Source organism: Pristimantibacillus sp. Z349TD_6 (assembly GCF_056173205.1).
Genome location: NZ_CM149662.1, coordinates 771,717 through 887,059 on the forward strand (window position 1 = coordinate 771,717; position 115,343 = coordinate 887,059).

General features: G+C 43.9%; 106 protein-coding genes and 1 pseudogene (2 of these 107 cut by a window edge). 74 read left to right on the plus strand and 33 right to left on the minus strand.

Annotated elements, in window-relative coordinates; all coding sequences use genetic code 11:
• Nucleotides 1-670 carry the 3' portion of an ABC transporter substrate-binding protein gene (locus tag AC0VYE_RS03355; RefSeq protein WP_475446051.1) on the plus strand. Its footprint begins 311 nt before the window's first position, so the window shows 670 of its 981 coding nt (coding positions 312-981); its start codon lies off the left edge, out of view; its stop codon occupies nt 668-670.
• Between the two features lie 147 nt (nt 671-817).
• On the opposite strand, the gene AC0VYE_RS03360 is transcribed toward AC0VYE_RS03355, so the two are convergent.
• The gene (locus tag AC0VYE_RS03360; protein ID WP_475446053.1) at nt 818-2,401 is read right to left on the minus strand and encodes a sensor histidine kinase; all 1,584 of its coding nucleotides are present in this window, start codon (nt 2,399-2,401) and stop codon (nt 818-820) included.
• Between the two features lie 196 nt (nt 2,402-2,597).
• Here AC0VYE_RS03360 and AC0VYE_RS03365 point away from each other — a divergent pair, with 196 nt between their 5' ends.
• Genes AC0VYE_RS03365 through AC0VYE_RS03380 form a run of 4 tightly spaced genes read left to right on the plus strand, consistent with a single transcriptional unit; the run spans nt 2,598 to nt 6,274 of the window.
• On the plus strand, nt 2,598-3,665 hold the full coding sequence (locus AC0VYE_RS03365) for an HD-GYP domain-containing protein (protein ID WP_475446055.1): 1,068 nt from the start codon (nt 2,598-2,600) through the stop codon (nt 3,663-3,665).
• Nucleotides 3,666-3,670: 5 nt separating this feature from the next.
• The gene (locus AC0VYE_RS03370) at nt 3,671-4,201 is read left to right on the plus strand and encodes a heme NO-binding domain-containing protein (protein WP_475449415.1); all 531 of its coding nucleotides are present in this window, start codon (nt 3,671-3,673) and stop codon (nt 4,199-4,201) included.
• A gap of 8 nt (nt 4,202-4,209) precedes the next feature.
• A complete protein-coding gene (locus AC0VYE_RS03375) occupies nt 4,210-5,919 on the plus strand; it encodes a response regulator (protein WP_475446057.1) in 1,710 nt (569 codons plus the stop codon).
• Nucleotides 5,912-6,274 (plus strand): response regulator, encoded by a 363-nt coding sequence (locus AC0VYE_RS03380; RefSeq protein ID WP_475446059.1) that lies wholly within the window; start codon nt 5,912-5,914, stop codon nt 6,272-6,274. The genes AC0VYE_RS03375 and AC0VYE_RS03380 overlap by 8 nt, the downstream gene beginning before the upstream one ends.
• 130 nt (nt 6,275-6,404) lie before the next feature.
• On the opposite strand, the gene AC0VYE_RS03385 is transcribed toward AC0VYE_RS03380, so the two are convergent.
• Together AC0VYE_RS03385 and AC0VYE_RS03390 are read right to left on the minus strand one after the other, a co-directional pair.
• The gene (locus tag AC0VYE_RS03385) at nt 6,405-8,012 is read right to left on the minus strand and encodes a response regulator transcription factor (RefSeq protein WP_475446061.1); all 1,608 of its coding nucleotides are present in this window, start codon (nt 8,010-8,012) and stop codon (nt 6,405-6,407) included.
• A gap of 15 nt (nt 8,013-8,027) precedes the next feature.
• Entirely contained in the window at nt 8,028-9,755 is a 1,728-nt protein-coding gene (locus AC0VYE_RS03390) for a sensor histidine kinase (protein ID WP_475446063.1), read from the minus strand.
• 342 nt (nt 9,756-10,097) lie between these two features.
• On the opposite strand from AC0VYE_RS03390, the gene AC0VYE_RS03395 reads away from it, so the two are divergent.
• The 15 genes from AC0VYE_RS03395 to AC0VYE_RS03465 all read left to right on the plus strand — a co-directional run bounded on the left by AC0VYE_RS03395 (nt 10,098) and on the right by AC0VYE_RS03465 (nt 24,929).
• Nucleotides 10,098-11,006 (plus strand): ABC transporter permease, encoded by a 909-nt coding sequence (locus AC0VYE_RS03395; RefSeq protein WP_475449417.1) that lies wholly within the window; start codon nt 10,098-10,100, stop codon nt 11,004-11,006.
• 18 nt (nt 11,007-11,024) lie between these two features.
• Nucleotides 11,025-11,939: a carbohydrate ABC transporter permease gene (locus tag AC0VYE_RS03400; RefSeq protein WP_076268714.1), complete on the plus strand. Its 915-nt coding sequence runs from the start codon at nt 11,025-11,027 to the stop codon at nt 11,937-11,939.
• 45 nt (nt 11,940-11,984) lie between these two features.
• A complete protein-coding gene (locus AC0VYE_RS03405) occupies nt 11,985-13,577 on the plus strand; it encodes an extracellular solute-binding protein (protein WP_441958882.1) in 1,593 nt (530 codons plus the stop codon).
• Nucleotides 13,578-13,601: 24 nt separating this feature from the next.
• Nucleotides 13,602-14,354 carry a ThuA domain-containing protein gene (locus AC0VYE_RS03410; protein ID WP_475446066.1) on the plus strand — a complete coding sequence of 251 codons (753 nt, stop codon included), beginning with the start codon at nt 13,602-13,604 and terminating at the stop codon, nt 14,352-14,354.
• A complete protein-coding gene (locus tag AC0VYE_RS03415; RefSeq protein WP_475446068.1) occupies nt 14,351-15,400 on the plus strand; it encodes a Gfo/Idh/MocA family protein in 1,050 nt (349 codons plus the stop codon). Before AC0VYE_RS03410 ends, AC0VYE_RS03415 begins: the two co-directional genes overlap by 4 nt.
• 187 nt (nt 15,401-15,587) lie before the next feature.
• The gene (locus tag AC0VYE_RS03420; RefSeq protein WP_475446070.1) at nt 15,588-16,127 is read left to right on the plus strand and encodes a GNAT family N-acetyltransferase; all 540 of its coding nucleotides are present in this window, start codon (nt 15,588-15,590) and stop codon (nt 16,125-16,127) included.
• 21 nt (nt 16,128-16,148) lie between these two features.
• Complete coding sequence (locus AC0VYE_RS03425; protein ID WP_475446072.1) at nt 16,149-16,901, plus strand: aminoglycoside adenylyltransferase domain-containing protein; 753 nt, start codon at nt 16,149-16,151, stop codon at nt 16,899-16,901.
• 372 nt (nt 16,902-17,273) lie between these two features.
• Nucleotides 17,274-17,708: a YciI family protein gene (locus tag AC0VYE_RS03430; RefSeq protein WP_475446074.1), complete on the plus strand. Its 435-nt coding sequence runs from the start codon at nt 17,274-17,276 to the stop codon at nt 17,706-17,708.
• Nucleotides 17,705-18,994 carry an RNA polymerase sigma factor gene (locus AC0VYE_RS03435; RefSeq protein WP_475446076.1) on the plus strand — a complete coding sequence of 430 codons (1,290 nt, stop codon included), beginning with the start codon at nt 17,705-17,707 and terminating at the stop codon, nt 18,992-18,994. Before AC0VYE_RS03430 ends, AC0VYE_RS03435 begins: the two co-directional genes overlap by 4 nt.
• A 92-nt stretch (nt 18,995-19,086) precedes the next feature.
• Nucleotides 19,087-19,521 carry a YciI family protein gene (locus AC0VYE_RS03440; protein WP_475446078.1) on the plus strand — a complete coding sequence of 145 codons (435 nt, stop codon included), beginning with the start codon at nt 19,087-19,089 and terminating at the stop codon, nt 19,519-19,521.
• Between the two features lie 91 nt (nt 19,522-19,612).
• Nucleotides 19,613-19,954, plus strand: coding sequence for a DUF1801 domain-containing protein (locus AC0VYE_RS03445; protein ID WP_076268722.1), 342 nt, complete (start codon nt 19,613-19,615; stop codon nt 19,952-19,954).
• Between the two features lie 176 nt (nt 19,955-20,130).
• Nucleotides 20,131-21,777, plus strand: a complete 1,647-nt coding sequence (locus AC0VYE_RS03450; protein ID WP_475446080.1) for a helix-turn-helix domain-containing protein — start codon at nt 20,131-20,133, stop codon at nt 21,775-21,777.
• A gap of 109 nt (nt 21,778-21,886) precedes the next feature.
• The gene (locus tag AC0VYE_RS03455) at nt 21,887-22,921 is read left to right on the plus strand and encodes a FecCD family ABC transporter permease (protein ID WP_083682102.1); all 1,035 of its coding nucleotides are present in this window, start codon (nt 21,887-21,889) and stop codon (nt 22,919-22,921) included.
• The gene (locus AC0VYE_RS03460; protein WP_475446083.1) at nt 22,921-23,961 is read left to right on the plus strand and encodes a FecCD family ABC transporter permease; all 1,041 of its coding nucleotides are present in this window, start codon (nt 22,921-22,923) and stop codon (nt 23,959-23,961) included. Before AC0VYE_RS03455 ends, AC0VYE_RS03460 begins: the two co-directional genes overlap by 1 nt.
• Before the next feature lie 14 nt (nt 23,962-23,975).
• Nucleotides 23,976-24,929 (plus strand): ABC transporter substrate-binding protein, encoded by a 954-nt coding sequence (locus AC0VYE_RS03465; RefSeq protein WP_475446084.1) that lies wholly within the window; start codon nt 23,976-23,978, stop codon nt 24,927-24,929.
• A gap of 101 nt (nt 24,930-25,030) precedes the next feature.
• On the opposite strand, the gene AC0VYE_RS03470 is transcribed toward AC0VYE_RS03465, so the two are convergent.
• On the minus strand, nt 25,031-25,321 hold the full coding sequence (locus tag AC0VYE_RS03470; RefSeq protein ID WP_475446086.1) for an ROK family protein: 291 nt from the start codon (nt 25,319-25,321) through the stop codon (nt 25,031-25,033).
• Nucleotides 25,322-25,466: 145 nt separating this feature from the next.
• Here AC0VYE_RS03470 and AC0VYE_RS03475 point away from each other — a divergent pair, with 145 nt between their 5' ends.
• Nucleotides 25,467-26,387 carry a phosphotransferase enzyme family protein gene (locus AC0VYE_RS03475; RefSeq protein WP_475446088.1) on the plus strand — a complete coding sequence of 307 codons (921 nt, stop codon included), beginning with the start codon at nt 25,467-25,469 and terminating at the stop codon, nt 26,385-26,387.
• 83 nt (nt 26,388-26,470) lie between these two features.
• Here AC0VYE_RS03475 and AC0VYE_RS03480 read toward each other — a convergent pair whose 3' ends face one another.
• Nucleotides 26,471-27,454: a sensor domain-containing diguanylate cyclase gene (locus AC0VYE_RS03480; protein ID WP_475446090.1), complete on the minus strand. Its 984-nt coding sequence runs from the start codon at nt 27,452-27,454 to the stop codon at nt 26,471-26,473.
• A gap of 24 nt (nt 27,455-27,478) precedes the next feature.
• Nucleotides 27,479-28,285 carry an alpha/beta fold hydrolase gene (locus tag AC0VYE_RS03485; RefSeq protein ID WP_475446092.1) on the minus strand — a complete coding sequence of 269 codons (807 nt, stop codon included), beginning with the start codon at nt 28,283-28,285 and terminating at the stop codon, nt 27,479-27,481.
• A gap of 200 nt (nt 28,286-28,485) precedes the next feature.
• Between AC0VYE_RS03485 and AC0VYE_RS03490 the strand changes: the two genes are divergently transcribed.
• The 5 genes from AC0VYE_RS03490 to AC0VYE_RS03510 all read left to right on the plus strand — a co-directional run bounded on the left by AC0VYE_RS03490 (nt 28,486) and on the right by AC0VYE_RS03510 (nt 34,348).
• Nucleotides 28,486-30,270 carry a sensor histidine kinase gene (locus AC0VYE_RS03490; RefSeq protein ID WP_076268730.1) on the plus strand — a complete coding sequence of 595 codons (1,785 nt, stop codon included), beginning with the start codon at nt 28,486-28,488 and terminating at the stop codon, nt 30,268-30,270.
• On the plus strand, nt 30,245-31,036 hold the full coding sequence (locus tag AC0VYE_RS03495) for a response regulator transcription factor (protein WP_076268731.1): 792 nt from the start codon (nt 30,245-30,247) through the stop codon (nt 31,034-31,036). The genes AC0VYE_RS03490 and AC0VYE_RS03495 overlap by 26 nt, the downstream gene beginning before the upstream one ends.
• A 106-nt stretch (nt 31,037-31,142) precedes the next feature.
• The gene (locus tag AC0VYE_RS03500) at nt 31,143-32,474 is read left to right on the plus strand and encodes an extracellular solute-binding protein (RefSeq protein ID WP_076268732.1); all 1,332 of its coding nucleotides are present in this window, start codon (nt 31,143-31,145) and stop codon (nt 32,472-32,474) included.
• Nucleotides 32,475-32,568: 94 nt separating this feature from the next.
• A complete protein-coding gene (locus AC0VYE_RS03505) occupies nt 32,569-33,450 on the plus strand; it encodes a carbohydrate ABC transporter permease (RefSeq protein WP_076268733.1) in 882 nt (293 codons plus the stop codon).
• 13 nt (nt 33,451-33,463) lie between these two features.
• A complete protein-coding gene (locus tag AC0VYE_RS03510) occupies nt 33,464-34,348 on the plus strand; it encodes a carbohydrate ABC transporter permease (RefSeq protein ID WP_076268734.1) in 885 nt (294 codons plus the stop codon).
• A gap of 156 nt (nt 34,349-34,504) precedes the next feature.
• Here AC0VYE_RS03510 and AC0VYE_RS03515 read toward each other — a convergent pair whose 3' ends face one another.
• Complete coding sequence (locus AC0VYE_RS03515) at nt 34,505-36,112, minus strand: glycoside hydrolase family 43 protein (RefSeq protein ID WP_076268735.1); 1,608 nt, start codon at nt 36,110-36,112, stop codon at nt 34,505-34,507.
• 150 nt (nt 36,113-36,262) lie between these two features.
• Between AC0VYE_RS03515 and AC0VYE_RS03520 the strand changes: the two genes are divergently transcribed.
• From AC0VYE_RS03520 to AC0VYE_RS03540, 5 genes and pseudogenes are all read left to right on the plus strand, one after another.
• Nucleotides 36,263-37,147, plus strand: a complete 885-nt coding sequence (locus AC0VYE_RS03520; protein ID WP_475446097.1) for a helix-turn-helix domain-containing protein — start codon at nt 36,263-36,265, stop codon at nt 37,145-37,147.
• 81 nt (nt 37,148-37,228) lie between these two features.
• Nucleotides 37,229-37,660, plus strand: a pseudogene (locus AC0VYE_RS03525) (GNAT family N-acetyltransferase).
• 103 nt (nt 37,661-37,763) lie between these two features.
• Nucleotides 37,764-38,351, plus strand: coding sequence for a hypothetical protein (locus AC0VYE_RS03530; protein ID WP_076268738.1), 588 nt, complete (start codon nt 37,764-37,766; stop codon nt 38,349-38,351).
• Between the two features lie 84 nt (nt 38,352-38,435).
• Entirely contained in the window at nt 38,436-39,320 is an 885-nt protein-coding gene (locus AC0VYE_RS03535; RefSeq protein ID WP_475446099.1) for a LysR family transcriptional regulator, read from the plus strand.
• Nucleotides 39,321-39,430: 110 nt separating this feature from the next.
• Nucleotides 39,431-39,844, plus strand: coding sequence for a rhodanese-like domain-containing protein (locus tag AC0VYE_RS03540; RefSeq protein WP_475446101.1), 414 nt, complete (start codon nt 39,431-39,433; stop codon nt 39,842-39,844).
• Between the two features lie 79 nt (nt 39,845-39,923).
• Here the strand turns inward: AC0VYE_RS03540 and AC0VYE_RS03545 are convergent, their stop codons facing one another.
• The 6 genes from AC0VYE_RS03545 to deoC form a co-directional block, all read right to left on the minus strand.
• A complete protein-coding gene (locus tag AC0VYE_RS03545; protein WP_339206672.1) occupies nt 39,924-41,225 on the minus strand; it encodes a pyrimidine-nucleoside phosphorylase in 1,302 nt (433 codons plus the stop codon).
• A 41-nt stretch (nt 41,226-41,266) separates the two neighbouring features.
• Entirely contained in the window at nt 41,267-41,974 is a 708-nt protein-coding gene (deoD, locus tag AC0VYE_RS03550) for a purine-nucleoside phosphorylase (protein WP_339206673.1), read from the minus strand.
• Nucleotides 41,975-41,995: 21 nt separating this feature from the next.
• A complete protein-coding gene (gene deoB / locus AC0VYE_RS03555) occupies nt 41,996-43,177 on the minus strand; it encodes a phosphopentomutase (RefSeq protein WP_076268743.1) in 1,182 nt (393 codons plus the stop codon).
• A gap of 17 nt (nt 43,178-43,194) precedes the next feature.
• Nucleotides 43,195-44,376, minus strand: coding sequence for a NupC/NupG family nucleoside CNT transporter (locus AC0VYE_RS03560; RefSeq protein ID WP_475446104.1), 1,182 nt, complete (start codon nt 44,374-44,376; stop codon nt 43,195-43,197).
• Nucleotides 44,377-44,452: 76 nt separating this feature from the next.
• Complete coding sequence (locus AC0VYE_RS03565) at nt 44,453-44,875, minus strand: cytidine deaminase (RefSeq protein ID WP_256710930.1); 423 nt, start codon at nt 44,873-44,875, stop codon at nt 44,453-44,455.
• A 25-nt stretch (nt 44,876-44,900) separates the two neighbouring features.
• On the minus strand, nt 44,901-45,569 hold the full coding sequence (deoC, locus tag AC0VYE_RS03570) for a deoxyribose-phosphate aldolase (protein WP_475446106.1): 669 nt from the start codon (nt 45,567-45,569) through the stop codon (nt 44,901-44,903).
• A gap of 318 nt (nt 45,570-45,887) precedes the next feature.
• Between deoC and AC0VYE_RS03575 the strand changes: the two genes are divergently transcribed.
• Nucleotides 45,888-46,361 carry a HEAT repeat domain-containing protein gene (locus AC0VYE_RS03575; RefSeq protein ID WP_475446108.1) on the plus strand — a complete coding sequence of 158 codons (474 nt, stop codon included), beginning with the start codon at nt 45,888-45,890 and terminating at the stop codon, nt 46,359-46,361.
• 90 nt (nt 46,362-46,451) lie between these two features.
• Entirely contained in the window at nt 46,452-47,072 is a 621-nt protein-coding gene (locus AC0VYE_RS03580) for a DUF1361 domain-containing protein (protein ID WP_475446110.1), read from the plus strand.
• A gap of 98 nt (nt 47,073-47,170) precedes the next feature.
• On the opposite strand, the gene AC0VYE_RS03585 is transcribed toward AC0VYE_RS03580, so the two are convergent.
• Nucleotides 47,171-48,373: a carboxylate--amine ligase gene (locus AC0VYE_RS03585; RefSeq protein WP_475449419.1), complete on the minus strand. Its 1,203-nt coding sequence runs from the start codon at nt 48,371-48,373 to the stop codon at nt 47,171-47,173.
• A gap of 207 nt (nt 48,374-48,580) precedes the next feature.
• Here AC0VYE_RS03585 and AC0VYE_RS03590 point away from each other — a divergent pair, with 207 nt between their 5' ends.
• Together AC0VYE_RS03590 and AC0VYE_RS03595 are read left to right on the plus strand one after the other, a co-directional pair.
• Nucleotides 48,581-49,207 (plus strand): hypothetical protein, encoded by a 627-nt coding sequence (locus AC0VYE_RS03590; protein WP_475446112.1) that lies wholly within the window; start codon nt 48,581-48,583, stop codon nt 49,205-49,207.
• A 27-nt stretch (nt 49,208-49,234) separates the two neighbouring features.
• Complete coding sequence (locus tag AC0VYE_RS03595; RefSeq protein WP_475446114.1) at nt 49,235-49,588, plus strand: DUF3221 domain-containing protein; 354 nt, start codon at nt 49,235-49,237, stop codon at nt 49,586-49,588.
• Here AC0VYE_RS03595 and AC0VYE_RS03600 read toward each other — a convergent pair.
• On the minus strand, nt 49,575-50,027 hold the full coding sequence (locus AC0VYE_RS03600; protein ID WP_475446116.1) for a hypothetical protein: 453 nt from the start codon (nt 50,025-50,027) through the stop codon (nt 49,575-49,577). The genes AC0VYE_RS03595 and AC0VYE_RS03600 overlap by 14 nt on opposite strands.
• 944 nt (nt 50,028-50,971) lie before the next feature.
• Here AC0VYE_RS03600 and AC0VYE_RS03605 point away from each other — a divergent pair.
• The 6 genes from AC0VYE_RS03605 to AC0VYE_RS03630 all read left to right on the plus strand — a co-directional run bounded on the left by AC0VYE_RS03605 (nt 50,972) and on the right by AC0VYE_RS03630 (nt 60,072).
• Nucleotides 50,972-52,600, plus strand: a complete 1,629-nt coding sequence (locus tag AC0VYE_RS03605) for a cellulase family glycosylhydrolase (RefSeq protein WP_475446118.1) — start codon at nt 50,972-50,974, stop codon at nt 52,598-52,600.
• A 241-nt stretch (nt 52,601-52,841) separates the two neighbouring features.
• A complete protein-coding gene (locus AC0VYE_RS03610) occupies nt 52,842-53,777 on the plus strand; it encodes an ABC transporter permease (protein ID WP_076268878.1) in 936 nt (311 codons plus the stop codon).
• An 81-nt stretch (nt 53,778-53,858) separates the two neighbouring features.
• Nucleotides 53,859-54,683, plus strand: a complete 825-nt coding sequence (locus AC0VYE_RS03615; RefSeq protein WP_083682147.1) for a carbohydrate ABC transporter permease — start codon at nt 53,859-53,861, stop codon at nt 54,681-54,683.
• A gap of 79 nt (nt 54,684-54,762) precedes the next feature.
• Entirely contained in the window at nt 54,763-56,427 is a 1,665-nt protein-coding gene (locus AC0VYE_RS03620) for an extracellular solute-binding protein (RefSeq protein ID WP_475446120.1), read from the plus strand.
• A 125-nt stretch (nt 56,428-56,552) separates the two neighbouring features.
• Nucleotides 56,553-58,499 carry a sensor histidine kinase gene (locus AC0VYE_RS03625; RefSeq protein ID WP_475446122.1) on the plus strand — a complete coding sequence of 649 codons (1,947 nt, stop codon included), beginning with the start codon at nt 56,553-56,555 and terminating at the stop codon, nt 58,497-58,499.
• A complete protein-coding gene (locus tag AC0VYE_RS03630) occupies nt 58,474-60,072 on the plus strand; it encodes a response regulator transcription factor (RefSeq protein WP_475446125.1) in 1,599 nt (532 codons plus the stop codon). The genes AC0VYE_RS03625 and AC0VYE_RS03630 overlap by 26 nt, the downstream gene beginning before the upstream one ends.
• Before the next feature lie 63 nt (nt 60,073-60,135).
• Here AC0VYE_RS03630 and AC0VYE_RS03635 read toward each other — a convergent pair whose 3' ends face one another.
• Entirely contained in the window at nt 60,136-61,221 is a 1,086-nt protein-coding gene (locus AC0VYE_RS03635) for a DUF3626 domain-containing protein (RefSeq protein WP_475446127.1), read from the minus strand.
• 211 nt (nt 61,222-61,432) lie between these two features.
• Between AC0VYE_RS03635 and AC0VYE_RS03640 the strand changes: the two genes are divergently transcribed.
• The 3 genes from AC0VYE_RS03640 to AC0VYE_RS03650 all read left to right on the plus strand — a co-directional run bounded on the left by AC0VYE_RS03640 (nt 61,433) and on the right by AC0VYE_RS03650 (nt 63,181).
• Complete coding sequence (locus AC0VYE_RS03640) at nt 61,433-62,266, plus strand: helix-turn-helix domain-containing protein (RefSeq protein ID WP_475446129.1); 834 nt, start codon at nt 61,433-61,435, stop codon at nt 62,264-62,266.
• Nucleotides 62,267-62,358: 92 nt separating this feature from the next.
• Nucleotides 62,359-62,721: a VOC family protein gene (locus AC0VYE_RS03645; protein ID WP_475446131.1), complete on the plus strand. Its 363-nt coding sequence runs from the start codon at nt 62,359-62,361 to the stop codon at nt 62,719-62,721.
• Between the two features lie 28 nt (nt 62,722-62,749).
• Nucleotides 62,750-63,181 carry a DUF6526 family protein gene (locus tag AC0VYE_RS03650; RefSeq protein WP_475446133.1) on the plus strand — a complete coding sequence of 144 codons (432 nt, stop codon included), beginning with the start codon at nt 62,750-62,752 and terminating at the stop codon, nt 63,179-63,181.
• 63 nt (nt 63,182-63,244) lie between these two features.
• Here the strand turns inward: AC0VYE_RS03650 and AC0VYE_RS03655 are convergent, their stop codons facing one another.
• Nucleotides 63,245-63,916, minus strand: coding sequence for a DUF2306 domain-containing protein (locus tag AC0VYE_RS03655; RefSeq protein ID WP_475446135.1), 672 nt, complete (start codon nt 63,914-63,916; stop codon nt 63,245-63,247).
• 288 nt (nt 63,917-64,204) lie between these two features.
• Between AC0VYE_RS03655 and AC0VYE_RS03660 the strand changes: the two genes are divergently transcribed.
• From AC0VYE_RS03660 to AC0VYE_RS03710, 11 genes are all read left to right on the plus strand, one after another.
• Complete coding sequence (locus tag AC0VYE_RS03660) at nt 64,205-64,579, plus strand: thioredoxin family protein (protein WP_475446136.1); 375 nt, start codon at nt 64,205-64,207, stop codon at nt 64,577-64,579.
• 127 nt (nt 64,580-64,706) lie between these two features.
• On the plus strand, nt 64,707-66,137 hold the full coding sequence (locus AC0VYE_RS03665) for an MFS transporter (RefSeq protein WP_475446137.1): 1,431 nt from the start codon (nt 64,707-64,709) through the stop codon (nt 66,135-66,137).
• 116 nt (nt 66,138-66,253) lie between these two features.
• The gene (locus tag AC0VYE_RS03670) at nt 66,254-66,583 is read left to right on the plus strand and encodes a metal-sensitive transcriptional regulator (RefSeq protein ID WP_076268759.1); all 330 of its coding nucleotides are present in this window, start codon (nt 66,254-66,256) and stop codon (nt 66,581-66,583) included.
• Between the two features lie 179 nt (nt 66,584-66,762).
• Nucleotides 66,763-66,900, plus strand: a complete 138-nt coding sequence (locus tag AC0VYE_RS03675; protein ID WP_475446139.1) for a hypothetical protein — start codon at nt 66,763-66,765, stop codon at nt 66,898-66,900.
• Nucleotides 66,901-67,001: 101 nt separating this feature from the next.
• Nucleotides 67,002-67,205 (plus strand): cation transporter, encoded by a 204-nt coding sequence (locus tag AC0VYE_RS03680; RefSeq protein ID WP_054026361.1) that lies wholly within the window; start codon nt 67,002-67,004, stop codon nt 67,203-67,205.
• Nucleotides 67,206-67,255: 50 nt separating this feature from the next.
• On the plus strand, nt 67,256-69,688 hold the full coding sequence (locus AC0VYE_RS03685; RefSeq protein ID WP_475446140.1) for a heavy metal translocating P-type ATPase: 2,433 nt from the start codon (nt 67,256-67,258) through the stop codon (nt 69,686-69,688).
• Nucleotides 69,689-69,713: 25 nt separating this feature from the next.
• Nucleotides 69,714-70,592, plus strand: a complete 879-nt coding sequence (locus AC0VYE_RS03690; protein ID WP_475446142.1) for a hypothetical protein — start codon at nt 69,714-69,716, stop codon at nt 70,590-70,592.
• 147 nt (nt 70,593-70,739) lie between these two features.
• The gene (locus AC0VYE_RS03695) at nt 70,740-71,438 is read left to right on the plus strand and encodes a response regulator transcription factor (protein ID WP_475446144.1); all 699 of its coding nucleotides are present in this window, start codon (nt 70,740-70,742) and stop codon (nt 71,436-71,438) included.
• A gap of 1 nt (nt 71,439) precedes the next feature.
• On the plus strand, nt 71,440-72,375 hold the full coding sequence (locus AC0VYE_RS03700) for a sensor histidine kinase (RefSeq protein WP_076268762.1): 936 nt from the start codon (nt 71,440-71,442) through the stop codon (nt 72,373-72,375).
• A gap of 95 nt (nt 72,376-72,470) precedes the next feature.
• The gene (locus tag AC0VYE_RS03705; protein WP_076268763.1) at nt 72,471-73,397 is read left to right on the plus strand and encodes an ATP-binding cassette domain-containing protein; all 927 of its coding nucleotides are present in this window, start codon (nt 72,471-72,473) and stop codon (nt 73,395-73,397) included.
• Complete coding sequence (locus AC0VYE_RS03710) at nt 73,394-74,086, plus strand: ABC transporter permease (RefSeq protein WP_475446146.1); 693 nt, start codon at nt 73,394-73,396, stop codon at nt 74,084-74,086. Before AC0VYE_RS03705 ends, AC0VYE_RS03710 begins: the two co-directional genes overlap by 4 nt.
• A 166-nt stretch (nt 74,087-74,252) precedes the next feature.
• Here the strand turns inward: AC0VYE_RS03710 and AC0VYE_RS03715 are convergent, their stop codons facing one another.
• A complete protein-coding gene (locus AC0VYE_RS03715) occupies nt 74,253-75,332 on the minus strand; it encodes an AI-2E family transporter (protein ID WP_475449422.1) in 1,080 nt (359 codons plus the stop codon).
• 562 nt (nt 75,333-75,894) lie between these two features.
• On the opposite strand from AC0VYE_RS03715, the gene AC0VYE_RS03720 reads away from it, so the two are divergent.
• Genes AC0VYE_RS03720 through AC0VYE_RS03740 form a run of 5 tightly spaced genes read left to right on the plus strand, consistent with a single transcriptional unit; the run spans nt 75,895 to nt 81,602 of the window.
• Nucleotides 75,895-76,908 (plus strand): ABC transporter ATP-binding protein, encoded by a 1,014-nt coding sequence (locus AC0VYE_RS03720; protein ID WP_076268765.1) that lies wholly within the window; start codon nt 75,895-75,897, stop codon nt 76,906-76,908.
• Complete coding sequence (locus tag AC0VYE_RS03725) at nt 76,895-77,830, plus strand: ABC transporter ATP-binding protein (protein WP_076268766.1); 936 nt, start codon at nt 76,895-76,897, stop codon at nt 77,828-77,830. Before AC0VYE_RS03720 ends, AC0VYE_RS03725 begins: the two co-directional genes overlap by 14 nt.
• A gap of 5 nt (nt 77,831-77,835) precedes the next feature.
• Entirely contained in the window at nt 77,836-78,798 is a 963-nt protein-coding gene (gene opp4B, locus AC0VYE_RS03730) for an oligopeptide ABC transporter permease (protein ID WP_475446149.1), read from the plus strand.
• Nucleotides 78,799-78,824: 26 nt separating this feature from the next.
• Entirely contained in the window at nt 78,825-79,730 is a 906-nt protein-coding gene (locus AC0VYE_RS03735) for an ABC transporter permease (RefSeq protein ID WP_475446151.1), read from the plus strand.
• A gap of 15 nt (nt 79,731-79,745) precedes the next feature.
• A complete protein-coding gene (locus AC0VYE_RS03740; RefSeq protein ID WP_475449424.1) occupies nt 79,746-81,602 on the plus strand; it encodes an oligopeptide ABC transporter substrate-binding protein in 1,857 nt (618 codons plus the stop codon).
• 90 nt (nt 81,603-81,692) lie between these two features.
• Here the strand turns inward: AC0VYE_RS03740 and AC0VYE_RS03745 are convergent, their stop codons facing one another.
• The 4 genes from AC0VYE_RS03745 to AC0VYE_RS03760 all read right to left on the minus strand — a co-directional run bounded on the left by AC0VYE_RS03745 (nt 81,693) and on the right by AC0VYE_RS03760 (nt 86,482).
• Complete coding sequence (locus AC0VYE_RS03745) at nt 81,693-82,700, minus strand: iron-hydroxamate ABC transporter substrate-binding protein (RefSeq protein WP_475446153.1); 1,008 nt, start codon at nt 82,698-82,700, stop codon at nt 81,693-81,695.
• 86 nt (nt 82,701-82,786) lie between these two features.
• Entirely contained in the window at nt 82,787-84,400 is a 1,614-nt protein-coding gene (locus AC0VYE_RS03750; RefSeq protein ID WP_076268771.1) for an ABC transporter substrate-binding protein, read from the minus strand.
• Between the two features lie 626 nt (nt 84,401-85,026).
• A complete protein-coding gene (locus tag AC0VYE_RS03755; protein WP_076268884.1) occupies nt 85,027-85,251 on the minus strand; it encodes a hypothetical protein in 225 nt (74 codons plus the stop codon).
• A 76-nt stretch (nt 85,252-85,327) separates the two neighbouring features.
• Nucleotides 85,328-86,482 carry a GNAT family N-acetyltransferase gene (locus tag AC0VYE_RS03760; protein ID WP_076268772.1) on the minus strand — a complete coding sequence of 385 codons (1,155 nt, stop codon included), beginning with the start codon at nt 86,480-86,482 and terminating at the stop codon, nt 85,328-85,330.
• A gap of 357 nt (nt 86,483-86,839) precedes the next feature.
• On the opposite strand from AC0VYE_RS03760, the gene AC0VYE_RS03765 reads away from it, so the two are divergent.
• The 5 genes from AC0VYE_RS03765 (at nt 86,840) to AC0VYE_RS03785 (ending at nt 90,763) form a co-directional block, all read left to right on the plus strand.
• Nucleotides 86,840-87,724 (plus strand): helix-turn-helix transcriptional regulator, encoded by an 885-nt coding sequence (locus tag AC0VYE_RS03765; RefSeq protein ID WP_083682114.1) that lies wholly within the window; start codon nt 86,840-86,842, stop codon nt 87,722-87,724.
• 136 nt (nt 87,725-87,860) lie between these two features.
• Nucleotides 87,861-88,304, plus strand: a complete 444-nt coding sequence (locus AC0VYE_RS03770) for an OsmC family protein (RefSeq protein WP_076268773.1) — start codon at nt 87,861-87,863, stop codon at nt 88,302-88,304.
• Between the two features lie 188 nt (nt 88,305-88,492).
• Nucleotides 88,493-88,945, plus strand: a complete 453-nt coding sequence (locus AC0VYE_RS03775; RefSeq protein ID WP_076268774.1) for a hypothetical protein — start codon at nt 88,493-88,495, stop codon at nt 88,943-88,945.
• A 306-nt stretch (nt 88,946-89,251) separates the two neighbouring features.
• Nucleotides 89,252-89,860 (plus strand): TetR/AcrR family transcriptional regulator, encoded by a 609-nt coding sequence (locus AC0VYE_RS03780; protein WP_256710938.1) that lies wholly within the window; start codon nt 89,252-89,254, stop codon nt 89,858-89,860.
• Nucleotides 89,861-90,019: 159 nt separating this feature from the next.
• On the plus strand, nt 90,020-90,763 hold the full coding sequence (locus AC0VYE_RS03785; protein ID WP_076268775.1) for an SDR family oxidoreductase: 744 nt from the start codon (nt 90,020-90,022) through the stop codon (nt 90,761-90,763).
• Nucleotides 90,764-90,865: 102 nt separating this feature from the next.
• Here AC0VYE_RS03785 and AC0VYE_RS03790 read toward each other — a convergent pair whose 3' ends face one another.
• The gene (locus tag AC0VYE_RS03790; protein WP_054026376.1) at nt 90,866-91,255 is read right to left on the minus strand and encodes an SET domain-containing protein; all 390 of its coding nucleotides are present in this window, start codon (nt 91,253-91,255) and stop codon (nt 90,866-90,868) included.
• A 185-nt stretch (nt 91,256-91,440) separates the two neighbouring features.
• Between AC0VYE_RS03790 and AC0VYE_RS03795 the strand changes: the two genes are divergently transcribed.
• Nucleotides 91,441-92,046 (plus strand): hypothetical protein, encoded by a 606-nt coding sequence (locus tag AC0VYE_RS03795; RefSeq protein ID WP_083682116.1) that lies wholly within the window; start codon nt 91,441-91,443, stop codon nt 92,044-92,046.
• A gap of 181 nt (nt 92,047-92,227) precedes the next feature.
• Here the strand turns inward: AC0VYE_RS03795 and AC0VYE_RS03800 are convergent, their stop codons facing one another.
• The gene (locus tag AC0VYE_RS03800) at nt 92,228-93,073 is read right to left on the minus strand and encodes a Cof-type HAD-IIB family hydrolase (protein WP_076268777.1); all 846 of its coding nucleotides are present in this window, start codon (nt 93,071-93,073) and stop codon (nt 92,228-92,230) included.
• Nucleotides 93,074-93,088: 15 nt separating this feature from the next.
• Nucleotides 93,089-94,516, minus strand: a complete 1,428-nt coding sequence (gene pdxR, locus AC0VYE_RS03805; protein WP_076268778.1) for a MocR-like pyridoxine biosynthesis transcription factor PdxR — start codon at nt 94,514-94,516, stop codon at nt 93,089-93,091.
• 130 nt (nt 94,517-94,646) lie between these two features.
• Between pdxR and AC0VYE_RS03810 the strand changes: the two genes are divergently transcribed.
• The 3 genes from AC0VYE_RS03810 (at nt 94,647) to murI (ending at nt 98,077) form a co-directional block, all read left to right on the plus strand.
• Nucleotides 94,647-95,114 (plus strand): RidA family protein, encoded by a 468-nt coding sequence (locus AC0VYE_RS03810; RefSeq protein ID WP_076268779.1) that lies wholly within the window; start codon nt 94,647-94,649, stop codon nt 95,112-95,114.
• Between the two features lie 126 nt (nt 95,115-95,240).
• Nucleotides 95,241-97,127, plus strand: coding sequence for an LTA synthase family protein (locus AC0VYE_RS03815; protein ID WP_305953891.1), 1,887 nt, complete (start codon nt 95,241-95,243; stop codon nt 97,125-97,127).
• Nucleotides 97,128-97,279: 152 nt separating this feature from the next.
• Nucleotides 97,280-98,077, plus strand: coding sequence for a glutamate racemase (gene murI, locus AC0VYE_RS03820; protein WP_076268780.1), 798 nt, complete (start codon nt 97,280-97,282; stop codon nt 98,075-98,077).
• Between the two features lie 58 nt (nt 98,078-98,135).
• On the opposite strand, the gene AC0VYE_RS03825 is transcribed toward murI, so the two are convergent.
• Entirely contained in the window at nt 98,136-98,906 is a 771-nt protein-coding gene (locus tag AC0VYE_RS03825) for an exodeoxyribonuclease III (RefSeq protein ID WP_076268888.1), read from the minus strand.
• A 244-nt stretch (nt 98,907-99,150) separates the two neighbouring features.
• Here AC0VYE_RS03825 and AC0VYE_RS03830 point away from each other — a divergent pair, with 244 nt between their 5' ends.
• The 4 genes from AC0VYE_RS03830 to AC0VYE_RS03845 all read left to right on the plus strand — a co-directional run bounded on the left by AC0VYE_RS03830 (nt 99,151) and on the right by AC0VYE_RS03845 (nt 102,379).
• Nucleotides 99,151-99,603 carry a MarR family winged helix-turn-helix transcriptional regulator gene (locus tag AC0VYE_RS03830; RefSeq protein ID WP_076268781.1) on the plus strand — a complete coding sequence of 151 codons (453 nt, stop codon included), beginning with the start codon at nt 99,151-99,153 and terminating at the stop codon, nt 99,601-99,603.
• Nucleotides 99,604-99,629: 26 nt separating this feature from the next.
• Nucleotides 99,630-100,244: an NAD(P)H:quinone oxidoreductase gene (wrbA, locus tag AC0VYE_RS03835; RefSeq protein ID WP_475446158.1), complete on the plus strand. Its 615-nt coding sequence runs from the start codon at nt 99,630-99,632 to the stop codon at nt 100,242-100,244.
• 123 nt (nt 100,245-100,367) lie between these two features.
• Nucleotides 100,368-101,195, plus strand: a complete 828-nt coding sequence (locus AC0VYE_RS03840; RefSeq protein WP_083682118.1) for an AraC family transcriptional regulator — start codon at nt 100,368-100,370, stop codon at nt 101,193-101,195.
• A gap of 131 nt (nt 101,196-101,326) precedes the next feature.
• Nucleotides 101,327-102,379, plus strand: a complete 1,053-nt coding sequence (locus AC0VYE_RS03845) for a hypothetical protein (protein ID WP_475446160.1) — start codon at nt 101,327-101,329, stop codon at nt 102,377-102,379.
• A 107-nt stretch (nt 102,380-102,486) separates the two neighbouring features.
• Here AC0VYE_RS03845 and AC0VYE_RS03850 read toward each other — a convergent pair whose 3' ends face one another.
• The 7 genes from AC0VYE_RS03850 to AC0VYE_RS03880 all read right to left on the minus strand — a co-directional run bounded on the left by AC0VYE_RS03850 (nt 102,487) and on the right by AC0VYE_RS03880 (nt 110,343).
• Nucleotides 102,487-102,732 carry a hypothetical protein gene (locus tag AC0VYE_RS03850; RefSeq protein WP_475446162.1) on the minus strand — a complete coding sequence of 82 codons (246 nt, stop codon included), beginning with the start codon at nt 102,730-102,732 and terminating at the stop codon, nt 102,487-102,489.
• A 20-nt stretch (nt 102,733-102,752) separates the two neighbouring features.
• A complete protein-coding gene (locus AC0VYE_RS03855) occupies nt 102,753-104,162 on the minus strand; it encodes a HEAT repeat domain-containing protein (RefSeq protein WP_475446164.1) in 1,410 nt (469 codons plus the stop codon).
• 128 nt (nt 104,163-104,290) lie between these two features.
• On the minus strand, nt 104,291-105,682 hold the full coding sequence (locus AC0VYE_RS03860; protein ID WP_475446166.1) for an aldehyde dehydrogenase: 1,392 nt from the start codon (nt 105,680-105,682) through the stop codon (nt 104,291-104,293).
• Between the two features lie 161 nt (nt 105,683-105,843).
• Nucleotides 105,844-107,796, minus strand: a complete 1,953-nt coding sequence (locus AC0VYE_RS03865) for an FtsX-like permease family protein (RefSeq protein WP_076268786.1) — start codon at nt 107,794-107,796, stop codon at nt 105,844-105,846.
• A complete protein-coding gene (locus AC0VYE_RS03870) occupies nt 107,786-108,547 on the minus strand; it encodes an ABC transporter ATP-binding protein (protein ID WP_076268787.1) in 762 nt (253 codons plus the stop codon). Before AC0VYE_RS03870 ends, AC0VYE_RS03865 begins: the two co-directional genes overlap by 11 nt.
• A 103-nt stretch (nt 108,548-108,650) precedes the next feature.
• Nucleotides 108,651-109,655: an ATP-binding protein gene (locus tag AC0VYE_RS03875; RefSeq protein WP_475446168.1), complete on the minus strand. Its 1,005-nt coding sequence runs from the start codon at nt 109,653-109,655 to the stop codon at nt 108,651-108,653.
• Complete coding sequence (locus AC0VYE_RS03880; RefSeq protein ID WP_441959531.1) at nt 109,648-110,343, minus strand: response regulator transcription factor; 696 nt, start codon at nt 110,341-110,343, stop codon at nt 109,648-109,650. Before AC0VYE_RS03880 ends, AC0VYE_RS03875 begins: the two co-directional genes overlap by 8 nt.
• Before the next feature lie 462 nt (nt 110,344-110,805).
• Between AC0VYE_RS03880 and AC0VYE_RS03885 the strand changes: the two genes are divergently transcribed.
• Nucleotides 110,806-115,343, plus strand: the 5' portion of a protein-coding gene (locus tag AC0VYE_RS03885) for a pullulanase (RefSeq protein WP_475446170.1). The gene runs 3,028 nt beyond the window's last position; 4,538 of the gene's 7,566 nt are visible here — the first part of the coding sequence; its start codon is at nt 110,806-110,808; its stop codon lies off the right edge, out of view.

The window sequence follows — 115,343 nt, forward strand, 5'->3', positions numbered from 1 at the left end:
GCAAAAAATGGGCATTGCCGAAACATCAGATTTTGAGATGATATTAGCAGCCGAGCCTGATCTTATTATCGCACCAGCATGGTGGTCGGATAAAGACTATGATCAGCTAACCAAGATTGCACCAACGGTGTTGCTGCCGCAGCGTGATGACTGGCGTGATGAACTGAAGGATATTGGAAAAGTACTGAACAAGGAGGATGTCGCGGATAAAGTCATTCAAGACTTAGTTGATCAGGAAGCGGTAGCCAAAGCAAAGCTTGATACTCTTGTTGGTGACGAAACCGTTATGTACATGATGATTATGCCAAAATCAGTTGTCTTGTATGGTGAAAATATTGATCGCGGAAGCTTTATTCACAAGACGCTGGGGCTTAAGCCGATTGCGAATTTTCCTCAGACGGAGCAATCTCTCTCTATATCGCTTGAGAAATTGCCAGAATACAATCCTGACCATCTTATCGTACAGCTGGACGACGAGAATAATGAAGTCATCCAACAATCGTACAAAGATATGTTGAACAGCGCATTATGGAAAAACATGAAGGCAGTAAAGAACAATCAGGTATACGTGATGGGCGGCAAAGAATGGTTTAGCCTAGGCATGTCTCCGCTTGCTAACAGCTATGCAATAGACGCTGTTCTTAAAGCATTCAAAAGTAATGAGAAATAAAGAATAGACAGTCTATCTTTATAGTTACATGCAATATTTCAAGAAAAGTATTCAAAAAGAAGCGCCGGAAAAGTCTCATAAAGAGAACACGGCGCTTCTTTTTTATTTGAATTTTACTTAAAGCCGTTATTAGAGCTTTCACGAATTCTAGGCTCGCGTGATTGGAATCCAGCAAATGAAGATGCTTCCCACCCCAGGCTCGCTCTCAACCGAAATATGTCCGCCCATTACGGAACAGAATCGGCTGCTTATGGCAAGCCCAAGTCCAGTACCGCCGTATTTGCGAGTGGTGGAAGCATCGGCTTGGGTGAACGGCTGAAATAATTTGTCCAGCTGCTCAGGGCTCATGCCGATGCCGGAATCTTTGATAAGAAAGCTAAAGCCTGGTTTTCCTTCCTTATCTTCAGCATAGACATTAAACTGAATAGCTCCATTATGGGTGAATTTACTAGCATTGCTAAGCAAATTTAATAGAATTTGGCGCAGCTTTGTAACATCAGCCATCATTTCACCTCGTATATAGTGAGTCTGCAGCTGGTTGCCATTACTTTCAATAAGCGGTTTTATGGTTGTAATGACATCTTGGATTAAATCATGAACCTGAAACATCTCTTCATGGATTTCCATCTTGCCTTCTTCAATTTTTGAAATGTCCAAAATATCGTTAATAAGGGAGAGCAGATGTCTTCCGCTTTTGCCGATTTTGCCTAAATCCTCTACAAACGTCTGCTCACCGAGCTCCTCTGCCTCCTCGATCAGCATCTCACTATAGCCAATGATGGCGTTCAGCGGTGTCCGAAGCTCATGGCTCATATTGGCAAGAAATTGGCTCTTGATCCGATTGGCTTTAATCGCTTCATCATGGGCCTTCTCCAGCTGCGCTGTCCGCTCCTTAACCATCTGCTCCAAGTGTTCGTTGAGCTGCCGCAATTCATGGTTTATTTTTAGAATCTCATCCGACTTATCTTGTATTTCAGAGTCTTTAACAGAGAACTTATTGGAAATATAGATACCGATTAGCGACATGCCTAATGTAAATAGCGTTCCTCCGGAAATAATATAAGCGAGCCACTGTTGATTCAGAATCATCCCAGATTCAGCACTGTGCAAATGAATATTGTCTATATCAAAATGCGCAGCCATCATGCCGATATAATGCATGCCAACGACTGCAGCTCCCATTAACAATCCACTACCGAGCTTCTTCCACATATGTCCGCGCTTGTTCTCATTGCTTTTACGAAAATAAAATGAAAGCCACAAGGCTGCAACTGAGGCCACAACAGCAATAATAATAGATAACGAGAAATAAATAGGATCGTAGGTGATCTCAATCATCATAGCTTCCATGCCGATGTAATGCATCGTTACTATACCGCTTGCCAGCAATATCCCCCCGCTCAGCAATTGAGGCAGCGAAAGCTGGTTTCTACCGACGATATGAAGGGCCAAAAAAGACGCTACTATAGCTACAATAACCGAGAGAACAACGGTTGGCATATGATATGCAATGGGAACGGGCAGCGAAAAGGCGAGCATTCCAACAAAATGCATCGACCAAATGCCCATACCCATAGCGCAAGCGCCAAATAGGAGCCATAACCATCGTTTTCTATTATGCGTAGTACTTATTCGTCCGACCAAATCAAGCACCGTATAAGAGGCAACGACCGCTACAAGATATGAAAAGATGACCAATACGATATCGTATGTTCCATGAGCATGATTCATTTGCTAACCAACTCCTACTCGGTTCATTATGGCAATGGTTACATTTCGACAAAATATGAGAAATTCCCTTCCTTATCCTGTTTTCGAAATAAAAAGCCTAGCAAGAACTCTCTCGATTAATGTCGAATGATGATCTATAATGATAGCAAGTATGGAAAGATTATCTAATAACCAAAAGAACAAATGAGGATAAATTATGGATGAGCTATGGATGAAATCCGCAAAGTTTCTGATTGTAGATGATCAGGAATATAATATCAGTCTCCTAGAGCGTATATTGTCACGAGCGGGTTATACGAATTTGTTCACGACCACAGATGCAACGCAGCTAGAGACGCTATACCGGGCCAATCAGCCCGATATTATTTTGTTAGATTTACATATGCCTGTTATGGATGGATTATCGGCGCTGCAGCATTTAAGGAAATGGAAGCAAGAAGGCGAATATTTGCCGGTTCTTGTCCTAACAGCGGATGTGACACCTGAGGCTAGAACGCGGGTGCTGCATGAAGGCGCCAACGATTTTATTACAAAACCTTTTGATCGGATGGAAGTTGTCCTGCGCATTCAAAACTTTTTGAAGACAAGATATTACCATCTGAAGCTTCAAGAGCAAAACTACAATTTGGAGCAGCGGGTTCGCGAACGCACGAAAGAAATCGAACAGGCCAAAAATGAAATTTTGAACGTACTGGGGCGTACAGCGGAATATCGTGATGATGAGACTGGGCAGCATACGCAGCGAGTGGGTGATATGGCTGGAAGACTTGCAACTGATTTAGGGTTGTCGGCAGAGGAAGCAGCTCTTATTAGACGGGCAGCACCTTTGCATGATATCGGAAAAATCGGAATCTCAGACAGCATTCTGCTGAAGCCGGGAAGATTCTTGCCGGAGGAATTCGAAAAGATGAAGCTGCATACGGAAATTGGCGCCAGCATTTTGGAGGGAAGCCAGTTCCCGGTTCTGCAATTAGCCAAAAGCATCGCGCTGTCACATCATGAGAAATGGAATGGGACAGGTTATCCGAATGGACTTAGCGGAGAAGATATTCCACTTGCCGGTAGAATCGTAGCGATCGCTGATTTCTACGATGCCCTGACGCATGAGCGGCCGTACAAACGGGCATGGACACAAGAGGAAGCCATTGCTGAAATTAAGCTTCAGAGCGGAGTCCATTTTGATCCTAAGGTCGTAGAGGCCTTTTTGCGCGTAATAGAAAGCAGCAGTGAAGATGAGAGAGAACGAGAGGGTGTTCAGTTGTGAAAGGAATGGTGTTCACATCTTTTTTGGAAATGGTAGAAAACAAGTTTTCCCTAAAGCTGGTAGATGAAATTATTGAAGCCGCGGAGCTGCCTTCAGGAGGAAGCTATACAACGGTTGGCACATATGACCACCATGAGATGATTAAATTGATCGTGGAACTTAACGCTCGAACCCAGATCTCTGTGCCGGACCTCATTCGAACATTTGGCGAATATTTATTTGGCCAGCTGTTAGATATGCATCCTGACTTTATGGTGGAGAATAGCACCGTTTTTGAGTTTTTGCAAAAGGTCGACAGCTATATCCATGTAGAAGTACGCAAGCTTTATCCTGGAGCGGAGCTTCCAGCGTTTCAATATGACACTTCTATACCAGGTACTTTGATTATGACGTACAACTCCTCACGGCCGTTCGCTGATTTGGCTGAAGGACTTATTTTAGGCTGCGTGGCGCACTATGGAGAAGCAATAGATGTGAAAAGAATTGATTTGGCAGATGGAACGTCTGCCCGTTTTGAATTAACCCAAGTGGGGTGAACCATGCCATGAATGATATTGATGTAGTCCGCAGGCAGCTTGAGCGGGAGAAGAAGGCTCGCCAAGCAGCCGAGAAGATTGCCGAGGAAAAAACTCGTGAGATCTATTATGTTAACCAAGAGCTGAGGCAATTAAATGATCAGCTGGAGGAGCTTGTAAAAGAACGGACGCTTGAGCTGTCCAAAGCTCGCGATGAAGCAGTGGAAGCCAGTCAGATCAAAAGCCAATTTCTTGCGAGCATGAGCCATGAATTGCGGACTCCTCTGAACGCAATTATCGGTTATAGCGAAATGCTGAAGGAAGACATGGAAGAGATGGGCGAACCTGCTTTTGCCGAAGACCTTAACAAGATTAATAATGCCGGCAGGCATTTGCTCACACTCATAAACGATATACTCGACTTGTCCAAAATCGAAGCAGGCAAAATGGAATTGTACTTGGAGCAATGTGATATTCCGAGCATTATTCATGACATTGTAACGACCGTACATCCGCTAATGGAAGTGAATAAGAACCAGATCAAGGTAGAATGCACGGAAGGCTCGATCAAAACCGACATAACAAAGCTCCGTCAAATTCTATTTAATTTGCTCAGCAACGCAAGCAAGTTTACAAAGGATGGAACAGTAACGCTGCAAGTGGAATTTGAGAGTGAGGCGGGACTGCCTGGCATTGTATTCCGGGTACAAGATACAGGAATCGGGATGACTGCGGAGCAGATGGATCAAATTTTCCAAGCGTTTAAACAAGCGGACTCGTCGACAACGAAAAAATATGGCGGTACCGGCTTGGGGCTCGCTATTAGCCAAAGCCTATGCTATATGATGGGAGGCAACATTAGCGCGAGCAGCATAGTAGGCGAGGGTACTACATTCACGATCTGGCTTCCTCTGCTGGAGAACGCAGATTCTGAACAACTAAGCGCTTTAATACATAGTGATGAAAGCTTCCCCATGGAAGGGGCTAGAACGATTCTCGTCATCGACGATGATCCAGCTATGCTTCGGCTAATGCAGTATTATTTGGGGAATGAGGAGTGGAACGTACAGCTCGCCCCATCAGGGCAAGAGGGTGTCCGCTTAGCGAAGACGTTGAAGCCAGCTGTCATTGCGCTTGATGTGCTCATGCCCGGAATGGACGGTTGGAACGTACTGGCAGCACTCAAGAATGATTCTGAGCTTGCGCATATTCCTGTTGTAATGATTTCCATGATGGACGAGCAGCATTTGGCTTATGCGCTTGGCGCGTCAGAGTTTCTAACCAAGCCGATTTATCGGGAGCGATTGATCTCTACATTAGATAAGTATATACCTGAGCGCCAGTCGCATTCTGTGCTGGTCATCGAAGACGATGCGGTGACAAGTGACATGATGACAAAGCTGCTGAAGCGGGAAGGCTACCGCGTGACAAGGGCCGGCAATGGGCATCACGCACTGCAGCGCATGCAAGAGGAAGCGCCTCATTTAATTTTATTAGATCTTATGATGCCGGAAATGGATGGATTTGAGTTTGTTGCGGCGATGCGTGAGCACGAGGAATGGCGATCAATCCCGGTTGTCGTTGTGACAGCAAAGAGCATAACGGAAGAAGATCGACGGAGGCTTAATGGCTGCGTAGAGAACATTGTGCAAAAGGGGCATCTGGATCGCAAGGCTCTCTTGCATGAGGTACGCCATTTGATTGCGCTCTCGCTCGCAGAGGGGGGAGAACATGTATAAAATTTTGTTGGTTGAAGACAACGAGATGAACCGGGATATGCTGTCGCGCCGCTTGATCCGCAAAGGTTATCAAGTGGTCATGGCATCCGATGGCCTGCAAGGGATAGAGATGGCAAAGTCGGAGTCGCCTAATCTCATCTTGATGGATATGAGCTTGCCCGTCATTGACGGCTGGGACGCTACAAGGGAACTGAAGGCAGCTGAGGGGACCAATCATATTCCGATTATCGCCTTGACCGCCCATGCGATGGCAAGTGATCGAGAGAAAGCCTTTGAAGCGGGATGCGATGATTTTGATACTAAGCCTATCGAATGGAATAGACTGCTTGAGAAAATTCAGGTTTTCTTAACATGAGTATAAAGCCACTTTAATGATATAAAGCTCTTGTTGGATAGTTTGCGCTAATAAATCTATTATCTAGATCTATTTTTGCGAGTAAAACTCCTTTGGCGAAAATAGATCTATATTTTAGATTTATTTTTTTCTATTTTGTAGATCTATTTTCATTTTGCATTTTCCTAAACTCATTAGGCGTACAGCCGATCTCCTGCTTGAACAGCTTGGTAAAATAAGAGTAGTTCGTATACCCGGTTTTGCTGGCGATTGTATTGACAGATAAATGTGTGGTTTCGAGCAAATGCTTGGCGGCCTTGATGCGCACTTGAATGATATAATTCCCTAATGAAATACCTGTTTCTTTCTTAAACAATCGAGCCAAATAATCAGGATTAAGATAGACGGTTTCGGCCAGGCTCGTTCTGGACAGCTCATCTCCGCAATGGCTGTGAATATGCTGCTTGATTTCTTCTACGACGGACTTGGGCTGCTCCGTGAAATTTCGGTACTCTGTCGCCGTATTCACCAGATATTGAAGATAGTTCTCCATATCCTCAATGGAGTTCAACGATTGCATAAACATTTGGTCGTTGGTTCTTCCCGTATACATTTTATGTGCTTGAATTTCTTTGCTCTTGAGATACGCATAAACAAGCTGAACGATATCCAGCCGAAACAAACTCAGCACAGAAGCATTCAGCATTTGCTTTTGGGTGATATTGTGCAAATATGAGCTCGTTTCCGCAAGGAAGGAGCTTGGGTTATTTTGCTCCAGGAGCTGCTCCATAAGCGTCAAGTTAGGCGGTATATAAGAAGTTTCTTGCTGATTGAAATGCTCCAGCAAAAAGGTTTGATTTCGATATTTAATGATCTTCTCATTCATGCTAAGCAGTTCCTTCATGACGTGATGGATGGCCTCCAGTTTTCCGGTGCTTGCTATATTGCAGCTTGCATCACATTTGAGAAAAGTACTTGCTCTTTGAATGAAGGTAGCGCAAATGCTTTCAATGATTCCGCTGTCGGGAATGTCCTTCCATTTCAGTATCGCCATCCAATTGGACTCCTTGAACTCCAATATCGATTCGACTGTAAACCGTGTATTCTGGAACAGCTCATGCAGCACATTCATAAGCGCAAAATCAAATAGGTCCTTGTCTTTTTTTTCTAGGCTTTCCTCATGAGGAAATACATGAATAAGGACGGGCAGTACTAAGTCTGTTAAGGCGTAAGGGAGATTCTGCTCTGCAATCAAATAGGAAATGTTGGAGGGGGTAGAATAGGTTGTTTTCCCCGTCACAAGCTTGCGCCAGAAATGCTCTTGTACGTTTTTCTGATTTTTTTGCCAGTAGTAGCCTTCTTGAACTGCCTTGGCAACACCCTGCTGTTCGTTGGCTTTGAAGATGGCTTTCTGAATAATTAGCGTCAGCTTGTCGAATTCAATTGGTTTTAGAAAATAATCAAAGCTTTGCAGCTCAATCGCTTTTTGCGCGTAGTTGAAATCAGCATAATTGGTCAGAAATATGGTCTGAATATTGTATTTCTCTTCACGAATCCAAGCGAGCAGCTCAAGCCCGCTGCCCTGCGGCATTTCGATGTCGCAAAGTAAAATGTGGATCGGATGCTGCTTGAGCAGCTCCTGTGCGTGGGCGATATTAAAAGCAGTATAGACATGATCAATCGATAGTGCTTGCCAATTCACCTTTTTTTCTAGTGCGGTCACAACAAAATAGTCGTCATCTACAAGCAGTACATTCATTCGTTGTTACTCCTTTCACGGTGTATCCTGCGTAGGATGAGGGAGGTATATCGTTACGCAAGCCCCTCCAGCATCAATATTGGAAAAATGAATTTTAGCCTTGCGGTGATATAAGTACTCCAAACGTTGCACTGTGTTCATGATGCCGATGTGATTCCCGTCTGCTTGATCAAGCGGCTGTCCACTTTCAAGCCTTTCCAATATATCTGGGTCAAAACCAGGACCGGTATCGGATATACGAATAACAGCAACCTCTTCGTCGGATTCCCTTTCCACATCAACATCCAGCCTAATTTGAACCTCATGTACACGCGAAACCGCATATTTCACTGAATTTTCGATGAAGGTCTGAAGCACAAGCGGCGGAATTCTCATCTTGCCCGTATCTTGGCCTTGATGAATATGATACGAGAAGGCATCTCTGTAACGATGTTTTTGAATTTCCAAATAAATGCGAACATGATCAATCTCATCGTCCAGCTTCACGAAATCTTCCCCATTTTGAAAAATATAACGAAAATAGTTGGACGTTGAAATGGCCATGCTTTGAATTTCCTCGAACATTTGCATTTGAGCCATGCTGTGAATGTTGGTTAAGCAGTTCAAAAAAAAGTGAGGCTTGATCTGTAATTTCATATAATCGAGCTGAATCTTTTGTTTTTCAATTTCATGCTCATAAATATCGATTTTGAAAATTCGAATTTGCTCCAGCAGGTTTTTGAACAGTTTATTGGCATATTCCAGCTCAACAATTTTGTTCATCTTGAGATCGAGCGGTTTGCTGTCTTCATTAAACTGCGTCAAGCTGAATGAAAAGTTTTTGAGCGGCCTTAAAATCAAAATATTGAAATACACCATGATGCCGCATAGGGCACAGGCAACAATTGCAGCAAGGAGCATAATGAGCAGCTGGGCAATCATAATTTTCTCAAACGCGCCAAATTTGATGAACATTTTCACGCCAAAGGTTGCGTTTGCAAATGGTTTACTGACGGTTGTTGTGGTCTGGATCATGCCTAGCAGCGTTTTCTTTTGTTCGTTGTTACGGACCTCAGTGCCCTTATCCGTCGACAGATTATTGATGACATTGCCTTTATGATCGATTAAGGATACAAACCCGTTGCCGCCAAGATCCATTTGCTGAAGCGGACCAATCAGTTCATCAGCCGAAATGAGACAAATCAGGTAGCTTTCATGAAACGGCACAATATTAATGATAAAATATTTCGCATTCAGCTGGATAAGCGACCAATTGGAATAATAGGTTTCAAGCGAATTTTTATCTTGTACATAGGCTGCGATTTGTTTTTTTAATGATAAATAATCGGGGTACAACACATTGGTTGGTGAGGAATTTAAAAAGTATTTTTGATCTTCTAAATAGATGAAGAAATTATACTTTTTCTCGTAATTTTTTTGGAGCTCGGAGAAACGCCTATACAGCTCTGTATTTGCTTTAATAAATTCGTTATCGGTGGAGCGAAATTGCTTCATCTTTTTTACGTTTTCATCGTTTGCGAGCGTCCAGCCCATGTATTGATTAATATTGGAGAAATCAAGATTGATTTGATTAATGTACATATTCGCGGTGTTTTGCAAATACCGTGTCGTTTGCTGCTTGACCATGGAAATAGCGACGATGCTAATAATGCAATCCAGTACTAATACAGAGACTAAAATCAAGAGCATCACTTTTACGTAGTGCCTAATCGGATAGGATTTGCCGGGTTTGCGTTTTGTCATAGGTCTCATTAGCTTCCTCTCTTTTCGGGCTTTCTGTCTGCTAGTAAAACCAATTATAATGCAAACGCAGTAGAATGAGAGGCGGGTCTAGCCCGTTTTCACATGAAAGTCCGAAAAAAACGCAAGAAAGTCTGGATAGTGTCAGTCTTTTTTTAGTTTCTCTCATTCTGCTGCCAAACCATTAGATGAAAGGGATGAAAAGTCCGAATAGCCATTTAGAATAGTCCGAATTGTTCTCAAAGCAGCCTCTATAATAAAGAGGCGAGAGAGTGTGTGACGAAACAACATGGACGGAGACGAATGAAGGATGGGGGAATTTCATTGAAGACCAGCCAATTAAACATGAATATGCAGCAAACGATTGGCCGGATAAGAAAGAATTGGGGCTTGTATGTTTTGCTGCTGCCTGCAGTTGTGCTGCTTCTGCTTTTTTCTTATAAGCCGATGTATGGGGTGCTGATTGCTTTTAAAGATTACAGTCCCGCTCTCGGAATTATGGACAGTCCTTGGGCAGGGTTCAAGTACTTTGAGAAGTTTTTCAACTCCTATCAATTTTCCAGCACAATTAAAAACACGTTGATTATTAGCTTCTATAGCATAGCTACTTTTCCAATACCGATTATGCTCGCGCTGATGATCAATCAAATGCGAGTGAACCGGTTTAAGCAAGTGTTTCAGACGGTAACCTATATGCCGCATTTTATTTCTACCGTCGTTATGGTGGGCCTGATCCTCATTTTATCCTCACCGAGCACTGGGCTAATGGGCAATATCTTTCGTTTGTTTGGGGCTGAAGCTCCTAACTTGATGGGCTCAGCGGAATGGTTTAGCAGCGTTTATGTATGGACGGATGTTTGGCAGCACGCTGGATGGGACAGCATTATCTTCATTGCGGCGTTATCCGCTGTTGATCCAAGCCTATACGAAGCAGCGAAGGTGGATGGGGCAAGCCGCTGGCAAAAAATTCGTTTCATTGATATTCCGATGCTGCTCCCGACGGCCATCACATTGCTGATCCTTCGAATTGGCGGACTGTTAGGTGTCGGATTTGAAAAGGTTTATTTGATGCAAAATAATTTGAACATTTCCTCCAGCGAGGTTATTGCTACCTATGTATATAAAATCGGGATGCTGAGCAGCCAGTACAGCTTCTCCTCAGCGATCAACCTGTTTAATACGATCATTAGCTTTATTTTGCTAATTCTAGTTAATCAGGCAGCCAAAAAATACAGCGAAAACAGCCTGTGGTAACAGAAAGGAAGGATACGGATGGGCACAATGGAAACCGCAGCACAACCGGCTTTGCATAAACAAAAAAGGCGTTCCTTCGACGCCATGGAATGGTTGCTCTATTTGTTTGCGATTGTGATGCTGATCCTAATCGTTTATCCGATTTATTTTATCGTCATCGCATCATTTAGTGATCCCGCCGCCGTCGCTAACGGTCAAATGTGGGTTCTGCCAAAAGGCTTTACGCTCGATGGTTATAAGGAATTATTGAATCATTCAAACATATGGATCGGCTACCGAAATACGCTCCTGTATACCGTAATAGGGACGATCATTAGCTTGGCGATCAATGTTTCGGCAGCCTATGCGCTTTCCAGAAAAGATCTTGTAGGCCGCAAGAGCATCAATATATTTTTTATATTCACGATGTTTTTTAATGGCGGTCTCATTCCTACATTTTTGACGATCCGCGATTTTCATTTGTATGACACTTTTTTAGTTATGGTACTGCCTTTCTCTGTTGCCGTGTTTAATATCATTGTGGCGCGTACCTTTTTCCAGTCGAGCATACCTGGCGATTTGTGGGAAGCCGCGCAGCTTGATGGCTGTGGCAACCTGAAGTATTATGTGCAAATCGTGCTGCCGCTGTCAAAAGCCATTTTGTCTGTTTTGGCATTATGGACGGCGGTTGGTTACTGGAACTCCTATTTTAATGCACTCATTTATTTAAAGGATCAGGATTTGTATCCTTTGCAGCTTGTGCTTAGAAACATATTAATTACGAACCAAATGCAGTCAAGCATGGGAACAGGCGAAGCGGCGCTTATTGCCCTGCGCTTAGCGAACCTAATGCGCTATTCCGTTATTATCGTCTCGACGCTTCCAATCATGTGTATGTACCCATTTGTTCAAAAGTATTTCAATCAGGGGGTGATGATTGGCGCTGTGAAGTAATTTAGCCATTTGCCATTCACAATAAGTACTAGGGGGAACTTTCAAATGAAGAAAAAATTGTTCATTGCACTAGTTCTAAGCTTAAGCATGTTAATCAGTCTTATAGGCTGCGCTTCTGGCAAAACGGAGAAGGAACCTGCCCAAGCAGGCTCTGAATTCAGCTCAGAAGGGCTGCCGATCGTAACGGCGCCAATCACACTGGATGTGTTGACTGTGCGCTGGGGCAATATGGGAGATACATTCAAAAATAATAAATGGCTGCAGGACCTTGAAAAAGCAACGAACGTTAAAATAAACTGGCAGGTCATGTCCTCCAATGACTGGGGCGAGCAAAAATCGATCATGCTGGCGAGCGGCAAGCTTCCTGATATTATTTTTGGAGACAATGCCTTCTCGGATTCCGATATCGTCAACAACTTAAGTTACTTCCGCCCGCTCGATGATTACATCGATAAATATATGCCGAACTTGAAAGCGGCAATGGACGAAACGCCAGAGCTGAAGCAAATCAGCACATTCCCAGACGGCAAAATTTACTCTTTGCCTGCTAGGCTGCCATCACGTCCTCTATCGACGATGCAGCCTGTAATCAATAAAGCGTGGCTCGATCGTCTCGGTCTTGAAGTTCCTAATAATATTGAAGATTTGTACAATGTGTTCAAAGCATTCAAAGAAAAGGACCCGAACCAAAACGGGAAAGCGGATGAAATTCCTTTTAGCGGCTCGGTAGATATTAGCATGGATTTTCTAAATCCATTTGGCATAACAGATTTGAACGGCAACAGCATGATGCTTAAGGACGGCGAGCCCGTTTTCTATCCGACTTCGAACGAATATAAAGAAGCGCTGAAATGGACGCATAAATTGTATTCAGAAGGGTTGATCGATCAGGAGCTGTTCACTCAGGACAATACCATGTCTTCTGCTAAACAGCAAAATCCAGATGCGGCTATGATTGGCTTCTCGAATCAATGGATACCTGATGCTGTCTTCGGAAAGTGGAAGGATGAATATGCAGCTATTCCGTCCATTGCAGGTCCAGATGGCAAACGTTATCAAACCGGCGATCCTGTTGGATTAAGCTTAAGACGCAATGAAATGCTGATTACGACATTCAGTGAAAATCCGGAAGTCGCTGCGCGCTGGGCAGATCAGTTCTACACGAATGAAGCAAGTATTCAAAATTTCTGGGGCGCAATCGGTACCGTTATTGATAAAAAAGGCGATGGCAGCTATGCGCTGATGAATCCTCCAGAAGGCACAAGCGCGGATGCTTGGTACTGGGATCAATCGGTCCGTGATTTTGGTCCAAAATATGTAAGCCCAAGCTTTGAGAAAAATATTATTTTGGATGAAACGACAGGCGACGGGCTGAAGCTTGCAATCGATAAGCTCGTAAGTGAATATGTAACGACGCCATTCCCGAATGTTATGTACAACGTAGAAGAATTCAAAGAACTTCCAACGCTTACTACGGATATTGACAGCTACGTCAAAACGAATCGAGCAAAATGGATTATAAAAGGAAACATCGATCAAGAGTGGGACGCGTATATTAAACAGCTGAACGGCATGGGACTTGAACGATTGGTTGAGATTCGCAGTGATGCCTACAAACGCTACACAAGTGTTAAGTAACTGTTGTAAAGGAGCTCGTACGTAATGGTGAGAGTAACGGTATGGAATGAAAATCGTCATGAGAAAAACAATCCGGTTGTAGGTGGCATTTATCCGAACGGCATTCATGGCGCTATTGCAGACTTCCTGACGAGAGCAGGCTTTGAAGTCGGAACAGCTACGCTCGATGAGCCGGAGCATGGATTAACGGAGCAGGTATTAAATCAGACGGATGTATTAATTTGGTGGGGGCATTTGGCGCATCATGAGGTCGAGGACAGTATCGTCGACAAGGTGTATCAGCGGGTGCTGAAAGGAATGGGGCTTATCGTTCTGCATTCAGGGCATGCTTCGAAAATTTTCAGCAGGCTGCTTGGCACACCGACAGGACAGCTGAAATGGCGCGAGGCGGATGAAAAGGAACGGATTTGGGTCATTGACCCGGCCCATCCAATTGCGTCAGGGCTTGGCGAATACATCGAGCTGCAGCAGGAAGAGATGTACGGTGAGCATTTTAATATTCCGACTCCAGACCAGCTGGTGTTTGTTTCTTGGTTTGAAGGCGGCGAAGTGTTCCGCAGCGGCGTTACTTACCACCGCGGACAAGGGAAGGTCTTTTACTTCCGTCCGGGGCATGAGACCTATCCGACCTATTACAATAAAGAAATCCAGAAGGTAATCGAGAATGGCGTGCGATGGGCAGTGCCAAGTCAAACGGCTGAGCCTGTTTATGGCAATGCTGCTCCGCTGGAGCCTATTAAATCCAAGCCTTACTCGAGAGAGGTAACCGAAATATGAGAAAATTTCGTATCGGCTTGATAGGTTTGGGCGGAATGGCTCAGGAGCATATTCGGTGGATGAAAGCGGAAGGCCGCTTTGACATTATTGCGGTAAGCGATGTGTATGAAGAAGCGTTAGCCAAGGTGGGCGATCAGCTTGATGTTGCTGAGGGCAAGCGTTACTTGGACTACAACCATCTGATTGAAGATACGGATGTGGATGCCGTAGTGTCCGTTACGCCGAACAACGTCCATGCGGACATTATCCGGGCTTGCCTGCAAGCACGAAAGCCATTCATGGCGGAGAAACCTTTTACCCGCATGTTTGAAGAAGCTGTGTCACTGCTCGAGTTGTATGAGCAGCAGCCGATTCCAGCAATGATGTCGTTCACCTACCGCTACACACCTGCATTCCGTTACGTACGGCAGCTTGTGCGCGAGGGTAAAATCGGATCGGTTCGCAGCTTTAGTGTCCAATATTTGCAGGGATGGGGCGCAGCGCCAAATAATGTCCCTTATATCTGGCGTTTTAATAAAGATATTACCGGCACGGGGACGCTTGGCGATTTGGGCTCGCATATGATCGATATGGCGCGTTTTCTATTTGGGGAATTCGAAGAGCTGTCTGCACAGCTGCATACCATTATTCCGCAGCGGCAAGATCCAGCGAGTGGCAATATGGTTACCATCGAGGTGGATGACTTTGCGAGCTTCCAGGCTCGTATGGAGGGCGGTATTATGGGCGTCTTTCAAACGACTCGCAATGCAATGGGATCGGGCAATCAGCACGAAGTATCCATATATGGAGATTTAGGTACGCTTCATGCTTCAACGCTAAATCCGAATGAGTTGATTTGGATTCGTGAGGAAGCTCCTGGTCAGCTTGCGAGAGTGGTTGTCGGAGTTCCTGCAAGTTGTAAAGTGACACAGTATGCTGATTTCACGGCATTGCTTGAGGGAAGCATTCCGGATGGCATTGCTGGTTTTATGGATGGCTACCGCAATCAAGAGATTTTAGATGCTATTATTAAGGCAAGTGAAACGAAAGCAACGGTACAGCTCTAAGACTAATTAGTCCGGGTTCAGTGAAGACGATTTTAGTCTTTGCTGAACCTTTTTTTGTTTCTAGAGGAGGCTGCGCCGAAAAAACGTGTAGTTTAGTTACAATCAAACTGTACCTTGCTTGTAGCTACATGCTGGTATAAGTTTGAAATATATCTTCTTTTGAAATTAAAGATTGAGAGTGGGATAGATGATGAGAATAGAAGTGAAACTGGCTGCTCCAGATGAAGCTTATATTATAAAAAATGTATATCCTCTTTATTTGCACGATCTATCTGGGCATTACGGACATATGCCGAACAGCCATGGTATATTCGAGGATAGTAACGATTGCAGAACATTAATTGAGCAATATGATGTTCAGAATATTTGGTGGGAAAAGCCTGACTGTTTGTACCCTTTCCTAATAAGGGTCGATGATATTCCTGCGGGCTTTATGCTTATTGCTACACCTCCTCATTGCGCAAAAGGGGTCGATTATTTTGTGAATGATTTCTTTCTATTGCAGCCATTCAGAGGGAAAGGTGCTGCACAAAAGGCCGCGACGCAAGTATTTGAGATGTTTAAAGGTCAGTGGGAGCTCTTTACAAACCCGATGGAGATAAATATAACAGGGCAAAAATTTTGGAGAAAAACAGTATTAAGCTACACAAAGAACCATTTTGAAGAAGCGGTTGGCATGACATTTGACGGTCATAAAATGGTGTTTAGATTTAATAATGCGGACTGATGAGTTGGGGGAGGCAAAAGCATGCAGCTGTACTTGAATAAAATCGTTTCTTTGTTTAAAGGGGAGCTCGGCGACAATTTGTCGGGCATTTATTTACACGGTTCACTCGCTATGGGATGCTTTCATCCCCAAAGAAGCGATATCGATTTTATCGTTGCGATCAAAGAGAGTCTGACCGAGGAAAACAAAAAGAGGATGGCTAGGTTGGTGCTAGCGCTGGATGATGAAATGCCAAATGCTAGAGGCATGGAGTTTAGTGTGGTTTTGGAATCGCACCTGAGTTCCTTCGTCTATCCTACGCCCTGTGAAATGCATTATTCTGACTTCCACAAGGAGAGATATCGCTCAGATGAAAACTATGTTTGCGGCGGGTACGAGGATCATGATTTTGCATCGCAGCTGGTTGTCGCTTATTATCGCGGAATTGCCTTATATGGCAAGCCGCTTAACGAGTTGTATGAGCCTATCGATAAAACGTATTTTCTAGCGTCCATTTATCATGATATTAAAGGGGCTTCGGAAGACATTATGGATCAACCGATGTATGTTACCTTGAACCTGTGTAGAGTGCTGTTCTACCTGAGAGAAGGGAATATATCGTCCAAAAAAGAAGGAGGGGAATGGGGCGTCAAAGCTCTTCCAAAAGAGTATCGGGACTTGATTGGAAAGTGCCTAGACGAATACGCCGGAGTTACAGGGAAACAAACGTTTGATCGTGAGCTTTTAGCGGCATTTGCAGGCGAGATGCTGCGTGAAATAAAGCCATTAATTTAAGTGAGATGAAAAGCAAAGCATCCACTAGAACTGTTGATGTGATTAATTGTTAAAAGCATAAAATTACTTAACGAATACGAGAGCCTCTATTTGACTCGCTTCTTCTCTTGTGTAGAAGGCGCCGGACATAGAGGTTTTTATTTTGCTTCATGACGTATACACTGTGCTTGCTCCATAAAGGAGTTTTATTTAAAGATGAAGAATAAATAACGGATATGAACTGGAGCGGGACAACATGAGCGATTAATAGACATCATTTTAACTCGCTAAGTCGAATTTGAACAATGGTATTCGTCGTTTAAATAAGGACGAAATAATTAGCTGAGTAAAAATAAGAATAGAGACTCTATTATAATACCAGGAGGAATACATATGCGATTTATGATGATCGTCAAGGGCACGAAAGATTCCGAGGCAGGAGTTATGCCAAGTCAGGAGCTTCTCGAAGCGATGCTTCGATACAATGAAGAATTGGCTAAGGCTGGCGTGCTGCTCGCAGCGGATGGGCTTCAAGCAAGCTCGAACGGCATACGCATTTCTTATCCAAATCCCGGTGAAAAACCAAAAGTAATAGATGGTCCATTCACTGAGGCCAAAGAAATCATAGCGGGGTATACGCTTATTGAAGTGAATTCTAGGGAAGAAGCCATTGAATGGGCGATGAGGATGCCAGATCCCCATGGTAATGGCGAGGGTGAAATTGAGCTGCGGCAGGTGCTTGATGCGATGGATTTGACACAAAACCCGGAAACGCTGGCCATGGAAGCCGCGCTTCGACAACAGATGGAGAGGCCTAAAAAATCGTGAGCCAGTCTGCAGTCCATCGTACAATTGATGCCATCTGGCGTATTGAATCAGCCAAGCTTATAGCCGGGCTGGCGCGGATGGTTCGCGACGTCGGCCTTGCGGAAGACCTTGCACAGGATGCGCTTATTATTGCATTAGAGAAGTGGCCGGAAAGCGGAATTCCGGATAATCCAGGAGCATGGCTTATGACTGCAGCGAAACGCCGTGCGATTGATATGATTAGGAGGAGCAAGCTGCGCGACCAGAAATATGAAGAGTTTGGACGAGGAACCGTCTTATATACCGAGGAAGATATTCATATTGCGATGGACGGAGAGGTCGGAGATGATCTCCTTCGCTTGATTTTCACAACATGTCATCCTGCTCTATCTCAGGAGGCGAGAGTAGCTTTGACGCTGCGCTTGCTCGGAGGGCTTACCACGGATGAAATCGCACATGCTTATCTTGTAGCAGAGTCGACTATTGCACAGCGGATTGTTCGAGCGAAACGTACGTTAAGCAGTTTGCGAGTTGGTTTCGAGGTTCCTGTAGGCGATGAGCTCAAGGAACGGCTCACTACTGTACTCGAAGTGATCTATTTAATGTTTAATGAGGGGTATACGGCAACTTCCGGCGGCAGCTGGTTTCGACCGCTGCTCTGCCAAGAGGCGCTAAGGCTAGGGCGTATCCTTGCGGAAATTGCACCCGGCGAGCCTGAAGTGCATGGTTTGGTTGCTTTAATGGAAATCCAATCGTCACGCTTCAAAACACGGGTAAATGCTGCGGGCGAACCGATTCTTCTGATGGATCAAAACCGCGGTTTATGGGATCAGCTGCTCATCCGCCGAGGCTTAGCTGCCCTTGAGCGAGCGCAAAAGCTCGGCCGTCCGCTTGGTCCTTATGCGCTTCAAGCTGCAATTACGGCATGCCATGCTAAAGCTCGGATGGCATCGGAGACCGATTGGGCGCGTATTGCCGCTTTATATGAAGCTTTGTCGCGCGTCATGCCGTCCCCTATCGTAGAATTAAATCGGGCGGTGGCGATAGCGATGGCTTTCGGTCCTTCGTTCGGCCTTCAAATTGTTGATGAGCTCACGTCCGCAGCATCGTTAAAAGACTATCATTTGCTGCCGAGCGTCCGCGGTGATCTTCTGGTTAAATTGGGCCGTATGGATGAGGCGCGCATAGAGTTTGAGCGTGCTGCTTCGTTGACACGCAACGCTCGCGAGCGCGAGCTTCTGCTGAATCGTGCTGCCGAGTGCTTGTCCATAGAAGCGAGTACAGCTAAAGAATTTCATGAAAAATAACAACCATGTCGATTATGAAGCTCCCCATTCGTTGCTGAAGTAGAGGATGGTTTGAAATCATCTCGTTCTCAACCGATAGGGAGGAAATATACATGCGATATATGTTGATTGTTAAAGCAACCAAGCAATCTGAAGCTGGTGTAAAGCCCAATCGACAGCTAATGGATGAGATGGCTTCGTTCAATGAATCTCTTGCTGAGGCTGGTGTGCTCTTAGCTGCTGAAGGTCTGCAGCCCAGCTCGAGCGGACTGCGGATCACGTATTCCGAATACGGAGAGAAGCCGAATGTTGTAGTCGGTCCTTTTGCGGAGGTAAAAGGAATAATTGCGGGATATACGCTGATTGATGTGAAATCGGAGGAAGAAGCCATTGCATTTGCGATGCGTATGCCCAATCCAGCCTACGGCGGCGAGGGTGAAATTGAGCTCCGCCTGCTTCTTGAAGATACGAATTTGCTGCAAGGCTCAAGAATGATGGCACTGGAAGCGGATTTGAGAGACCAAATTGACATCTTAAATAAAAGTTGAGTTTTTTTAATGAAGCTGTCGATTTTGTTAATCCTCGTTCGACGTAATGATAGAGTCAGGTAGAATTTCAATTACAAAGGAGAAATATCAAATGAATCAAGAAGTAACGGATTTTATCGCAGCGATAAAAGAGCCTTGGCAAGTGGAGCTGAGTTCTGAGCTGCGCAAGCTTGTTCATGGAGCTATCCCAGACGTTCAGGAGCGCATTCAGTATAAGAAACCTCATTTTTTGAAAAATGGAAAATACGCTGCCGTTATTTCAACTTCAAAGGATGCGGTGAGCTTTACGATCTTTAACGCAAGTGAGCTATCGTTTCCGGAGCCATTGTTTGACGGTCCTCCTGAACGGAAAACAATAAAGCTTAAACAGGGGAACACGGTTGATTATGATCAACTGACGTCGTTAGTTGGCCAGGCCGCCTCGACATTATAAGAGTGTATTGAATAAGAAGAGCACCTTGCTGGTGCTCTTTTTTGCGTTTTGCGATGTTTAATGTACATGTATTGGGCAGCTAAATCTAGCTGAGACTGCTTGTCTCAGGTGTATCGCAAGTAAATTAGTTTATAATAGAAATAAAACGACGGAATATCTCCTTAAGGAGGCAGGTTATGGAGCTGGAACTTAAACAGCAGCTGGATTTAACGAATACTATCATTGAAATTGAGGATGTTAACTATTTTTCAGATTCCGATGAATGGCATTTGGAGTCACAAACGATCAAGAAGTTCACCTTTATATATTTTGAGAAAATCCAAGGTACCTTTGTATTAAATGGGGTTCCCATTCAGTTGAATCGCAAGAGCTCATTTATGCTTGAGCCAGGCATGACAATAGAAGCTAAAAGTGTGAGCGGACAGGATACAAAGCTCTATAGGATTACCTTTGATTTATATCAATTGTCGGAAGCAACCGCGCTGCGAAAAGTGTTTGATCAGCTGCTGTTCTTTCCGATAACGGGTAATATACAGCAGGATCAGTATCAAATTCAAAGGCTTGTCCTTGCGATTGCAGAGGAAGTAAAGGAAGCCTATCGGAATGTACATTCAGGCAGTATGGGAAAAAAACGGACTCAATTATATATGTACGAGTTGCTTGAGCTGCTGCTCGGTAGTACTCCCGCCGTATTGCCAGGGGGAGAAAAACGGGCTATTCAAATGACCATTCCATATATGCATCAGGCTTATGACTCTGACCTTACACTAGAGAAGCTGGCTGAGCTAGCAGGGATGCACCCCTCGTATTATTCGCAAATGTTTAAGCAGGAGATGAATATGTCGCCTATTACTTTTCTCACGCACATTCGAATGAATCGTGCCAAGGAAGAGCTGCTGTTAACGAATCGTAAAATGAGCGAGGTAGCAAGGCGTGTAGGCTATCAGGATTCATTTTATTTCAGCCGCCGTTTCAAGGAATATGCCGGCTATGCGCCAACGCTGTACAAACAACAGCCAAAGCCGAATATTATCTCTTTGTCTTATGCCTATACGGATCATTTGCTGACACTTGGCATTACACCCGTAGCTGCTCAAGTGTACAAGGATATTCCGGAGACGACGCGGACGCTGGCGCTTCCCTTTCACGGATCGGATGTATGGCAGGTAAGTCGGCAAACGTTTCTGGAGACAAAGCCTGATCTGATATTAGGCAAGGACAATGTGACCTCCAAGGCGAGAGAATTAATTGGTGACCTCGCTCCGATTATTACGATTCCATGGGGGACATTAGATATGTTCCAGCAGTTTCATGAGGTTGCGAGAATTGTGGGCAAAATGGAAATAGCGAGCGAGTGGTTGGAGCAGCATGCTCGTAAGGTACAAGTTGCACGTAAGCAGGTGAAGGAAACGGTCGGTGAGGCTGTAGTGACTATTTGTGTTATAGGGCACTTTGGGCTGCGAATTTACGGAACACGCAATATCGGCCATGTCTTTTATCAATCACTGGAGCTTATGCCGTCTAAGCGGCTTCAGCAAAATATCGCAGAGCACATGGGTCCTAAACATTTCAATTGGAAAGCGATCGCGATGGAGCAGCTTATCGAATATGATTCGGATTATTTATTTATCGTTGTTCGTCCGGATGTGAAAGCGATGGAGTATTTGCGTCAATTAGAGACACAGGAAGCGTGGCTTCAGCATGCAGCAGTTCGCCGCAGTCAGGTTCATTTTCTGGACTGGGATAAGTGGATCGTCTATGCTCCTACGTCGGTCCAGTGTCAGTTGGACGAGGCGGTTAAAAAACTAACAGGTGAGCGATAATACATGAATCTAAGAATATTCCAAATAGAAACTCTTAAAATAAGCCATGGACGGTCTTTATGACACTTCATATAATTGATAATGATAATCAGTATACGGGCGAGGTGAAATGGATATCGGTAAAAACAGCTGGGAAAGAACGTGGAGCGCCAAGCTGTCATTGCGAATAGCTATCTTTATTTTAGCGCTGCTGGCTCTTCTTGCTGCTATGTTTCTAGCGATATCGTATGGAGCGAAGGAGCTTTCAATTTCTGTAATATGGACAGCCGTATTTCAATATGATGCGACATTGACCAGCCATCAGGTCATTCATGAGCTGCGCCTTCCGCGGGTCATTGGTGCCGCTGTGGTTGGTGCCGCTTTTGCAGTGGCTGGTGCGCTCATGCAAGGGGTTACGCGAAACCCGCTTGCAGATACAGGTATTTTGGGTGTGAATGCTGGCGCCACCTTCGTTGTAGCGCTTTGCTTTGCTTTTGCACCGAATATGCCATATTTAGGACTAATCGGATGCTCATTCGCAGGGGCTATGATTAGCACCATCTTTATTTTTGCAATAGGCTCAAGGGTGCCGGGAGGAATGACGCCGCTGAGGCTGACGATTGCCGGATCGGTTGTGGCAGCTATGCTTGGTGCGATCAGCACAGGCATCGCGATCTATTATGACCTTAGTCAGGATTTGGCGTTCTGGTTTTCTGGCGGGGTTGCAGGAATCAAGTGGCTGCACCTAAAGCTGCTTGTTCCCATTATTATAGCGGCGCTGCTGCTTACATTTGCGCTGAGCAGAACAATCTCTTTGCTCTCACTTGGGGAAGAGGTAGCCGTTAATTTAGGCGGCCGCATAAAACGTGCAAGAATATTGGCCATTACAGCGGGCGTCATCCTTGCTGGTGTATCCGTATCTGCTGCTGGGTCCATTTCATTCGTCGGCCTTGTCATTCCTCATATTGTCCGTAAGCTGATCGGTGTAGATTATCGGGGCATTATTCCGCTTTCCGCGATTCTCGGCGCGATATTGCTAGTGCTTGCAGATTTGGCGGCAAGGATGGTTAATCCGCCTAGAGAATTTGCTTTAAGCGCTATGGTTGCGCTTCTCGGAGTTCCTTTCTTCCTCTATTTGGCAAGGAAAGAGAAGAGGAATTTATAATGGGAGTGAAATCGTTGCAATCCGAAAGCAAGCAGACAAGGCGGGCGCTGTTCGTCGGATTTATCTTAATGGCTATATGTATGGCCGTTCTAATTTACAGTTTGAATACAGGGACGATTAAGCTGTCTCCTATGCAGGTTCTAAGAACATTGATGGGGCTTGGCACAACGAAGGAAGCGACTGTGTTGTTCGACTATCGCATGCCGCGGATCTTGATCACGATGCTGGCTGGGATTGGTCTTGGCATATCGGGTGCCATTCTACAGGGTGTATTTCGCAATCCGCTTGCTGATCCGGGTGTCGTTGGGCTTAATGCAGGCTCGGCTGTTGGTCTTATTGTGTTTGTCAGCTTCTTTAAAACGCTGGAGAAAATGTCCGCGCTATTGATCCCGTTATTTACCTTCTGCGGGGCGATGCTTACCGCACTGCTTATAGGCTTGTTATCCTATGAGCGGGGTCAACGGCTGCAGCCTGCCAGAGTCATCCTTGTAGGTATCGCAATCGCTGCTGGGTTCAGCGCATTATCTTTGTTCTTATCGCTGAGGCTTGATTCTGAAACCTACACTTTTACTGCGAGATGGCTTGTCGGAAATGTATGGGGCAGAGATTGGGTTCATGTGTATGCGTTGTTTCCTTGGATTATTGGCTTTGGCGTATTTGCGCAGCTGCATGCCAAAACGCTGAATGCTCTTGCATTAGGAGACGACACGGCAGTCAGCATTGGCGTATCACTTCACAGTAAGCGGATTTGGCTCATCATAGCGGCAGTCTCCCTCTCAAGCGCAAGCGTTGCGATGGCGGGGGGAATCGGTTTTATCGGATTTGTTGCGCCGCATTTGGCGAGAAGACTGGTTGGTTCCTCGCACCAATACGTCATTCCCATATCCGGGATGCTTGGACTCGTCATTCTAGTCATGGCTGATACAGCGGGCCGATCCTTATTTTTACCAAGTTTGATCCCTGCCGGCGTATTGGTTGCGGCTATCGGCGCACCTTATTTCCTCTATTTACTGCTAGCAGCTCCTAACAAAACGAATTGAGGTTGAATATAACGATGTTTAAAAAAATGAATGCTTTGCTGCTTATTTGTATGGCTTTGGTGCTTGTGCTCTCTGCCTGCGGTCAAAAAAACAATAATCAGTCTGGAGCAAACACGGCTCCAACTGCTGCACCAGAACAAAACACAGCGACGAATGCACCTGAGACGGCAGAGGTGCCCAAAATCGCTTCATTATCGATCCATATTACAAATAATTTGCTTGCACTGGATGTAACAGCGGCTGGCGGTGTTTTGGGCGGAAAAGCGAAGGATTTTCTTTCTCATGTCGCTGATCGCTTGAAAGACACAGCGAAGCTTGGCGTAGCGAAGGAAGTAGACATGGAGGCACTGCTGCAGCTTGAGCCGGACGTTATTTATGCCGATAAAGAATTTGCTGGTCAAGATACGGCTAAGCTAGAGGCGATTGCCCCGGTCAAAATGTTCGATCTGGATGAAGGCACATGGAGAGATCATTTGAAGCTGCTAGCTGCTGATCTAGGTCGCGAGCAGCAAGCTGAAAAATTTATTGCGGATTATGAAGAGCAGCTTAAGCGCGTCAAAGGTCTGGTTCAAGCGGAACTGGGCGATAACCCGAAGGCAATGGCTATTCGAGTAACGGCGAAGGAATTGCGCGTATTTGGTACGCCTCGTCCAATGGGACCTATCTTATTCGATGATCTTGGCTTCACGCCTGCAAACGGTGTAGAGAAAATTACTTCATCTCCTTACGAAGTAATATCTCAAGAGGTATTGCCTGACTTCGATGCTGATGCAATCTTTGTAGTTGTAAATGTGGAGGCAGACGCTAAGAAAATTTATGATGAGATGCAAAGCAGTCCGATCTGGAAAGGCTTAAAGGCCGTTAAAAACGGACATGTCTACCTCATCGGTGAGCAGCCTTGGCTGGATTACTCAGCCATTGGAAACAAAATGGCACTGGATGAAGCTGAAGTGTTTTTCAAGAAATAAGGGCAATGATATAGAGGCTGCTCTTGGAAGCGGGAATGAGCATACGGAGCAGCTATAAGAAAGCCGGACACCATTCAATCGAATGGTGTCCGGTTTTATTGTTATTGAGTAAGCTTCCTTATCCACTCTCTAGCGCCGAATGCGATGACCCGGTTATGAATCTTAGGTTCTGTTAGGTTGCAGCACTTCAACAATTCGGGCAGCGCATGTTCTTCAAGAGCAGCCTTGGCAGCTTCCATATAGCCCTTATATTTCGGAGTACTGCCGCCAACCACGATGACATCTGGATTATACAGATGAAGCAGGTTAGTTAAAGCGTAGCCAAAATATTGCCCTGCTTGGCGTACAAGCGCAGTCACCTGCGAATCGCCTGCTTCTAGCCGCTCACGCACTATAAATTATAGAAAATAGCTGCAATAATAGTATTTCGGACATGCCAAGAACAAGTATAAATGTATTTTATCGGAGCCCGATGTTTATAAATGGTAAACTAAAGAAGTGGTTTAGATAACTATCTATAACGAGGCGGATACAATTATGGAAGAACAAATAATGAAATTTCTTAAGGAAGCTTATTCTATTGGTTGTTATAAGGTGGAGACGGTAACCAATGAAATCTATCGTTGCGATGCTAAGCAGGGCACCTTTTTTGTTCGAATAACGAACTATAAAACCTATCAAGAGCAGTTTGAGGAAGTGAGCTGGACGAATTTTTTATGCCATCAAGGCGTTGGCGCTTCTGAAGCTGTCCACTCTTCTAATCAGCAATATATTGAAAAGATCATGCTGGATGAAGAAAAGCTGGCCGTTGTATATAAAGCTGCGGCGGGCATTCATTTGCCACGGGCGGAGTGGAACACATCCGTACTTAAAAAGGTTGGAAAACAAATAGGCAAGATGCATCGTGTAACCGGGTCCTATCGTGAGTCTACGGCGCATCTTAAGGATTGGTACGAAAATAAGGAATATGATTTTCTCACACATATCCCGAAGGAAGAAACAGTAATACGAGAAATGGCGTATCATCTTTTAACAGAAATTAAGGGTTTACCTAAAAATAATTCAAACTACGGACTGATCCACGGTGATTTATGGCTAGAAAACATCTTAGTGGACGGTTCTAAAATCACGATGATTGATTTCCAAGATTGTGAAAAACATTTTAATATTTTTGATTTAGCTGTCCCCATCTATTCTGCTATGGAATTCTCTTTCTCAGGCGGAGGGAATATAAAGGACTATCGACAGTCCATTACGCAAGCTCTCTTTGATGGGTATAGAGAAGAGCACGATCTATCTTCGGAGATGGTTGACACATTGCCTCTTTTTTTGAAATTGAAACAGCTGTTTGAATACAACCTGATGCATATGTATTGGAATCATGAACAATTAAGTGAGGAACAAGTTCGAATCATCAATTTATATAGAATGCGAATAGAATATGATCACTTTTTATGATAATTAGAAATCAAAATAGACCGAAACCATTCGATGATGTGGTTCTCGGTCTATTTCCTATTTTTAAAATGGGGAACAAGCGATTAGCCCTCCTCCAAATTGGAGTAGTGTGTAACCCGGTTTCTCCCGCTTTTTTTGGAGTTGTAGAGCGCTTGATCAGCTTTTTGAAGCAAGGATTGATCGGTATCCTCCTGCGTAATCGTTGCTGCGCCAATACTAACCGTCACATGATATTCTCCCCAATGAGCTGTTTCAGTCTTGCTGCGATACCTTTCGGCTGCTAATATGGCATTCTCCTGATTGGTATTAGGAATAATAATGACGAATTCCTCTCCTCCAAATCGAGCAACAATGTCGTCTTCTCTTGACTCGGATACGAGTAATTGTGCTAGCTCTGTAAGAACCAAATCACCGATCGGATGCCCATAGGTATCGTTAATGCTTTTAAAACGATCAATATCAATAATTAAGAGTGAAAATGGCAGCTCGGTTTGTTGAAATAATGCGATATTCGCGAGTAAGCTCTCTTGAAAAAACCTGCGGTTTTTGAGCCCAGTTAAAGGATCGGTTGCTGCTAGCTTTTCCAACTGGTGGTTCAAATTTAGCAATTGCGATTGTTTGCTTTCATATTCTTCATGCAGGAGTTCAAGCTTTTTGTTGGCTTCATTGGTTGCCCGATAAAGCTCCTCCAGCTTTGTTTTGGTTTGCAGGATATCGTTCTCATGTTCAATGCGTTTGCGCATTTCCACAACGACACAATCAATAACAATTTCGCCATCCCGTTCGTGACGAATACCGTTTAACAGTACAGGCACATCAAGCTGATCTCTCGTTTTAAACGAGAAGTACATTTCATTCACATGCCCATACAACTGGATATACGGATAAAAATAGGTATGAAAAAACAGTTTGTTCGTAAGAGACATAGTGGTTTCAATATGTCGGTTCAGCAGCTCCTGCCGGTCAAAACCAAGCATGTTTAACAGCGTTTGATTGAACTCTAGAATGCCCCCTGTACTTGAAATAGTGAAAAATCCACAGGGGGCATAATTTAACTGGGTATCCATGTTACGAATGCCTCTCTTCAAGTTCTAGTTGGTGGATAGATATTGTTTGATCAACTGCGTCGTCTCTTCGGGATGACTTAAGTGCGGGTAATGGCCTTTTGCGAGCATATGCTGAAGAGTACTGTTTTTAAGATGAGCATGCAAATAGTCGCCAACCTCAATAGGAGCAATGCTGTCGTCAGAACATTGAAGAATGAGGGTAGGGACGGTTGCATGAATGAGATCAGCGCGACAATCGGATAAAAAAGTTACCTCAGCAAATTGCCTTGCAATATGGGGATCTTTAGAGCAAAAGCTTTTTTCCAATTCGCTAGTTAATTCCTTGCGTTCTGGATTTTGCATGACGATTGGCGCAAGGTAGCTCGCCCAGCCAATAAAATTCATTTGCATCATATGAAGCAATTCATCAATTTCATGCCTATGGAAACCTCCATAATAATCAGGAAGGTCGTTTACATAACGCGGAGAAGGACCCAGCATAATGATGTGTTTAAAATATTCCGTATTGTGAATGGATGCAAGCATCCCAATCATACTGCTAACGGAGTGGCCAACAAATATAGCATCCTTTACATGCAGCGTATCCATAATTTCAATGACATCTTGCGCATAACCATGTAAACTACTATATTTTTCGGGTTCATAATAATCGATTTGCGATTCTCCAGAACCTACATAATCAAACAAGATGATGCGGTAATCATCTTCAAAGCTCGGGACGATGTAGCGCCACATATCTTGATCGCAGCCGAATCCATGAGCAAATACAATCGTTTGTTCACCTTTGCCTAAAACATTTACGTTATTGCGTACTAGGAAATCGACAGTCATCGGAATTCCCCTCTCTAAGATGATTAGCAAGCAGATACTCTGGTATGCCATAAGCTTATGATCATTATATCTGATTACAGTGAACAATGGATTATTAATCTAATTAATTAATATATTAGCAGTGGAAATGATAGGGCTTTCTTTTTATTATCTTAATTGTGTATAGTAAAAACGAAATGAATGGGACAAGGAGTGTAGGCATGAATCGTTTCGGACAAATGAATACATTGCGTAATCAAATTTTCCTTGGCTTCATGCTCGTTATGGTTATCGTGCTGGGGGCGGTCGGCTTTTTTACGTATGATCAAGTTTCGGTTCTGCTGCGCAACAATGCGGAAAAACATATTCAACAAACGGCTGTTCAAGCGACAGGCAAGCTGGATGTGCTGCTGCGGCAGATCGATACGTTTACAATGCAGGTAGCAACAAGCGCAACGATCCAGCGGTTGATGGCACAAGAGGTGCAAGGACGAAAGATCAGCTTTGAAGAGCGTCAATCCCTTCAGCAGGAGATACGAAAGCAAGAAGCTTATGCAACGGGGATTCGCTCATTGGAGCTGTACACAACGGACTATCGGATGCTGTTCCCTCTCACGGATATAAGCTTGGACAACCGGATATCTATGGACTGGCTTAGCCTTGTGGACAAGGGCAGAGGCAGGTTGGTCTGGTTCGGGATGGACCCCAGGTACCCCGATTCCATCATTGCGATTCGCCATGTTCGGCTTATTGACCATTCCTTCTCGCATGCAGGGTATTTGATGGTGCAAATTGATAAAAAATATTTTGAGCTCACCGAATCGAATGGAAACGCTGACAATGGTTCCAGCGAAATGATGGGTTTATTCGATGCCGAGAATCAGACGATTACCTCCGATTTTTCGAAGGAAGTAGACGTCGAGAAGATGCTTAATAAAGGGGATGAGACGGTAGCGCTGGACGGAGAACGGTTCATGGCCATTGAGAAAAAATCGGAAATGACCGGCTGGAAAATTATTATTTTAACGCCGATAAAGTATGCTGCCGAAGGCATTTCGATTTTACGTACCGTTATTATTGTTTCGATTTTAGTAGGCGGCATGTTATTTCTTATTTTAACGTTTATTTTATCAACGATGATTACTCGCCCGATATTGAATTTGATTAAAGTGATGCGCAATGCGAAGTTTGGGACCTTGAAGCCGATACCGGTTACGTCCAAAACGATGGAAATTAACGAGCTTAATAATACGTACAATCAGATGGTTGGCTCTTTGAATGAACTTATTGATGTTGTTTATCAGAAGGAAATTGTTCAAAGCCGGACGGAGCTGAAGGCGCTGCAAGCGCAAATTAATCCGCACTTTTTGTTTAATACGTTGGAAGCCTTTTATTGGGCGCTGGATGAGAAAGGCGAAGAGGAGCTGGCGGATGTTGTTATTGCGATGTCTGGTTTGTTCCGGTATGTCATTTCACACGCGGATGAGGATGAATGGGTAACGATCGGTGATGAGCTTGAACATGCGCAGCGTTATTTGAAAATAATGGATATGCGCATGATCGATAGGCTGACATGGAAGGTTGAATCAGATGAAAATTGCCGCAGTGTGCCAATTCCTAAGCTTCTTATTCAACCGCTCGTGGAAAATGCTATTCTGCATGGCGTTGAGCAGCGAATTGGGGCAGGTACCGTTGTTGTTCGGGTCGAGCCGTCTGAGCGGACGGGTTATACTCGCATCGCTGTAACGGATAATGGACCAGGCATGGATGAGGAGAAAATTCGGGCGTTATACGCAGCAATGGACAAGGGTCAGCATCAAGCTTCCTCCAAAGGAACTGGAGTTGGCATAAGCAATGTGGAGCGAAGACTGCTGCTTTATTATCATTTGGAAACCAAAGGCTTGGAAATAAAGAGCGAGATCGGCAGTGGAACAACCGTCGCCTTTGAGATACCGAATGAACATGGGAGGGAAATTTCAATTGAAAACCATACTGATCGTGGATGATGAACCGAGAACGAGGGAAGGCGTACGCAAAGTGCTTGAAGCATGGTCAGCTGGACAATATCGGATAGAGACCGCATCCAATGGAATAGAAGCGATGGAGTGGCTGAAGCATAACGAGGCGAATTTGCTAATCACCGATATACGTATGCCTGAAATCGGAGGGCTCGATTTAGTGGAGCGAATAAACGAGCAGCTGCCGCATCCTCCTGTTGTCATCATTATTTCGGGTCACCCTGAATTTGATTACGCGCAGAAGGCGCTGCAGTTTGGCGTGGTCGAATATCTGCTCAAGCCTTTGGATAAAACTAAACTTATTAAAGCGGTAGAGCTTGCTATGAAAAGAGAAGAGAGCAAACACCGGATTGAGCGCATGGAGAAGCTAATGGACCCGAAGCTGCTGGATATTGCGCAGGAAGAAGACCGCTATAGCCCGCAGGTGCAAGAAGCGATTCAGTATTTAAAAGACAATTTGCAGAAGCCGCTCACTATGCGCGATACAGCAGAGCATTTGCATATGAATGCAAGCTATCTCAGCGTGCTCTTTAAGGAGCAGACGGGGCTTACGTTTAGCGATTATTTGACGAGAAAAAGGGTGCAAAGAGCTAAGGAATTACTGTCTACGACAAGACTTGCGATTGCTGATATTGCTGAACAAGTCGGTTATCAAACGGCGAAATATTTTGTGAAAGTATTTCGTTCGCTTGAAGGAACTAGCCCGGGTCAATACCGAAGAACGATCGCTCATTCCGAGGAGACAATCCAATAAAAGTAGTATTTTCCCCAATTCATGTACCCTTACGATGCTGACATCGTGTTGATAAAATGGATTTGTAAGATTCAAATCTATCACCAGCAGAAAAGGGGTTGTAAACGTGTTCAAAAAGAAATGGACGATTCTCCTATTGACTCTATGTCTTGCAGTTGTTGCAGCAGGCTGCGGTCAAAATTCGAACAATGGCGGTAAAGAGGGTTCAAAGAACGGTGCAAATGGAAGCGGTTCCGAGAAAGTAACGGTTAACTTTATGCACTTATGGCCTGAGGGTGTATCGGCTGGACAAAACAAAATTGTGAATCAAATTATTTCTGAATATCAAAAAGAGAACCCTAACGTTACGATCAAACAAGAAGTGCTGGATAACGAACAATATAAAAATAAATTGAAAGTGCTTTCAGCATCAAACCAACTGCCGGATGTAGGCGTTACTTGGGCAGCGGGCTTCCTTCAACCGTATGTAGAGGGCAAGCTGTTCACACCGCTGGATGATTTGCTAAGCGGAAATCTTAATGGCAAATTCGTCAGCGGCACAACAGAGGCTTATGCTGTAGACGGTAAAACGTATGGTTTGCCGCTTGAATTCAATATTTCACCGGTATATTACAATAAAGCGCTTTTTGAGAAATACAAGCTGGAAGTGCCGCAAACCTACGAGCAATTTAAGCAAGTTGTGAAAACGCTCTCTGAAAACGGTGTCGCGCCAATCGCCCTTGGCAATAAGGATCGTTGGACTGGATCATTGTGGTACATGTATCTTGCAGATCGTTTTGCAGGACAAGAAGCATTGTCCAAAGCAATTAGCGGCTCAGGATCTTTCAAGGATGAAAACCTAGTAAAAGCGGCTAGTGAGGTTCAATCGCTTGTAGACAGCAACGCATTCGTAAAAGGCTTTAACGGCTTGTCCAACGAAGAAGCAAAATCAGAGTTTCTGAACAGCAAAGCAGCTATGTACATGATGGGTACGTGGGAGCTTCCTAACTTCACAACGAATGAAGATATTCCTAAAGAGTTCCGCGACAGCGTTGGTTTCTTCAAGTTCCCAACGGTTGAAGGCGGCAAAGGCGATATCAACAGCTGGGTAGGCGGACCAGGCGTTGGATTGTTCGTTTCAGAAAGCTCAAACGTCAAAGCAGAAGCGAAAGCTTTCGTAGAATATTTTGTGGAAAAATGGGGAGAGCAATCCGTTACTGGAGCAGGTGTTATTCCAGCAACGAAGGTGGATACTTCCAAGCTTGAGCTGCCTCAGCTATATGTAGATTTGTTCAATGAAATGAACAAAGCTAGCAGCATTACCTTGTTTGCAGATGTACAAATGCAAGCAAATGCCGCAGAAACGCATCTCAACCAAATTCAAGCGTTATTCGGCAAAGCAGTGACACCAGAGAAATTCTCTGAAGAGCATGATGCGGCCATTTCCAAAGGAAACTGACAGCTTCTAGAATAGGGAGCAGGGAAGCCGTTTACCCGGCATATGATGCCGGGTAAATGCTTACTGCTTGAGAATGAGAAAGGAGTCGGCTAATTTGGATAAGGTCATGTCGAACAAAAGAATCATTGCGCTGTATGTGCTGCCTTCCCTGCTTTTGATATTAGCTATTGTATACATTCCAATCGTTCTGACTGGCTATTATGGATTAAACCAGTGGAATGGCATTGGAGCGATGAAATTTATTGGTTTGGATAATTATCAAGCTCTAATTAAGGATAAAATGTTTTGGAACAGCGCGGGTCATTCGCTTATGTTAGCTGTTTTTTCAACACTTAGTCTCATTCTCTATTTAGTTATTGCTATGGTGTTGTCCGCCAAACTAAAGGGCGTCAATTTTTTTCGCAAAATATATTTGATTCCGATGCTGCTGTCGTCCGTAGCGATTGCACAGCTTTGGCTGAAAATTTATCATCCAACGAATGGGATTCTGAACAGCTTTCTCGAATCCATTGGGTTTGCAAATCCTCCCGCATGGCTAGCTGAGTCATCACTGGTATTGTTTGCTTTATTCATTCCAATCCTCTGGCAGTATGCGGGCTTTTATATTTTAATTTATTACGCTGCGCTTAAGAACATCCCGGCTTCACTTGAGGAAGCGGCGAAGATTGACGGCGCGAACGCCTTTCAAATCGCTTACAAGATCAAGCTTCCGCTGGCGATGGAGGTCATTAAAGTAACGATCGTGCTGGCGATTGTTGGATCGCTTAAATACTTTGATTTGATCTATGTCATGACAGATGGTGGGCCAAATGGCTCCAGTGAAGTGATGGCATCGTACATGTATCACCAAGCTTTCCGGGCATATGACTTTGGTTATGGCAGTGCAATTGGTTTCTTCCTGCTTATCATCTGTCTCATCGTAACTTGGATAATCCGAAAATTGACTGCTACAAAAGATACGATTCAATATTCGTAAGGAGGGAAGCTTCATGATGCCCGGAACTGCAGGACAGCTGAGGAACGGAAACAAAAGCTCCGGCGCTTGGATAGCAAGCAAACTGGGTTATTCCGTACTATATATCGTGTTATCGGTCGTTGCCATATTGCAAATTTTCCCGCTCGTATGGCTGCTGTTTTTCTCGCTTAAAAACAATCAGGAAGTATTCAATCTTCCTCCGCTGTCACTGCCTATGAATCCTAGGTGGGAAAATTACGAGAAGGTATGGAGCGCTGGAAATATTGATGTTTACTTTTTCAACAGCGTATGGATTACGGTTGTAGCGACGGTGCTTACGATTGTGTTAGGCAGCCTGGTTACCTACGCGATAACAAGGTTGAAGTGGAAAGGAAGCTCTTTTGTACTCGGTCTATTCATGGTTGCGATGATGATTCCGGTGCATTCGACGCTCATTCCGTTGTTCAGCATATTCAACAAAATACATCTCATTGATCATCCGTTGTCGCTTATTTTGTCTTATGTAGCGTTCAATATGCCGATCACGATTATGATCCTGCTTGGCTTCTATTATGCTTTGCCGCGCGAGGTAGAAGAAGCTGCGGTTATCGACGGCTGCTCCGTAAACAAAATATTTTTCCGAATCGTACTGCCGATGACAGGCTCTGTTATCGCAACGACAGGCATTATTAACATGATTTATAATTGGAATGAATTTATTTTCGTTAATACATTTATAAGCTCAGATGCCTATAAGACGCTGACGGTCGGCGTGCAAAACTTCATCGGGCAGTATACGACGGACTGGGGCGCAATCGGCGCTACATTAATGATTAGTATATTGCCAATATTGATTGCATTCCTATTCTTAAGCGATCGTATCGTTGAAGGCATAGCGGCAGGTTCAGTCAAAGGCTAAAGCTGATGATGGGACGTCGTCCGCTTGGCAGTATCTGAATCGTACAAGAACCTCCAATCACAGCAGTGGTTATGGAGGTTCTTTCGTTTATGCAAAGTATAAAAAAAAGAAAGCTCTTAGGAACGATGCTCAGCTCCCAATAGCTTTCTTGCTTTATTAATGATTGTCGTATATAAAATAATCAAAGTCTGCGTGCAGGCTGCGTCCCGATGTATCCTGACACTGCATGCCGACGAATGCGCCTGTGAAGAAGCCGCCGCCTTGAATGTAGTCATCCGATAGCTTGTAGCATTCGAAGTTTACAGGAAGACGAGTCCAGCTCTTGCCATCAAACGAATAAGAGTAGTAATACAGTGTATTCTCTACGTCAACACGAATATGCACATAGGCAACGTCTTCTGGAATTGCTATTTCGCTACCTTGAAGCGGCTCAGAGAACGAAAAATTATCGCATGCAACAAGCTGCAAGATTCTTCCCTTTTCCTCATTCCATGAGATTTGGCAGGATGTCCAGTTTTGCGTGTTGTAGTAGTTCACAAGCCCAGCTGATTGTTGGAAGGACGTCGGATGAAATGCGATTTTTGTTTCAGCTGTAAAGTTGAAATGCTGCCATCTCCTTGCGATAAATGACTGTGTAAATTTAGAAGTCAATGATTCTTTGCCGTATAGACGAAGATGTCCAGGGTTATCGGTCAAAGAAACAATTTGATCTCCTAAAGGGATGCGCAGGCTTTGGAAATGCAGATTTAGCGTGCTGCTATCGAAATCGTCCTTAACTGGGTAATCGCGCTCCCATTGCACTTCGGGAATGTTCGGTCCTTCAATGACAAGGGAAGGTTGGTTGCCGCCGACGACATAAGGCCAATCATTGCGCCATTCGAGCCGCTGAATAGCTGTTTCTCTGCCAAGCGGGCAGTATCCACGCGGATCAAGCAGCGGCTGGCCTTCTCTGGAGAGAGGTCGTCCAACTAGATGCACTAAGAACCACTCGCCCGTATGCGTTTGAACGATGGAAGCATGGCCCGCCTTTTGCAATGGAATACGCGGTGCATGGAACGATGTGATTAACGGATTTTCCGGATGCACCTCATATGGCCCGGTAAGCTGTTTGGAGCGAGCGATGGTCGCCTGATGCTCATATTTGGTGCCGCCTTCAGCCGTAAGCAAGTAGTAGTAGCCATTCATTTTATAGAGGTGAGGAGCTTCGGTCAGCTTAATATCGGTTCCTTTGAAAATAATTTCAGGTTTGCCGATTAGCTTCTGCTCACTCGCGCTGTATTCCTGCAGCAAAATACCATAGAAGTTATGATGGCCGACCCGTTGATCCCACATCATGTTTACAAAATACTTTTTGCCGTCCTCGTCATGGAACAACGATGGATCGAAGCCGGAGCTGTTCACATGAATGGGCTCGGACCATTCGCCATCAATCGTGTCGCAGGTAACCAAATAGTTGTGGCAGTCTTTCCATTGTCCTTCGGTTACTTTCACATCGGTATAGATGAGCCAAAATTTATTGTCGCTATAGGATAGTGCGGGAGCCCAAATGCCGCCAGAATCAGGATTGCCCATCATGTTCAGCTGGCTGAGCCTGCTTAAAGGTCTTGCGGCAAGCCTCCAGTTTTTTAAATCCTTAGAATGGTAAATACCAACGCCGGGAAACCATTCGAAGGTTGAAACCGCAATATAGTAGTCTTCTCCTACACGGCAAATACAGGGGTCTGGATTAAAGCCAGGTAAAATCGGATTTTGGATGGCAGTCATATCTTTTCTCCTTTTTAGGAAATGAATTGTAATCTATACTATCTATATCATAGCAATGATTTTAACCCGTTCCCATATCCATACCATGTTGATATTTACCCAAATCAATCAGTTTATTAGACTCGCAATTTCGGAAGGAGAGGGCAACGTATGCAAGCAAAACGAGAACCGGCAAGAAAGGAATTTATGCTGCCTGATATGGACTCGACCTTCCGCGTATTTGCGGCACACTGGCGTACAGTGGATCCAGATTGGAAATATCCGCTTCATAAGCATCCTCTATTTGAAGTGAATCTCGTATTATCGGGAACGCAGGAGATGAAGGTTAACGGACATGCCTACAAGCAAGGTCCAGGTGATCTTATATTGCTCAATCCGGGGGACAATCATGAAAGCTCTGTCGTTTGTAATGATGAAATGACCTATTATTGCTTGCATTTTGACGTCGATGAGAGGTCTTTCCGTGAGCTTCTTATTCGCAATAGCCATTGTTTTCACGAAGCTGGCAGTGAGCTGGCAGTAGCAATCAAGCCAGCTTTGGATAAATTAATGGCATTAACTTCCGAAGAGTCAGTCGTGAGAATCGAGTCTCGCATGAATATTTTGTCCGCGCTATTTGAGCTGTTTGCCGGGTTGAGCGGCACATTATCTGAGCTTAATCGCGATGCAGCTGGCGCACGGAAATCTGCTGCAGCCTCTCAAATCGCAGCCATGCTGGAGCGTACAGTTGAAAGCGCGGCTGAGAGGGGGGAGAAGGAGGAGGAGGTGGAGACGATAAAATTAATTGCAGATTCGGTTGGTTACAGCATGTCATCGGTTAATCGCATGTTTACCCAAGTGTATGGCGTATCTCCACGTCAATATTTGTCCTCATTGATGCTGAAAAAGGCGAAGCTGCTGCTGATGAATCCCGAAGCAACGGTAGAGTCGATATCGGCGAGGCTTGGCTACCATAATATTGCGCACTTCAGCAGGCAGTTCAAGCGCTGGACGGGGGAGTCGCCTAGCAGCTTCCGCAGCCGTTTCCATGATTAAGCAAAACGCTTCATCTTGAATGTGCAATATACTATAATTGGAAAGTGATCTTTATATTATCTTATTTGGCGGTGGAAACTAGTGTCAGCTGAAATTACTTATGGAAGCAAAGAAGAAAGCGAATACGTGAAAAGAAAACTGATCGAGTATAATCATGGGCATGTCCCTGATGAGTTGAAAAACAATTATGAGGAAATAAACCTGACGATAAAGGATGACGAAGGTAAAATCCTTGGCGGACTATTAAGCGTCTTTTGCTGGAATTAGATAGAGGTCGATATTTTGTGGGTAGATCAAGCTCTTAGAGGCACAGGTCTCGGCAGCCAGCTGCTATCCCAAATAGAGAAAATAGCTAAAGAGAAGAAATGCACCTTCATTAAGCTAAACACGTTTAGTTTTCAGGCGCCGGAATTTTATAAGAAAAACGGTTATAGAGAAGTGGCGGTTTTTGAAGACGCACCCTTAGGCAGCAAACATTATTATTTTCGAAAAGATATTAATCCGTTGACTTAAATCAGATGCGACTGCGGTTATTGCTTTGAAGTCGGCAGCAGATTAGCAACAATTATTTCCATTCTATCGTTATAGGGTATAAGAATGAATGGGAGTGATGAACATGAGAAATAAAGTACTATTACTAACACTTAGCTGCATCTGTTTGTTTATCGTAGTGAACGCTAATTTTGTCCATGCTTGCTCACCTATCCCATGGAACTTTGAAGAGGCGTATGAGTCGAAAGCTATGGTTTATGGCAAGGTGGCTGATATAAGTGAGGACGGAAGAAAAGTTACACTGGCTGTTACTTCATATGCTGGACCGGGCAAAGCGCCGCAGACGATTTATTTGCCAGAAACGATAGACAATAGAAGCAAATATCCAGCTGGAAATGCATGTCCTGATTTTTCTATGAAGTTCAAATCCGGTGAAGAATACGTCTTTTTCTTATCTGACATCCCTCCTAATCTTAAATTGCTTTCCCCAAGCTGGATAACGGCGTCTCAAGTAGAAAATGGGCAGGTCGTCGTTGGATATCCTAATGGTGAAACAGACTCATTGGAAGATCGTTTGCAAGCTTTTGCACAATCAAAAGACTACACGATCCAATCGCCAAATGACCATTCTCCGGTCTGGGGAAAAAGCGATAAGTTATTAGTGCCGTCCATGATCATAGTCGGCTTGCGCATCATGTTAGGACGTATTTAATGTTGTGACATACGAATGAACAACAGCTAAATCCTTGTTACAATAGGAGGAACGATTCTCGCCTATAGAAAGGGGAATAGCGCCTTGGAATTAACGTACTTAAAAACATTTCGCGAAGTAGCAAAGCGGGGGAGCTTCGCACGAGCTGCTGAAGCTCTGGGTTATGCGCAGTCGAGTATTACGACTCAAATTCAGAAGCTTGAAGAATCGTATGGGGCAGTTCTAGTGGAGAGATTTGGGAGGAAAATGAGGCTAACGATGGCCGGGGAAGCGCTATTGCAATATGCCGACGATATCGTTAGGCTGCATGAGGAGTCAAAAGAAGTTCTCTCCACACAGTCGAAGGGCACGCTGACCATTGGTACGATTGAGACATTGGCTGCTTTTTTCCTCCCCCCGCATCTTCAGGCTTATCGTTTAAGCTACCCGCAGGTTAACATTGTCATTCAGCCGGGGAATGAACCGGTAATTATCGATAGTGTAAAAGAGGGAGCTTTAGATGTCGGGATCATCTTAGATCCGCCGTTTACTGATCCTGAGCTTCACAGCTGTATTTTGAGGGAAGAGGAGCTAGTCATCATTACAAGTCCCGATCATCGCTTCGGAAGCTTTGATAAAGTGCAGGTTGAAGACTTGGAGAACGAATCGATGATTTTAACAGAGAATGGCTGCACCTACCGGGCAATGCTGCTCAAGGTACTCCAACATAACCATGTGAATTATACATTATCGTATGAGTTTGGAAATTTAGAAGCGATTAAGCAGTGTGTGATGTACGGTCTTGGAATTGCTTTATTGCCGCGTATTGTCGTTGCTGATGCGGTTCAGAAAGGCGAGTTGATGGCTGTTCCTTTTGCGCACCCCGATTGTAAGTTCTATACACAGCTCATCTATGCCAAGAAGAAATGGAAATCCAAAGCGTTTACGGGGTTCTTAGAGCTTGTCGGCGGGGCTAATCATCAAAATTAATGAAGTATAGTATAGATTTCTATCGATAACTCCATTTTTTAAGGCTGTGCTACATTGTATTTAAGAAATCGAACGGCTTAAATATAACAGCCCAAATGGAGGCAGCGGAAATGGAAAACGAGACTTATATATCGCTTGTTCTTGAAACACCAGCAGCTTCACCGGAGGATACCCATCGTCATTTTATGAACAAACTGGCTGTAGAAACAGATGTATCTGATGTATGTCATGATATGAAGCGGGGCGTTAATAATTTTTTGCTCATCGATGTTCGCAGCGGAAAGGCTTATGAAGAGTGCCATGTTCCAGGTGCTATTAACCTGCCGTCCAATATGATTAATGAGGAGAGGACTTCATCCTTCTTAAAGGAACAAGTCATTGTTGTGTACTGCTGGGGGCCGGCATGCAATGGAGCTGCGAAAGGTGCCGCTCGTTTATCTGGGCTTGGCTTTAAGGTAAAGGAGATGCTTGGCGGCATGGAATATTGGCGTAAGGAAGGCAATGAGGTAGAGGGCAGCTTATAGTTGCAGGAATCAAAGAAAAGGACTGTTGTAGCTGCCGAAGGGCAAGCTGCAACAGTCCTTTTTGATCATTTTAGAAATACTATTCTGTCACAATTCCGTAAATGAGTACGGGTGGTGTTACGCTGCTGCCGATGCGGATATTTTCGTAAATGATGTTAAGCACATCATCAACATTCTCACGGTTGGAATGAATCGTAACAAGGGATTCACCTGTTTTAACCGCATCGCCGATTTTTTTATTCAGCATGAGGCCAACAGCCAAATCAATTTCCGATTCCTTCGTCGCACGTCCAGCTCCAAGCAGCATCGCTGCAGTTCCGATCTCATCGGCAATTATTTCAGTGACCACGCCGTCTGCTTTGGCAGGCACTTCAATCAGATAAGGCGCTTGCGGCAATTTCTCAGGATGATCCACAACCGAAGGATCGCCGCCTTGATTAGCGATAAATGATTTGAATTTTTCGAGTGCTTTGCCGTTACGGATAACTTCCTTCAGCATTTCCTCGGCTTCTTCTAGAGAGCTAGCTTTATTTGCAAGAAACACCATTTGGCTGCCTAGCGCAAGGCAAAGCTCTTCCAAATCTTTAGGTCCTTTTCCTTGAAGTGTATCGATTGCTTCTTTCACTTCAAGCGCGTTGCCGATTGCGAGTCCAAGCGGCTGGCTCATATCTGAGATGACGGCCATCGTCTTACGGCCAACGTTATTGCCGATGCTTACCATAGCATGTGCAAGCTCTTTAGCATCTTCAACAGTTTTCATAAACGCACCAGCGCCTGTTTTCACATCCAGCACGATAGCATCTGAACCGGCAGCAATCTTCTTGCTCATAATCGAGCTGGCAATGAGCGGAATAGAATCAACCGTTGCTGTAACATCGCGCAAAGCGTATAACTTCTTATCAGCTGGCGTCAAATTGCCGGATTGTCCGATAACCGCAATTTTATCCTTGTTCACGAGGTTCACAAATTCATCCTTGCCGATTTCCACATGGAATCCAGCAATGGCTTCCAGCTTGTCGATCGTACCGCCAGTGTGGCCAAGGCCGCGGCCTGACATTTTGGCAACCGGGATATCCAGTGCAGCAACAAGTGGAGCAAGTACAAGCGTAGTTGTATCGCCAACACCGCCAGTGGAGTGCTTATCTACCTTCACGCCTTCAATTGCCGACAGATCAATCGTATCGCCGGAATTCACGATCGCCATCGTTAAGTCAGCGCGTTCGCGCTCTGTCATATCCTTGAAGAAGATAGCCATAGCCAAGGCGCTAACCTGATAGTCAGGAATTTCATCCTTCGTATAACCTTCAATAATAAAGTTGATTTCCTCTGTTGTAAGCTCTCCGCCGTCACGTTTTTTCTCAATTAGGTCAACCATTCTCATGTTGTTGTCTCCTCGCTGTTCATTGATTATTTAATATCAAATTATAGTGAAATTACGGTTTCAAGAGCAACTTCCATCATATCGTTAAAGGTGCTTTGACGCTCTGCCGAAGTCGTTTCTTCGCCAGTTAGAAGATGGTCGCTTACCGTTAGAATCGTTAGAGCGTTGACGCCGTATTTAGCTGCAAGAGTATAAAGTGCTGTTGTTTCCATTTCTACACCTAGAACGCCGTGATCCATTAGTCTTTGAACAATTGTTTTATCATCGCGGTAGAAAGTATCCGAGCAGAAAATATTGCCGACATGCAATTTTAGCCCTTTTTCAATACCGCGCTCATAGGCTGCCTTTAACAAGGAGAAGCTGCCGATTGGCGAGAAATCATATCCGCCAAAAACATGGCGATTCACGCTGGAATCTGTACAAGCGGCTTGCGCCAAAATAACTTCACGAACATGCACGCTTTCCTGCATAGCGCCGCAAGTGCCTACACGAACTAGATTTTTAACGCCGTAGTCCTTAATCAATTCATTCACATAAATACTGATGGAAGGGACGCCCATTCCAGTTCCCTGCACGGATATGCGATTTCCTTTATAAGTACCTGTAAAACCTAGCATGCCCCTAACTTCGTTATAGCAGATGACATCCTCCAAATACGTATCCGCAATATATTTGGCTCTCAGCGGATCTCCCGGCAATAAAATAGTTTCTGCAATTTGGCCTTGTTCGGCTGCAATATGAACGCTCATCAACATTCTCCTCTAAAATCGTTATTTTAATTGTCCCAAAAAGCTTTTGCCATGCTCAGGCATCTTCACTCCGAAGTTTTCAGCAATGGTTGCCCCAATATCTGCAAAGGTTTCGCTTATCGGCAGAGCTTGACCAGCTTGTTGAAAACGCGGCGAGTATGCGAGTAGAGGCACATATTCGCGAGTGTGATCCGTACCATGATAAGTCGGGTCATTGCCGTGATCGGCTGTAATGATCAGCAAGTCCTGATCTGTTAATTTGGCGAAAACCTCTGGCAAACGAGCATCATATTCTTCCAATGCTTGTCCATAGCCCTTTGGATCGCGGCGATGCCCGAATAGCGCATCAAAATCAACGAGGTTCAAGAAGCTGATTCCCGTAAACGATTCGTCAAGGGCCCTGATAAATTGATCCATGCCGTCTGCATTGGACACTGTACGCACGGTTTTCGTAACACCTTCACCATCGTATATATCGGATATTTTACCAAGAGCGATGACATCGAATCCACCATCTTTTAGCTCATTCATAACTGTTCTATTAAATGGCTTCAACGCATAGTCATGGCGATTGGATGTTCTTTTGAAATGGCCGGGCTCACCAACAAAAGGACGTGCGATAATTCTTCCCAGCATGTAGGGATCTTCCAGTGTGATTTCCCGGCAAAATTCACAAATTTCATAAAGCTCGGACAGTGGAACAACCTCTTCATGAGCAGCAATTTGCAGCACGGAATCAGCAGAGGTGTAGACAATTAGCGCACCCGTCTGCATATGCTCTTCACCAAGCTCGTCGATAATCTCAGTGCCGCTTGCAGGTTTGTTTCCAATGACCTTGCGACCGGTATGAGCTTCAATGCGAGCAATCAATTCCTGTGGGAATCCATCTGCGAAGACACGAAATGGTACCGCAATATGAAGTCCCATGATCTCCCAGTGACCCGTCATTGTATCTTTGCCATTGGATGCTTCTTGCATTTTTGTATAATAAGCAAGCGGCTGGTCTGCGACCTTCACTCCAGCAATTTCCTTAATGTTGGATAGTCCGAGCTTAGCCATATTAGGCATCTCCAGACCACCGCATTCCCGTGCGATATGACCGAGTGTATCGACATCAACGTCCCCGAAGCTGGCTGCATCCGGCGACTCGCCGATACCTACAGAGTCCATGACAACAAGGTGAATTCTTTGAAACTTGTTCATTGGTTTTAGGCTCCTTGTTATTTAATAAACAGTCCGGCAATAATGGCAGACAAGACGCTAACTAAAGTAGCCCCGTACAACAATTTTAACCCAAATCGAGCCACGACGTTACCTTGTTTTTCATGCAGGCCCTTCACAGCGCCGGCAATGATGCCGATCGATGAGAAGTTGGCGAATGAAACTAAAAATACAGAGACAATGCCGACAGCGCGAGCGGACAAATTAGGATATTTTTCTAGCTCAAGCATAGCGACAAACTCGTTGGATACCATTTTTGTAGCCATAATGCTTCCTGCGTCGACTGCGTCTTTCCATGGAACACCCATGATAAAAGCGAAGGGAGCAAAAATATAGCCTAACAGTTCTTGGAACGAGATGCCAATGATACCGCTGAAAAGTCCATTTACGAGCGCGATCATGGCGATAAAACCGATAAGCATGGCTGCGACGATGATAGCAACCTTGAAGCCATCTAATATATATTCGCCCAACACTTCAAAGAAGGATTGTTTTTCTTCTTCTTGCACCTGCAAAATATCGTCTTCCGGCTCAACCTTATAAGGGTTAAGAATGGAAGCGATGATGAAACCGCCAAACAGATTCAGCACAAGCGCTGTAACTACATATTTTGGATCGAGTATTTGCATGTACGAGCCGACAATCGACATCGACACCGTAGACATCGCCGAGGCACACAACGTATACAACCGATGTTTAGGCAGCAACCCGATTTGTTTTTTAACGGAAATGAAAACCTCTGATTGTCCCAAAATTGCAGAAGCTACCGCATTATAGGACTCCAATTTGCCCATGCCATTTATTTTGCTCAAGACAAGACCGATATATTTGACGATAAACGGCAGAACCTTGATGTATTGCAATATACCAATGAGCGCGGAAATAAACACGATTGGCAGCAGCACACTTAAGAAGAAAGAAAACTGTCCTTCATTCAGCAAGCCGCCAAATACGAATTCAATCCCGGTATGGGCATAGCCAAGCAATTTCTCAAACATACTGGAGAACCCTTTAATTAAAACAGCACCAGCTAAGGTGTTTAATAGAACGAAGGCTAAAATCACCTGCAGGACGACCATGATAATGAGTGGTTTATAGCGAATGTTCTTTTTGTTATTGCTCGCGATGTAAGAAAGCCCAAGTACAACAAGCAAACCTAATATAGCGATTAAAAATTTCATGGTTCATTCTCCTAGTTAGTTAATATTGTGCGAGTTTAGAATTACTATGAAGCGCTTACAATAGATTCACAGATTACTATTTCATATCGGAGGCTTGAAAAGCACCTGGCAGCAGCTGTGCCATAGTCCATTCTTCTGTATGTCCATGGAGATTTGTTAAATAGATTTTTGTATTCTCATCACAAAATTCGGCCAATACCTGTCGACAAGCTCCGCATGGAGATACAGGACCTTCGGTATCTGCCACCACTGCAATAGCTTCAATGATGCGTTCACCTTCGGATACCGCTTTGAAAATAGCCGTTCGCTCCGCGCAATTCGTTAATCCAAATGATGCATTCTCAATATTACAGCCTCGGTAAATACGTTTGCTGCCTGTTAGTAGAGCGGCACCAACTGCAAAATGCGAGTAGGGGATATGAGCATGCTGACGGGCTTCAATCGCTTCTTTAATTAACTGTTCCTTCATCCTACAATCCTCCTGTAAAGGCTGCTCCAAATTGGAGCAGCACCATCATATCTATTTAGTAAGAAGAGGTCGATTGCTCGCCTTCCATAATCTTCACGCCTGAGCTGGCACCGATTCTTGATGCGCCTGCTGCAATCATTTTTTCCATATCTTCAAGACTGCGAATGCCGCCGGAAGCTTTAACGCCGAGCTTGTCCCCAACGGTTTTGCGCATAAGCGCAACGTCTTCAGCAGTTGCTCCGCCAGTTGAAAAACCTGTCGATGTTTTCACGAAATCCGCACCCGCACGATCAGACAACTGACTAGCGCGTACTTTTTCATCGTCTGTAAGCAGTGATGCTTCGATAATTACTTTCACAATGGCTTTACCAGCAGCGGCTTCAACAACGGCTTGAATATCTTTTTGTACAAAGTCGTCGTCGCCATCTTTGAGTGCACCAATGTTAATGACCATATCAACCTCAGTCGCTCCATTTGCAATAGCGTTCTTAGCTTCAAAGGCCTTTGTCTCCGTAGTGGAAGCCCCTAATGGAAATCCGATTACTGTACAAACCTTAACGGTGCTGCCAGCCAATTGCTCAGCAGCGTAAGCCACCCAAGTTGGATTGACGCAAACGGAAGCAAAACTATATTTTCTCGCTTCTGCCGTTATTTTTGTAATCTCAGACTTTGTGGCATCTGCACGCAAAAGCGTATGATCAATCATTCCAGACAAATTTAACATAGCCAGTTCACCTTCCCCTTATACGAATGCTTAATTTCACGCTTATAATAACACGACTTTGAACATATGTAAAATCATAAATGAACAAATGTTCAATCCTAATGTTGGATAATGTAGATTATAAGGAAAAATCCATGAGTTGTACTTACATTGGGCTGATTCGCAACATTCTTTCACAAAAAAACGTTTTACATTTGGAATGGAAAAATATAGTATGTCATCTTTTTAAGATTTGTATACATGAAAGGATTTGTTTTTTTCATCTTATAAAAAGGAGATAAAACAATGTCTGACTAAAAACCATTTGATGCTAATATCATGAAACTAGGCAGCACAAATACACAAGAAGCGTTTCATGCGATACATAATTTGAAAAAACAAGGGACAAGTGTAATTCCAGCTTTAATCGAACAACTGCATGTAACGGATGTATCTGTACGTACTATGATCGTTGTTGTACTAGGTGAGTTTGGCGAAGCAGCATCAGAATCTGCTGCTCAGGTTGCTGCCTTGTTGAAGGAGGACAATGAACAGCTCAGAATGGCCTCTGCATTAACTTTAACGAGAATAGGCAGCCATAGCGTCCCTTATTTACTGCAAATACTCGCTTCCACAAATGATAAAGCTTGTTTTTGGGCAGCATGGGCATTGTCTTTCATTGATCCCGCTCACATTAATGATGAAACAATTGAACGGTTAAAGCATACCCGAGAAAATCCTGATAGCCCGATTGAAGTTTTTGCAGCGGAAGAGGCATTAGGGAAAATATTAGCCAATCGGCTTCAAAAGTAGAACGAAAAAGCCTTGCGAGGCAATCTCGCAAGGCTTTTGATACCTTTTCACCCGAAAATGCATAAAATGGATAACAATAGGAGTGTTTGGATGAATAATCGTTTTAAGGCGAGAATTTCTTTTTTTGCGTATATAGCGCTTCTGTTTACTTTGGATAACTATTATTCATTTATGATTTTTAATTTATTTCTTGCTTTTGCAGCACTGGAGCTGTCTTTTTTACTGCCTTTATTTAAGTCGCATAAGAAAAGAAATATGCTGGTTAGTTTTGTTTTCTTTATCGTTTTCATCCTGCTCTCGCCAAATGTGTTCTACGTTGTAACCGATCTGATTCATCTCAATTTCTTTTCGTTTGATTATATGGAGGGACTTCACGTTAATGAGTGGTGGAACTTCTTTGTGTTAATCAGCGGGGTTTTCATAGCTCTATTTTTTTACATAGTAATGATCAAAGAGATTCAACTGCTTCTTATAAATACAAAGTGGAATAAACTGATTTTATTAGTATTTATGCTGCTCGGCGGCCTAGGGATATATATAGGAAGATTTTTACGCTTTCATTCTATTCATTTGTTTACGGAGCCTTTGTCTTTATTGAAACAAGTGCTTGATTCACTAAACGGAAATTCATTGCTGTTCGTCCTTTGGATGAGTGTTTTACAATTTATCGTTTATTGGTTTTTTGTAGATTCAAAAGGGAATGAAGCTTGATGGAGGGAACAGCCTAACTTATAGCATAATTTCATAAAAACCTCCTGTTAATTGAGCTGATTCAGCTGCTTTAACAGGAGGTTTTCCTATAGTTATAGCTACAGATGCCGTATTACCTTCCGATGTGAAACTTTCCTCACTATTTTTTTTAATACCATATAGCAGAATGATACGGCAGGCGCTGGGTCGCTTAGGCTCCAGATGGCAGGCGCTCTTTTGACAAAATGGGATTTAACGATTGGCAGGACGCTTAACTGTTTGGTTCGGACATAATCGCGCGATGAAATAAGATCTTCAAACAAAAAGCAGAAGGCGATCCCTGTATCGCTTGTAATCGCATAGCTTCCAATCGGCTTGCCTACAAGCTCGTTGTAAGCGAGCAGTGGGAAGTTAACGCCACATTTTTGAAGGAGAGGGTCCAGTGTAGTCGTTCTTGCATTAATCTCCAGCAAATAATACTTGCAGGTAACCGCATCCTTCTTGAATTCAATTTCGGCGAAGCCCTTATAGCCAATCGCTTCTAGAAAAGGGGCTCCGATGTGGTAAAGCTCCTCTATGTACTTTTGCTTTGTAAAGGAAGAGGCGCCAAAGTTAATCGGGAATTGCCGTAGTTTTTGACAGGTCATCCAGTGAGTTACCTTTGAACTCTGATCCAAGTAAGCATCAAAGGTGTAGACATGATCATCGAAGCCGGGAATAATTCTTTGCACGATAACCTGAAGTTTAGCTTGCCGCGATTTCTCGATTGCAGCTCTCATTTCCTCCAAGTTATGGCATGTGAATATTTTGGCACGAAAAAAGTCCACGAAAGCTGGGGAGTCCGTGGGTTTCACGATACATGGAAAGCCGATCTCAGCAACGACTCGTTCTTCAAATCGTTCCTCAGCTGGGCTGATCGATTCTGGCACTAATACACCGTGTTTTGTTGTAAGGGTATGGAGAAACTCCTTGTCCATAATATTGCTCCAAAAGCCTTGTACGTTCATATTAATATGGTAGTACTTTTTGAGCTCGTCCAGATAAGAATCAACGAATTCCACATAAGGGTCGACGCTCGGAAAAAGGACAGGCTTCTTGTCCTGCTTTTTGGCGTAGTCGATTAAATAGTGCAGAAGCTGTTCCTTCTGCTGTTTATAATGAGGAACAATAATTTGCTCGCTTAAGTATTTGGATTTGGCGCCATATGTATTTTGCTTGGAATAATCCATTGCTACTGTATAGATGCCCTTGGAGCCGAGGCCTCTAATAATGCTTAAACCAGTGTAAAAGTTTGAGCCAAGTATGACAGCTTTATTTTCCACCAAACAACACTCGCTTCCTTAGTCATATGAAATAGTTATGTCATTCGCGTTGTTTTCAATCTCTCCTAAATATTGCTAAATATAACATGAGGGTATTTCATTATCAAACACATTTTGATGGATATAGCCATTGCCTGTTCTACTGTATTAGAATAGTTATGCAGGGAATTATTGCAAGCATAAGTATCTTGTAAGAGGAGAATGGCCATGACATGTGTTCAAGCCGTAATTACTAATCCCTTTTTCGATAAGCCTTTATGGCTTCCTAAAGCAGAGAGCAGAGAAAATGCATATTTATCAAAAAATTCAAGCGCAGAGGATGTTGTTATTTTTCTGACAGTGCTATGTGGCATGAATGATATTGATATAAATAAAGAGCCTAATGAAGTGGTAAAAGAACTCATTAATGCAGATGAAATTGTACTGAGCGGCGGGATTGCTTTTGAGAGTTATAGCCATGTGATACTTCCCAGTTGTTGCTGTGGATTGGAGCAATGGAAGGAGGTCCTTGACGCGGTCATAAATAAGAAAAGTGCCTGGCTAGGACATGATCCCTTTCCATCTATCGAATACTTGGATCAATCAGTAAGGATTTGGTCGGATGATTACTATGGAGTGATGAATGTAAAACCACCAACAGAACAAGAGCAGCAGCAAATGTTTTTTATTGAATATAACGATATTGAATTGATTGAACAACTGGAGAGTGTTGAAGCTGATCTATTGGATTTCTTTAATTACGCATTGGTCAAACAATTATCGATGGTTAATGCTGAGCTATTGGACAAGCTTTTCTTGAAATATTGTGAGTGGCTTAGTCTGGAAATAAAATAACCACCAAATCAAATAGGGAGGAAAAAGATGAGAAAATGGATAGCGTATTTGGTAGTCGCAATTGCAGTCTGCGGGTTAATCATTGGCATTAATAAACCATTCGAAAAAGGCGATTATATTCTAGAGAAGCAACTTAACAGCAATGTCGCTCCAACCCTATTTGTTGCCTATAACATTTCCAAAAAAGAGGCCAAAACAAAGACGCTTTCTGATTTTTTGAATAACGAAAATCATAACGATGTGATGATTATTCGCGTTGATGATAGAGAGCTTTACAATGACCTGAGGATCGGCGAAAGAGTAACGATCAAAACAAAAGGTTACACGATGTTGTCATCCCCGCCTCAAGCGGTAGCGGATGAGATTATTAGGCATTCTTGAGCTGATTTAACGCCGCTTCAATAGGTTTGTCTAGTCGTGTGTTTTCCTTGATGTCACTCCAGTTAACGATCAGAACGTTTCCTTCCTGATATAATCTTGCGAATGATTTGGAATCGGCATTTTCTGTTTGTTTATTGAGTTCTTCAGCCCCATTAATGCGATCTTTTTCAGACTGAAAAATATAAAAATGCATAAACTCAGGTTCATTTTCTTTCTTATTTAGTGGCATTCCTACGGAATAGACTTCGGGAATAACATCGTTTAATTTCGGCGGGTAACCTGTTATCCCATAGGATATTAGCTCTAACTTCTGAGCTTCAACCGCTTTGATTACATCCTCTAAAATAAACTTATTTTCCTTGTTGTTTGTATCTTTGGAGCATCCGCCTAAGATGATGAAGCATAATAAAATGAGAAATACTGGATTTATTTTCGACATTATCGAAAGTACACCTCCAACATAATAATAATGCTTTTGAGACATCTAATTGTAATCATATAGACTCTCGAATGATTGTTAAGGTTGCATTATTTGGATGATTAGTTAAAGTCTAACGAATCGTAAAGAGCTTATTTTGCGGAAAAGTGAGGTTTGAAGATGCTAACGAATCACAGCAACGCTATTAGGTGCTTTTGTACACGAAAAGGGACCATTTGAAGGAAATAAGGTTGCTGGTGTTCGTTACATTTTTAAAAAGCGGAAATGTAGGCGGATAACGTGTGTTAGATTCGTTACAGATAATGATGATACTGTTGGTACCCATAATGATTGTTAAGGTTGCATTATTTAGTTGTTTTACCCATTTGTAAAGTCTAACGAATCGTAAAGAGCTTATTTTGCGGAAAAGTGATGTTTGAAGATGCTAACGAATCACAGCAACGTTATTAGGTGCTTTTGTACACGAAAAGGGACCATTTGAAGGAAATAAGGTTGCTGGTGTTCGTTACATTTTTTTAAGGTGAAAATGTAGGCAATTAACGTTTCTCAGGTTCGTTACAGAAAATGAAGGTGCCTCTGGAACTGCTGGAAGTGTTGGTACTTCTGGTACTGCTGGTATCGCTGGTACCGCTGGTACTGCTGGCACCGCTGGTACTGCTGGTACCGCTGGTACTGCTGGTACCGCTGGTACTTGCTGTCACCTTCCTGATACTCATGATACTTCTGGTGGATAGTTCGACGTGTTATTTTGCCTTTTCGCATGCAAATGCAGTTAGATTTATTGCTTGCTATACACAAATCAACGCAAATTGGCAGCTAAAAGGCTGCGCCTTTCGGATATGCTCTCCATATTTCGGAATGCTCACCGTAAGCTGTGGTCTTGTGCTATATTTTGAGAGAGTGGCAATGATAGTTCTAATCCATACATATAAGGAGGCAATCCGATGATGAGCGTGCATAGCAACAACAATGATGTAAGCGGTTTCGTAAGGGCGGAAGGTAAAAAGTTGCTTAATGGAGACGGCAAAGAAATTGTGCTGAGAGGCGTTGGGTTCGGAAGCTGGCTGCTGCCGGAAGGATATATGTGGAAATTCCCGCAAGGCGGAGACCGTCCGCGCAAAATCGAGGCGATGGTCAAGGAATTAATCGGCGAAGAGAAAGCAGCACAGTTCTGGGATAGTTATGTGGAGCGTTATGTGGATGAGATTGATGTCCGCGAAGTGGCGAAGCAGGGCTTTAATTCCGTGAGGTTTCCTATCAATGCCCGCGGAATTCTAGAACAAGGCGACGAGATCATTTTTAATGAAAAGAGGCTTGCACGAATTCATGAAGTGATTGAATGGTGCAGAAAGTATAAGCTGTATGTCATTTTGGATTTGCACGGGGCGCCAGGCGGGCAGACGGGAGCCAACATTGACGATTCGGAAAATGATTTGCCGGAGCTGTTTACGGATCGCCGCAACCAAGAGCTGACGATCGCGATTTGGCGAATGTTCGCAGAGCGCTATAAAGACGATTGGATTATTGCCGGATATGACCTCTTTAATGAACCTCTTCCGGATTGGTTTAACCAATATAACGACCTTGTAGAGCCGCTGCACAAGGAAATTACAGCAGCGATCCGTGAAGTGGACAAGCGTCATATGATCATTATTGAAGGGGTGCATTGGTCAACGGATTGGAGTGTATTCACAGAGAAATTTGATGATAATTTAATGCTGCAATTCCATAAGTATTGGAACAACCCCGATACGGAAAGTATTCAGAAGTATATAGATAAGCGCGAGGAGTGGAATGTGCCGATCTTCATGGGCGAAGGCGGTGAAAATAACGCACAGTGGTACAGCGGAGCATTCCAAATGTTCGAGGACCATCAGATTTCGTGGAATTTCTGGACGTGGAAAAAGATGAACACATCAAATTCTCCGTACTCTATTCGTATGCCGGAAGGCTGGAATCTGCTGACGGCTTATTTGGAGGGCGGCGCTAAACCGGATGAAGCAACTGCGGAAGCGATCTTAAATGAATATCTCGATAATCTTAAAGTGGACAATTGTGATGCGTTCCCAGGCATATCCCGTGCGCTGCTGCGTCACCTTCCGCTCCAGATTCCTGCTGAATTTTATGGACAAGGCGAGGGTGTCGGCTTCGGCATCGTGAACAAAAAAACGAACAAGACGGGGCTGCGTGCAAGTGATGGCGTACCGATGAGAATGATTACGGGCAAGACCGAGATACCAAGCTATCATTCAGAGGGCGGCAAGGTTTGGGCAGAGGATAATACGCTTTGTGTAGAGCTGCATCAAGGGGATTGGCTCGCGTATGATGCTTTGTGCGTTGAAGCAAGGTCATTTGATCTGCATGCGCGCCTGCTAGCCGCTGCGGGACAAGCGACATTATCCATTGAACTGGAAGGCCAAGAGCCGGTGAGCTGTGAGGTAAACGGTGAGGAGTGGACGGAGAGCCTGCTACTAAAGGACATCCATCTACCAGCTGAAGCAGTTCGTGTCATTATCCGTATTTTAAGCGGCAGCGTGGATTTGGATTGGATTGAATTTTCGTTTGCTAAATAGAATGAAAAACCAAAATGTGATGCGAGGCAGGTTCTGCCAGCATCACATTTTTTTGTGCGCAAAAAACGGCAGATGCACCCAAAACCGAAAAATGGTCACCTGAATACGAAATCTAAAGCCTTACGAGACAAGGACTAACAATCTACAATTAAAGTATAAGAGATGCAAAGGCTTACATCAGATTTTCAACAGCATGGGGGTAATTATTTTGAAAACACAGCTAGGTTCAGCGCCTGCTTCCTTGCCTGCTGCGGACGCAAAGGCAGCAAGAAGCAAATGGTTCAAAAAGTTGTACAGCCAACGGCACATTCAAATTATGGCGTTACTAGGCGTGCTATGGATGATTATATTCAACTACGTTCCTATGTATGGCGTTATTATCGCCTTTAAAGAATTCAACATTGTTAAATCCATAAGCGAGGCGCCTTGGGTTGGCTTTATGCACTTTAAGGATTTTTTCCAGGATGAGAGCTTCGTTGATGTCATGAAAAATACACTCGGCATCAGTCTTATCAAACTTGCGATCGGATTTCCACTACCTATTATTTTTGCATTATTTCTAAACGAGGTTCGTTCGGTCGGCTTCAAAAAAGCGATTCAGACCATTTCGTATTTGCCTCACTTTTTGTCATGGGTTATTCTCGGCGGTATTCTTGCCACTTGGCTTTCGGATGTTGGGATTATTAACAACGTTCTTCTTGCTCTTAATTTCATCGATGAGCCGATTTCCTATTTGGCAGAGCCTAGCTACTTCTGGAGCATCATTATTACATCAGATATATGGAAAGAGCTTGGCTGGTCCGCCATTATCTATCTAGCGGCTATTGCCAGCGTATCGCCAGAGCTGTATGAAGCAGCAACGATTGATGGCGCAGGACGTTTTCAAAAAATGTGGTACGTCACTTTGCCTAGCATTAAGGCGACAATCTCCATCCTGTTCATTCTAGCAGTGAGCGGCGTGCTTAACTCGAACTTTGACCAGATTCTAGTGCTGCGCAACTCATTGAACGAGAGCGCGAGCAACGTTATCGATATTTATGTTTATCAGACGGGCATGCAGCAAGGACGTTATTCTTACTCCACTGCTGTTGGATTGTTTAAGTCTTTAATTGCATTAATTCTATTGCTTATTGCAAACCGAGTAACGAAAAAAATGAACGATACTTCACTGTTCTAGAAACGGAGGCGACTAACCGTGTTTAATATTAAACGTAAAACAAAAGGAGAAGCATTTTTCGATATCTTCAACAATTTCGGAATGCTGCTCATTTGCTTCGCGACCCTATATCCGATTTGGTATGTGCTGGTCAATGCCTTCAATGAAGGGCAGGACGGCATGCGCGGCGGGATCTACTGGTGGCCGCGGGTTTTCAGCATCGAGAGCTTCGACGCGGTATTCCAAAGCAGCGGCATCATGACTGCGATGGGAATTACCGTAGCCAAAACACTGCTTGGCACGGTGCTTCACGTGTTTTTTACGGCGATGGTTGCTTATGCATTCTCACGCAAAGGCCTCATCGGCGGCAAAATATATATTCTCTTCGGAACGGTTACTTTGTTCTTCGGCGGCGGTCTAATTCCGACCTACCTGCTTATGAGAGATCTGCATTTGCTGGATAACTTCATGGTCTATATCATTCCTGCCATGTTCAGCTTCTTCGATCTTATTATCTTCATGACCTTCTTCCGGGATATTCCGGATGGCCTTGAGGAAGCTGCCAAAATTGACGGAGCAAATGACTGGTCGATCTTTGTGCGAGTGATTTTGCCCGTATCGATGCCGGTTATTGCTACAATCGCTTTGTTCCACGGGGTATACCAATGGAATGATTATTTTGCCGGCGTAATCTACATGAACAACATGGACATGCAGCCGATCCAAACTTATTTGTACCGTATTGTTGCTCAGTCCAGTTCTAGCCAAATGTTGGCCGCTATCCCTGGAGGAATAGGGAAATCCGTTACTACACAATCCATCAAGCTGGCTACGATGGTTGTCACGACCCTTCCAATCGTTATCGCTTATCCGTTCCTGCAGAAGTATTTCGTAAAAGGAATGATGATCGGTTCGATTAAAGGTTAACTTATGGCAGTACCTTCCGCCCTTTATAGCGCAGAGGATTGCATATATAATCATTCATACAGAGAAGGGGAAGACAAACATGAACAAGAAGCTTAAGCTCAAAAATGTATTGATGCTGATGGTCGCAACGGTTCTAGTCTTTACGACCGCTTGCTCTTCAGGCGGCAACAAAAACAATGGCAAGGAAGAGGGCAATGGCGCTCCTGCTGAGCAAGTGAAGCTTACTCAGGACGATAAGGGCTGGGAAGTGGATAAAAGCCCGATTACGTTCGACTGGTACATCAACTTCTCTTGGTTCCCTAACAAATGGGGCGTAGATGCGACTTCGAAATATATTACTGAAAAAACTGGCGTTAACATTAACTTCATCGTTCCAGCGGGCAACGAAGCTGAGAAGATGAATACAATGATCGCTTCGGGCTCTTTGCCTGACTTTATTACACTAGGCTGGTACGAAGATGCGGTTAAGAAAATGATCGAAGGCGATCTAGTTCTTCCGCTGAACGAGCTTGCTGATCAATATGACCCTTACTTCTACAAAGTAACAGACCCTGCTAAGCTTTCTTGGTACAAACAAGAAAACGGCAATGTATACGGTTATCCGAACTCTTCCTCATCACCTAAGGACTATGAGAAATTCGGAGATAACATTACATCCACGCAAACCTTCCTTGTGCGCAAAGATATGTACGAAGCACTAGGCAAACCGGATATGCGTACGCCGGAAGGCTTCTTGAATGCACTTGAGGCTGCGAAAAAAATGTATCCTGATGTGAACGGCCAACCGCTTATTCCACTAGGCATGTATGATTTCAGCGACACAGGCAACGCGTCGCTTCAACATTATATTCAGAACTTCCTTGCTATTCCTTACGATAAAGATGGTCAGCTGTATGATCGCAATACAGATCCTGAATATGTAAAATGGCTGAAAACAATGCGTCAAGCGAACGAAGACGGCTTGCTGTCGAAAGATATCTTCATTGACAAGCGCCCGCAAATGGAAGAGAAAATTGCACAAGGCCGTTATTTCGCAATGCTTTACTCTAGATCTGACCTTGCAAACCAACAAAATGCACTATTTGCAAATGATCCGAACTCCATCTACATCGCTGTAGACGGTCCTGCTAATACTAACCTTGATCAGCCGACGCTTGCTGGTCCATCGATCTCAGGTTGGACAGTTACACTGATCTCCAAAGATGTGAAAGACAAAGCACGCGCGATTCGTTTCCTAGACTATTTGATCTCGGAAGAAGGACAGCATGATACGTTCTTCGGTAAACAAGGCGTAACTTGGGATAACATTGATGGCAAAGATCAGTTCTTGCCAGACGCATTGAATCTATTGAATACAGATCGTGGCGCTTTCGACAAGCAGCTTGGCGCATCCCACACGTTCTGGATGATGATGGATACGAACCTAACGCCAATCTGGTCTCCGCCAGCTGTTGAGCCATTCAAGCAATTGGAAGATTGGACTCGCGGCAAGGCGAAGAGCTTGTCGGAATTCGACCAGCTGAACCCAACTGGCACTTCAGCCGAAGGTATTATGAACACAAAAATAGATCAAGAGTTTGGTAAAGTATTGCCAAAACTAGTGCTTGCTAAATCGGATACAGAGTTCGATAAAATTTGGGGCGATTTCCTAAAGAAACGTGAGACGCTTGGATTCAGCAAAGTACAAGCCTACAAACAAAAGAAATACGAAGAAAATGTTGCGAAGTTGGACGCAGCCAAATAATATAATCATTTCTACCACTTAGGGGGAAGACCCCAGCGAAAGGTACTCCAGAACCGGAAACGGTCTGGGGTGCTTTTTGTGCAATATAAGAATAGTTGGTTTTGCTTGATGGGGAAGTTAATCGATTGAATGAAATACAGAGCGGAAGTGAGAGCATTATGGGCAGAAAATTTCGGTTACATCTTCAGTCTGCTACGAATTGGCTAGGGCATCGATCGATGCAAAGCCGCCTTGTGGCGGCTTATATCGTCATATTATTAATTCCTAGCATCGGCGTATCGAACTATCTCTTTAATCAGATTAGGGATAGTTATATTAACGATACCTTTAAGCAAAGCCAATACTTGCTTGAAATGGAGAAAGTGAATGTTCTAAATCAGATTGAAGCTATGGAACGGGCTGCCCAGCTCACTTTATCGAAATCTGAAATTTTGGATTATATATCAAAGGATGAAGATCTTCCTGTTGAAGAGCTCCTCGACTTATATCGTGGCGCCCTTACCGACATGATCAACATTCAAATCAATAATCCGAATATTGCCCATCTTCGTTTGTTTGCAAACAATGATCATATGTCCGAAGTTTGGCCGATTATTTTCCATGAACGCCGGATTCAGAAAGAGCCGTGGTACGCCAAGCTGGATCAATTGGAAGGGAAGGAAATGTGGATATTCAAAGAGCGGGACCTGGACATTTTGCATCGTTACGTGACGGATGTTAACGATCAAATGCCGAAGGTTTCACTCCTGCGCGTCGTGAATTCCGGAAGCAAGCGTATTGGGATTATCCAAGTCGAAATGCTGCTGAAGCAGTTCTCGCCGAAAGCGTTTGCCAATATTAAGGATGACGGGTCGCAGATGATGCTTGCTGATGGCAGCGGAACTATTTTTATGGATGACAATCAACCGTTTGTCGGCAGTGATCCAGAGCTTCATCAAGCCATTTTGCAAGAGTTCCGGGAAATGAATGAGCACGGGGTTAAAGAGAAGCGATTTTCTGTAAATAAGCATCCTTATTTGCTGGTCTCCACGCCCGTGGAACAAGTCAGTGCGCATATTCTTAATGTGGTGTCGTTAAAAAATGTGGATGAACGCGTATCCAGAGCCGAGAGACAAATCATCGCTGCTAATATTATTCTGATCGGTCTATTATCCTTCATTACGTATTTAATGAACTCCTTTATTCTCAAAAACCTGAGTCGTCTCACAGAGGCAATGAAGAAAGTAAGAAGAGGAGAAATGCCAACGGGGCTTCCTTTGGGCGGAGGCGGAGAAATAGGCGAGCTAGCGCATCATTTTAACAAATTAATTCATACCATTAATGAGTTAATTGCCCAGGGAGTTAAGAAACAGGCGCTAACGAAAGAGGCGGAGCTGCGCACCCTGCACAGTCAGATCGACTCGCATTTTTTGTACAATACACTCGAGAATATTAAGATGCTCGCAGAGATGGAAAACCAGCGGACAATATCCGATTCGCTTACCTCGCTTGGCGGTATGATGCGTTATAATTTCAAGTGGTCTGGCGAATATGTAAGCTTACAGGATGAGCTTCGCCATATTCAGAATTATATTGCCGTCATGAATATTCGGTTCGACGAACCGATTCAGCTGGAGCTAAATATTCCACCGAAGCTGCTGGAGATTGAAGTGCTTAAGATGTCATTGCAGCCAATCGTAGAAAATGCAGTAAAACATGCGTGGACGGGTGTGGAAGAGAGCACGAGCAAAATATTAATTGATGTTATTGAGGATGAGGAAGCAGGCATTATCATCAGGCTGAGAGATAACGGCATGGGTATTAAAGCGGCCCGCTTGGAGCGGTTAAATGAAATGATTCACACCGATAATAGTAACGGGATTTCTTCAGAGAAAGAAGCTGGAAACGGAAAACAAGCGTTTGGAATCGGCCTGCGCAATGTTCATCAGCGTATTCGGCTTTATTATGGCAAGCCATATGGATTACAGGTATATAGCAGAGAAGGGCAATTCACAGAAGTAGTCATTACCCTTCCTAAGGTACTGTTGATGGGAGGAAGTTCCGGATATGAGAACAATGCTGATCGTAGATGACGAGAAAAATATCCGATTAGGGCTCAAGACGATGATAGAGAGAGAATTTCCACAATTATATCAGATTCGAATGGCGATACATGGAGAAGATGCGTTAGCACAATATCGCAGTGAACGGGCAGATATCGTAATTACAGATATTCGCATGCCCGTGATGGATGGCATTGAACTCATTAAGCGGCTTACTCAGGAACCTGCGCCGGTGCAGAAACCGATCTTTATTATTTTAAGCGGCTATGACGATTTCTCCTATGCGAAGGCTGCGATAGAATATCAGGTTAAAGATTACTTGCTCAAGCCGATTCGGCGGGACGAGCTGTTTGAATCACTCACAAAGAGCGAGAACACGCTGCAAGCGCAAGCTGAATTAGCTGAGCGGGTAGCGGTAAGCGATACGTACCGCGAACAGCTGCGAATAAATAGTCTGAAGGAATGGTTTAGACAAGATGACCCTGCCTACGATTTTGCAAATGATCTGGAAGCTAAAGTCGGATTCGAACAGTTCACTAGACCATTTTCTGTTGCCGTCCTGAACTATAAATCGGAGAGCGGCGACTCCATGAACAAAGAAGAGTTCAAGCTGCTAGTGGAGAAAATGATGCAGCCGATTAAGGGTGTACTGGATGTCTCGTTTCTAGATAGTGAATGCAAGCTTGTTCTGATCGGCAGCCCGGCATTGCAGTTCGAAGAATTGTTTAGGCAGGCTGGCGGGAAGGAACTGGATGGACTGCGCATGGGGATAAGCGCAGAGGGGAATGAAATCGAAGATTTGTTTCATTGTTATAAGCAAGCTTCTGAGGCGCTTCAGTATTCATTCATGTATTCAAATTGCCGTCTGCTGCATCATGAAGACATTCGAGCGAAGCGGCAGTATTATCCCGTGCCAGAAGAAGAAATTCGCAAGCTTGGCAACATGCTCGGAACTGATCGGGAACGGGAGGTTCAGGAGCTGCTGAAGCTGATTTTCCATACCGAGGATATACCGAATGTAGATATTGGCTACTTAAAGCTGGTAGGCAAAATGATCAATGAGCAAGTTTTGGACGAAGTATTCCGTATTTACGGCGAAGAGTCGATCGAAGTATTGAAGCTGTATCGTAAAGTGGGCAGTATGGATAATTTCCGCAGCTTTCACGATTATTATCGGAGCTTAGAGCTGCTGCTCTCAAGCGTGAACGACTATGTCAGAGGCATACGCTCAGCGTACAGCGAGCATTCGGAGATTAAAGCAGCGGTTAACTATATGGAGGAAAACTATTATCGCCCGCTTAATATGGCTGTCGTGAGCAATTATGTTGGCCTTAATTACTCCTATTTCAGTGAAGCGTTTAAGGTACATACGGGTGAGAATTTTGTATTGTTTCTTAAAAAAATTCGCATTCGCAAAAGCAAAGAGCTGCTGCTCGAAGGCAATCAGAAGATGCAGGAAATCGGCAGTGCCGTCGGCTTTGAGAACAGCAAGCAGTTTTCTCGTGTGTTTAAGGAGCTTGAGGGAATATCGCCGCAGGAATATCGAATCAAGGTGAGATCAGATGCTGATCAGAGCAAAGAATCGGAAGAACATAGGGTTTAGAGGAGAGGAGCTGCGGGCTCCTCTTTTTTATTTTCCTTTGTTAACCTCCGATTACGCTAACTTTCACTTTTCCATTGGCTTTCCATATCTCACTAAAACATGCCAGAGTAATTTTAATTCTTGCAGAACTTCTTTGTAGGTTCCTCTATCGCTCCAATTATTTGGATTTCGTTTCAAGTCCATAGCTGCTGCGCCAATCATATTAACATCAATAAAATCACTTTGCGCAATTCTTTTGGCTAGTGAAGGCATCGAAGGACCTCTGAAATTGATAGGAACCTCATCCACTAAAAGGGTAAAGCCCCTATGCCAGTAAAGATCAATGGAATACTTTAAACATAGCTGTTCTAAGATTCGTCCTGTATGCGTGCCCTTAAATGATGGATCGGCAACAAGCGTCTTAACGTCTTCTTTAAGAGAAATGTCACCATGAACCTGAGCTTCGATATAGTGGTCCAGATTTCGATTTGGCTCTTTGTTTGAAGGATTTTGGAATGGTTTCTCAAGATTGACGAGCATATGGTCGATTAACTTTCGAACCGTCAGATTGCTTTCACCAATGGCAAAATTATTAAAGAACGCATCTCTCATGAGAGCAGCTAAAATAAGGTCAAATTCCTTATACGTCCCCTTTTCCTTAGGGTCTTGGTGAGAATCTAAATAAGTATAAGTGCAACGATGGGAGACATCAGCGGATAAAAGAAAATAACATGATCCAAACCGTGGAGCAGGTCCATCGGGATGTAACATGACATTGAGTGCCCCATACTTGGGCCGTTCGCTATTGGTTGAGCCATTTATTTGGTACGCTCCGCCAAACATTTTATTTTCCCAAAGGTCTCGTTCACCACCTGGAAATGCTGAAACACTTCCATTCGATAGGAAAGTCTCGAACTGGCTTTTATAAATCCCCTGCTCAAGCAGTGCTTCAGCAACGCTTTTCATGTTCGGCTCTAGTCGATCAGGGTGAAAGTGCAGCGCAATACTTGCATGAGATTTTAGTTTAGTGATAGCATCTTCAAATGTCTTCAGCTCGATGCTGGACATTTGAAGGATTTCGCTAATAGTTTGCTCCGCCTCATTTTTGCGGCTTTTTGCGTAATTTGTAATATACTCTTGAGCTAATTGCTGAGACCTCGATAATTCCATAGGCAGAAGAGTCCCTTCCCTTTTTTATAGAATCATAATACAGGATGGACAGTAAGGGAAATGCAGATAACGTTATTAAAAATACTTTATTTTTTTCTGACAATAGAAAGTTATCATGTATAATGATTTACATATGTTGTAAGTATTCAACGTCACCATGTTTAATGATTCTAATAGGAAGACTACATGGCAGAGGTGGGGTAGTAATGGTGTGAGTCACTCCGTTCAAGAAGTTTACGAAAAAAAGACGGCAGGCTTGAAGCAAACGACGGAATCTGATCATGAAGCCGCTGTAAAAGCAGCAATTGTTCAGATGGTAGAACGTATGGAAGATTCGACTCTTTCGACGGGAATGCTGGCAAAGCTTATTTCGTACAGTCCTTTTCATTTTGATCGTATCTTTCGCTCCGCCACAGGCATTCCGCCTCGGCTGTATTTATCTGCTCTTCGCTTTCAATGGAGTAAAAAGCTGCTATTGAAATCTACTTTATCAGCTACTGAAGTAGGTCAAACGGTGGGATACAGCAGTTTTAGCACCTTTTCTTCCAAATTCTCAAGTTTTATCGGGCTTTCGCCGCAGCAGTTTAGACATTTTATTGAGAGCAGGTCGCTTGGGCTCAATGAACTTCGATCCATTCGTTTGCCAGAGGGTATTCAGACGCTTTCAGCCATAGAGGGGTATGTTAAGGCGCCAGAATTGCTTCATGGCGTGATTTGTATTGGCTTGTTTCCTAGGCCAATTCCTATGGGCAAGCCTGTGGGATGCACCATGGTGTTTGAGTCAGGAGCATACGTGATACCGAATGTTCCCGATGGAACGTACTATATCATGTCAATCGCATTTTCATGGGATGCTTCTCTCGATGAGTACCTGCATCCGCAGCACTCTTGGCGTGGCAAGGCGAGTGGGAAAATCACTGTAACAGATGGCGTTGCTAAAGGCGAATCCAATGTTACCCTTCGACCTCCAACGTTTTATGATCCGCCTATATTGATTTCCTTTCCCGTTCTCGTTCAAGCTTTTCTTAATAGGCTGGAAAGATAAAAGAGAGCAAACTAGAAGAAGCAAAATTGACGGTTTATGGCTATTCTTTTTGTAGAGTCTTATCAGACTACTGCAAAAAGAGGAGTGAACGTATGTCACGCGTTATTCATTTTGAAATAGAAACTAGAAATCCAGAGAAAAAAATGTCATTTTACGAAGAGATTTTTGGTTGGAAGTTCCAAGAGATGATGGAGGGGTACTGGATAATCATTACGGGCGAAAATGGTGAGGAAGGAATTGACGGTGGACTCATGCGCAGCTCGACAGAAGAGGCACTGCGAACCGTTAATTCAATTACCGTGGCGGATCTGGATGAATATTTGGGCAAGGTCGAGCGAGCAGGCGGCAAAGTTACCTCCGCCAAGATGGAAATTCCCGAGATTGGCGATTTTGCTTATTGTGAGGACTCTGAAGGTCTCGCTTTTGGCGTGATTCAGTTTTTCAAAAAAGAATGAATTAGACATTACATTGGGGGAAATCGTTATGAGCAATGTGAAAACGCAAAGCTATGAGAACCATGGGCAATATGCACCTTTGTATCATTTTATACTGGCGCCCATTGCGCTTATCTTATTTATCGCGTCGATTGTTCATATATTTAAAGAGCAATTCAGCTTCTCTTCGCTATTAATTTTTGGTCTTGCTGTATGTGTAGTTCTCTTGGGTGCGGTTGTCCGTCAGTTCGCAACGAAGCTGCAGGATCGCAGCATTGTTCACGAGGAGAACTTTCGGCATTTCAGGCTTACAGGCAAACCATTGGATACAAGACTTAGCGTGCAGCAAATCATTGCTCTGCGTTTTGCGGAGGATGATGCTTTTCCTGCATTATGCGTGAAGGCAGTTGAAGCGGGAATGAATTCCGGGACGATCAAGAAATCGATTACGAATTGGCGAGCGGATCATAACCGCGTTTAAAAGCAGGACGATAACAAGGAAAGAGCAAGGATGGGTTGCAGCCGTCCTTGCTCTTTTTTTTGTTTATATCTTTGGATGTATGCTGGTCTCATGCGTCATGCCAATACGCTTTTTTCTACTCATTAGCATTTCAATAAACAGTAGATTTGGTACCCAGCAAATCCAAGCAATAACGAAAAACGATTCATTCGTATCGGTTATTTTCCAAATGCCAGCTGCGAGTGCAGTATACAAGCGGAGTGTAATTGCAGCGCAGGTAAGAGCATAGTTTCTCGCCATCCAGCGTCCATGCTCAGCCTTATTCCGGTGGACGATAATGCTTTTTAACGCGCGATAAAGGGAATACAGCCATAAAATAGATAAGGTGCCGAAGCCAACCTTAGCGATCAGCCCGCCGTTCGCGTAAAAAGCGAGATACAGGCCAGTGATGCCGCCAATTCCAATCATTGCAGCATAAATATAGCCGATCGTGCGGTGTACTTTTGGCGAGCGATGCCGAAACCGCTTGATGAATTGAAACCAGCCGATTGCAATCGCTATTCCAGCAGAGACGGCATGGCCCCATAGAACGCTGTACCATAGGTCTGGCATGCTTCCTTTTTCTGTGACAAAGCCCTGCTCCTTAATGCCATCAGGTGATCCGTACAAAAGCAAGGCGTATGCCCCAACCACTAACGCCAAAAAAGCCAATAGTCCAAGCGACCATGAACGACCGGCACTTCCTCGTACACGCATCAGTTTACCTCCGAATTTCATCGTTATTTACTGTTAATGAAAATGTATCATTTAAGCTTATTCCGCCTCAAGCGGCTGGCGACGGAGCTGAGACTACGTCTTAAGTCTAATAGGTCGATCCGCTGATAAAGACCAAATTGCCTCAATTCCGACGGAGATGATGTTAACTTATAAATAGATTTTTATCTTAAATTTCAATTTGGCGATATTAGAGTTATTATAGTGTTTGTCAGATTTTATGAAGTTAAAGTATATTAGGATTCTCCATCAACAAAAACTGTGTGTTGCGTGTGGTGGTTATGTACCTATCAGGGTGAATTACACAAGAGGAGGGATAGAGCAATGACTATCTTAAATTTAACGGACAACACGTACGATAAGTTGGTTTCTGAACAGGATGCCGTCTTGGTTGAATTTTGGGCGGAATGGTGTACGCTCTGTAAACAAATGAAGCCGATTCTAGAGGAAATCGACCAAGCTTATGCAGGAAAAGTAACGGTGGCCATGGTGGATGTAGCGACGGAAACGAAGGTGACAGAGCAAATGGGAGTCATGAGTTTACCAGCTTTGTTTATTTACAAAAAGGGTGAGCTAGTCGGGAAAGTGACAGGATTTGTACCGAAAGAAACGTTAACGGGCGCCATCAATCAACTCATCCCATAGTGGATTTAAATCAAATCAAGTCACTGCTGATCTAAAGTCAGCAGTTTTTTTATGGAAATAGTTGTTGACAATATAGGGTAGGGGGGTATACTATACGAATGTAAATCAAATCAAGGAGGAATACGAAATGTCAGGAAATTCAAAGGCTATGACTAATGTGAATTCGCTAAGATGGAAGGCATTGTTCTTGTTATGCTTGGCTCAGTTCATCGTTATCATGGATACATCCATCATCGGGGTTGCTCTCCCAGCTGTTAAAGAAGCACTTGGTTACTCGCAAAACAACCTGCAATGGGTATTTAATGCGTATGTCATTTTCTTCGGGGGATTATTGCTGCTAGGGGGCCGACTTTCCGATCTGTTCGGTCAACGCAAGATGTTTATGCTCGGGTTTATCATTTTGTTACTTGCTTCGCTGTTAGCTGGATTAGCTTGGTCCCAGGAGTCGATGAATATCGGCCGCGCCATTCAAGGATTTGGATCTGCGCTAATCGCTCCAGCTGCATTGACCATCATCATGCAACTGTTTGCCGCTAACCCTAAGGAGTTAAACAAAGCTTTCGGCTTCTGGGGAGCATCCGCAGCAGCAGGGGGAACCGCCGGGGTTTTCCTTGGAGGAGTCATCACGGAATGGCTCAGTTGGAATTGGACATTCCTAATCAACATCCCCGTGGGCTTGTTCGCTATTTTGTACAGTCTGTATGTCCTTCCAAAAGGAACAAAAAGTAAAGGCAGCATCGATATCTTAGGATCACTGACGGTCACAGCTGCGTTGGTGCTGGCGGTATATGCGATCGTCACTTCGGAGCATAACGGATGGGGGGCGCAAACATTTGGTCTATTGGCCATTGCTGCTGTACTGTTCATTCTGTTTCTGATCGTGCAAGCGAAGAAAAAAGACCCGCTCGTACCTCTACGGATATTTAGAGCTCCAAATCTACTTGCGAGCAATATCATTTTGGCAACTCTTTCAGGTGCTTGGATTCCGCTTTGGTTTTTCTTAAATCTGTATCTTCAACAGGTTTTGAACTATTCGGCATTCATGGGCGGGGTTGCTCTGGTGCCGATGACGATCCTCATCATGATCTTGATGGTCGCAGTCATGGGAAGGCTTGTCGGCAAGTTCGGCATCAAAGGAAATCTCGTCATTGGTATGCTTATATTAGCAGGATCACTGTTGCTGTTCGCTGGGAATACGCCAGAGGATGGAAACTTCGTTACCAACGTACTATGGGCTTCTCTACTCGGGGCACTTGGCATGTCAATGGCTTATATCCCGGCAACAATTTCCTCCTTGTCGGGGGTAAGGCCGGAAGAATCCGGTTTGGCGTCGGGCTTATCCAATATGAGCTATCAGATTGGTTCAGCCATTGGATTAGCTGTCATGGTTGCCGTATCTTCTTCCTGGACAAAAGGGGAGCTGGATAAAGGGATCGATCAAATTGCAGCATTAAATACGGGTTTTCACTCCGCATTCGTTGGAGCAGCTATCATAGCTATCGTGGGTGCGCTTATCGCGTTGATTTTTATTCGTAAAGGGAAAACGTCAGAGAATTGAAAATGAGATAGCATAATAATCAGTCGTGTTATTCACGGCTGATTTGCTGCTTTATCAGAACTTTGCATCGGATAGGGTTAGGGGGTATAATAGGGCTTAAGGGGAGGGGATAAGCCATGGAAAATGAATTAACGGTTGCATCCGCTGGACATGAAAATCATCACCACCATCAACATAGCCATCACTCCGAGAAGACCAAGATAAACCTGACCAGTCGCCTGAACCGAATTGAAGGGCAAATTCGAGGGATCAAAGGGTTAATTGAAAAAGATACGTATTGCGATGATGTGCTCAATCAGATCGCGTCGGTTCAATCGGCTCTAAACGGCGTCGGAAAATTACTTCTCGAGAACCATATGAAAAGCTGTGTCGTTGAAAAAATTCAATCGGGTGAACATGGAGTCATTGATGAGTTGTTGACGACAATAAATAAACTAATGAAATGATAATCGGAGCAAATGTGCTTGTGTACATTTGCTTTTAAATTTTATTCATCAACTTCGCTTGACATTACATAGGGTACGGGGGTATTCTATATTTATCGTTACCATTAATTACAAAGGTTGTGTTGGAGCTTGACTCTTCGTAGCAACTCCACTCTCATAAAGGTGCGGAAGAAGTTGGCTTGCCATTCGATCATTGGCTGGACGAAGCGTTCACCGGCTTGGAAGTGTCGATTCTAATAAAATCGGATATGCAGACTGCACCTTTGGAGCAAGTGAACCGTTTGCGAAAGGGAAGTGTGACTAAGCTTGTCGGTTGAATCAACTTCAAGGAAATCATCAATAATTTATTATTTTGTCGTTAATATACTATAGGAGGGTATGGTATGTTGACGAAACAAATGAGACGGAGGAATTAAAAATGAAAAACGTAATGTTAAATGTAGAAGGAATGACTTGTGGCAGTTGTGTTCGTAGGATTGAAGGTGCAGTCGAAACTCTCGGTGCAAAAGCAACTGTTGATCGAGCCGCAGGCCTAGTTGAATTGGTGTATGACGACAGTGAAATCTCATTGGATGCCATTGTCGAAACGATTGAGAAACAGGGTTACGATGTCGTGAAGTAAAAACGTCACATAGTTAAGATGGTAATACGACAGAAGAATAGGTGATGATCATGAGCAGTTCTAATAATCAATCAGTATCTAATCAACAAGCCACACTACAGATCACTGGCATGACTTGCGCAGCATGTGCGAGCCGTATAGAGAAAGGCCTGAATAAGCTGGAAGGCGTTGCACAAGCAAACGTGAACTTCGCCATGGAGCAAGCATCCGTCAACTTTGACCCTTCTCAAGTGAACATGTCCCAATTGGAACAGAAAATTCAAGCCTTGGGATACGGTACGGTAAAGGAGTCCATTGACTTCGATATTGTAGGCATGACCTGCGCAGCGTGCGCCACGCGCATCGAGAAGGGCCTTAACAAAATGAGCGGCGTAAAAGCGACGGTAAACTTAGCTTTGGAGACGGCGCATGTGGAATTTATTCCATCCATGACAAGTGCTGCGGATATGATCAAGAAAGTCGAACAGATCGGCTATAAAGCTAAACCAAAGAACGAGCAGACGAGTGAAAGCGATCATAAGAAAAAAGAAGTCCGCAGCCTGCAGATCCGGTTGATTGTATCAGCTATTCTCTCTTTGCCGCTTCTCTGGGCTATGGTTGGGCATTTCTCCTTTACGTCATGGATATGGGTGCCTGAGATTTTCATGAATCCATGGTTCCAATTGATATTGGCTACCCCAGTACAGTTCATTATTGGCAGCCGATTCTATGTCGGAGCCTACAAGGCGCTGCGCAATGGCAGTGCGAATATGGATGTATTGGTAGCGCTCGGCACATCTGCCGCCTACTTCTATAGTGTTTACTTAACGATCGAATCAATAAATGCATCCGCACATCATCAGGTTGAGATGTATTATGAGACGAGTGCCGTGCTGATTACGTTAATATTGCTGGGTAAATTATTCGAAACGCTGGCGAAAGGCCGATCTTCCGAAGCGATTAAAGCATTGATGGGCTTACAAGCCAAGTCGGCTATCGTCATACGGGATGGTCAGGAAGTTAGTATTCCGATTGAAGACGTAGTAACTGGAGATGTATTCCTAGTTAAACCTGGCGAGAAAGTGCCAGTCGATGGTGTAGTGCTTGAAGGGCTATCGGCAGTTGATGAATCGATGTTAACCGGTGAAAGTATCCCAGTAGATAAGCAGACAGGAGATCAAGTCATTGGAGCAACGCTGAACAAAAACGGCGTGCTTAAAGTTAGAGCGACTAAAGTCGGCAAAGAAACGGCGCTTTCCCAAATCATCAAAGTTGTAGAGGAAGCGCAAGGCTCGAAAGCGCCGATTCAAAGGGTGGCTGACGTGATCTCTGGAATATTCGTCCCGATCGTTGTAGGGATCGCGATCGTCACTTTCTTGATCTGGTACTTCGCTGTTGATGCAGGCAATTTCGCAGAGGCGTTGGAGAAGGCAATTGCCGTTCTGGTTATAGCATGCCCGTGTGCGCTAGGTCTTGCTACGCCAACATCGATTATGGCCGGTTCGGGTCGATCCGCTGAACTCGGTATTTTGTTCAAAGGCGGCGAGCATTTAGAATCCACGCATCGCATTAACACCATTATATTGGATAAAACGGGAACGGTAACAAAAGGCAAGCCGGAATTGACGGATGTACGGATTGAGCAAGGCTATAATCGGGAACAGCTCTTGTCCTGGATTGCTGCAGCGGAGAAAAATTCGGAGCATCCGTTAGCGGAAGCGATCGTGGCTGGTATTCAAGAGCAAGGTATTTCTCTCCCATCGACCGATTCCTTTCAAGCGATACCTGGGTTTGGCATTGAAGCTACAGTCGAAGGGAACGAATTGCTAATAGGAACCCGAAAGTTATTGGCGAAAGCTAACGTGAACGCGGAGTCCGCTTTTGAAGAAATGAGCCGACTGGAGTCGGTTGGAAAAACAGCGATGCTGGTTGCGGTTAACGGGAAGTACGCTGGTATGGTAGCCGTAGCGGACACGATTAAAGATACGTCAAAGCAGGCAGTTGCCAGATTAAAGCAGCTTGGTTTGGAAGTCGTGATGATGACAGGCGACAATGAACGTACGGCGAAAGCCATTGCGAGCCAAGTTGGAATCGACCATGTGCTGGCGGAAGTGCTGCCGGGTGGCAAAGCCAACGAGGTCAAGCGATTGCAAGAAAGCGGTAAGAAGGTCGCGATGGTTGGAGATGGAATTAACGATGCGCCGGCATTGGCTATTGCGGATATCGGAATGGCTATCGGAACGGGAACCGATGTAGCCATGGAGGCTGCGGATGTTACTTTAATGCGCGGTGACTTGAACAGTATTCCGGACGCGATCTCGATGAGTAAGAAAACGATGGTAAACATTAAGCAAAACTTGTTCTGGGCGCTTGCTTATAATGTCATCGGCATCCCGATTGCAGCGCTTGGATTCCTTGCACCATGGCTCGCTGGAGCAGCTATGGCTTTAAGCTCCGTCTCCGTTGTGCTGAATGCGCTGCGTCTACAAAGGGCAAAAGTTTAAAGTTATTCATATCCTGGAGGCTAAAATGAAACGAATTTATTTGATCGGATTGCTAGCTGTACTCGTTTTTGTTGCTGCTTGCGGAAAACAAAATAAACAAGAAACAGATAATCATGGTGCTCATGGCGGGAATTCTCAAGCAGCATCACCCGCTGCATCCAGTCCCGGAGAGCACGGAGCTCACGGAGAAGAACATGCTGGCGAGACGAAGAAGCTAGAGACGAATGCCGATTGGAAATGGTCAGAAGAAACGCCGAAATCTGGAGAGAACACCGTAATAACCGTACAAATTCAAGATACGGACGGAAAGGCCATCGAGGCATTTGATATTAATCACGAGAAGAAGCTCCATCTCATCGCAGTCAGCAAAGATTTATCTTACTTTGACCACATCCATCCGGAGTACAAAGGGAATGGGCAATTTGAAATCACGACATCGTTCCCTTTGGGTGGAGACTATAAGTTATTCGCCGACTATATCCCTACCGGCGGCTCCGCCACAACGAAGTCTGAATGGATCAAGGTAGAAGGGCTAGCCGCTGAACAAGTTCCGATTAAGCCATCGGATGAACAGTCCGTGATTGTGGACGGGGTAGAAATCACACTCGAAAACAATCATTCGGAAGCCGGCAAAGAAATGGAGTTGAACTTCAAACTTACGGATGCGAAGTCCAAAGATCCAATAACGGATTTAGAGCCTTACTTAGGCGCAGTTGGGCACGTTGTGATTCTTAGCGAAGATACAGAGCAGTATTTGCATGTACACCCGCTGGAGGAAAAAGCGAAAGGCCCGGATGCGAAATTCATGACGACTTTCCCGAGTGCTGGTGTATATAAGATCTGGGGGCAATTTCAACGAAACGGTAAAACGTTTATCAGCCCTTTTGTAGTTGAAGTGAAATAAACAAATCTTAAGTCCGCGTAAAATCGCGGGCTTTTTTTTAGTTATTGGACAATGTTCCTGTCATCTGACACAAATAGGCTATGGTATAGTAAGGAAATAGATTGAAAATATATAATGACTTTACATAGATAGGATAGGTGGAACGGCTTGAAACAACGCATATTGCTCGTAGAGGACGACAGATCGATTAGCGAAATGGTGGAGGCTTATTTGACGTTGGAAGGCTTCCATATCGTACATGCGGCAGATGGTGAAGAAGCACTGCGGTTATTTTCTCAGGACACGTATGATTTAATATTGCTGGATGTCATGCTGCCTAAGCTGAATGGCATTGATTTTCTGAAGAAGATTAGGGAGCATAGTCTACTTCCAGTCCTCATTTTATCTGCTAAGGATGGCGATGTGGACAAAGCTTTAGGATTAGGCTTCGGAGCGGATGACTATCTGGCCAAACCGTTCTCTATGATCGAACTGCTCGCAAGAGTAAAAGCTGCAATTCGCAGAGCAACGCTATACTCAGGTGTTCAGAATCAGGCAGCGCCTAGTGTACTTCGTGTTCATGAGCTTACGATCGATACGGACAATATTGATGTAAGTAAACGGGGCAAGTCCATTAAGCTTACTTCAAAGGAATGGCAGATCATAAAGCTTCTAACGATGAATCCAACCAAAGTGTTTACGAAGGAGCAAATTTACAGATCTGTCTGGAACGATGATTACTTTGGAGATGAGAATGTTATAAACGTTCATATCAGCCGTTTGAGAGAGAAGATCGAAGACGATCCATCAGCGCCGCAATATATTAAGACGTTATGGGGCATCGGATATAAGCTGGGAGAATTTTAATATGGTTTATAGCTTAGTAGGTATCATTGTCATACTCGCCATTTTAAATGTCATTCAGTATCAAATGAAGCGGGCTAGAAGCTCCGACTTACGGTATATTGCAAACCAGATCAGCAGACAGCTGGAGCAGCACTCTTCGGAAATGCTGCTCCTCATGACAGATGATCGCGAATTGAAGCTGCTGCTGGTCGAGTTAAACCGCCTCTTCACAGATAATCAAAATAAGCTGGCGCAGTTTACTAAAACGAATCATTCCATGAGGAAAATGCTTGCTAACTTCTCGCATGATCTAAAAACACCGCTAACCGTCGTACTCGGCTATGCCGAGATGATACAAGGCAGCCGCGAGATGGCATCTGAAGAAAGAGAACGTCTTCTTCGGCTGATTCATGAAAAAACGCTGGAGATCATTAAGCTGATGAACGGTTTTTTCGATTTAGCTAGATTAGAAGCGGGTGACAACGATATCACGCTATCGCGAATACATATGAACGAGCTGTGCAAAAAAAGCATTTTGTCCTTTTACGATCTGGTGCAGGCAAGCGGCTATGAAGCAGATATTCAAATTCCAGAAGAAGCGATCTATGCTTTAGGGAACGAGGAAGCGCTGGAGCGGGTGCTCAGCAATTTATTGTCCAATGCCATTCGTTACGGCAGCGATGGGAAGAGAATTGGGCTTGCTATGAGCGTTGACGCTTCGCATGTTAGGATTGACGTTTCGGATTGCGGCAAAGGGATTAGGGCTCGAAATCAGGAGCTTGTTTTTGAAAGGATGTTTACGCTGGAGGAGTCTAGAAACAAGGCTTTCCAGGGAAGTGGATTGGGCTTAACGATTACGAAAAGACTCGTGGAGGAAATGAATGGCGAGATCACATTGCATAGCATCCCGTTTGAGAAAACGACGTTCACGGTTAAGCTCAAACGCATGACCTATTAGCAACTTAAGATTTTTGTTAGAAATAAGCAACAAATAAGATAAAGGTGTTCGATAAACTGAGAACTAGTTACAACATGGAAAGAAGGAGAGAACGAGTGGATTATATTTTGAGAACGAGCGGCCTGACGAAAGCATTTGAGGGCAAAGAAGTCGTAAGCAATGTAAGCATGAGCGTGCGGAAGGGCGAAATATATGGCTTCCTTGGCCCAAATGGCGCAGGGAAAACGACCGTTATGAAAATGCTCACGAATTTGATTAAGCCGACTGCGGGGCAGATCGAATTGTTTAATGAGCCGCTTAGGCCTAACACGTATGATGTATTTAAAAGGATGGGAAGCATCATTGAAATGCCGGTTTTTTATGACAAGCTGACTGCCAAACAAAACCTGCAGCTGCATAACGAGTACATGGGCTGCCATGATGACAAGGTTATCGGAGAGGTGCTCGGCATGGTTGCCCTGCGTAACGTGGATGATAAAGCGGTCAAAAACTTCTCGCTCGGGATGAAGCAAAGACTGGCGATCGCTAGAGCGATTATGAACAGACCTGAATTGCTCATATTGGATGAGCCGATTAATGGGCTTGATCCTGCCGGCATTAAAGAAATTCGTAATCTGCTTCAAATGCTAAGTACAGATTATGGAGTTACTATTCTCATATCGAGCCATTTGCTCAGTGAAATAGAGCAAATGGCCAATACGATTGGCGTGATCAGCGGCGGCAGGCTCATTAAACAGGTGTCGATGGTAGATGTACGGGGCCAGAACTCAGAATATATCGAGCTCATAACGCCGGATCGGACAAAGGCATGCGCTGTGCTAGCCAACGAGCTCCAGCTCACTAATTTTAAAATTATAGATGACAATATGATTCGCATCTTTGAATCAGGAGCGATGCAGACGACGATTTCAAAATCGCTTGCACTAAACGATGTGAATATCGAGTCGCTGAACAAGAAGTACACTTCTTTGGAGCAGTATTTCCTCGATTTGATTCAAGGAGACGAGGTGAAGCATCCGTGATTAAACTTATGAAGCTGGAAATAGCAAAAATGGGATTAGGCTGGTATGTGAAGGCAGCGATCATAGCGAACGTCGTGATTGTTACGCTAATGTTCATGATCGGTTACTTTGAGGGTGTGGAAGTTAAAAACGAGATCACAAATATTGGAGAGCTGTATATTATAGCTGGCGCTATGGTTAGGTCGACGTTTATCGTCATGGCTGCCGTTCTAATTAGCAAGTTAATCATTGATGAGTATAAGAAAAAGACAATTCTAGTTATGTTTATGTACCCGGTTAGTCGCAAAAAGCTGTTTGCTTCCAAGCTGGCGATTGTAGCTATCCTTACTTTTGTTGCAATAATCATCTCGCATATTTTTACATTGTCTATGCTTATTGGCATAAATCATTTTTTTCATATTATAGAGGAAGCGCCTGTACCGCTGGATTATGCTGCGCAGCTAGCAAGCATCGTAAGCTTTGCCTTTGCAGCAGCAGGAGCAAGTTTAGTGCCGCTTTATTTCGGCATGCGCAAGCATTCGGTGCCTGCAACTATTCTCTCTTCACTCCTAATCGTCATACTGACAAGTTCGAGCAATCCTGTCTTCTCACTGGCAACCATCATTTACATTCCGCTTGCTTTAGCAGTATTTGGCGTAGCGATCGCCTGGTCAACGGTTCGGCATATCGAGAATAGGGATGTTTTGTAACACCAAAATCTATTAATTATCATAGAATATTTGAGGGTGAAAAAACTAGAATCGAGATTGGTGGTGGATGACGGCAATACGATTTTGGCAAAAACAGAAATCAACAATGGCTACGGGTAAGCAAAAGGGGACCACATCGATGTGATCCCCTTTTGCTTGTAAATACTTATGCGTCTTCCCATTTCTGTTTGAAGAACAGCTGATATACCTTGGTAGCAACGATTTTCAGCATCATATATACCGGTATAATAATGATTACGCCTATGATTCCAAAAGCGTCACTGCCCACCAGCACCAATAGAATAGTTGTAATAGGGTGAATATCGAGCTGTTTTCCGAAAATATAAGGTGAAATAATATTATCCTGTATTTGTTGTGAGAGTAGGATGACCACTAATGACCAAATCGCAACAGATGGCGATTCAATTAAACCAATAATGACGATCGGTACAGCAGACAGTATGGCGCCTATAAAAGGAATAAAGTTCATAATAACAGCAACGACAGTCAGTAAAAGAGCATAGGGCAAACCGATGATAAGGAAGCCGATATACATCAGAACACCGAGCGCCAGATTTACAACGACTCTCCCCACAATGAATCCGCTTAGAGCCGTATCAATTTCCTGCATCGTTTTTTCACCTTCAGCATGGTATCTCTTAGGCATGAAGCTGACGATTTTCTGGCCGAATTTGTCCCCTTCCTTCAACATGTAAAAAAGAAGAATAGGGAAGGTGAACAAAATGAGTGCGAAATTAGAGATAAAAGAAAACATCCCCGTTAAATAGTTAGTCAACAATGAAAATCCTTTATTCAGGTATTCGGTTATTTTTGAAAAAGGACTTACATCTTCAGGCAAAATGTCTGCTAAAAAACCGTTCTGTTCCAGATCTTGCAGCTGCTTGCCCAATGTATTGAAAAGATTAGGCGCATTATTTACTAAATTGAAAAACTGAGTGCGAAGCGAAGGAAATACGCCAACGATAAATAAACTAAACAGCACAGCAGCTGCTAAATAAATAATGAGAATGACCCAAGGTCTCTTTAATTTAGGTCGCTCCATCCAGTTTACAAGCGGGCGTAGTAGATAATAGAAAAAAGAGGCGAGCATCAATGGAATCATAACAATACTGAACAAAGAAACGAAGGGTTTGAAAATAAAATCGACAAGTGATGCTAAATAAATAATGGCAAGAACTAAAATAACAGCGAAACAAATTTTAATAAATCGGTTTAAAGAAATCAGGGCGCTCACTCCATCTGCTATGAATTGTTTTTAGTATCGAATATTATTATCGCCATTAATAAATTCGTTTAGACTAAGGGGAATCTTTTCTGTTTCTGTTTCATTTTAAAAGATTATGTACATATTATTGCATAAAAACAGAGAGGAATCTAACACGTAAACTAATATTGAAAAATAGTTTATAAGAGTTTCGTTTGCTGAAAATTTCTTGAATATTTTTAAAGTAATGATTGAAGTAATGAGTAAAACGGAGATTATATTTACAAAAAGAAAATACATATTTTACTTAATGTAATTATATAACAGTATAAACCTGACGAATAACTATCATCAAAATGTAATACATCACATTAAAGCTTGACAGCGTTTACTATAGACATTAGTATATGATCCATTAGAGTAATGAAATCCAAAAACAAGAATATATATATTGAATATGCTATAAATTATAGTTGCAGTTAAATTGTTTTATGCTTATATTAGATATGATAAATCTATGGTTTGAAAATTCGGAAAATTATGAATATTGCAAGTTTAGAATCACTACGTTAGGAGGATTCTATTGAAAAAAGAGCTGCTGAAAATTGAGAATTTGACGACTTCTTTTCGCATTGCGGATCATTATTATGCAGCAGTGGATGATGTGACGCTAACGGTAAAAGAAAATGAGGTTCTTGCCATAGTGGGGGAGTCGGGCTCTGGCAAGAGTGCGCTGGCCTACTCCATCATGGGCCTCCATACGAGAGCAAAAATAGAAGGAAATATTTATTACCAAGGACAGGACATTGTCCAAATGTCACCCTCCACGCTAAATAAGCTGAGAGGGAAAGAAATAGGCATGATCTTCCAAGACCCATTATCCGCATTAAATCCCCTCATGATTATCGGTTCTCAGATTGAAGAAGTTATTCTCCTGCACCAGCCCAAACTCTCTAGTAAGGAAAGAGCGGACAGGGCGATCGAGCTTTTAACTAAAGTGGGTATTCCTCGCCCAGAGCATACATACGGGCGTTACCCCCATGAATTGTCCGGCGGGATGAGGCAGCGTGTCATTATTGCTATCGCGATTGCCAATGATCCTAAGCTATTAATTGCAGATGAACCGACTACAGCACTGGATGTAACGATACAATTGCAAATTCTTGAATTGCTGCGGCGTTTGAAGGATGAAAGCAAGGCTGGCATCGTCTTAATCACGCATGACTTGGGCGTTGTGGCCGAGATGGCTGACCGAGTTGCTGTTATGTATGCCGGACAAATTGTTGAAATTGCCGATATCTACACAATCATTGCTAAAGCACAGCATCCCTATACCAAATCATTATTGCAATCGATACCAACTGTGAATGAAGCAAAGTCTAAGCTCCATGTTATTCAGGGAATTGTGCCGTCTCTTCAGAACCTCCCGAGGCAGGGCTGCCGTTTTCGATCGAGGACGCCTTGGATTGCTGAGGCTGCACATGAAGCGAACCCGGAAATGCATGAGATTTCTCCGGGCCATTTCGTCAGATGCAGCTGCTACAAGCATTTTCACTTCCCTGACGAGAAGGAGGATCATCAACATGTCATTTCTTGAGATCAGCGATCTAAAGGTACATTTTCCGAATCGCGGGAGTCTTTTCAGTAAAAAGGGTCCACCGATCAAAGCGGTAGACGGTATACAATTCTCCTTGGAGCAGGGACAGACCTATGGACTAGTAGGCGAGTCTGGCTCTGGCAAGACCACGACAGGCAGAGCCATCATAGGCTTAAATGCAATTACATCAGGAAGTGTTCTCTTCCAAGGCCAGCAGCTTGCTGCTGGCGGACTTCGAAGCCATGCAGGCTTCCGCAGAGATATTCAAATGATCTTCCAAGATCCCTATTCCTCCTTGAATCCTAAGAAACGCGTGCTTGATATTATCGCTGAGCCGCTGCGAAATTTTGAGAAGCAGTCTGCTGGCGAAGAGAAGCGCAGTGTACAACAATTGTTGGAGCAAGTGGGCTTGAGCCCAGAATCGATTTATAAATATCCTCATGAATTTTCAGGAGGCCAGCGGCAGCGAATCGGAATTGCGAGAGCTATCGCTTTAAAACCAAAGCTGATTATAGCCGATGAACCCGTGTCAGCGCTGGACGTATCCGTTCAAGCGCAGGTACTAAACTTCATGCAGGATATTCAGAAAGAGCTAAACCTTACTTATCTGATCATTAGTCATGATCTCGGCATTATAAGGCATATGTGCGATCATATTGGCATTATGTACAAAGGCCGTTACGTTGAACGAGGAACGACAGCTGATATTTTCAATCAACCTCAGCATATTTATACCAAGCGTCTTATCTCGGCTATACCTGATATTGATCCAACGAAACGAGAGGAAAAACATTCGTTTCGCAAGGCGGTTAAGGCGGAATATGAACAAGCCTATGAGAATTATTTTGACGAGGACGGTTTGGCTTATCCGTTAAAACCCGTTTCAGAAACACATTTCGTGGCTTTGCCTGGGAGAGGGTGAGGACGATGTGGCGCACAGTTTCACGAAGAATAGTCATTATGATCCCTCAAATTATATTGTTAAGCATCCTCGTCTTTCTAATAGCGAAGGCTATGCCGGGGGACGCATTGACTGGAATGATCGATCCGAGTATAGATCCAGCTGCAATGGATGCACAGCGTGAGAGGCTGGGCCTTAACAATCCGTGGTATGTACAGTATTGGGACTGGATTACGAAAGCTGTGCAAGGTGACTTCGGACAGTCGTTTCGTTTCAAAATGCCAGTGTCTGATCTGATTGGCCAGCGCATGATGAATACCGTTTGGTTATCCATCGTCACTCTAATCCTTACTTACTTGATAGCAATACCGCTTGGGATTACAAGCGGCCGTTATAACGACACGTGGGGAGATCGATTGATTACAGGCTATACCTATATTGGATTTGCAGCCCCACTATTTATTTTCGCTTTATTGATGTTATGGGTGTTCGGCTTTCATTTTGGTTGGTTTCCAACGGGAGGAAGCGTCGCTCCAGGACTGGAACCAAGTACTCTTCAATATGTTATGAGCAAATTTTATCATTTACTTCTCCCAGCCATTTCGATGGCTCTTATCGCAACCGTGTCGACGGTTCAATATCTTCGAAGCGAAATCATTGATACGAAGCAAAAGGATTTCATTATCACAGCAAGAGCGAAAGGCGCCTCAGAATCCCGCGTTTATAATCGCCATATTTTAAGAAATTCGTTATTGCCGATCGCAGCTTTTTTTGGTTATGAAATTACTGGACTCATCGGAGGCACGGTGTTCATAGAGGGTATCTTCAGTTATCCAGGAATGGGTCAACTATTCTTAAGCTCTATCGCTCTGCGGGATTTCAGCGTCGTTACTGCGCTTGTTTTATTGTATGGAGTGGCTTCTATTGTAGGGGCATTAATCTCTGACATTGTTTTGAGTATCGTTGATCCTCGTATTCGAATTAAATAAGAACTCGAGATGTTGAGGTGAAAGAAATGAGAAAGACAAAAATTCCCATAACCGCGCTCCAGGTGCCGGATAAAAGCCCGTCAAGCTTGAATATTATTTGGCGGGAAATCGTACGAGACAAAGTCGCATTCGTATCCTTAATTTTTTTGAGCGTAGTTATTCTTTCTGTGTATGGGATCTCTCTTGTTCTGAATCAGGAGCAAATTGTATCGGTTGATTTATTCGCACTGAAAAAGCCGCCGTCATCCGAGCATTTGTTAGGTACGGACTATGGAGGCCGCGATGTTTTTGGGCAATTAATTATTGGGACTCGAAATTCATTAACGATTGCTATTATTGTTACTGCATTTACAGGAGTAATTGGCGTATGTGTTGGACTCATTTCCGGTTATTTCGGTGGTACGGTTGATAACATCTTTATGAGATTTGTTGACTTTTTTATGATCCTGCCGACCTTGATGATCGTGATTGCGTTTGTTACAGCCGTACCCAAATATAATATTTGGTCTTTCTCGCTTATTATGACCGCTTTTTTATGGATGGGGATTGCAAGATTAATTCGCTCGAAAGCGCTGCAGGAGAAGGAGCTTGATTATGTTCAGGCATCCAAAACATTAGGCTCCTCCAATTTTAAAATCATGATGGTCCAGGTATTGCCGAATTTAAGCTCCATCATAATTGTTACGATGACTTTGAACTTGGCGGCAAATATCGGTTTAGAGTCTGGACTATCGTTTCTTGGCTTCGGGTTTCCAGAGAGCATGCCCAGCTTAGGCACGTTAGTCAGCTATGCTAGAGACCCGCAAACGCTCGAGCTTAGATGGTGGATATGGTTACCTGCATCGATACTGATTTTGGTACTGATGTTGAGTATAAACAATGTCGGTCAAGCGCTAAAGCGTGCGACAGATGCAAGACAAAGAAAAGGATAATAAAGGAGGAGAATGATGGTGAAGAAGAACACGATGTTTTCAAGGTCTTTATTTTTACCGCTTATGGTGGCATTGCTAGTCTTTCTTGCAGCTTGTTCATCTAATAACGGGAGTGTAGACACGCCGAGCCCGACTGATGGTGCGGCGAAGCCCACGGAGAGTGCCGCTCCTGCGGAAACCGAGAAGCCTGCTCCAGACGATGGTCTTTATTCCATTGAGGATTTCAGCAATGTGAAGAAAAATGAGGGCGAAGCCATAAAGGGTGGTTCCATTACATTTGGCCTTGTATCAGATACACCATTTGAAGGGACGCTGAACTGGAACTTTTATTCCGGTGATCCGGATTCACAAGTACTAAACTGGTTTGATGAAGGGCTGCTTACTTGGGATAAAAGCTATGTATATACGAATGATGGGGCAGCAACGTATGAAGTGTCTGAGGATGGCAAAACATTTACGCTTACGATTCGCGATAATGTAAACTGGCATGACGGCAAGCCAGTAACTGCAGAGGATTGGTTATTCGCTCATGAAGTCATCGGCAACCCCAAATATGACGGTCCACGGTATGATTCGAATTTCACTAATATCGTAGGGATGACGGAATTCCATGAAGGAAAAGCAAAAACGATCTCAGGAATTGAAGTTTTAGGCGAGAAAAAGCTTAAAATTACGTATATTCAATCATCTCCTTCCCTTTTGACCGGTGGTGTATGGAATTATCCATTAGCGAAGCACATATTCGGCAATATGGATGTAGCTAAAATTTCGGCTTCTCCAGAGGTTCGTGAGAAACCAATCGGCTTCGGGCCATTTAAAGTAAAAAGCATCGTTCCTGGGGAATCTGTTGTTTTTGAGAAAAATACAGATTACTGGCGCGGTGAGCCTGCACTAGATGAGGTTGTATTGAAAGTAATTAATCAAACAACCGTCGTACAACAATTGAAAACTGGCGGTGTCGATCTCGTTGATTCCTTCCCGGCGGATCAATATCCAGATAATGCGAGTCTATCAAATCTTGAATACTTAGGTGCAATTGACCGTGCATATACGTATATTGGCTTTAAACTAGGCAAGTGGGATGCTGAGGCTGGCAAAGTCGTTCCTGATCCAAAAGCCAAAATGGGCGATGTAAACCTGCGGAAAGCGATGTGGCATGCGGTCGATAACGATCAGGTCGGCAAGCAATTCTATCACGGCCTACGCTGGAATGCGACGACACTTATTCCGCCTTCTCACCCAGAGTACCATGATGCTACTAATAAAGGCCTTGCCTTTGATAAAGATTTGGCTAACAAGATTTTGGATGATGCCGGCTACAAAATGAATGGCAAATTCCGCACAAATCCAGATGGCAGCGAATTAGCTATTAACTTTATTTCCATGACAGGCGGAGATATTGCACAGCCGCTTGCTCAATATTATGTACAGTCATGGCAAGCAATTGGCTTGAACGTAAAGCTGGAAATGGTGGAGTTCAACACTTTCTATGATCGTGTAGGCAGCACAGGAAAAGACGATCCAACAGTAGATGTGTATCAAGGGGCTTGGGGCGTAGGCATTGACGTCGATCCAGCTGGCCTATACGGGCGCGATGCGATCTATAACTTCCCGCGTTATGCTAGTGACGAACAGGATCGCTTGCTTAAAGAAGGGATTTCAGAAGCGGCCTTTGATGTGAAGGTACGTCAAGGCATCTACAAGGAATGGCAGGAGCTGATGGTGAAAGACATTCCTGTATTCCCGACGCTATATCGCGCCGTTATCGTTCCAGTTAATAAACGGGTACTCAATTACGCCATTGGAGATGGAACGGGCATTTATCTGAATCAGCTTGCAGTATCTCAAGATAAACCGGTTGTAGCGAAGTAAAGCGGTGGCTATTATTTTCGACTAAGTAGAACTTATTATAGTTAAAAGAGCCTTCAAAGCCACGCTGCTAGTGGTTTTGAAGGCTTTTTATTATTTTCCTTGATTGACGAGCCACTCTGTCAGCTCTTCAGATTGAGCTAGAACAGCGATGGGGTCAAAATACCAGGATCTCTCTTCAGGCCATATGTAGATGTGACCATTTTTTACAGCCGGAAGATTGCCCCAGATCGGGTCGTTTTGAAAATATTCTAACGTACGATCATTGGATGTCAAAATAATATAATCGCCTGCATACTTGGACAGCGTTTCTGATGAAATTTCAGCCCACTGCTTCTTCATGATTTCATCGGCAACATCGACAGGAGGCTTACGGCCTAATGATTGATAGATGGGCTGGCCGCCGCGACCGAAGTTGTCACCGTAAACCCAAGTCGTTTTATCGCTGTACTCCATGATGGAGAAGGTTGCACCAGCAGGAATAGCTTTATCTACTTTAGCTTTGGCTTCCGCAATGCGGCGGTCATATTCGGCCAGCCATGACTTAGCTACATCTTCTTTGCCGAATAAATCTCCGAAATAGGTCAACTCTGCATGAACATTTTTTAATTCTCCGTATGGGATAACAATCGTTGGCGCAATTTTACGGAGCTGCTCGTAGCTGTCTCCGTTGGCTGTAATGATGAGATCGGGGGAGAGGCTGATTATGTTTTCAGCGGATGGCTCTCCATAAACTCCTGTATCTGCAACGCCAGCCAGCGCTTCTTTGAAATAGTAGTTTTCTATCGTAACACCCGGAGATCCTACCGGAATTACATCAAGAGCAATCAGGCTGCCCAAGTATTCTTCAGCTACAATTCGCTTCGGATGAACCGGAATTTCGATGTCGCCTTTAACCGTGGACACCGTCTTAAATTTCGCAGCTTCCGGCACGGCCGTTTCCGGTGTAGTCTCTTCGGTGCTGCTTGATGGTGCTCCAGCGTTGGTTGGAGCTTTTTCTGTTCCACAAGCGGAAACGAGAACCGCTAATAGTAGTAATGAAACGGCAAAAATGAAACGACGGCTGCTGTAAAACTTCTGTTGAAAAGAAAACAATGTCATATCCCCCTTATTTAAAACGATAATCATTCTCAGTAACACTTTACCGTGTAATCTTGAAAATGACTATGGACTAAAATGATGTGTAGTCATGCAGATTTGTGACGTGAGGTCATCGCACGAAGCAGCTCTCGAAGCTGCGCTTGCGTAGAGATCGGGTCGTATCCGCAAAACATATCTGGCTCATTGAGTAGGTATACCTGCTTATTCTGGACAGCTTTCAGCTCAAGCCAGCGAGGGGAGCGAAATAAACGATCCATTTGGCTCAGTTCACGCGGGCAAGAAGGCAATGAAGTAATGAAAATATGGTCGGCCGGATAAGAAGCAATGGTTTCGATATCTGCTTCCACATATCCACGAGCGAAAAAGCCTTGTTCCAGCAATTCGGAGGGAGGCTGAAAGCCGAGATCATCATAAAGAATTTGACTGCCTCTGCCGTGACTGCTGCTGCAGCAATAAGCTTTGTTCGAATCAATCTCCCATACAACGGCGGTACCACGATAGCCAAGCTGGCGATCCAGCCTATGATTGCTTCTAATAATCAATTGATCATAATAGGCGAGCCATGCTTCAGCTGTCTGACGTTTATCTACAATGTCAGCAATCATAAGGAATTGTTCGCGCCAGTTCATCGTCATAAAAGGAAGTTCCACCACTGGCGCGAGCGGAAGCAGGCCTTTATTCTCTTCAGCCATGTTGTAGCTGATAATGACATCAGGCCTTGCGGCGGCGATCGCTTCATAATAGGTGGAGGGAGTTTGGCCATAGGTATTTAGCTTCTGACTGGTGTTTACATTCAACTTGTTATTGGAATGCTCCAACCAGGTTGTATAGACGCCTAGCTCTGGGATAACGCCGAGCGCCATTAGGCTAGCAGTGTGATTTAGATTCAATGCGGCAATCCGTTTGTGCTTCCGTTGATAAGCGGTGGGGGAAAGCCCGACAGCTTCTTTGAATTTACGGCTTAAATAAAAGCCTTCCTTATAGCCGACTTCTTGAGCGAGAGTATTCAGATCAGGAGCTCCGACAAGGATACGCCGCTGCGCGCTGCGAATTCTCAGCAAGGTCAGATAGGCATTGAAAGTGCGTCCTGTATTTTTGCGGAATGTACGTGAGAAATGCTCTTGGCTTACATGAGCTTGTTCAGCCATTTGCTCCCGCGTCAGATCCTTATTATAATGCGTCTCCATATATTGAATGGCATGTTCCAACCAGTAGTTGGAGGGCTGCTGCAAAGCATTACGTTCTTTGTACAGCTCGACAAGCAGCTCAATAAACAACTGTTGAGACTGAAGCGGTTCACTTAATTGGGGCTCTCTCCACACCGTTTCCAGCTCGCCGGCTAATCTAAGGATTCCGACTGGACAGCGATGCAGCGGTGCAGGGTGATTGAGCCCACGATGCTCGGAGCCCTCTGCAGTCAAGCAGCGGTAGGAAATCTGGATACCGCGCAGCGAGGGAGATGCCTTCCATTTTAATCGCTGATGGGCATCGCATAACACGACGCTTCCACGCGCTATCTCATACAGCTGATCGTTAATAGAAAGCTCAGCTGCACCGCTCGATACGATGAGAATACGGGAGAATGGCGCCAATTCTTCAAAGAAGCGGTCTGCCACCGTTTCATTATCTATTCTAGTTACTTGGACAGGCATATAAAATAAATGGGAGGCAAGGGACATTTCTTCACAAGCAGGGGACATAGGCAGTTCACTCTTTCTGGATGATGATAATTCCATCGACTTCTATCATTATAAATGATAACTGTTCTCAATTACAATGGATAGCGCTTATCATAAAGAAAAGGGGCTGTCCCATAAGCATCAAGTTCACGGAGGAATAGCTCGCGTTGAACGGAATAATTGGTAAATATATGAAAAATAGCAGTACAGGAGAGCTATTCCTGTACTGCTATTTTTAGCGTAATTCTCTTCTCCACCATATCCAGCATCTGCGATGCATGTTGTATGATTGTAATGTGCGTGAACCGATAGTGGAGAGTAAACAAGTGCAAAAGTGCATCTGTTTTTAATAAACAAGATTGAAATGATGCAAATAGGTGTACAAATACCTCTAAATTGAGCAGAATTGAAAAAGATTTGGTTAAATAAGTGCATTTCTGTGCTTAGATGAAGCTGCTGCAGGCGCTGCCGTAAAAGTCTTCGCATGACAGGGGAACATCCTCGTTTTCAAATGAAAGGACCCCTAATTCCACTGTATAGTGGAGCTTGAGGTCCTTTTTCTCGAATAATAAGTTATAAGTAGTGCTCAAAAAATCGCAATATGACTTTTAAAACGCCCCGTACTCTTGGTGGTCTGTGAATTGGTATTAGAATAACGGACCAGGCACGCTGCAGCCTGGAAAGGAATTAACATCTTGAATCGTATTAAGGGGATATTGCTTCGTCGCAAATTGACTCTGATACAAGTATTCCTGCAGCACTAAATTACCGCCGGTAATGCTGCATAAAACGCCCGTTACACCTTGTCCGTTCAGTAAAGAGACCCCAACTGGCTGGCCGACTAATCCTAAAGCCTTTGAATACCATGACATTTGAAGCATAAAAGAATCACCTCCACCATGCATTGTATGTTAGACATTGGCGGAGGGTAACAGAGGTCAACCTCTGTTACTTACATGCTTCAGCGAAAATACGAGCCATCTGCTCACTGTCCGCTTCTCTATAGACATAATCATGATAATGGGGCTTATGAATGCCCTGCCAACCTTTTTCCACCGCGCTTTTGTAATAATGTAGGGCACGATCCTGCTCTCCGGTCAAATAAAACAAGCAAGCGGCATTCCAATACAGCGCGGCATCTCCGTTCCAATCCCAGCCTTGATCAAGCGCTTGTGCGTAGCTCCATGCTGCGCGGGCATAGTCTCGTTCCACGCCATACCTTGTATCGCCGCGCAGATAGTGGTTCCCGTTAACGAGGAGATTGTTTAAAGGCAGATTCCACCCGAACAATACGGGGAAATCAATAAGAAGCTTGAACCCAGCAGCTATAGCGGTTTTTTGCGAGCCTATATTGCTTGACCAGCATTGCCAGCCTACTCTTGTCATGCCTCGTTGCTTCGCAAGTGAGAGTGCACCTAACGCTGTTTTTCGAGCCCATCCGTTGCCTCGATATTGTTCATCTGTTTGAATGCCGAGCTCACATTCATCCCCGACTACCCAATCGGTCAGGCACCAGCTGATGATGGCGGGTCCTTCATCCGTGTCTTGAATTGCAGCGCATCCAAAACCTCTATCCTCATAAGCTTCAATGGAGGCCCAGCCACCTTGAATTTCACTGATGATGCCATCGAGCCCTATTAACTCTTCTCTTTTAAGAAAGCTGCTATCTACCTGATAAATATGATCAGCAAGCGTAGTCTCTATGCCGTCCAGATCGTGAGTAAACGTCATTCGGCCGCTTCGCAGAGGTAGCAGATCCTTCATCACGAGGCTGAGCATATTTTCCCATTTCTCATCCGAGGGATAGAAGAGCACATAATCCAGCCGTCCGATCGCTGCAAGCTTGGGCAAAAACTCTTCTTTAAACAGCTTGTTAACTTCTTCGAAAAACAAATGATTTTCCGGACTGCCGCCTAAAAATATACCTTGAGGGCTTGTTAATACAGCTGTAGCGCTGTCAATGGACAAGAAAACTCTACCGTGCAAAACACCTTCAATGACACCTTGAATCGATAAATGGTGCTTCAAAGCTCCAAAAAGTGCTGCTGCTTTAGTGAAGTTTTCGCTGGCAAGTTCCGTTCCTATCGCTTTCGAAATATACATAAACTTATTTCCTCCCAGAAGTATGTGAGAGGTTTATTTGATTATAAATGTAAACCTCTCACATGTTTTTTGATTTGATTGTTCTTATTCAAACATCATCACTCCTTTGAACGTAGTAGAGGTCATACTCTAGGTGCTGGTTATACCATGTCTAAATTCATTATGCTTAGTGGAAATAGGCACGGCAAGGTGTTGTTTATTTATATTTAAACTTTACTGATTTCACACAAGTGCAATATCACCAAAAGTGATTTTTATTAAAATAGAGAATTAAGCTTGCAGCAATGACAACTTAGCAAAAAATATCAAAAACAGCCTTCTTCCTTCTGCTATTCTAGAGTCAAAGGAGGCGCACCTTTGATTACTCACAACATCATTCAAAAAAGTATCCAGTACATGGAGGATAACCTTCAGGATGAACTGACACTTGAACAAATAGCTGCACACGCTGGTTTTTCTCCATACCATTTTCACCGTTTATTCCGAAAGGAAGTAGGCATAAACATAGCGGATTATTTGAGAAGCCGCCGTCTCTGTTATGCATCTAGACTGCTGCTAAACACGGATGAAACGATCATTACGATTTCGTTGAACTGCTATTTTGAAAGCCAGGAAGCATTTACAAGAGCATTCAAGAAGATGTACAGCATGCCGCCGGGCCGTTACCGTAAAATGTTTACACCGCATACGTATTCTACTTTAGGAGGAGATTATATGGATCAAGCTTCACCTGTGAAAGACTGGTTCCTGACGGGAAGCCAGCCTCAAAACTATGAAATGGGAATTGACCGCAGCATCGTTCATCAAGGAAATGCATCGGGGTATTTGAAGGCGCTTATTGCAGAGGACCCGGGTCAATTTGGGACGATGATGCAGCAATTTAAAGCTGAGAAGTTTGTCGGTCGCAGAATGAGATTCACAGGTTTTGTAAGGACAAGCGGGGTTCAGGAATATTGCGGCTTGTGGATGAGGGTCGACAACAACGCACAGGATATTTTGCAGTTTGATAATATGAATAATAGAAAAATTATTGGCGATACGGGCTGGAATCATTACGCTATCGTATTAGATGTTCCTGCTAACAGCGCGACCATATCCATTGGTGTACTGCTTATGGGCAAAGGGCATGTATGGGTGGATAGCTTCAAGTTCGAAGAGGTTGATCTTAGCGTGCCAATAACTAATCTTGAGATGGAAAGCGAGCTGCTGGATGGACCGTCTAATCTTTCATTCGAGGAATAATAAAGAGTAGATAAGCTTGATGGCTGCGATTCCAAGGATTGACATAAATTTAGAATGAACATATAATACCTAGTAAATAACTTGGTTTTTTGTAAATGGTCTACAAAAAAGCCAATGAACTAGAGGAGACTACAAAATGGCTGTTCAAACGTTTAAAGCAACTGCTCAATTACAAGAAGGAGTAAAGGTTTTAACGAAGTCTAGACATTTCGAGCTCACGATCGATGAGCCCAAAAGCTTGGGCGGGACAGATACGGGGATGAATCCTGTTGAAGCGCTGCTCGCTTCATTAGGAGCTTGCCAATCGATTGTTGCTAGAGTTTACGCTCCAAAGTTTGATGTTAAACTGGATGATTTCAGAGTAGAGGTAGAAGGCGACATCGATCTTGATGGATTTTTCAATAAATCGGATGTACGTCCTGGCTACTCGGATATTCGCTATACCTTTCATATCAAAACCGATTCACCAAAAGAAAAGGTTGAGGAATTCGTGAAGTTTCTAGAGAGCAAATGTCCAGTTGGCGACACAATCGCTCATCCGGTTAACGTGAAACTAGAAAGCATCGTTATTGATCATTAATTTTAAGCTGTTCGCTATCATTAAATGTTCATACATAAAGACAAAGCAGGCTAGGTTTCTCCTTTATGAGGGGAGCCTGGTCTTTTTTTGTGCTATACATTTTTTTTCTTTTTGGATAAATGATTACTCGTAAGGGCATTATCCTTAAAAGTAACAAATACTTCACTTATTGAATAGGGAGGAACAAAATGAGTAGGTTTATGACAAAGCTCGTGTTGATCAGCATTTTTGCTCTGGCGATTGTTGCTCCTCAGGCAGCAAGTGCTAGGGAGCAGACCATACCAATGCTGCGCGAGGTGAAGCAAACATCGCCTAATCAGCTGCTCATCACTTACGACCAGCCGGTTGACAGAACAAAAGGCATAACGCCAACAAATTATTGGATTCAGAGTACAACGGATGTTACGCCAACAGGCATTGCAACCCTTGGCAAAAATGATCAAGTTAATCCAAGCAATTCATTAACAGCGAGTAAAGTATCGATAGCTGCGGCAGACAGTCAAAACCAAAGCTTTGTGCTTACCTTTAACCAGAACATATCCAAGGGTAAGTCCTACAAAATGATTATTTGTTACGTAACAACGCCTGGCGCACCTCCTTTTACTGGTGATAACGGCTCTGCAACCTTTATTGGTCAATAGCTCTCTTTTTTTCATAAAAGGGCGGGCTATACCTTTAAGTCATAAGCGCAAATAAAGCCGAATGCCTCTTACTAGAGGACATTCGGCTTTATTATTACAAAGTCATTATGTTGCAAGCATACGTTAAGATCTTAAATATTGTCTATCATGTTTGCTTGCGAATTAAATTGGCTTATATTTTAACAGCATATAAACGAATAACAAAATAACGATATTGTCATTACACTCTTGATTTGATATAGTAGGCTAAAATCACCGAGAGGGGGAGAGTGCTGAGCTATAGGATCTTCCAGCTGTTTGTACTGGATGAATCGCTCGCTGCCCAATATGACAAATGATCTTCCGTTGAATAAAGAAACGATTTTAGATGCAGCTGAACAGGTGCTTAGACGTTATGGGCCTGATAAAAGCTCGGTTGTGGATGTAGCTAAGGTGCTGCAAGTAAGCCATGGTACGTTGTATCGCCATTTTGCAAGTAAAGCTGCATTGCGAGAAGCGGTAACGGGGCGCTGGCTGGAGAGATGCATCGCATTGCCTTTAGAAGCGATAGCCAATCAAACCGGCGGCAGCTCTTCAGAGCGCTTGCGTTTATGGATGGAGACACTCATCAGCAGCAAACGGAATTATGCAGCCAATGATTCAGAGATGTTTGCGATGTACGCGGCTGTTACTGTAAATGCGGTTGATATGATCACCGATCATGTGAATCGATTGATTGGGCAGGTCACGCAAATTATAGATGAAGGGATACGTTCAAACGAATTTAAGTCTGGAAATGCCGAGAGTCTGGCGAAGGCCGTTTTTTTTGCAACATCGAAATTTCATCATCCTGCACATGCCAATGAATGGTTGGCAGAAGACATTGATGAACAATTCAAATTCGTATGGAATTTACTGCTTAGTGGAATCCTATAATGTGAAGCCCCATGATGATTTTAATCAGAGGGGCTTTTTTATTTATAGATAAATCTTCTTTAAACAAAATGACAAATAATAAAAAATGTCACTTGATATTTGTCTGTCACGAGAATATAATCAGAGCATAATGATGTAGATGCCAAGGAGGGAATAGTTTTGGAGAATCGTTTAGCTGGGAAAGTAGCATTGGTAACGGGAGCGTCAAGGGGAATTGGTCGGGAGATTGCAGAGCAATTAGCGGGTAAAGGTGCAAAGGTTGTTGTGAACTTCACGAGTAGCCCAGGTAAAGCAGAAGAAGTAGTAAATGGTATTAAGCGTTTAGGTGGTGAAGCCATAGCGATTCAAGCTGATATTAGTATCGTGGCAGAAGTAGAGGCTATGTTCAGCAAAACGATAGAAGCTTTTGGACAAATAGATATTCTTGTGAATAACGCGGGTATTATGATCACGAAGCCGATTGCTAATATGACAGAGGAAGACTTCGATAAGCAGTTCGCTATTAATGTGAAAGGCACATTTTTTGCTTGCCAGCAAGCGGCTTTGCATATGAACGCTAACGGAAGAATTATCAATTTCTCGACTTCGGTTGTTGGCGCGATGTTCCCAACGTATAGCGTATATGCAGCGACGAAAGGCGCAGTTGAACAGATCACTCGCCAGCTGGCGAAGGAGCTTGGTCCAAAGGGGATCACCATTAATGCGATTGCACCTGGTCCTGTTAACACGGAGCTCTTTAAGGTAGGGAAATCAGAAGAGCAAATAGCGGGTATTGCCAATATGAATGCATTCGGAAGATTGGGTGAACCTGAGGATATTTCGAGTGTGGTGCTGTTTTTGTCCAGTGACGAGTCACAGTGGGTGACAGGTCAGACGATTCGGGTGAATGGTGGTTTTGTATAATTTGTTGTGAACGAAAAAGACGAGTCCGATCGCAGTTTCTGCGGAACGGGCTCGTCTTTATTTACGCCGTGAAGCTTAGAATAAGGGCGGAAAGCTCACTTGCTATTTTTCGTCCTCATTCACTTTCTCATCAAACCACATCGGATCATCGTTATCCACGTTGTAGTTGATAAGAAGCTCTTCGCCAGCTTTTACGTCTGAGTAAGTAAAGAAGTTAACGACATGATTGTCAAAATCAAGATCGTGATAAGCATTTGGGGTATAGGAATGGTTGAACAACATGCCGTATCCAAGCAGGATCGCAGTGTGATTAGCGCCATACTCAAACACGTAATCAGCAAGCATTGTTTTCTCTATGTGCTCATGCTCCTCATTCGGGAAAGGAATGACTGGGGCTTCATGAAACAGTACGCCTTTTGCAATATCAACCTTCGCAAATACTCCTCTATTAAATTCTCCATCGCTAAGCTTAGAAGTCTTTACCTCAATCATGTTAGTCACCTACGGTTCTTTAGTCTAAGGAGCTCGTTGCCATTGCATTAAGCTCGCTCACCTTAGGTAATATATCAATTTAATGAGTAAATAGCCAGCGGCTTCGGTAAACGTTATTTCATAACGATCCATTATTGTGGGAACATTTATCATTTTCAGCCCGTCTAGGTTATGAGGTGATGATGATGAACCAAAAAATTCTGATATACCTTTTATGTGGAGTCATTCTGTTAAGTACAGCACTTATTGTTAACCCTAAAGCAGCTTTCGCATGCTCGTGTGCAATGTCGCCGTCTGCAGAGACGCAGGTAAAAGATGAGCTTGGACGCAAGACCGCCATTTTCACTGGAAAAGTAATAAAGGTAACACAGCCTCCTAAGAAAAAAACGATGTCATCTGCTGATCTCGTTCAAGTAGACTTTGAAGTAGCAACGGTATGGAAAGGAAAACTCAAGCAGCAGACAGCTGTATATACAGCGATGAGTTCTGCAAGCTGCGGATATGAAAAATTTAATGCAGGTGATACCTATATCGTGTCTGCTAATGACAGATCAGGAAAGCTTGAAACAGGGATATGTGATTTAACGAAGCTGGTTTCTGCTGCAGGAGAAGAGTTGAAGGTATTAGGCAATGGTTATAATCCGCTGCCCTTAAGCGCTGGCGAGGTTTTGCCTAGCAACGGTGGTAAGGCTAACGAAAGCGGACCAACAAAGCTGCAGATCATCATAGGTGCGCTAGCCCTTTTTATGATCATTGGGATTGTTGTTGTGCGAGCAAGACGTCGTCAATAAAGCGATGAGGAATGTTATATTTATAGGTTGTATATGTGCAAAAAGACGAGAACGAAGAAGAAGCTGTCTCAGAAGGTCGATGACCTTGGGGCAGCTTCTTCTTTCATTCACACGATAGGTTTTTATTGTACTTCGCGCAAAGGAAGCAGCTATCCAGCAATGATGCTTTTAGATATACAGCCTAAGACTGCTCCTCAATCACACGCTCAATATACTTCGCTACTCCATCCTCATCGTTGCTCTCTACGACTAACGTGGACAGCTCAATGAGAGTGGGATGCGCATTGGAAACAGCGACCTTGGTGCCGGCAGCTTCAAACATCCCTAAGTCATTCAAATTATCACCGAACACTGTAACGTCCTCAGGCGTACATTGCATCAGCTCCGCCCACTGCTTCAAGCCTTCTTTTTTATTGGCTTTGCTGTGGCTAAATTCTAGAAAATAATGATCTTTTATATATTGATCCTTCATGAGATGAACATGAACCCGATCGCCGAATGTGCGCTGTACTTCATCCTTAAGCGGCTCAAGCTCATGCAGCAAGCCAATATAGGTCACAATCAGCGTCCTAAAGGCATTCGAGCATTCGAGCAGCGGCATTTCTCCAAAACGAGGATCATTAGGGCGGCTCTCGTAGAAGGTTATGTCGCCAATTCGCAGCAGCTTCTCATGAAATACACGTTCCTTATCCTCCGCATCAAGCGCGAACAAGAAGGGAATTAGACCTTGTTTTCTTCCTAGATCAATAATTTGATTTGTTGATTCGTTATCCAGCCAGTATCCGCCTATGACCTTAGATGAAAGGGGATCAAAGACAACCGCGCCATTATATAAAACGATCGGATACTTCCACGGAATGACAGATACAATTTTGTTGGAGCTCATATAGCTTCTTGCCGTTGCATAACTAATGATGATACCTTGCTTCATCGCATGCTTTATGACGTTAATCGTATGCTTGGACAAGGTAGCATCCGATTGAAGCAGCGTTCCATCGAGATCTGTAAGGAAATGATTGTTTGCCATTAATAAAGCCCCCTGTTATTCAAGATTAGGAGATAGGGCTCCCACCCATGCTTTCGCGAGCCGGCGTATCCCTCGTTCCATTTCTTTCTCGTTTAGTCCGCCGAACCCCAAGTATAATCTTGCAAAACGACTGGGCAGGACAGGCGTATCCTGTGCAGCATACACGTAAACATCCTCCGAAGCAGCAAGCTTAATCAGCTCCTCGGCACTGCACGTTGTTTGAACAGCGATTTCCACATGCATCCCTGCAGAATCACCATGAACTTGCACATACTCGGGCAAATAATTGTCAATGAGTTCAAGCAGCTTTGCACGTTTTTTACGATAAAGATTGCGAACCTTCCTTACATGCCTGTACCAATGCCCTCGTTCCATGAACAGCTGCATGGCCCACTGATCGATGCGCGATGGACTTGTAAGTGTGTGCTCTATAGATTGCAGCTTGCTGAGCAGCGGAGTCGGGACAACCATATAATTCATACGCAGCGCGGGTGTGAAGGCTTTGGAAAACGTCCCAATATAAATGACGCTGCCCTGATGATCCATTCCTTGGAGGGAAGGGATGGTTTTGCCCGAATAACGAAATTCTCCGTCGTAGTCATCCTCAATGATATAGGCGCTGTTTGTGCTGGCCCAGTGGAGCAGCAGCTGCCTAGTGGAGTACGGCAATGAGCTCCCAGTAGGACGATGTGAAGGAGTGACATATAAGATTCGAATTTGTTTGTCTTCTAATATAGATACGAAGTTCTCCATGTTATGGACGGGGACAGGAGCGACGTTGTAGCCGTGCTGCTGGAAGGCAGCTCTTACCTGAGCGATACCGGCTTCTTCGACTGCAATTGTCGATGCACCTTGTAGCAATTTAGCGAGAATTTGTGTGCTGTAAGAAAAACCTGATCCGATAATGATTTGTTCAGGCGTGCAATTGACGCCTCTTGAACGCTTTAAATAGTAAGACAATTGCAAACGCAAATCATATTCGCCCCGCGGATCGCCATACTGATGAACATAGTTCGCATGGAGAGATAATGCATCATGAAGAACGGATTTCCATGCGCGAATGGGGAATGATTGTCCGTCCACGGCGAGCAGGCTGAAATCGACGACTGCGTCGTTTTGGATAGGAATCGGAATGGAATGACGGTGTAAGCTAGCATGCTCTTCCGAGATCTCTTTATGAAACGTTGCGGCAGCAGGAGTTAATTGTGATTGTATGACAAATAGACCGGCGCGCGGCTTGCTAACCGCATAACCTTCTTCCAGCAGCATGTGATACGCCGTTTCAATTGTCGTTTTGCTAAGCTTCGATTGCTCGCGGAGCGATCGTATTGATGGCAGCTTTGTTCCATCCGCTAAAGCACCAGATTGGATGAGTTTCCGTAAATGTCTGTACAACACCAAATAGACAGGACCTTGCTCTTCTTCTGAAAGGTTGATATCCATCTTATCTCCACACAATCTGACCCTTAAAATTCATATAAATCTGACGCTGTTTTAGAGGTCAATTTCAGTATAAACTTTGGCATAGGCTTCCATCAATAACAAGAAATATAAATGGAGAGAAGGGGTTGCTATGCCGCAAGTAGAAGGAACTATAGAAAGTAGATTAGCAACATTGGGAATTATTGTACCGAAGGCGAGCGAGCCCGCAGCTAAATACGCTAACTGTGTATTTTCAAATGGACTTCTGTTTGTTTCGGGAAAAGGTCCTTCGGCCGCGATAAAAGGGAAGCTTGGCAACGAGTTCACGACAGCAGAAGGTTATCAACTTGCTAGGCAGACAGGAATTGAAGTTCTCGCCGTATTAAAGCATTCACTAGAGCGGTTGGATCTTGTGACCCGCGTAGTAAAGGTACAAGGTTTTGTGAATGCTGATCCGAGCTATGAAGAGCATCATAAGGTGCTCGATGGCTTCTCGGATTTGATGGTGGAGGTATTTGGCGAGAGAGGAATTCATGCACGTTCGGTCATGGGGGCGAGCTCCTTAAGAAATCAGCTGCCGATCATTGTTGATTCTATTTTTGAAGTGGCCACGGCATAAAGTCTACTAATTATTAGCCGTTGCATTTGCTTTTATATTGCCTTAACATTAAAGTTTAAGAAAGCCGTCAGGTGATGACGGTTTTTTTATATTTAATGAAGTGCAAATATCTAAGGAGTGAGCGTCTTGCAGTTTTTCCCTAAACGTTATGACAGATCACTGTTTATCGTTATATTCATCTTTATGATGTTGAAAATGCTCCTGTTTCGCCATTTCGTCTTTTCGGGCATACAGGTGAAGAGCTTGCTGCCTGATGCGGCAGCCGTACTTGCACTGCTTCTGCTGCTGGAGCTAATCACCTCTGCGAGGTGGAGAGGAGCCGTATATGGGCTCGTGAATGCCGTGTTTTCCTTGCTGCTATTTGCTTCAACGGTGTATGTCAGTTATTACGGAACAGTGCCTACTTATACCGCACTGCACGGACTTGACCAGGTGCTGCAAATTAGGACAAGCGTAGGGTCAATTATTTTGCCTGCTTATTATATTTACTTTCTGGATGTTGCCGTCTTGGCAGCTCTATATATTGTTAAACGTGTCAGAGGAGTACGCAGCGATGGGCGCAAGCGAATTGCGAAACCTCTGTATACAGCTATTGCAGCTGTTCTATGTATTGCAATCTCGGGTGGATTCATTTGGTCTGCGAGTACGATTCCGAACGAGATTGTGAAAGCTGAGAATTTAGGCTATATCAATTATCAGGTAGCGGCAGCGGTTAAGGCGAGCACAGAGCAGGCTGCGCTGAAAAATGGCAATGTAGAAGAAACAGGGGCTGATGCGATAGCGCTCAAATCCTCCTATTTTGATCAAGCTGGAGATATGGTCGTTGCAGGCATGCCTAATTATTTCGGATCTGCCGAAGGTAAGAATGTAATTGTCGTTCAAATGGAGGCATTCCAAAACTTTGCCATCAATTTGTCTGTCGGTGGTCAGGCGGTTACACCTGTTCTTAATCAGCTAGCGAAGGAAAGCTTCTATTTTCCTTATGTATTCCAACAAATTGGACAAGGGAATACTGCGGACGCTGAATTCATGTCGAATACTTCAATCTATCCAACCGGGGATATGGCGATGTCTACAGGCTATGGTGATCGAGAGCTGCCGAGTCTTCCCAGACTGCTTGGAGAAAGCGGGTACGAATCTGAAACCTTTCATATCAATGATGTGACTTTTTGGGATCGCAACCGAATGTATCCTGCGCTAGGTTTTACGGCATATTATGATAAAGCATCATTTAAAAATGATCATTTTAATTCTTTTGGCGCATCGGATGAGGAGCTTTACAGGGTCGGTCTTGAAAAGCTTCAGGATATGAAGGAGCAAGGCAAGTCTTTTTATGCTCAATTCGTAACTGCATCGAGTCATCATCCTTTTAAGGTTCCAACGGAGCTTCAGCATATTACGATGCCGGATTCCTTGCAGGGTACGCAGCTGGGCAATTATTTGACGGCATTAAATTATACCGATTATGAACTTGGCCGTTTTATTGAGGGGCTCAAAGCGAGCGGCATGTGGGAAAACACGGTTTTGGTCGCCTATGGCGATCACGCTGGTCTACAAACGACAGACAATGATCCTGCATGGGTTAGTGAGCAGCTTGGCATCGACTATGACGAGCAAATTAGCCGCTTAAACATCCCGCTTATTGTTCATGTACCAGGCGTAGAGGGGAAAACCGTTAATCAGGTTGGCGGTCAGGTTGATATTATGCCGACCGTTACAAATCTGCTAGGCATATCGCTTGATGACCAAGCTTTTACGACGTTTGGTCATGACTTGCTTAATATTTCTCAAAATGTAATTGGTATGCGGTATTATTTGCCGACAGGATCATTTTTTAATAATGACATCTTATTTATACCAGGCAAAGGCTTTGAGGACGGAACTGCCGTCGATATTAGAACGAAAAAGCCGGTAGCCGACTTCAGCAAATATCGTGGAGATTATGATTATATACTGGAACTCATGAAGCTTTCAGATGATTATGTACGTCTGCTGCCGAAGCGGGCACCATAGAAGCAGATGAAATGCCTCTTGTCTATCCGGACTTGAGGCATTTTTTTCTTCGCAAATGCAATTATAAGCTTTTATGGAGGCAGGCAATGAGGTAAGATGGATATAGCTACAGAAGGTACTCTATTCCAATAAACGTAAGGAATCGATGAGACATGCGAATTGGTTTTTTTGATTCAGGGCTTGGCGGGCTTACCGTATTAGCGGAGGCACTTCAAAGACTACCTGATAAGGATTTTCTTTATATGGCGGACACGCTCCACGTTCCCTATGGGACGAAGTCAGAGGAAGACGTGAAAGCGTACATTTTTGAAACGGTTGGTTTAATGATGGAAGAGGGCATAGATGCATTGGTCGTGGCTTGCAATACTGCGACTAGTATTGCAATTAACGAGTTAAGAGAGCGTTATTCCCTGCCCATTGTCGGCATGGAGCCTGCTGTTAAGCCAGCAGTAGAAATGAACCGAGCAACAGGCAAAAGGGTACTCGTCTTCGCAACGCAGTTAACGCTACAATTGCCAAAATATTACGCACTCGTGTCACGCGTGGATGAGATGGGAATCGTGGATTCACTGCCTCTGCCGGAGCTTGTGCGTTATTGTGAGGCGCTGCAATTTGATAAACAGATTATTAACGAATATTTCCGGGCAAAGCTCGCAAACTATGATTTAGACAATTACGGAATTATCGTACTTGGCTGTACACATTATCCTTTCTACAAGGATATATTGAGGGAGCTGCTTCCTGCTCATATCGAGATTGTGGATGGGAATGTGGGAACGGTGAAACGCCTATCCGCATTATTGAGCCGCTATGGTATTCCCGGAGGCGGAGGCAACGGAAACGTTCGCTTTATGTGCTCGGGCCAAGAGCCTGCTTACATGGACAAGATGCAAAAGGCACTTTCGATTTTACGTGAAAAAAATGTTTTAACTCAGTCACTTCAAAGCTAATTCGAAGCAAAAGGCGGGCAGCGCTCATCATGAGTGCTGCCCGCCTTTTTTATGACGATTATATGATTGCCGGCGGTTCTTCCAAAGTAAGCAAAACAGGACAATGATCGCTGCCCAAAATATGAGTGTCAATGGACGCATCGATGAGCAGTGGGCTCAGTCTTGAAGAGGCTAAGAAATAATCGATCCGCCATCCCACGTTCCGCTCGCGCACCTTCATCATGTACGACCACCAGCTGTACACATCCGTACGATCCGGGTAAAAATGTCTGAATGTATCGAGGAAGCCAGTTGCTAGCAGCTCCGTCATCTTGCCACGCTCCTCAAGCGTAAAGCCAGAGTTGCCTAGATTAGGCTTCGGATGCTTAAGATCAATTTCCTGATGGGCTACGTTCAAATCACCGCAAACAATGACAGGCTTTAAGGCATCAAGCTGCTGAAGGTAACCGCGGAAGCGATCTTCCCATTCCATTCGGTAATCCAATCGCGATAAGTCGCGCTTGGCGTTAGGCGTATATACCGTAACTAGATAGAATCCTTCAAACTCCAGCGTAATGACTCGGCCCTCTGGCTCCGAGTTTTCCTCAATACCATAGTGCACGGAGAGTGGCTTTAGCCTAGTGAAAACAGCCGTGCCAGAGTAACCTTTTTTAACTGCGTAATTCCAATATTGCGAGTACTCCTCACCAAGCTCCATACTGATTTGTCCATCTTGCAGCTTCGTTTCTTGCAGGCAAAAAATATCTGCATCCGTTTCCTTGAAATAATCGTTAAAGCCTTTCGTTACGCATGCCCGTAAACCATTTACGTTCCAAGATACTAGCTTAATCATGATCTATCTCCTTACGTTTTCTAGCATTACGTACTAGTTTATCATATTTTCTTCAAAGGACTGTTGGAAACATCATGCTCTATAGTTAAAAAAGGCTGTGCTAAGCGATTAGACACTTGCTAGACAACCACTTTGCGTGTGGTAAAAGTTGGTTGACATGTCTTTAGCCTAATGATAGGATAAAAGTATGCTAAAAATAGGAAATACGATTTTAAGATAAATGCAGCAAGGAGGCATGGGCATGAATCAACAAAGTGAACAGAGCCAGCTTGATCTTCGGTTATTTCGTATATGGTTCAAAGCGTCTAAGGCAGTTGGCGACAATGTCCGCAAGGATATTGAAAGCCATGGCATTAGTCAGGAACATTTTATGATATTGGAGCTTTTGTATAGCAAGGGCCCTCATCCGATACAGAAAATAAGTGAAAAGTTCTGCATTCCAAGCGGAAGCATTACCTATGTAGTTGATAAGCTTGAGAAAAAAGGATATGTAAGACGGGAACCAAGCGCTACCGACCGTAGAGGCTCAAATGTCATTCTTACCGAAGCGGGGCAAATATTGTTTGATGATATTTTTCCGAAGCATGCAGATGTCATTACACGCAATTTGAGCTCTGTAAGCAACGAGGATAAAGAGAAGCTTATTGAGCTATTAAAAACGATCGGCATTAATGCAGAACAACTGAGCGAATAACATAAACGTTTAAGGGGATGTATCAGATGACAACGATTAATCTTGCTATTATATATTACAGTGTAACGGGAACAAATTATCAAATGGCGCAGTGGGCTGTAGAGGGTGCGAAAGCAGCTGGAGCTGAGGTGAAAATATTGAAGACGCCTGAGCTTGCCTCAGAAGAAGCAATACAAGCGAACCCTATCTGGAGAACTCATGTTGCAGAAACGCAAGATATACCTGAGGTTACCTATAAGGATCTGGAATGGGCGGACGCGATTATATTTAGTATTCCATCCCGCTTTGGCGGTATGCCTGGTCCTGTTAAGCAGTTTCTTGATTCGACAGGCTCACTTTGGTTTAACGGCAAGCTAGTCAATAAAGTAGTCAGCGGAATGACTTCGGCGCAGAACGCGCATGGCGGTCAAGAGCAAACCATCCTTGGACTATACACTTCAATGTATCATTGGGGAGCGATAGTAGCTGCACCGGGTTATTCGAGTCCAGTTACCTTTGAAGCTGGCGGCAATCCATATGGGACAAGCGTGACGGTGCAAGGCGGGAAAATGGTTGAGGATGTAAAAGCAGCTGTGGAATATCAAGCTAAGCGTACAGTCAATGTTGCGCAGTGGGTCAAGCAAGGGCTCGCTCAAGCTTAAGCAGAAAATAAGAAGAGGCAGAGGGAGGGATACTGCCTCTTTTTTTTGTGCTATTATGGTATGGTAATCGTAGCGATCTTCGATGAACAATGGGTATGACAGCCTTGAAAGGCGGGAATAACGGTGAACGCAAGCAAAAGTACATTTTGGAAGTCCTATATGAGCGGTTTGAAATTGCATGTTGCCATAGCCGACTATACGAAGGTGCCGCTTTCGTGGAAGGACGATAATTATACGACGGATGTGAATAAGCTATATTATATCCAAGAGGGCGAAGGGTACATTAAGGCCGGGAATCAAATTTATTATCCAAAGCCCGGTGATCTGTGTCTGCTGCCCGCAGATGTCGTACAATCCTATGGAACGATTAATACGAATACTTACGGAAAATATTGGTGTCACTTTACTGCAAAAATAGATAATTTCAACCTGTTTCAACTGCTCGAAATGCCCGTCATGATATCGATATCCGATCACGAAGGCTTGAAGGGTAAATTTGAAAGGCTAGTGCACCATCATAAGAGTGAAGACTGGACATCCGAGCTGCAGCTGCAGTCGGCGTTTCTTGAGATTATGGCGATGATGCTGGAGCAGGCTGAGGATGTGACAATTAAGACACCGGCAACCAGCTCATTTGAGAAGCTGAATGTCGTGCTGACCTATATTGAAGAGCATTTATCGGAAAATATTACAGTAGATACTCTAGCTCAGCTTGTACATTTTCACCCTAATTATTTTATACGCATGTTCAAAAATACGACAGGACTCTCACCTATACAATATGTGAATCGCAAGCGTATGGACAAAGGACGGCAGCTGTTATCCTTTACTTCACTTAGCATCTCGGCAATTGCTGAATCTCTAGGAATGGATGCCACTTATTTCTCTCGTTTATTCAAAGAGTATATGGCTTTGTCACCGAGCGAATATAGGGAGCTTTCACTGAAATGATTAATTAATAAACCGTCGCTGTTTAAGGCGACGGCTTTTTTTATGAGTACAAACAAAATGTTTCCATTTTCTTCACATGAGGGAATTGAACAGCGTTATTTTTACCCCTATATTAGATAATGAAAAGGGAAATGGAAGGGAGTGTTTATGCCATTAACAAACTCTATAAAAAGAATATTAGTTTCTTTATTGCTTCAAGCTTCATTATCATTTTGCTCGATCTTCTATTTGCTAATTCTGTTCTAATTAAAGAGAATGATCAACTGCTGACCCTTGGCATTGCATTAGATTTTGTCGTGGTTGTCCCTTTATTGCTGTACTTTCTATGGTTTCGCGAACTAAAATTCAAAATCGCATCCATCATTCCATTTGCTCTTCTGGGTTATTTAGCATTAGCGTTATTTGTACCAAACACCGATCAAGAAACGATGAACGCTATAAAATATTTCCTTATCCCGCTGCCGCCATTTATTCTAGCTTTAAAAATCTATGATATTGCAGCTGCCTATAAGCGTTATAGAAAAGTTGATGATCACCCTATAGAAACACTTCGGAAAAGTCTAGAAGAGACCATTCGCCATCCCAAAATTACAGCTTTGCTCACGCATGAATTATCTATTTTTTATTACGCCTTGTTCGCATGGAGAGAAAAACCGTTCGTTCGAACGGGGGCTGCCTCGTTTAGCTATCATAAAAACTCTAACAAGCTGATAACCTTACTCGTATTTTCGAAAGTATTGATTATTGAAGGGGTATGCATGCATATTCTGCTTGCGCAATGGTCGCATACCGCTGCATGGTTACTCTCATTAGGAAATGTGTATATTATTTTGCTGCTAATTGCTGATTACCGAGCGATGTGCTTAAATCCTATTTTGGTATCGGATCAACAAGTAAGGTTTCAGTACGGCATTCAGTTGTATTCAGATATGAATATCAATAATATGGCATCTATTTCGGTCATTAAATTCGAGAAATTAGCTAAGGATAAAATGAAGAAAACGATGAAGATTCTGGATACAGAACCTAATGTGCATATGATATTAAAAGAAGAAATCACGGTTATTACGGCGTTCGGGATTCGAGAACAAGTTGACCAAATCTATTTATTTGTAGATAATCCTTATGAATTTCAAACGAAATGCCATCAGTTGATGGAGGTAAGCAAAAAGGACAGCGAATAGTTCGCTTGCGCTGTTACGCTTTGGGATTAGTATTTTCTCTAACGAACTGTATCATGCTTATTATGCAGAAAATGATCTTATTCAAACGCTAACGAACCTGATTGGCGTTATGTCATGCTCGATAGGGTGATATGAGCTGTTTTTCTCGAAATAGCGATGCTGGAGTTCGTTGCAATAATAATTGCTTGCAAATGGTCTAAATAAGAGCTGCTGAGTTCGTAGCAGCGTACGCCAAAAACAAAGGAGCTAAGCAGATTCAAATCGCTTAGCTCCTTTGCTATTCCGAACTTTTTCCCATGACTAGGATTGTTCTGCACAACTAATTCTTTTGGGACAATCTTTTTTTGCTGCAAGTATAAGAATTCCGATGGAATCAAGGATAAAAGCTGTTTGCAGGCGTAGTTGTCGAACACCAGCGGGAATTGAATAGTGATTTGATCAAAATATCCTTCGCTTCATCCGTGCCGATATAGCGCAGTGCTTCTAGAGCATGAGCTCTTACATAACGGTTCTCGTCATCGAGTACTGCCGCCAAAGCGGGAACGGCTGCAGCCGCTGCAGCACCCATGCGGGATAAGGACAGCCCAGCTGTGAATCGTACTTGAACATCCTCATCGGACAAGGCTGTAATAAGACCCTTCACTGCAATTTCTGAAGAATTAGACAAAATGCCAAGTGCTTCAACGACTGCAATTCTTACTGTCGCGTCGGAGTGGGACAGAAGTTCAACAAGCTTTGGAAGCGCGGATTCAGCGTAGCTGCGCAGCTCGCCAAGCGCAAAAATAGCATGTTGTACAGTTTCTGAGCGATCGCTGTCTAGTGCTTCAATTAATCCGCTTACTGCGTCTGAGCCTGCGATGGACAGTCCATAAGCAGATGTGCGTGATACGTCTAATCTCTCATGATGAAGACCAGCCAGCAGTACTTTCACGCCTGGAGCGCCATATTTAGCAAGCTCATAGGCTGCATTCAAGGCATTTGGTTCGAAGCTATCTTCCAAAGCCGCTGCCAGTGCGGCTAATTTCTCTTCGTTTGCTTCCGCAGTGTTTGCTAGACTGCCTAGCTTGCCTGACATCCAGTTCCATGTTTCTTCCCACATGTCTTCGTGGTTTGCGATTGGCAGGGCAAGGTCAGCTGGCTCTTTCCACTCCGAAATCAGATTATTCCATGAAGGCTTAGTTGGAACAGCTGTACGCATAAATTCAAATTTAAGCATGTAACGAGCATTGCCTAATACATTTGGTGTTGAACGGTGCCAGATATCATAGTGGATGAGTGCAAATGTACCTGCTTCACCGCTAGCGTAAGCTTCTCCTTGCACCTCGTCAGAGGCGAAGGTACGCGACTCGTAATTTTGTGTGCCAGGCACAACGCTAGTAGGCCCAAGCTCAATTGGTGTGTTTTGCGGGAAGTACATAATCATAGCCCACCATGGGTGGTGGTTGCGCATACGGGAGTAGCCCCAGTAGCTGTCCTTATGCCAACCGCCAGCAACCGGCTGTGCATTAAAGTGGCCATGGCGATGGGCATGCAGCATGTAGTTTGGACCCAGTACGCTTGTTAATGCGCCTGTAATAACGGGGCTGTCGAAAGCCTGTTGTATTTCCCTAATTCGCGGCAGCAGGTTGTTGCCGGGATTGCCTTCCTCGTCATAAACTTTTCCAAGTTCAGCTGTCATGGCTTGATGGAAGGATTCAGGGAAATCTGTTTTTAGAATAAGAAAACCTTCAGTAATAAACTTTTGCATTTGCTCGTCAGTGAGTAGAAGCGGTGATTGATTCATATAATGGATGACCTCCTAATGTTGTGGTGATAAACCGATTATATGAGAAGTCGAACCAATGCTACATACACGAAACTAAGTGAAGCTTGCATAAAACTAACTTCCTGTTTGTCAGCCAAAAAAGCTGCTCATTTGAGCAGCTTTTTAATATTTTTTAATTTTCCAGCATAAGGAGGGAAGACGAGCCCAAGCTCAAACTTAGTGCTTTTCTTCAAAATACTCTTCTGATGCGAGAACAGATCAAAGCTGTATTTGCCATGATAGGCTCCTACACCTGAGCTGCCAACACCGCCAAATGGCAAATAGGGATTAGAGACGTGCATAATCGTATCGTTAATACAGCCGCCGCCGAAAGAAACACGGCTCATAACCTCATCCTCCAGCGCTTTATTCTCAGTAAATAAGTAAAGGGAAAGCGGCTTTGGATGAGCGTTAATCATTCGAATGGCCTCATGCATATCTTGGTACTCCATAACAGGCAAAAGAGGGCCAAATAATTCTTCTGACATCGCTGCGCTATCCCATGAAACGCCATCCAGTATCGTCGGTTCGATAAAGAGGTCATCGCGGTCTGTGCCTCCTCCATAAACGATGCTGGCTTTGTCTTGCTCTAGAATGGAAGCAAGCCTGTCAAATTGGCGTTGATTAATGATTCGACCATAATCTTTGTTGCTTTGTATAGAAGATCCATAGAAGGATTGGATGACTTCCTTCATACTTGCGACTAGCTTTTCTTTAATATCCTGATGAGCCAGCACATAGTCGGGTGAAATACAGGTTTGGCCGGTATTCATTAATTTGCCCCAGATGATCCGCTTGGCAGCGATCTCGAGGTTAGCAGAAGAATCTACGATGACAGGGCTTTTCCCCCCGAGCTCAAGCGTGACAGGAACAAGGTTTTTGGCAGCCGCCTCCATAACAATTTTGCCGACAGCGATGCTGCCTGTGAAAAAAATATAATCAACCGGCGCGTGGATGAGCAATGAGGTCGTTTCCTTCTCACCCTCAATAACTCTTATGTAAGTAGGGTCAAAGGTTTCATTTATGATTTTACTTATTAAAGCTGAAACATGAGGCGAGCTTTCGGATGGTTTGAGAATGGCACAATTGCCCGCGGCAATGGCCCCGATAAGCGGCTCGATGACAAGCTGGAATGGATAGTTGAAGGGACCAATAATTAAAGCTGTGCCGTAGGGCTCCTTCATAATACGGCTGGATGATGGAAATAGATAAATCGGAGTTTTCACCTTCTGCGGCTTCATCCACTTTTTGAGATGTTTCATGACATGTCGAATGCTATTGGTTACGATTATAATTTCTGTCATATGGGTCTCTAGTTCGCTTTTGCGAAGGTCTTGATAAAGCGCCTCGACGATTTCCTGCTCATGACGCTTTATGGCTTGCAGCAATCGTTGCAATTGATTCAGCCTAAAGTGCAGCTCCTTGGTCTGGCCTTGTTCGAAAAATGTTTTTTGCTCTAGCACAATCTGTTCAATATCTGCTGCTGTTAATGAACTCATTTCCGCAACCCTCCTTACATATCCACATCTTAACAGGTAATGAATCGAACTTCCACTTGGATATTGAGTTAGCGATCTCGTTTTTTTGCATATTAACACACAAAGAAAAACAGGGTACCCGTCCTCTGAAAATCAAAGAGGGATATCCTGTTTAGATGGTATTAAAGTGCTTCTTTAATGATTTTTTTGTAATAAGAGACGGAAAGAATTCCGAATATGGAGTAAAGGATGGTATATAGCAGCATGACGATAATCATCGGAGTTAAAAGCTCTGTTCCAAAGAAAAACCATCCGGATTTGACTGCAAAATAGCTGTGAAGCAGCCCAACCACTAAGGGAATGCCAAAGTTGAACATTTGTTTTATTTTTATGCCCCTTAACAAATCAGCCCTTGTGAAGCCGAGCTTTCGAAGGATGGTATAGTTCGGCTTTTCCTCTTCGCTTTCTCCCATTTGCTTAAAATAGAGAATATTGCCGGATGTGATAAGAAAGGTTAGTCCAAGGAAAGCAACGATAAACATAATCAAGCCCATCGTTTGTTTTTGCTGGTTGCTTGTATTAAGCTGAGAATCATTTCTGTTGTGTTCAGAGAACTTCATCTCATTGAATAGCTGAGTCGCTTCTTTTAGATCAGAACGATCTTTCATATTAATTCCGATATGCAGGGTAGAGTGTTTCTGAATAGCCGGATCAAGATGATTATTTAAGCGCTCAAAAACAGAATCATCGACGATAACTACAGGCAATCCGCCGCTTTTAAACCACCATGAGACGATGGGCTGCTCCTTAAGTCCGATATATTGTTGTGGAATACTTTGAGTAGGATTCACTAATTGTACAGGCCCTGAGTCCTTCAAAGACATGAACTGTTTGAGCATGCTGCTGTAACCGGAGAGATAGATCTCGTCTTTAGACAGCTGAATGCCGTCAACAGATTTTTCGCTGACAACGGGCAAGGTCATCATATCCGAATTCCCAGCCACGCTTACCCCTTCCAGATTGTTATTCATAATACTCTTCACATTGACGTCTACCTGAATGACAGGAATGGTTTTTTCGGTATACGGCAGCTTGTTTTTGTTTAGAGCTTCTTTAAACTGCTCCGCGTCCTGAACGTTCATAAATGCAAAATGTTCGGGAACATTGTTTTTGGCCGTTTTTTCGGCAGAGTAATAAGAGATATAGCTTAAGGATAATAAGCCGATAGCAAGCGCCGACACGGTCGTAATGATCGTGAGCAGCAGCGCATTTGATTTCATCCGGAACATAATAGACGAGAGAGATAAGGTTTCATTTATGTTAAGGTAACCGTTTTTCTGCTTTCGGATCACGTTGAAAATAAAGCTGACCGATCCTTTATAAAAAAGGAAGGTTCCAAGGATGACGGAGCCGAGTATGCCGATCATGGCAGCAAAGAGCGCGGTCATCGTCACAAATTTACCGCCGAACAGTTCGGAAGAAATATAATAGCCAAGCGCTATCAAAAGCAATCCGGCAATGCCGATTAGCATTTCCAGAATAGACACTCTTCTTGCTTTGCCTTCTGTGACGGAATTCACTCTAAACAGCGATAATATCGTTTGTTTTTTTATAAATAAATAGTTCATCAACATAATCAGAAGATAAATAACTAAAAAAATAATGATGGTTTGCTTGAATGCTTGGGTGGAGAAATGCAGCTCAGCGGCCACCTCAACACCAATCGTTTTAAATAAAATCATAATAATTAATTTGGACACAGAGAAACCGACCAGAACCCCAAGCAGGATGGAGCCGAAATAAAGAAAAAAGTTTTCCAGCGTCAGAATGCGGAAAATTTTATTTTTGGTCATTCCGATAAGCTGAAATAAGCCGATTTCCTTGCTGCGCCTTTTAATAAAGATGGTATTGGCGTATAGCAGAAAAATAGAAACGATTCCAACAAGCAAATAAGAAGCAGTCTTAATGGCGGCAGCCCCTTTAACAGAACCCTTTGCCTCATCCATGGCCGGATCAAACTGCAGGGTGACAAAGGCGAAATAAAGAGCAGCGCTAAACACGAGAGCAAACACATAGAGATAATAATTTTTTAGATTCTTTTTTAGATTGCGGAAAATGAGTTGATTAATGCTCATGGTGCACCCCGCTTAGTACACTTTGTGTTGCCATAATATCGTTGAAGAAGTTTTGCCGCGTTTGTTCTCCCTTATAAAGCTGAGAATAGATTTGTCCATCCTTGATGAAGATGACTCTGCTGCAATAGCTGGCAGCTACCGGATCGTGAGTAACCATGGCGATTGTAGCTTGTCTTTTTTGATTTAAACCGCTCAACTTGTTCAGTAAATCAGAGGCGGATTTGGAATCAAGGGCACCTGTCGGTTCGTCAGCGAAAATAATGCTTGGTTCATGGATAAAGGCTCTTGCAGCGGATGTACGTTGCTTTTGACCGCCAGATATTTCATTCGGATACTTATTGCGGAGCTCATAAATGCCAAGCTCGGTCGCTACCGCCTGAAACTTACGCTCAGCTTCTTTTTTTGGCGTCTTCGTAATCGACAGCGGCAATAAAATATTTTCTTTGACCGTTAGCGTGTCTAATAAATTGTATTCCTGAAAAATAAAGCCTAAACGATTTTTACGAAATTCAGCCAATTGTTTTTCTTTTAACCCAGAAATAACTTTCCCTTCGATTTTAATCGAGCCGCTGCTAATGTGGTCAATCGATGAAAGCACGTTAAGCAAGGTCGTTTTTCCTGAGCCGGATGCGCCCATGATGCTGACGAATTCCCCTTTTTCAATGCTAATATCGAGCCCGCATAATACTTCCTGCTTATTGAATTTGTTTCCGTATATTTTATGAATTTTGGTTGCTTCCAGAATGAACATGTGATTAACACTCTCCCTAGGTCTATTACTTTTATTGTAAAACGAATGTCCGATTTGTTCCTTCGAATGACCGAACAAATAATAGAAGCATGTGACAAAGTTGTCACATGCTTGTGATACGAACGAATTCATTTCGCTGCGGGAAAGTTAAGGTGAACGCTGTTCCTGATCCGAGCTCGGATTTGACATGGACACGGATCAACAGCGATTGAGCTGCTTTTTGAGCTAAATACAATCCCATGCCTGTTGCGGCGCTGTCTTGGTGCATTGTCGTCGATGTAAAGCCTTTATCAAAAATGCGAGGCAGATCCTTCGGGTCGATGCCGCGTCCATTATCAATGATTTCAAGGATAGTCTGCTGATTCCGCTGATAGCTCTTGATCACGATATCGGAAGGAGGGCTATATTTTACAGCGTTGGTTAAAATCTGTCTGATGATAAAGGAAAGCCATTTCGCATCGCTCAGCGCTTTCGGTTCATCCAATTGAATATCAAAGCCGATCCCCTTCTGGATACACCATGATTGCAGCGTCTTGATTTCATCGAAGATGATCGTTTCCAAATCGGTGTTTTCGATATAGATATCATTTTCAATAAACGGTATGCGTCTCTGATGGAGCTGCTGGTCGAGCAGGAGGTGAATCCGCAGCCACTCATACGTCAAATGCGTTTTCATTCCTTCATCCTGTATACGGTCTATCATGAGACGCATCGCGGTTAGCGGCGTTTTTACCTCGTGTATCCAAGATAACAGCTCATCCTTCTCATGCTCCAAAATCATCCGATTGTTCATTGCAGCGTGCTTCAGCAGTTCCGCTTGATTCGTCATGCTTTTTTCGATTACTTTCTCAAACGGGCTCTCCGGCTCAGCCATGCTCGTAGTATCCAGGCTGATGTCTCGTTCCTCTAAGCTTCTGATGAACCTTGTTTCTTTATGATACCGGATGACGAAATGGATGATAAAAATAATCGAAGATAAATAAAAGAGGTAGATCATCGATTGCAGGGGAATCGTTGAATCTACATAAGCACAAACAAGAATCAGCAGCTGCAAAATAATAAACAACAGAATCCAGCTGCGCCTCTCCACTATATATTTTCTAATCATAATCATGCGCCTCTTCAACAGCCATATAGCCTTGTCCAACCTTCGTTTCAACAAATCGGCCCAGTTCAATTTCATCGAGCCTTTTGCGCAGCCGGTTCACATTCACAGTAAGCGTGTTGTCACTGACAAACCGTTTATCATCCCATAAGCTATTAATCAATTCTTCCCGGCTAACAATCTTATTTTTACGGTCAATGAGCATTTTTAAAATAAAGATCTCATTTTTGGTAAGCTCAATGGAGCCTTTATGATTGGAGACCAGATTTTTCTCATAATCAACCGTTGCGTCGCACCAGGTTTTAAGCTCGATATGTTCGGTATTGTAATTGTATACCCGCCGAAGAATAGCTTGTATTTTGACGATGAGCACATCGAAGTGAAAGGGCTTTTGTATATAATCATCCGCTCCAAGCTGCATAGACATGACGATGTCCGTCGGGTGGTCTCGCGAGGATAGGAAGATGATCGGGACGCTCGAGTGGGAACGTATCATTCTGCACCAATGAAATCCATCGAATTTTGGAAGCTGAATATCGATGATCACGAGGTCCGGCTTAACCAAGGTAAATTGCTGAATCACTTTCTCAAAATCCGAAATGCCATGTACTTCATATGACCACTGGGATAATCGGTCTTTTATCTCGTTAAATAACGTTGTATCATCTTCAATTAACAATAGTTTAAACATAGGGTCACCGCTTTTTTAAAAGTTTATTACTATGAATTGTATAGGAAAATCCCTATGTATGCCATAAATGGCACGGAACAAAGTGCTGAATAGAGAGAGGGGATGAGAAAAGAAGGTTGTGCAACATTTTGTGCAAACGTTGTCATTTCGGGAGAAAAAGGTGGATTTACGTGTCGAAATAGGTAAAAGGTGAGAAAAACAATTGACAGCGCTTTATTTTGAGTATTAATATGGGAATCAGCAAACGCTTTCATTGCGCTTTTATGACTGGAATAGCTGTTGTAGAAGATGCGGTTAAAAAGTTTGCATTAATTATGTTATTTGTGCAAACGCTTGCATAAAATCTATAGCTGTTTAGACAGAAGTCAGGGGGTGTTGTGTTAACGAACTTTGGTGTAGACGGAACGGTGCGAGTTGAAGATTGAAAGGTGCAATGATCATAATTTGAGGAGGTTCATCCAAATGGGCTTTGCTTTAAAACGAAAGAAAATGATGTCTATCATGCTTATTGCAGCTATGATCTGGTCGCTAGTGGGCGCAATACCGCTACATACGAACGCCGCGGCGCCAACTCAAGTTGTTCTTGTCGGCGACTTGCAGAAGGGGCTCGGTAACAGCGAGAATTGGGACCCCAAAGCCGAGGTAACCAAGATGAGCGAGAGCGGCAGCGGTTATTATACGTTTAAGGCTACGCTGCCAGCAGGCACATATGAATATAAAGTAGCTCTAAATGGAGGCTGGTTGGAAAGCTATGGCTTTGGCAATTACACGAATCCAAGCGGTGTGGATAGCGGCGGCAATATTAAGCTGACACTCTCCGAAGAGAAAGAAGTGACTTTTTATTATAACCACGATACACATAAAATTGCGGATTCTACCTATTACACCCAGGTAGCCAGCGACAAGCTGCCTCGGATTGTTGGGGCACTGCAGGTTCCGCTAGGGGAACCAAGTAACTGGGCACCAGAATCGGCGCTATCTATTTTGACTGATACCGATCTGGATGGCGTCTACACGATAACGAAAGATGTACCCAAAGGGGATTACAAATTCAAAATCGTGCTTGGATCGACTTGGGATGACCAGACGTATCCAAAGGATGATCAATTGCTTAGTCTTCCTGCTGATCTTCCAGTAACGTTTAAATATAATGCGAATACAGAAGAAGTATCAGCAGATTTCAAAGCACCTGTTGAACCAAGTCCGAGTCCAGATCCGGTTGACCCGAACCTCGATCCGATTCCGGCTAACCATTTGCGCATTCATTACAATCGGGCAGACGCTCTTTATGAGAATCAAGGGATATGGACATGGGAGCAGGTTGCCGCTCCTTCAACGGGCTGGCCGGATGGCGCAACAGCTTTTCCAGCAGATAAGAGAGACAGCTATGGTGCCTATGTTGATATTCCGCTAGCTGCGAATGCCAAAAAAGTGGGCTTCCTTATCGTTAATCGATTAGATGGAGTTAAGGATGGCGGCGATAAAACGGTATCCATAAGCTCCCCTGCAGTAAATGAAATTTGGATTAAGGAGAACGCCAATAAAGTATCTTATTTCGAGCCGGTAGAGCTCCCAGCTAATACCGTTCGTATTCACTATGTGAGAGACGACAAAAAACAGAGTGCTTACGGTTTATGGCTGTGGGATCAGGTGGCGACTCCTTCAAAAGACTGGCCAACGGGCGCATCCGCTTTTACAGAGGAACAGGTCGACCGTTATGGCAGTTATGTCGATGTTCCGCTTCAAGAGAACGCGCAAAAAATTAGTTTTATTGTCGTTAATCGCACCTTGGGCGATGCGGATAAGGACGGTGGCAATCGCTCCTTCAGTCTTGTAGATCGTTACAATCAGCTCTGGATCAAGAAGGGAGATAATAATGTATACGTGTCCCCTTACTGGGAACTGCCTACAGCCCTTGAGTCCGCAGAGATCTTATCCGAAAGTAAGCTCCTTCTCGGATTCACGATGACCGACGGTCTCTCAGCAGAGGAATTGAAAAATGCGATCACTATTACGGATAAGAACGGTACAGCTGTATCGATTAATCAAGTGGTGTTGAACGCTGATAAAAAAACAGCAATGGTCTCGGCAAACATTCAGCTGGATCAAACGCCGCTGAACGTAACTTACCAAGGGAAAACCGTATCCGCGACTTCAGGCTGGAGAATGCTTGATGAGCTTTACAACTACGAAGGTAATGATCTTGGGGCGAGCTATCATTCTGGCAGCGTGGTTCTGAAGCTATGGGCGCCAAAAGCAAGCTCAGTCGTAGCAAATGTCTATGATAAAGCCGATTCCACTAAGCTAGTTGGCAGTGCCAGTTTGACGAAAGGCGACAAAGGCGTTTGGACGGCAGCTATCGCGCCAACTGATCTTACAGGTCAAGGCATAACCGATCTCAAGGGGTATTTTTATCAATATGAAGTGACGAATGATGGGGTTACGAAACAAGTACTCGACCCGTACGCGAAATCGATGGCGGAGTTTAGAGTGAATACGAAAGGTGAAACCGGTCCAGATGGCGATGCAGTTGGCAAAGCGGCAATCGTTGATCTAGGTGCAACTAATCCTGCCGCAGACTATGATTTTGCCAAAATTGACGGCTATGAGAAACGAGAGGACGCGATTATTTGGGAGGCGCATATTAGAGACTTTACGTCCGATCCATCCGTAGCTGATGATCTTAATGCGAGATGGGGCTCTTATAACGCGTTCAAGGATAAGCTGTCTTATATTAAATCATTAGGCGTTACGCATATTCAGCTGCTTCCAGTTATGGCTTGGTATTATGGCGACGAAGCTCAGATGGGAACAAGAGAACTGGAATACTCTGCACAAAACAACGAATACAACTGGGGGTATGATCCGCATAGCTACTTCTCGCCGGATGGCGCTTATTCGGAGGATGCGGCAGATCCCGAGCTGAGAGTAAAGGAATTAAAAGGACTCATTGATGCGATTCATGATGAAGGTATGGGAGTCGTTCTTGATGTCGTCTACACCCATATGGCCAAAGCAAGCTTCTTAAACGATATCGTACCTAATTATTACGCATTCCAAGATGCAAATGGCAACAATATCGGCGGATTCGGCAACAACCTTGCTACCTCTCACAAAATGGCGGAGAAGCTAATGGTTGATTCGGTTAAGTACTGGTTTGATGAATACAAAATCGACGGCATGCGCTGGGATATGATGGGCGACGCTACGTATGATTCCGTACAGAATGCTTACGATGCAGCAGCGAGTATTAATCCGAATGCCTTGTTTATCGGTGAAGGCTGGGTAACGTTCGGGGGCGATGCTTCTGATCCTGCTTTAAAGGGCAAAGGCGCAGACCAAAAATGGATGGATAAAACAGACAGCGTAGGCGTTTTCTCCGATGAGATTCGTAATGAATTAAAATCCGGTTTCGGCTCGGAGGGCGAACCAAGATTTATAACAGGTGGAGCAAGAAGCGTGGCTACGATCCTGAATAATATCAAGGGGCAGCCAAGCAACACGCCTGCTGATGACCCGGGTGACATGGTGCAGTATATTGAAGCTCATGACAACTTGCCGCTGTATGATGTTATTGCCCAGTCGATTAAGAAAGATCCGGCTATAGCGGCTAATGATCTGGAAATTCATAAACGGATACGTCTTGGCAATTTGCTCATTCTAACCTCTCAAGGTACGGCTTTCCTTCATGCTGGTCAAGAATATGGCAGAACGAAGCAGTGGCTTGGGGCAGGAGTGCCGGAGCAGAAATACCACGAGCTGAAAGATGCGGCTGGAACCTCATTTGGTTATTTCATTCATGATTCCTATGATTCCTCCGATGCAATCAATAAATTTGACTGGCAGAAGGCGACGAATGCTGAGCAATATCCAGTCAATCATGTAACGAAGGAGTACACAGCAGGATTAATTGAACTTCGGAAACATACGGATGCCTTCCGTTTAGGCGAAAAGGACCTCGTTGATTCCAATGTCACGCTCATTCCTGCGAAGGAAATGAAAGATAACGATCTCGTGATCGGCTACAAAAATAAAGCAACTGACGGCACCGGCAATTATTATGTATTTATGAATGCTGATCGTACAGCAAGAACGCTTACGTTATCAGAGGATTTAACGGCAGGCACAGTGCTTGTAGATAATGATGAGGCGGGGATTTCGGCGGTTTCTGCGCCATCCGGCTTTGAGCTGACGGCGAGCTCGATTACGCTTGAGCCGTTGACCGCAGTCATTATTAAGATGGAAGCGGCAGCGCCTGTGCTAAATGCGCTTGAGCTGGATAGCGCTAACTATCCTTTGCAGGTTGGAACGACCCATCAAACGGTAGTTTACGCGAAATACAGCGACGGCAGCAAAAGAAAAGTAACGAGCGGTGTTGCTTATTCTTCGGATAAGCCTGAAATTGCTTCTGTAACAGCAGGAGGTCTTGTTAAAGCAAACAGCTTAGGAAATGCAACAATCACAGCTACGTACAACGGAATATCCGTGAGCGCTGTAGTTGCTGTAAAAACGGAATCAACCAAACGGTATGTCCAAATCAACTACATTCGTCCGGATAAAAACTATCAGGACTGGAATATGTGGATATGGAACACCGGTGTAAAAAATGATCAAATCAACTTTGATAAAATCGAAAATGGCATTGCAACAGTCATGCTTGAAATTTCGCAGGATGCGACCAATGTGGGTTTCGTGCTTCGTAAAGGAACAGACTGGGACACTGCGAAGCAGGATATTCCAGACGATCGCGTGATTCCGATCTCGCCAGGGGCTGCTTTTACGAAAGTAAATATAACGAGTATGGTAAACCAGCTGGATATTTTGCCAACTATTACCGGACCAGTTTTAAAAGATGGCGGCATTACCTTCCTGTACCGGGATGATGCTTTATTTGAAAAAGGACGCTCAAGCGATTTGACCGGGGTTAAGGTAAAGGTGAATGGTGCAGAGCATGAAATGGTTTATGATGCTGCGAAGGAGTGGTTTACTTATTCACTTGC

Bases quoted from the DNA above. Each gene is read 5' to 3' on its own strand.
- AC0VYE_RS03590 (WP_475446112.1), top strand. From the start codon at position 48,581: ATGACATGTGTTCAAGCCGTAATTACTAATCCCTTTTTCGATAAGCCT.
- AC0VYE_RS03490 (WP_076268730.1), top strand. From the start codon at position 28,486: ATGAATCGTTTCGGACAAATGAATACATTGCGTAATCAAATTTTCCTT.
- AC0VYE_RS03515 (WP_076268735.1), bottom strand. From the start codon at position 36,112: ATGACTGCCATCCAAAATCCGATTTTACCTGGCTTTAATCCAGACCCC.
- AC0VYE_RS03845 (WP_475446160.1), top strand. From the start codon at position 101,327: ATGGAAGGGAGTGTTTATGCCATTAACAAACTCTATAAAAAGAATATT.
- AC0VYE_RS03450 (WP_475446080.1), top strand. From the start codon at position 20,131: ATGGAGCTGGAACTTAAACAGCAGCTGGATTTAACGAATACTATCATT.
- AC0VYE_RS03360 (WP_475446053.1), bottom strand. From the start codon at position 2,401: ATGAATCATGCTCATGGAACATACGATATCGTATTGGTCATCTTTTCA.
- AC0VYE_RS03655 (WP_475446135.1), bottom strand. From the start codon at position 63,916: ATGCGTGTACGAGGAAGTGCCGGTCGTTCATGGTCGCTTGGACTATTG.
- AC0VYE_RS03740 (WP_475449424.1), top strand. From the start codon at position 79,746: ATGGTGAAGAAGAACACGATGTTTTCAAGGTCTTTATTTTTACCGCTT.
- AC0VYE_RS03875 (WP_475446168.1), bottom strand. From the start codon at position 109,655: ATGATTAGAAAATATATAGTGGAGAGGCGCAGCTGGATTCTGTTGTTT.
- AC0VYE_RS03750 (WP_076268771.1), bottom strand. From the start codon at position 84,400: ATGTCCCCTGCTTGTGAAGAAATGTCCCTTGCCTCCCATTTATTTTAT.
- AC0VYE_RS03795 (WP_083682116.1), top strand. From the start codon at position 91,441: ATGAACCAAAAAATTCTGATATACCTTTTATGTGGAGTCATTCTGTTA.
- AC0VYE_RS03365 (WP_475446055.1), top strand. From the start codon at position 2,598: ATGGATGAGCTATGGATGAAATCCGCAAAGTTTCTGATTGTAGATGAT.
- AC0VYE_RS03780 (WP_256710938.1), top strand. From the start codon at position 89,252: ATGAATCGCTCGCTGCCCAATATGACAAATGATCTTCCGTTGAATAAA.
- AC0VYE_RS03580 (WP_475446110.1), top strand. From the start codon at position 46,452: ATGAATAATCGTTTTAAGGCGAGAATTTCTTTTTTTGCGTATATAGCG.
- AC0VYE_RS03855 (WP_475446164.1), bottom strand. From the start codon at position 104,162: ATGAATCAATCACCGCTTCTACTCACTGACGAGCAAATGCAAAAGTTT.
- AC0VYE_RS03630 (WP_475446125.1), top strand. From the start codon at position 58,474: ATGAGAACAATGCTGATCGTAGATGACGAGAAAAATATCCGATTAGGG.
- AC0VYE_RS03880 (WP_441959531.1), bottom strand. From the start codon at position 110,343: ATGTTTAAACTATTGTTAATTGAAGATGATACAACGTTATTTAACGAG.
- wrbA (WP_475446158.1), top strand. From the start codon at position 99,630: ATGACAACGATTAATCTTGCTATTATATATTACAGTGTAACGGGAACA.
- AC0VYE_RS03790 (WP_054026376.1), bottom strand. From the start codon at position 91,255: ATGATTGAGGTAAAGACTTCTAAGCTTAGCGATGGAGAATTTAATAGA.
- AC0VYE_RS03690 (WP_475446142.1), top strand. From the start codon at position 69,714: ATGAAACGAATTTATTTGATCGGATTGCTAGCTGTACTCGTTTTTGTT.
- AC0VYE_RS03645 (WP_475446131.1), top strand. From the start codon at position 62,359: ATGTCACGCGTTATTCATTTTGAAATAGAAACTAGAAATCCAGAGAAA.
- AC0VYE_RS03620 (WP_475446120.1), top strand. From the start codon at position 54,763: ATGAACAAGAAGCTTAAGCTCAAAAATGTATTGATGCTGATGGTCGCA.
- AC0VYE_RS03545 (WP_339206672.1), bottom strand. From the start codon at position 41,225: ATGAGAATGGTTGACCTAATTGAGAAAAAACGTGACGGCGGAGAGCTT.
- AC0VYE_RS03375 (WP_475446057.1), top strand. From the start codon at position 4,210: ATGAATGATATTGATGTAGTCCGCAGGCAGCTTGAGCGGGAGAAGAAG.
- pdxR (WP_076268778.1), bottom strand. From the start codon at position 94,516: ATGGATATCAACCTTTCAGAAGAAGAGCAAGGTCCTGTCTATTTGGTG.
- AC0VYE_RS03445 (WP_076268722.1), top strand. From the start codon at position 19,613: ATGAATCAAGAAGTAACGGATTTTATCGCAGCGATAAAAGAGCCTTGG.
- AC0VYE_RS03800 (WP_076268777.1), bottom strand. From the start codon at position 93,073: ATGGCAAACAATCATTTCCTTACAGATCTCGATGGAACGCTGCTTCAA.
- AC0VYE_RS03650 (WP_475446133.1), top strand. From the start codon at position 62,750: ATGAGCAATGTGAAAACGCAAAGCTATGAGAACCATGGGCAATATGCA.
- AC0VYE_RS03605 (WP_475446118.1), top strand. From the start codon at position 50,972: ATGATGAGCGTGCATAGCAACAACAATGATGTAAGCGGTTTCGTAAGG.
- AC0VYE_RS03725 (WP_076268766.1), top strand. From the start codon at position 76,895: ATGTCATTTCTTGAGATCAGCGATCTAAAGGTACATTTTCCGAATCGC.
- AC0VYE_RS03480 (WP_475446090.1), bottom strand. From the start codon at position 27,454: ATGGATACCCAGTTAAATTATGCCCCCTGTGGATTTTTCACTATTTCA.
- AC0VYE_RS03510 (WP_076268734.1), top strand. From the start codon at position 33,464: ATGATGCCCGGAACTGCAGGACAGCTGAGGAACGGAAACAAAAGCTCC.
- AC0VYE_RS03455 (WP_083682102.1), top strand. From the start codon at position 21,887: ATGGATATCGGTAAAAACAGCTGGGAAAGAACGTGGAGCGCCAAGCTG.
- AC0VYE_RS03870 (WP_076268787.1), bottom strand. From the start codon at position 108,547: ATGTTCATTCTGGAAGCAACCAAAATTCATAAAATATACGGAAACAAA.
- AC0VYE_RS03830 (WP_076268781.1), top strand. From the start codon at position 99,151: ATGAATCAACAAAGTGAACAGAGCCAGCTTGATCTTCGGTTATTTCGT.
- AC0VYE_RS03615 (WP_083682147.1), top strand. From the start codon at position 53,859: ATGCTGCTCATTTGCTTCGCGACCCTATATCCGATTTGGTATGTGCTG.
- AC0VYE_RS03865 (WP_076268786.1), bottom strand. From the start codon at position 107,796: ATGAGCATTAATCAACTCATTTTCCGCAATCTAAAAAAGAATCTAAAA.
- AC0VYE_RS03425 (WP_475446072.1), top strand. From the start codon at position 16,149: ATGCAGCTGTACTTGAATAAAATCGTTTCTTTGTTTAAAGGGGAGCTC.
- AC0VYE_RS03680 (WP_054026361.1), top strand. From the start codon at position 67,002: ATGAAAAACGTAATGTTAAATGTAGAAGGAATGACTTGTGGCAGTTGT.
- AC0VYE_RS03430 (WP_475446074.1), top strand. From the start codon at position 17,274: ATGCGATTTATGATGATCGTCAAGGGCACGAAAGATTCCGAGGCAGGA.
- AC0VYE_RS03635 (WP_475446127.1), bottom strand. From the start codon at position 61,221: ATGGAATTATCGAGGTCTCAGCAATTAGCTCAAGAGTATATTACAAAT.
- AC0VYE_RS03405 (WP_441958882.1), top strand. From the start codon at position 11,985: ATGAAGAAAAAATTGTTCATTGCACTAGTTCTAAGCTTAAGCATGTTA.
- AC0VYE_RS03440 (WP_475446078.1), top strand. From the start codon at position 19,087: ATGCGATATATGTTGATTGTTAAAGCAACCAAGCAATCTGAAGCTGGT.
- AC0VYE_RS03385 (WP_475446061.1), bottom strand. From the start codon at position 8,012: ATGAATGTACTGCTTGTAGATGACGACTATTTTGTTGTGACCGCACTA.
- AC0VYE_RS03810 (WP_076268779.1), top strand. From the start codon at position 94,647: ATGCCGCAAGTAGAAGGAACTATAGAAAGTAGATTAGCAACATTGGGA.
- AC0VYE_RS03370 (WP_475449415.1), top strand. From the start codon at position 3,671: ATGGTGTTCACATCTTTTTTGGAAATGGTAGAAAACAAGTTTTCCCTA.
- opp4B (WP_475446149.1), top strand. From the start codon at position 77,836: ATGTGGCGCACAGTTTCACGAAGAATAGTCATTATGATCCCTCAAATT.
- AC0VYE_RS03665 (WP_475446137.1), top strand. From the start codon at position 64,707: ATGTCAGGAAATTCAAAGGCTATGACTAATGTGAATTCGCTAAGATGG.
- AC0VYE_RS03460 (WP_475446083.1), top strand. From the start codon at position 22,921: ATGGGAGTGAAATCGTTGCAATCCGAAAGCAAGCAGACAAGGCGGGCG.
- AC0VYE_RS03415 (WP_475446068.1), top strand. From the start codon at position 14,351: ATGAGAAAATTTCGTATCGGCTTGATAGGTTTGGGCGGAATGGCTCAG.
- AC0VYE_RS03700 (WP_076268762.1), top strand. From the start codon at position 71,440: ATGGTTTATAGCTTAGTAGGTATCATTGTCATACTCGCCATTTTAAAT.
- deoB (WP_076268743.1), bottom strand. From the start codon at position 43,177: ATGAACAAGTTTCAAAGAATTCACCTTGTTGTCATGGACTCTGTAGGT.
- AC0VYE_RS03420 (WP_475446070.1), top strand. From the start codon at position 15,588: ATGATGAGAATAGAAGTGAAACTGGCTGCTCCAGATGAAGCTTATATT.
- deoC (WP_475446106.1), bottom strand. From the start codon at position 45,569: ATGTTAAATTTGTCTGGAATGATTGATCATACGCTTTTGCGTGCAGAT.
- AC0VYE_RS03380 (WP_475446059.1), top strand. From the start codon at position 5,912: ATGTATAAAATTTTGTTGGTTGAAGACAACGAGATGAACCGGGATATG.
- AC0VYE_RS03745 (WP_475446153.1), bottom strand. From the start codon at position 82,700: ATGACATTGTTTTCTTTTCAACAGAAGTTTTACAGCAGCCGTCGTTTC.
- AC0VYE_RS03530 (WP_076268738.1), top strand. From the start codon at position 37,764: ATGAGAAATAAAGTACTATTACTAACACTTAGCTGCATCTGTTTGTTT.
- AC0VYE_RS03735 (WP_475446151.1), top strand. From the start codon at position 78,825: ATGAGAAAGACAAAAATTCCCATAACCGCGCTCCAGGTGCCGGATAAA.
- AC0VYE_RS03410 (WP_475446066.1), top strand. From the start codon at position 13,602: ATGGTGAGAGTAACGGTATGGAATGAAAATCGTCATGAGAAAAACAAT.
- AC0VYE_RS03390 (WP_475446063.1), bottom strand. From the start codon at position 9,755: ATGACAAAACGCAAACCCGGCAAATCCTATCCGATTAGGCACTACGTA.
- AC0VYE_RS03600 (WP_475446116.1), bottom strand. From the start codon at position 50,027: ATGTCGAAAATAAATCCAGTATTTCTCATTTTATTATGCTTCATCATC.
- AC0VYE_RS03475 (WP_475446088.1), top strand. From the start codon at position 25,467: ATGGAAGAACAAATAATGAAATTTCTTAAGGAAGCTTATTCTATTGGT.
- AC0VYE_RS03760 (WP_076268772.1), bottom strand. From the start codon at position 86,482: ATGTATATTTCGAAAGCGATAGGAACGGAACTTGCCAGCGAAAACTTC.
- AC0VYE_RS03395 (WP_475449417.1), top strand. From the start codon at position 10,098: ATGAATATGCAGCAAACGATTGGCCGGATAAGAAAGAATTGGGGCTTG.
- murI (WP_076268780.1), top strand. From the start codon at position 97,280: ATGCGAATTGGTTTTTTTGATTCAGGGCTTGGCGGGCTTACCGTATTA.
- AC0VYE_RS03485 (WP_475446092.1), bottom strand. From the start codon at position 28,285: ATGACTGTCGATTTCCTAGTACGCAATAACGTAAATGTTTTAGGCAAA.
- AC0VYE_RS03670 (WP_076268759.1), top strand. From the start codon at position 66,254: ATGGAAAATGAATTAACGGTTGCATCCGCTGGACATGAAAATCATCAC.
- AC0VYE_RS03560 (WP_475446104.1), bottom strand. From the start codon at position 44,376: ATGAAATTTTTAATCGCTATATTAGGTTTGCTTGTTGTACTTGGGCTT.
- AC0VYE_RS03775 (WP_076268774.1), top strand. From the start codon at position 88,493: ATGAGTAGGTTTATGACAAAGCTCGTGTTGATCAGCATTTTTGCTCTG.
- AC0VYE_RS03595 (WP_475446114.1), top strand. From the start codon at position 49,235: ATGAGAAAATGGATAGCGTATTTGGTAGTCGCAATTGCAGTCTGCGGG.
- AC0VYE_RS03465 (WP_475446084.1), top strand. From the start codon at position 23,976: ATGTTTAAAAAAATGAATGCTTTGCTGCTTATTTGTATGGCTTTGGTG.
- deoD (WP_339206673.1), bottom strand. From the start codon at position 41,974: ATGAGCGTTCATATTGCAGCCGAACAAGGCCAAATTGCAGAAACTATT.
- AC0VYE_RS03770 (WP_076268773.1), top strand. From the start codon at position 87,861: ATGGCTGTTCAAACGTTTAAAGCAACTGCTCAATTACAAGAAGGAGTA.
- AC0VYE_RS03400 (WP_076268714.1), top strand. From the start codon at position 11,025: ATGGGCACAATGGAAACCGCAGCACAACCGGCTTTGCATAAACAAAAA.
- AC0VYE_RS03575 (WP_475446108.1), top strand. From the start codon at position 45,888: ATGAAACTAGGCAGCACAAATACACAAGAAGCGTTTCATGCGATACAT.
- AC0VYE_RS03685 (WP_475446140.1), top strand. From the start codon at position 67,256: ATGAGCAGTTCTAATAATCAATCAGTATCTAATCAACAAGCCACACTA.
- AC0VYE_RS03540 (WP_475446101.1), top strand. From the start codon at position 39,431: ATGGAAAACGAGACTTATATATCGCTTGTTCTTGAAACACCAGCAGCT.
- AC0VYE_RS03520 (WP_475446097.1), top strand. From the start codon at position 36,263: ATGCAAGCAAAACGAGAACCGGCAAGAAAGGAATTTATGCTGCCTGAT.
- AC0VYE_RS03755 (WP_076268884.1), bottom strand. From the start codon at position 85,251: ATGTCATGGTATTCAAAGGCTTTAGGATTAGTCGGCCAGCCAGTTGGG.
- AC0VYE_RS03860 (WP_475446166.1), bottom strand. From the start codon at position 105,682: ATGAGTTCATTAACAGCAGCAGATATTGAACAGATTGTGCTAGAGCAA.